The sequence below is a fragment of the Luteococcus peritonei genome, assembly GCF_039526385.1.
GTDB lineage: Bacteria > Actinomycetota > Actinomycetes > Propionibacteriales > Propionibacteriaceae > Luteococcus > Luteococcus peritonei.
Map to the genome: position 1 here is coordinate 173,810 of NZ_BAAAIX010000013.1, position 89,858 is coordinate 263,667.

At 70.2% G+C, this 89,858-nt stretch carries 83 protein-coding genes, 1 tRNA gene, 1 pseudogene and 1 riboswitch (1 of these 86 cut by a window edge); of the genes and pseudogenes, 46 read left to right on the plus strand and 39 right to left on the minus strand.

Annotated elements, in window-relative coordinates; translation table 11 throughout:
* The 6 genes from topA to ABD073_RS05935 all read left to right on the plus strand — a co-directional run.
* Positions 1 to 2,680 carry the 3' portion of a type I DNA topoisomerase gene (topA, locus tag ABD073_RS05910; protein WP_343873005.1) on the plus strand. Its footprint begins 164 nt before the window's first position, so only the last 2,680 of its 2,844 coding nucleotides appear in the window; the start codon falls outside the window, past its left edge; it ends in the stop codon at positions 2,678 to 2,680.
* 11 nt (positions 2,681 to 2,691) lie between these two features.
* Positions 2,692 to 4,071: a hypothetical protein gene (locus tag ABD073_RS05915; protein ID WP_343873006.1), complete on the plus strand. Its 1,380-nt coding sequence runs from the start codon at positions 2,692 to 2,694 to the stop codon at positions 4,069 to 4,071.
* Positions 4,068 to 4,745, plus strand: a complete 678-nt coding sequence (gene tmk, locus ABD073_RS05920) for a dTMP kinase (RefSeq protein WP_343873007.1) — start codon at positions 4,068 to 4,070, stop codon at positions 4,743 to 4,745. The genes ABD073_RS05915 and tmk overlap by 4 nt, the downstream gene beginning before the upstream one ends.
* A complete protein-coding gene (locus tag ABD073_RS05925; protein ID WP_343873008.1) occupies positions 4,742 to 5,968 on the plus strand; it encodes a DNA polymerase III subunit delta' in 1,227 nt (408 codons plus the stop codon). The genes tmk and ABD073_RS05925 overlap by 4 nt, the downstream gene beginning before the upstream one ends.
* Before the next feature lie 139 nt (positions 5,969 to 6,107).
* A complete protein-coding gene (locus tag ABD073_RS05930) occupies positions 6,108 to 6,857 on the plus strand; it encodes a VOC family protein (RefSeq protein ID WP_343873009.1) in 750 nt (249 codons plus the stop codon).
* Between the two features lie 134 nt (positions 6,858 to 6,991).
* The gene (locus tag ABD073_RS05935; RefSeq protein ID WP_343873010.1) at positions 6,992 to 7,648 is read left to right on the plus strand and encodes a DoxX family protein; all 657 of its coding nucleotides are present in this window, start codon (positions 6,992 to 6,994) and stop codon (positions 7,646 to 7,648) included.
* Between the two features lie 67 nt (positions 7,649 to 7,715).
* Here ABD073_RS05935 and ABD073_RS05940 read toward each other — a convergent pair whose 3' ends face one another.
* The gene (locus tag ABD073_RS05940; protein ID WP_343873011.1) at positions 7,716 to 8,579 is read right to left on the minus strand and encodes an SDR family oxidoreductase; all 864 of its coding nucleotides are present in this window, start codon (positions 8,577 to 8,579) and stop codon (positions 7,716 to 7,718) included.
* Between the two features lie 63 nt (positions 8,580 to 8,642).
* Between ABD073_RS05940 and ABD073_RS05945 the strand changes: the two genes are divergently transcribed.
* On the plus strand, positions 8,643 to 9,554 hold the full coding sequence (locus ABD073_RS05945) for a PSP1 domain-containing protein (RefSeq protein ID WP_343873012.1): 912 nt from the start codon (positions 8,643 to 8,645) through the stop codon (positions 9,552 to 9,554).
* Entirely contained in the window at positions 9,551 to 11,209 is a 1,659-nt protein-coding gene (locus ABD073_RS05950) for an alpha/beta hydrolase (RefSeq protein WP_343873013.1), read from the plus strand. The genes ABD073_RS05945 and ABD073_RS05950 overlap by 4 nt, the downstream gene beginning before the upstream one ends.
* Positions 11,210 to 11,216: 7 nt before the next feature.
* Here the strand turns inward: ABD073_RS05950 and ABD073_RS05955 are convergent, their stop codons facing one another.
* The gene (locus tag ABD073_RS05955; protein WP_343873014.1) at positions 11,217 to 12,143 is read right to left on the minus strand and encodes a PfkB family carbohydrate kinase; all 927 of its coding nucleotides are present in this window, start codon (positions 12,141 to 12,143) and stop codon (positions 11,217 to 11,219) included.
* Between the two features lie 170 nt (positions 12,144 to 12,313).
* Here ABD073_RS05955 and ABD073_RS05960 point away from each other — a divergent pair, with 170 nt between their 5' ends.
* From ABD073_RS05960 to ABD073_RS05975, 4 genes are all read left to right on the plus strand, one after another.
* Positions 12,314 to 13,519 (plus strand): amino acid aminotransferase, encoded by a 1,206-nt coding sequence (locus ABD073_RS05960; RefSeq protein ID WP_343873015.1) that lies wholly within the window; start codon positions 12,314 to 12,316, stop codon positions 13,517 to 13,519.
* An 87-nt stretch (positions 13,520 to 13,606) separates the two neighbouring features.
* Positions 13,607 to 13,682: transfer RNA gene (locus tag ABD073_RS05965), tRNA-Thr, on the plus strand.
* A 413-nt stretch (positions 13,683 to 14,095) separates the two neighbouring features.
* Complete coding sequence (locus ABD073_RS15525) at positions 14,096 to 14,368, plus strand: hypothetical protein (RefSeq protein ID WP_386751406.1); 273 nt, start codon at positions 14,096 to 14,098, stop codon at positions 14,366 to 14,368.
* A gap of 108 nt (positions 14,369 to 14,476) precedes the next feature.
* Positions 14,477 to 14,926, plus strand: a complete 450-nt coding sequence (locus ABD073_RS05975) for a helix-turn-helix domain-containing protein (protein WP_343873016.1) — start codon at positions 14,477 to 14,479, stop codon at positions 14,924 to 14,926.
* A gap of 435 nt (positions 14,927 to 15,361) precedes the next feature.
* Here ABD073_RS05975 and ABD073_RS05980 read toward each other — a convergent pair whose 3' ends face one another.
* Both ABD073_RS05980 and ABD073_RS05985 read right to left on the minus strand, forming a co-directional pair.
* Entirely contained in the window at positions 15,362 to 15,526 is a 165-nt protein-coding gene (locus ABD073_RS05980; protein ID WP_343873017.1) for a hypothetical protein, read from the minus strand.
* Positions 15,527 to 16,170: 644 nt separating this feature from the next.
* Entirely contained in the window at positions 16,171 to 17,037 is an 867-nt protein-coding gene (locus ABD073_RS05985) for a hypothetical protein (protein WP_343873018.1), read from the minus strand.
* A gap of 6 nt (positions 17,038 to 17,043) precedes the next feature.
* Here ABD073_RS05985 and ABD073_RS05990 point away from each other — a divergent pair.
* Positions 17,044 to 18,162: pseudogene (locus ABD073_RS05990) on the plus strand (ISL3 family transposase); the annotation flags it as partial.
* Positions 18,163 to 18,317: 155 nt separating this feature from the next.
* Here the strand turns inward: ABD073_RS05990 and ABD073_RS05995 are convergent.
* The 6 genes from ABD073_RS05995 to ABD073_RS06020 form a co-directional block, all read right to left on the minus strand.
* A complete protein-coding gene (locus ABD073_RS05995) occupies positions 18,318 to 19,595 on the minus strand; it encodes a hypothetical protein (RefSeq protein WP_343873019.1) in 1,278 nt (425 codons plus the stop codon).
* A gap of 405 nt (positions 19,596 to 20,000) precedes the next feature.
* Complete coding sequence (locus ABD073_RS06000) at positions 20,001 to 20,951, minus strand: transketolase family protein (protein ID WP_343873020.1); 951 nt, start codon at positions 20,949 to 20,951, stop codon at positions 20,001 to 20,003.
* Positions 20,948 to 21,805 carry a transketolase gene (locus ABD073_RS06005; RefSeq protein WP_343873021.1) on the minus strand — a complete coding sequence of 286 codons (858 nt, stop codon included), beginning with the start codon at positions 21,803 to 21,805 and terminating at the stop codon, positions 20,948 to 20,950. Before ABD073_RS06005 ends, ABD073_RS06000 begins: the two co-directional genes overlap by 4 nt.
* Positions 21,802 to 23,187, minus strand: a complete 1,386-nt coding sequence (gene ulaA, locus ABD073_RS06010) for a PTS ascorbate transporter subunit IIC (RefSeq protein ID WP_343873022.1) — start codon at positions 23,185 to 23,187, stop codon at positions 21,802 to 21,804. The genes ABD073_RS06005 and ulaA overlap by 4 nt, the downstream gene beginning before the upstream one ends.
* A gap of 5 nt (positions 23,188 to 23,192) precedes the next feature.
* A complete protein-coding gene (locus ABD073_RS06015; protein ID WP_343873023.1) occupies positions 23,193 to 23,483 on the minus strand; it encodes a PTS sugar transporter subunit IIB in 291 nt (96 codons plus the stop codon).
* Between the two features lie 27 nt (positions 23,484 to 23,510).
* The gene (locus ABD073_RS06020; protein ID WP_343873024.1) at positions 23,511 to 23,972 is read right to left on the minus strand and encodes a PTS sugar transporter subunit IIA; all 462 of its coding nucleotides are present in this window, start codon (positions 23,970 to 23,972) and stop codon (positions 23,511 to 23,513) included.
* A 135-nt stretch (positions 23,973 to 24,107) separates the two neighbouring features.
* Here ABD073_RS06020 and ABD073_RS06025 point away from each other — a divergent pair, with 135 nt between their 5' ends.
* Positions 24,108 to 24,839: a GntR family transcriptional regulator gene (locus ABD073_RS06025; protein ID WP_343873025.1), complete on the plus strand. Its 732-nt coding sequence runs from the start codon at positions 24,108 to 24,110 to the stop codon at positions 24,837 to 24,839.
* Between the two features lie 98 nt (positions 24,840 to 24,937).
* Complete coding sequence (locus ABD073_RS06030; RefSeq protein ID WP_343873027.1) at positions 24,938 to 25,483, plus strand: DUF2382 domain-containing protein; 546 nt, start codon at positions 24,938 to 24,940, stop codon at positions 25,481 to 25,483.
* Between the two features lie 59 nt (positions 25,484 to 25,542).
* Here ABD073_RS06030 and ABD073_RS06035 read toward each other — a convergent pair whose 3' ends face one another.
* Both ABD073_RS06035 and ABD073_RS06040 read right to left on the minus strand, forming a co-directional pair.
* The gene (locus ABD073_RS06035) at positions 25,543 to 26,319 is read right to left on the minus strand and encodes a hypothetical protein (protein WP_343873028.1); all 777 of its coding nucleotides are present in this window, start codon (positions 26,317 to 26,319) and stop codon (positions 25,543 to 25,545) included.
* Positions 26,316 to 27,227, minus strand: coding sequence for an ABC transporter ATP-binding protein (locus tag ABD073_RS06040; RefSeq protein WP_343873029.1), 912 nt, complete (start codon positions 27,225 to 27,227; stop codon positions 26,316 to 26,318). Before ABD073_RS06040 ends, ABD073_RS06035 begins: the two co-directional genes overlap by 4 nt.
* A gap of 128 nt (positions 27,228 to 27,355) precedes the next feature.
* On the opposite strand from ABD073_RS06040, the gene ABD073_RS06045 reads away from it, so the two are divergent.
* Entirely contained in the window at positions 27,356 to 28,579 is a 1,224-nt protein-coding gene (locus ABD073_RS06045; RefSeq protein ID WP_343873030.1) for a sensor histidine kinase, read from the plus strand.
* Positions 28,576 to 29,229, plus strand: a complete 654-nt coding sequence (locus tag ABD073_RS06050) for a response regulator (RefSeq protein ID WP_343873031.1) — start codon at positions 28,576 to 28,578, stop codon at positions 29,227 to 29,229. Before ABD073_RS06045 ends, ABD073_RS06050 begins: the two co-directional genes overlap by 4 nt.
* Positions 29,230 to 29,328: 99 nt before the next feature.
* Here the strand turns inward: ABD073_RS06050 and ABD073_RS06055 are convergent, their stop codons facing one another.
* The 3 genes from ABD073_RS06055 to ABD073_RS06065 all read right to left on the minus strand — a co-directional run bounded on the left by ABD073_RS06055 (position 29,329) and on the right by ABD073_RS06065 (position 32,145).
* On the minus strand, positions 29,329 to 30,282 hold the full coding sequence (locus tag ABD073_RS06055) for an ROK family glucokinase (RefSeq protein WP_343873032.1): 954 nt from the start codon (positions 30,280 to 30,282) through the stop codon (positions 29,329 to 29,331).
* A gap of 97 nt (positions 30,283 to 30,379) precedes the next feature.
* Positions 30,380 to 31,030: an HAD-IA family hydrolase gene (locus tag ABD073_RS06060; protein ID WP_343873033.1), complete on the minus strand. Its 651-nt coding sequence runs from the start codon at positions 31,028 to 31,030 to the stop codon at positions 30,380 to 30,382.
* A 122-nt stretch (positions 31,031 to 31,152) separates the two neighbouring features.
* Positions 31,153 to 32,145 (minus strand): Gfo/Idh/MocA family protein, encoded by a 993-nt coding sequence (locus ABD073_RS06065; RefSeq protein ID WP_343873034.1) that lies wholly within the window; start codon positions 32,143 to 32,145, stop codon positions 31,153 to 31,155.
* 246 nt (positions 32,146 to 32,391) lie between these two features.
* On the opposite strand from ABD073_RS06065, the gene ABD073_RS06070 reads away from it, so the two are divergent.
* Complete coding sequence (locus ABD073_RS06070; protein ID WP_343873036.1) at positions 32,392 to 33,339, plus strand: alpha/beta fold hydrolase; 948 nt, start codon at positions 32,392 to 32,394, stop codon at positions 33,337 to 33,339.
* A 296-nt stretch (positions 33,340 to 33,635) separates the two neighbouring features.
* Here ABD073_RS06070 and ABD073_RS06075 read toward each other — a convergent pair whose 3' ends face one another.
* A complete protein-coding gene (locus ABD073_RS06075; protein WP_343873152.1) occupies positions 33,636 to 35,264 on the minus strand; it encodes a DUF885 domain-containing protein in 1,629 nt (542 codons plus the stop codon).
* 239 nt (positions 35,265 to 35,503) lie between these two features.
* Here ABD073_RS06075 and ABD073_RS06080 point away from each other — a divergent pair, with 239 nt between their 5' ends.
* Both ABD073_RS06080 and ABD073_RS06085 read left to right on the plus strand, forming a co-directional pair.
* Complete coding sequence (locus ABD073_RS06080) at positions 35,504 to 38,230, plus strand: S8 family serine peptidase (RefSeq protein WP_343873038.1); 2,727 nt, start codon at positions 35,504 to 35,506, stop codon at positions 38,228 to 38,230.
* A 140-nt stretch (positions 38,231 to 38,370) separates the two neighbouring features.
* Positions 38,371 to 39,708, plus strand: coding sequence for a flavin monoamine oxidase family protein (locus ABD073_RS06085; protein WP_343873040.1), 1,338 nt, complete (start codon positions 38,371 to 38,373; stop codon positions 39,706 to 39,708).
* Between the two features lie 51 nt (positions 39,709 to 39,759).
* Here ABD073_RS06085 and ABD073_RS06090 read toward each other — a convergent pair whose 3' ends face one another.
* Positions 39,760 to 40,383: a TetR/AcrR family transcriptional regulator gene (locus ABD073_RS06090; RefSeq protein WP_343873041.1), complete on the minus strand. Its 624-nt coding sequence runs from the start codon at positions 40,381 to 40,383 to the stop codon at positions 39,760 to 39,762.
* A 142-nt stretch (positions 40,384 to 40,525) separates the two neighbouring features.
* On the opposite strand from ABD073_RS06090, the gene ABD073_RS06095 reads away from it, so the two are divergent.
* Complete coding sequence (locus ABD073_RS06095; protein ID WP_343873042.1) at positions 40,526 to 42,616, plus strand: MDR family MFS transporter; 2,091 nt, start codon at positions 40,526 to 40,528, stop codon at positions 42,614 to 42,616.
* A gap of 427 nt (positions 42,617 to 43,043) precedes the next feature.
* Here ABD073_RS06095 and ABD073_RS06100 read toward each other — a convergent pair whose 3' ends face one another.
* Together ABD073_RS06100 and ABD073_RS06105 are read right to left on the minus strand one after the other, a co-directional pair.
* Positions 43,044 to 43,382, minus strand: a complete 339-nt coding sequence (locus tag ABD073_RS06100) for a P-II family nitrogen regulator (RefSeq protein ID WP_343873044.1) — start codon at positions 43,380 to 43,382, stop codon at positions 43,044 to 43,046.
* Complete coding sequence (locus ABD073_RS06105) at positions 43,379 to 44,737, minus strand: ammonium transporter (RefSeq protein ID WP_343873045.1); 1,359 nt, start codon at positions 44,735 to 44,737, stop codon at positions 43,379 to 43,381. The genes ABD073_RS06100 and ABD073_RS06105 overlap by 4 nt, the downstream gene beginning before the upstream one ends.
* Positions 44,738 to 44,950: 213 nt before the next feature.
* On the opposite strand from ABD073_RS06105, the gene ABD073_RS06110 reads away from it, so the two are divergent.
* Positions 44,951 to 45,709, plus strand: a complete 759-nt coding sequence (locus ABD073_RS06110; protein ID WP_343873047.1) for a hypothetical protein — start codon at positions 44,951 to 44,953, stop codon at positions 45,707 to 45,709.
* 57 nt (positions 45,710 to 45,766) lie between these two features.
* On the opposite strand, the gene ABD073_RS06115 is transcribed toward ABD073_RS06110, so the two are convergent.
* Positions 45,767 to 46,258, minus strand: coding sequence for a SixA phosphatase family protein (locus ABD073_RS06115; RefSeq protein ID WP_343873049.1), 492 nt, complete (start codon positions 46,256 to 46,258; stop codon positions 45,767 to 45,769).
* On the minus strand, positions 46,255 to 47,283 hold the full coding sequence (locus ABD073_RS06120; protein WP_343873051.1) for a TRM11 family SAM-dependent methyltransferase: 1,029 nt from the start codon (positions 47,281 to 47,283) through the stop codon (positions 46,255 to 46,257). Before ABD073_RS06120 ends, ABD073_RS06115 begins: the two co-directional genes overlap by 4 nt.
* A 32-nt stretch (positions 47,284 to 47,315) precedes the next feature.
* On the opposite strand from ABD073_RS06120, the gene ABD073_RS06125 reads away from it, so the two are divergent.
* Together ABD073_RS06125 and crcB are read left to right on the plus strand one after the other, a co-directional pair.
* Positions 47,316 to 47,813 carry a fluoride efflux transporter FluC gene (locus ABD073_RS06125; protein ID WP_343873052.1) on the plus strand — a complete coding sequence of 166 codons (498 nt, stop codon included), beginning with the start codon at positions 47,316 to 47,318 and terminating at the stop codon, positions 47,811 to 47,813.
* On the plus strand, positions 47,810 to 48,172 hold the full coding sequence (crcB, locus tag ABD073_RS06130) for a fluoride efflux transporter CrcB (RefSeq protein ID WP_343873053.1): 363 nt from the start codon (positions 47,810 to 47,812) through the stop codon (positions 48,170 to 48,172). Before ABD073_RS06125 ends, crcB begins: the two co-directional genes overlap by 4 nt.
* Before the next feature lie 986 nt (positions 48,173 to 49,158).
* Here crcB and ABD073_RS06135 read toward each other — a convergent pair.
* A complete protein-coding gene (locus ABD073_RS06135) occupies positions 49,159 to 49,722 on the minus strand; it encodes an inorganic diphosphatase (RefSeq protein ID WP_343873054.1) in 564 nt (187 codons plus the stop codon).
* A gap of 66 nt (positions 49,723 to 49,788) precedes the next feature.
* Between ABD073_RS06135 and dacB the strand changes: the two genes are divergently transcribed.
* From dacB to ABD073_RS06185, 10 genes are all read left to right on the plus strand, one after another.
* On the plus strand, positions 49,789 to 51,216 hold the full coding sequence (gene dacB, locus ABD073_RS06140) for a D-alanyl-D-alanine carboxypeptidase/D-alanyl-D-alanine endopeptidase (RefSeq protein WP_343873056.1): 1,428 nt from the start codon (positions 49,789 to 49,791) through the stop codon (positions 51,214 to 51,216).
* A gap of 1 nt (position 51,217) precedes the next feature.
* Positions 51,218 to 52,150 (plus strand): tRNA lysidine(34) synthetase TilS, encoded by a 933-nt coding sequence (gene tilS / locus ABD073_RS06145; RefSeq protein WP_343873057.1) that lies wholly within the window; start codon positions 51,218 to 51,220, stop codon positions 52,148 to 52,150.
* A gap of 9 nt (positions 52,151 to 52,159) precedes the next feature.
* On the plus strand, positions 52,160 to 52,714 hold the full coding sequence (hpt, locus tag ABD073_RS06150; protein WP_343873058.1) for a hypoxanthine phosphoribosyltransferase: 555 nt from the start codon (positions 52,160 to 52,162) through the stop codon (positions 52,712 to 52,714).
* A gap of 131 nt (positions 52,715 to 52,845) precedes the next feature.
* A complete protein-coding gene (gene ftsH, locus ABD073_RS06155; RefSeq protein WP_343873059.1) occupies positions 52,846 to 55,185 on the plus strand; it encodes an ATP-dependent zinc metalloprotease FtsH in 2,340 nt (779 codons plus the stop codon).
* A 101-nt stretch (positions 55,186 to 55,286) separates the two neighbouring features.
* Positions 55,287 to 55,880: a GTP cyclohydrolase I FolE gene (gene folE / locus ABD073_RS06160; RefSeq protein ID WP_343873153.1), complete on the plus strand. Its 594-nt coding sequence runs from the start codon at positions 55,287 to 55,289 to the stop codon at positions 55,878 to 55,880.
* Positions 55,880 to 56,707, plus strand: coding sequence for a dihydropteroate synthase (folP, locus tag ABD073_RS06165; protein ID WP_343873060.1), 828 nt, complete (start codon positions 55,880 to 55,882; stop codon positions 56,705 to 56,707). Before folE ends, folP begins: the two co-directional genes overlap by 1 nt.
* 131 nt (positions 56,708 to 56,838) lie before the next feature.
* The gene (gene folB, locus ABD073_RS06170; protein ID WP_343873061.1) at positions 56,839 to 57,198 is read left to right on the plus strand and encodes a dihydroneopterin aldolase; all 360 of its coding nucleotides are present in this window, start codon (positions 56,839 to 56,841) and stop codon (positions 57,196 to 57,198) included.
* A gap of 1 nt (position 57,199) precedes the next feature.
* On the plus strand, positions 57,200 to 57,751 hold the full coding sequence (gene folK / locus ABD073_RS06175) for a 2-amino-4-hydroxy-6-hydroxymethyldihydropteridine diphosphokinase (RefSeq protein WP_343873063.1): 552 nt from the start codon (positions 57,200 to 57,202) through the stop codon (positions 57,749 to 57,751).
* Entirely contained in the window at positions 57,748 to 58,251 is a 504-nt protein-coding gene (locus tag ABD073_RS06180; RefSeq protein ID WP_343873064.1) for a DUF3180 domain-containing protein, read from the plus strand. Before folK ends, ABD073_RS06180 begins: the two co-directional genes overlap by 4 nt.
* An 8-nt stretch (positions 58,252 to 58,259) precedes the next feature.
* Positions 58,260 to 58,868 (plus strand): hypothetical protein, encoded by a 609-nt coding sequence (locus tag ABD073_RS06185; RefSeq protein ID WP_343873065.1) that lies wholly within the window; start codon positions 58,260 to 58,262, stop codon positions 58,866 to 58,868.
* Positions 58,869 to 58,961: 93 nt separating this feature from the next.
* Here ABD073_RS06185 and ABD073_RS06190 read toward each other — a convergent pair whose 3' ends face one another.
* A complete protein-coding gene (locus ABD073_RS06190; protein ID WP_343873067.1) occupies positions 58,962 to 60,110 on the minus strand; it encodes an NADH-quinone oxidoreductase subunit D-related protein in 1,149 nt (382 codons plus the stop codon).
* 138 nt (positions 60,111 to 60,248) lie between these two features.
* Here ABD073_RS06190 and ABD073_RS06195 point away from each other — a divergent pair, with 138 nt between their 5' ends.
* Together ABD073_RS06195 and ABD073_RS06200 are read left to right on the plus strand one after the other, a co-directional pair.
* On the plus strand, positions 60,249 to 60,566 hold the full coding sequence (locus tag ABD073_RS06195) for a histone-like nucleoid-structuring protein Lsr2 (RefSeq protein WP_343873069.1): 318 nt from the start codon (positions 60,249 to 60,251) through the stop codon (positions 60,564 to 60,566).
* Between the two features lie 208 nt (positions 60,567 to 60,774).
* Complete coding sequence (locus ABD073_RS06200; RefSeq protein ID WP_343873070.1) at positions 60,775 to 63,300, plus strand: ATP-dependent Clp protease ATP-binding subunit; 2,526 nt, start codon at positions 60,775 to 60,777, stop codon at positions 63,298 to 63,300.
* Positions 63,301 to 63,614: 314 nt separating this feature from the next.
* Here the strand turns inward: ABD073_RS06200 and ABD073_RS06205 are convergent, their stop codons facing one another.
* Positions 63,615 to 64,592, minus strand: a complete 978-nt coding sequence (locus ABD073_RS06205) for a hypothetical protein (RefSeq protein WP_343873071.1) — start codon at positions 64,590 to 64,592, stop codon at positions 63,615 to 63,617.
* Positions 64,593 to 64,785: 193 nt separating this feature from the next.
* Between ABD073_RS06205 and ABD073_RS06210 the strand changes: the two genes are divergently transcribed.
* Positions 64,786 to 66,570 carry a bifunctional metallophosphatase/5'-nucleotidase gene (locus ABD073_RS06210; RefSeq protein ID WP_343873073.1) on the plus strand — a complete coding sequence of 595 codons (1,785 nt, stop codon included), beginning with the start codon at positions 64,786 to 64,788 and terminating at the stop codon, positions 66,568 to 66,570.
* Between the two features lie 112 nt (positions 66,571 to 66,682).
* On the opposite strand, the gene ABD073_RS06215 is transcribed toward ABD073_RS06210, so the two are convergent.
* The gene (locus tag ABD073_RS06215) at positions 66,683 to 67,636 is read right to left on the minus strand and encodes a phosphotransferase family protein (protein WP_343873075.1); all 954 of its coding nucleotides are present in this window, start codon (positions 67,634 to 67,636) and stop codon (positions 66,683 to 66,685) included.
* 86 nt (positions 67,637 to 67,722) lie between these two features.
* Here ABD073_RS06215 and ABD073_RS06220 point away from each other — a divergent pair, with 86 nt between their 5' ends.
* Both ABD073_RS06220 and ABD073_RS06225 read left to right on the plus strand, forming a co-directional pair.
* Entirely contained in the window at positions 67,723 to 68,673 is a 951-nt protein-coding gene (locus ABD073_RS06220) for a rhomboid family intramembrane serine protease (protein WP_343873076.1), read from the plus strand.
* Positions 68,674 to 69,383: 710 nt separating this feature from the next.
* Complete coding sequence (locus ABD073_RS06225) at positions 69,384 to 69,950, plus strand: hypothetical protein (RefSeq protein WP_343873077.1); 567 nt, start codon at positions 69,384 to 69,386, stop codon at positions 69,948 to 69,950.
* A 43-nt stretch (positions 69,951 to 69,993) separates the two neighbouring features.
* Here ABD073_RS06225 and ABD073_RS06230 read toward each other — a convergent pair whose 3' ends face one another.
* The gene (locus ABD073_RS06230) at positions 69,994 to 70,617 is read right to left on the minus strand and encodes a nucleoside/nucleotide kinase family protein (RefSeq protein WP_343873079.1); all 624 of its coding nucleotides are present in this window, start codon (positions 70,615 to 70,617) and stop codon (positions 69,994 to 69,996) included.
* Entirely contained in the window at positions 70,614 to 71,915 is a 1,302-nt protein-coding gene (locus tag ABD073_RS06235) for a restriction endonuclease (RefSeq protein WP_343873080.1), read from the minus strand. Before ABD073_RS06235 ends, ABD073_RS06230 begins: the two co-directional genes overlap by 4 nt.
* 152 nt (positions 71,916 to 72,067) lie before the next feature.
* Here ABD073_RS06235 and ABD073_RS06240 point away from each other — a divergent pair, with 152 nt between their 5' ends.
* Positions 72,068 to 73,462: an MFS transporter gene (locus tag ABD073_RS06240; protein ID WP_343873082.1), complete on the plus strand. Its 1,395-nt coding sequence runs from the start codon at positions 72,068 to 72,070 to the stop codon at positions 73,460 to 73,462.
* Positions 73,463 to 73,486: 24 nt separating this feature from the next.
* Here the strand turns inward: ABD073_RS06240 and ABD073_RS06245 are convergent, their stop codons facing one another.
* From ABD073_RS06245 to ABD073_RS06280, 8 genes are all read right to left on the minus strand, one after another.
* A complete protein-coding gene (locus ABD073_RS06245; protein WP_343873083.1) occupies positions 73,487 to 73,729 on the minus strand; it encodes a hypothetical protein in 243 nt (80 codons plus the stop codon).
* A 67-nt stretch (positions 73,730 to 73,796) separates the two neighbouring features.
* A complete protein-coding gene (locus ABD073_RS06250; RefSeq protein ID WP_343873085.1) occupies positions 73,797 to 74,360 on the minus strand; it encodes a hypothetical protein in 564 nt (187 codons plus the stop codon).
* Between the two features lie 431 nt (positions 74,361 to 74,791).
* Positions 74,792 to 75,319: a nucleoside/nucleotide kinase family protein gene (locus ABD073_RS06255; RefSeq protein WP_343873086.1), complete on the minus strand. Its 528-nt coding sequence runs from the start codon at positions 75,317 to 75,319 to the stop codon at positions 74,792 to 74,794.
* Complete coding sequence (locus tag ABD073_RS06260) at positions 75,316 to 76,083, minus strand: energy-coupling factor transporter transmembrane component T family protein (RefSeq protein ID WP_343873087.1); 768 nt, start codon at positions 76,081 to 76,083, stop codon at positions 75,316 to 75,318. Before ABD073_RS06260 ends, ABD073_RS06255 begins: the two co-directional genes overlap by 4 nt.
* Positions 76,080 to 77,597, minus strand: coding sequence for an ABC transporter ATP-binding protein (locus tag ABD073_RS06265; RefSeq protein ID WP_343873088.1), 1,518 nt, complete (start codon positions 77,595 to 77,597; stop codon positions 76,080 to 76,082). Before ABD073_RS06265 ends, ABD073_RS06260 begins: the two co-directional genes overlap by 4 nt.
* A gap of 2 nt (positions 77,598 to 77,599) precedes the next feature.
* Positions 77,600 to 78,217 carry an ECF transporter S component gene (locus ABD073_RS06270; RefSeq protein ID WP_343873089.1) on the minus strand — a complete coding sequence of 206 codons (618 nt, stop codon included), beginning with the start codon at positions 78,215 to 78,217 and terminating at the stop codon, positions 77,600 to 77,602.
* A 43-nt stretch (positions 78,218 to 78,260) separates the two neighbouring features.
* A riboswitch (TPP riboswitch) is annotated at positions 78,261 to 78,371 on the minus strand.
* 3 nt (positions 78,372 to 78,374) lie between these two features.
* Positions 78,375 to 79,097: a DUF998 domain-containing protein gene (locus ABD073_RS06275; RefSeq protein WP_343873090.1), complete on the minus strand. Its 723-nt coding sequence runs from the start codon at positions 79,095 to 79,097 to the stop codon at positions 78,375 to 78,377.
* Between the two features lie 124 nt (positions 79,098 to 79,221).
* Positions 79,222 to 80,100 carry an HhH-GPD family protein gene (locus ABD073_RS06280; RefSeq protein WP_386751373.1) on the minus strand — a complete coding sequence of 293 codons (879 nt, stop codon included), beginning with the start codon at positions 80,098 to 80,100 and terminating at the stop codon, positions 79,222 to 79,224.
* Positions 80,101 to 80,179: 79 nt separating this feature from the next.
* Here ABD073_RS06280 and ABD073_RS06285 point away from each other — a divergent pair, with 79 nt between their 5' ends.
* Positions 80,180 to 80,968: a hypothetical protein gene (locus ABD073_RS06285; RefSeq protein WP_343873091.1), complete on the plus strand. Its 789-nt coding sequence runs from the start codon at positions 80,180 to 80,182 to the stop codon at positions 80,966 to 80,968.
* 137 nt (positions 80,969 to 81,105) lie between these two features.
* Here ABD073_RS06285 and disA read toward each other — a convergent pair whose 3' ends face one another.
* From disA to ABD073_RS06305, 4 genes are all read right to left on the minus strand, one after another.
* Complete coding sequence (disA, locus tag ABD073_RS06290; RefSeq protein ID WP_343873092.1) at positions 81,106 to 82,185, minus strand: DNA integrity scanning diadenylate cyclase DisA; 1,080 nt, start codon at positions 82,183 to 82,185, stop codon at positions 81,106 to 81,108.
* A gap of 9 nt (positions 82,186 to 82,194) precedes the next feature.
* The gene (gene radA / locus ABD073_RS06295) at positions 82,195 to 83,610 is read right to left on the minus strand and encodes a DNA repair protein RadA (protein WP_343873093.1); all 1,416 of its coding nucleotides are present in this window, start codon (positions 83,608 to 83,610) and stop codon (positions 82,195 to 82,197) included.
* Positions 83,611 to 83,727: 117 nt separating this feature from the next.
* A complete protein-coding gene (locus ABD073_RS06300; protein WP_343873094.1) occupies positions 83,728 to 84,366 on the minus strand; it encodes a VOC family protein in 639 nt (212 codons plus the stop codon).
* Positions 84,367 to 84,483: 117 nt separating this feature from the next.
* On the minus strand, positions 84,484 to 85,281 hold the full coding sequence (locus ABD073_RS06305; RefSeq protein ID WP_343873095.1) for a DUF3109 family protein: 798 nt from the start codon (positions 85,279 to 85,281) through the stop codon (positions 84,484 to 84,486).
* Positions 85,282 to 85,346: 65 nt separating this feature from the next.
* Between ABD073_RS06305 and ABD073_RS06310 the strand changes: the two genes are divergently transcribed.
* The 5 genes from ABD073_RS06310 (at position 85,347) to proC (ending at position 89,753) form a co-directional block, all read left to right on the plus strand.
* Complete coding sequence (locus ABD073_RS06310; RefSeq protein WP_343873096.1) at positions 85,347 to 86,213, plus strand: sugar phosphate isomerase/epimerase family protein; 867 nt, start codon at positions 85,347 to 85,349, stop codon at positions 86,211 to 86,213.
* 199 nt (positions 86,214 to 86,412) lie between these two features.
* A complete protein-coding gene (locus tag ABD073_RS06315) occupies positions 86,413 to 87,216 on the plus strand; it encodes a CPBP family intramembrane glutamic endopeptidase (RefSeq protein ID WP_343873098.1) in 804 nt (267 codons plus the stop codon).
* A 162-nt stretch (positions 87,217 to 87,378) separates the two neighbouring features.
* Entirely contained in the window at positions 87,379 to 87,813 is a 435-nt protein-coding gene (locus ABD073_RS06320) for a VOC family protein (RefSeq protein WP_343873100.1), read from the plus strand.
* A 78-nt stretch (positions 87,814 to 87,891) separates the two neighbouring features.
* Positions 87,892 to 88,941, plus strand: coding sequence for an aspartate-semialdehyde dehydrogenase (locus ABD073_RS06325; protein ID WP_343873156.1), 1,050 nt, complete (start codon positions 87,892 to 87,894; stop codon positions 88,939 to 88,941).
* Positions 88,942 to 88,943: 2 nt separating this feature from the next.
* The gene (gene proC / locus ABD073_RS06330; protein ID WP_343873102.1) at positions 88,944 to 89,753 is read left to right on the plus strand and encodes a pyrroline-5-carboxylate reductase; all 810 of its coding nucleotides are present in this window, start codon (positions 88,944 to 88,946) and stop codon (positions 89,751 to 89,753) included.
* The last annotated feature ends 105 nt before the right edge of the window (positions 89,754 to 89,858 follow it).

Consider the following 89,858-nt stretch of genomic DNA (forward strand, 5'->3'; position numbering starts at 1 on the left):
GTGGGCGCGCACCGGCATCAACGTGGAGAACGACTTCGAGCCGCTCTACGTGGTGCAGAGCGACAAGAAGTCGGTGATCAAGAAGCTCAAGGACGAGCTGAAGAGCGCTGACGAGCTGCTGCTGGCCACCGATGGTGACCGCGAGGGCGAGGCGATCGCCTGGCACCTGATGCAGGAGCTGAAGCCGAAGGTGCCGGTCAAGCGGATGGTCTTCATCGAGATCACCCAGCAGGCCCTCACCGAGGCGTTGGAGAACACCCGTGACCTGGACCTGGACCTGGTGGACGCCCAGGAGGCGCGACGCATCCTGGACCGTCTCTACGGCTACGAGGTCAGCCCGGTGCTGTGGAAGAAGGTGATGCCGCGGCTGTCGGCCGGCCGCGTGCAGTCCGTCGCCACCCGCCTGGTGGTGGACCGCGAGCGCGAGCGGATCGCCTTCCGCACCGCCTCCTACTGGGACCTCGAGGCCATCCTCGACGCCGGCGCCGAGGCCGACCCGCGCCAGTTCCCGGCCCGCCTGACCACCCTCGACGGGGCCCGCGTGGCCACCGGCCGGGACTTCGACGCCACCGGCCAGCTGGTCACCTCGGGTGCCGTGGCACTGGACGAGAGTGCCGCCACCGCCATTGCGAAGGGCCTGGCCGAGGCCGCCTTCACCGTCACCTCGGTGGAGGCCCGCCCCTACACCCGCAAGCCCTACGCCCCCTTCCGCACCACCACCATGCAGCAGGAGGCCGGCCGCAAGCTCGGGATGAGCGCCCAGCGCGCCATGAGCGTGGCCCAGCGGCTCTACGAGGGCGGCTTCATCACCTACATGCGTACCGACTCGGTGCAGCTGTCCAGCCAGGCCATCAGCGCCGCGCGCTCCCAGGCCGAGCAGCTCTTCGGCAAGCAGTACGTGCCCGACAAGCCGCGCATCTACACCTCCAAGGTCAAGAACGCGCAGGAGGCGCACGAGGCCATCCGTCCGGCGGGCGAGTCCTTCCGCACCCCGGCGCAGACCGGCCTGCGCGGCGACGAGTTCCGCCTCTACGAGCTGATCTGGATGCGCACCATCGCCTCCCAGATGAACGACGCCAAGGGCGAGAGCCTGACGGTCAAGATCGACGCGAAGCCCGCCCAGGCGCTCGCCGTCAGCGGTGGCAGCGGTCTGCAGCAGGTCTCCACCGCCGGCTTCGTGGCTTCGGGCCGCACCATCACCTTCCCCGGCTTCATGAAGGCCTACGTGGAGGGCAGCGACGACGAGCAGGGTGCCGATGACCAGCAGGCCAAGCTGCCGCGCCTGGCCCAGGGCGCCGCCCTGCAGGCCGCGAAGCTGAACCCGGCCGGCCACGAGACCCGCCCGCCGTCGCGCTACACCGAGCCCACCCTGGTGGCCAAGCTCGAGGAGCTGGAGATCGGGCGGCCCTCCACCTATGCCGCCATCCTGCGCACCATCACCGCGCGTGACTACGTCTTCAAGAAGGGCTCGGCGCTGGTCCCCACCTGGCTGGCCTTCGCCGTGACCCGGCTGCTGGAGGAGCACTTCCCCAAGCTGGTGGACTACCAGTTCACCGCCGCCATGGAGGGTGACCTCGACGAGGTGGCCAAGGGCAACATGAAGCGCCTCACGGTGCTCAACGACTTCTACTACGGCTCCGGCGAGGCCTCCCGCGAGGCGGCCGACGGCGAGGACCTGGAGCCGGACGCCCGCGAGGGGCTCTACCAGCTGGTGAACAACCTGGGCGAGATCGACGCCCGCGAGCTGTCCACCTTCCCGGTGGGTGACATCGACGACGGCATCAACGTGCGCGTCGGCCGCTACGGCACCTACGTCGAGGACACCGAGGGCAACCGCGCCAACGTCGACGACGAGCTGCCGCCCGACGAGCTGACCGCCGAGCACGCCCGCCAGCTGCTGGCCAACCCGATGGGCGAGGAGCGCGAGCTGGGCACCGACCTGGAGACGCACACCCTCATCGTCGCCAAGAACGGCCGCTTCGGGCCCTATGTCACCGAGGTGCTGGGCGAGGACGTGCCCACCAAGGGCAAGAATGCCGTCAAGCCGCGCACCGGCAGCCTGTTCAAGTCGATGAGCCTGGACACCGTCACCCTGGACGACGCGCTGCGCCTGATGGGCCTGCCGCGCGTGGTGGGCACCGACGAGGACGGCGTGGAGATCACCGCCCAGAACGGCCGCTACGGGCCCTACCTCAAGAAGGGCACCGACTCGCGCTCGCTGACCAGCGAGGAGCAGATCTTCGACATCACCCTGGACGAGGCCAAGGCCATCTACGCCCAGCCCAAGCAGCGCGGACGTGCCGCGGCCGCCGCGCCGCTCAAGGAGCTGGGCGAGGACCCGGCCACCGGCAAGCCCGTCGTGGTGAAGGACGGCCGCTTCGGCGCCTATGTCACCGACGGCGAGTACAACGCCACCCTGCGCCGCGACGACTCGGTGGAGGAGATCACCCTGGAGCGCGCGGCGGAGCTGCTGGCCGAGAAGCGCGCCAAGGGCCCGGCGAAGAAGACCACCCGCAAGAAGACGGCCGCCAAGAAGACCACGGCGAAGAAGGCCACCGCCAAGAAGGCCACCGCCACCAGGACAGCGGGCAGCACGACGGCGGCGAAGAAGACCACCGCGAAGAAGACCACCGCGAAGAAGGCCGCCAGTCCCTCCACCGGCACCGGCACAGCGGACTGAGGCACGCTGCCGTGGCCAAGAAGCAGCGCACGCTGCGCTTCGAGATGCCCTTCACGATGGGCGACCCCAGCCTGGTCACACCCGAGCTGGGGATCGCCCGGGCCCAGCTGAAGGGCCGCAAGAACTCCTTCGCCATGGACATCACCCTGCTGGACAGTCCGGACCACCGGCTGCTGCGTGCCGGGATCGTGCTCGCCCACCGAGTGATCGACGGCCTGGGCGAGTGGTATCTCGACGCCCCCGGCTGGGGACCGTGGCTGCCCACCCGTCGCACCGAGAAGCTGGGCGCGGCCGGCGACCTGCCACAGGAGTTCGCGGCGCTGGTCAGGCCCTTCCGGCGCCATGCCCCGCTCGGCCCGGTCGCCGCAGTGGGCTGCCAGCGTCGGGAATGGCAGCTGCTCGCCGAGCCGGACGAACAGCTGGCCACCGTGCGCGACGACAAGCTCACCATCCGGCGCGGCGGGGTCACCACCGCCCGCTACCGCGAGGTGACCATCAGGCCGGAGCAGGCCATGACCCGCGCCCAGCGGGACCACATCGTCGACGCCATGCTCGCCGCCGGCGGCACCCCCGTCGAGGACTTCCCGTCGCTCGCCGAGCGGATCGGCGCCCCCGCCACCGGCCTGACCGACTTCCGCGGGCCCCGTCCGCGCGACCGCGACGCCAGCCTGGAGGGTTTCGTCAGCTGGCTGTTCAGCAAGCGGCTGGACGGCATCATGCGCGCAGACCTGCAGCTGCGCAGCGGCGGCAGCGACGACATGGATCTGCTGCGGGCCGAGCTGGCCGACCTGCGTCGTGAGGTGCGCAGCCTGTCCTTCGCCCTGGAGCCGCACTGGCGCGAGCAGATGGAGGCCGGCATCGAGGCCGTGCTGGGCACTCTGGCCTCGCGCGGCATCGCGCAGCTGGGCGACGAGTACTTCACCGTGCTGGACATGCTGGTGGTGGCCATCCGCGCCCCCCGGCTGGGCGACCAGAGCCAGCAGCACGCCCAGGAGGCGCTGCTGCAGCAGGCCACCCGGGGCGCCACGATCCTGTTCGACCGGGCCCACGGGCTGAACCTGGCCGCCGCCGACGACCGGTGGGCCGCCACGCTGATGTCGGCCAGCCAGATGCACGCCCTGGCGCGCACCCTGCGCCTGCTCTTCGGCAAGGGCGCCAAGCGGCTGGAAGCGACCCTGGAGGAGGCGCTGGCCCTGCTGCGGGCCGCGCAGATGCCGCCCACCCTGCACGAACCGCACATCGACCTGGACTGGGACCCGGTGAGCGCCTTCCAGGAGGGCCGCCACTTCGAGCGTCGTCGCCAGGAGATCACCGCGGCCCGGCGCCACTTCCTGGAACAGTGGCCCGACCTGGAGAAGCGGATCCGCAAGGCACGAAAGGCCAAGTCATGACCGAATCGGCAGGGCTCTTCGTGGTCTTCGAGGGCGGCGACTCGGCCGGCAAGTCCACCCAGGTGCGCCAGCTGGCGCGTTGGCTGGCCGCCGAGCAGCTGCCGCACCGGCTCACCCACGAACCGGGCGACTCCTGGCTGGGCCAGCACATCCGCACGCTGGTGCTCGACCCCGAGTCCGGAGACATCTCGGCGCGCGCGGAGTGCCTGCTCTACATCGCCGACAAGGCCCAGCACGTCGTGGAGGTGGTGCGCCCGGCGCTGGCCCGCGGCGAGGTGGTGGTCAGCGACCGCTATGTCGACTCCACCATCGCCTACCAGGCAGCCGGGCGGAACCTGCCCCCGGACGACGTGGAGACCATCGCCCGTTGGGCCACCCAGAGCCTGCGCCCCCACCTGACCGTGCTGCTCGACGTGGACCCGCGCCAGGCGGTGAACCGGATCGCCGCCAAGGACCGCATCGAGGCCGCCGGGGAGGACTTCCACCGACGGGTCCGCGAGGGCTTCCTGGCGCTGGCCGCGGCCGATCCCGAGCACTACCTGGTGCTGCCGGCACGTGACTCCGTGGACTCCATCGCGCGACGGGTGCGCGAGCGGGTCTCCCAGCTGCTGGAACAGCGTGCGGGTGGAGACGCGACGGAAATGTCGGAGCCCTCTGGCACGCTGGAGCCATGAGCAGCCCCCAGGAGACCCGCCCCGCGCCAGCAGCCGGCGTCTGGGCGGAGCTGGTGGGCCAGGACCGTGCCGTCCAGACCCTGCGCCGCGCCGTCAGTGGTGAGGCGCACGCCATGAGCCATGCCTGGCTGGTCACCGGCCCGCCCGGCTCCGGACGCTCCAATGCGGCGCGCGCCTTTGCCGCCGCGCTGCAGTGCCCCCGGGGCGGCTGCGGCGAGTGCAACGAGTGCCGCACCACCGTGTCGGGGGCCCATCCCGATGTGACGCTGGTGCGCACCGAGATGCTCAGCATCGGCGTCGACGAGGTGCGTGACCTGGTGCGTCGCGCCGCCATGAGCCCCACCACGGGACGCCACCAGGTGATCGTCGTGGAGGACGCGGACCGGGTCACCGACCGCGGCGCGGACGCCCTGCTGAAGGCCATCGAGGAGCCAGCCCCCAAGACGGTGTGGATCCTGTGCGCACCCACCGCCGACGACGTGGTGGTCACCATCCGCTCGCGCTGCCGCAAGCTCTCGCTGGCCACGCCGAGCGACGAGGCAGTGGCCCAGCTGCTGGTCTGGCGCGACGGCATCGATCCGACGCTGGCGGCACACTCGGCGCGCGCCGCGCAGGGCCACATCGGCCGGGCGCGGGTGCTGGCCCGCAACGAGGAGGCCCGCAACCGTCGCCACGAGGTGCTCACCATCCCCGGGCGGCTGGCCAGCGTCGGAGCCTGCCTCACCGCGGCCGACAACCTGGTCAAGGCCGCCGCCGACGAGGCCGCCCGGTCCACCGCCGCCACCGACGCCGAGGAGCGCGCCAAGCTGGAGGAGGCGCTGGGCTTCGGTACCAAGGGCGCCCGGCCGCGCAATGCGCAGGCCGCGCTCAAGGAGCTGGAGGACCAGCAGAAGGCCCGCGCCAAGCGGCTGCAGCGCGACGCCCTCGACCGGGTGCTGACCGAGCTGACCACCTTCTACCGCGACGTGCTGGCCCTGCAGACCGGGGCCGTGGCGCCGCCGGTCTCGCCGCAGATGCTGCACACCGGGGTCGAGCCCAGCGGGCCTCACCTGATCAACGGCGAGATCCGCACCCAGTTGCAGCAGGTGGCGCGCAGCTCCACGCCGGAGCAGACGCTGCGCCGGATCGACGCGATCATCGCCTGCCGCGAGGCCCTGGAGACCAATGTGGCGCCGCTGCTGGCCATGGAGGCGCTGCTGCTCAACCTGGCCGACAAGCACTGAGACCTCCCGCACGTACCGACCGACCGCAGCACCACCCGATCCATCCGCCCCCGGGCACCGCAGTACCGACGCACCAGCAGGACCCCGTACCAGCAGGACCAGGCACCACCCCTTGTCACCGACGACCACAGGAGCAGTCATGGACCAGCGAGACCACGAGCAACAGCCCGGCACCCCCACCTGGGCCGACATCACCAGCGCCGATCCCGAGGCCGCCGCGAGCTTCCTCGAGCAGGTGCTGGGCTGGCAGGTGGACGACGGCAACGAGGAGCTGGGCGGCTACCGGGTGGCGATGAGCCAGCAGATGGCCGCCGGCGCGATCGCCCCCGCGATGCCCGCCGAAGGCCAGCAGCACGAGGGCGACGAGACGATCGTGTACCTGGCCACCGACGACGTCGAGGCCAGCTGCGCCCGGATCGACGAACTGGGTGGCCAGGTGGAGTTCGGACCCCACGACGTCGCCGAGCTGGGCCGGATGGCCGTGGCCACCGATCCGCTGGGCAACCGCTTCGGCCTGTGGCAGGCCGGCAGCCTGGGTGGCTTCAGCGCCGTCAACGACCACGGCCTGCCCACCTGGTTCGAGGTGCGCGGCAAGGATCTGGACCGGCTCGGCAGCTTCTACGGCGAGCTCTTCGGCCTGGAGCTGGAGGACCGTGAGGTGAGCGGGCAGCGCTACCTGCTCGGTGAGGAGGTCGGCATCACCGACGCCGAACCGGGCTGGATGGCCTACTACTGGGTGGACGACCTGGACGCCGCGGTGGAGACCGCCCGTGGCCTGGGTGCGGAGCTGGTGGCCGGTCCTGTCGACTTCCAGTACGGCCGGTTCGCGGACCTGCGGACCCCGGGTGGCGCCGCCCTGGGCCTGTTCCACCCCGGCGAGCGTGGCTGACGTTCGCCCCCAGCGGAGCGACGGCCCGGGTGAGGCCCGGGCGCGTCGCCACCGGTGATCCTGTGGCCCGATGGGAGAATGAAGGTGTATCCGTGCGTCCTTCGGCGCTCTTCCCCGGACCAGAAGGAACCGACATGACCGACAACTACTACCGCGAACCCAAGGGCTCCACCGAGGCCACCCAGGTGATGGCCAGCGACGACGTGCGCGCCGCCCAGCAGGCCGCCGCCCAGGCCGAGGCCGACGACGCCGCCGCGCGTCGCGCCCAGGAGCGCGCCGACCGTGACCGGGCCCTGGGCCGGGTGCAGCGCAGCGACGCCCCCGATCCGGTGGCTCCCAGCTACGTCAAGCCCACCACCGACAAGTTCCCCGGCTCGCTGGGCCTGTTCCTGCTGCGCCTGGTGACCGGCGCCATCATGGGCATCCACGGCTTCCAGAAGCTCACCGACATGGGTGCCACCACCTCCTTCTTCAGCTCGCTGGGCCTGCCCTATGCCAACTACCTGGCCTGGGCCACCGGCATCGGCGAGGTGCTGGCTGCCGTCGCGCTGGTCTTCGGTGTGCTGACCCGCCTGGCGGGCCTGGGCACCGCGATCATCGCCATCGGCGCCCTGGCGCTGGTGAAGTGGGGCAAGCAGAACCCCTTCCAGTCGGGCCAGCCCGGCTTCACCGGCGAGCTGGAGCTGCTGCTGGCCGCCGTCGGCCTCGCCCTGTTCTTCCTGGGTGCCGGCCGCTGGAGCATCGACGGCTCGGTGCGCACCAGCCGCAAGAAGGCCAAGCTGGAGCGCTGAACCCCTGAACACCGCGAAGGCCCCGCAACCACATGGTTGCGGGGCCTTCGTCGTGGTGAGGGAGGGATCAGAAGACCGGCTTGCCGCCGGTGACGCCCAGCACGGTGCCGGAGATGTAGCTGGCCTCCTCGCTGGCCAGGAAGACGTAGGCGGCGGCCACCTCGACGGGGTGCCCGGCGCGCCCCAGCGGGGTGTCGGAGCCGAAGCCGCTGATCTTCTCGGGCTGCATGGTGGCCGGGATCAGCGGGGTCCAGATCGGGCCGGGCGCCACGGCGTTGACGCGGATGCCCTTGGGGCCCAGCTCGGCGGCCAGGTTCACGGCCAGGTTGGTCAGCGCCGCCTTCGTGGAGGCATAGTCCAGCAGCGGCTCGCTGGGGGAGTAGGCCTGCACCGAGGTGGTGAAGATCACCGAGTCGCCGGGCGCCAGGTGCTTCTCGGCGGCCTTGACCAGCCAGAAGGGGCTGAAGACGTTGGTGGAATAGGTGCGCTCGATCTGTCCGTCGGGGAAGTCGGCCAGCTGGGTGTGGGTCATCTGGAAGGCGGCATTGGCCACCAGCACGTCGAGGCCGCCCATCTTCTCCACGGCGCGGTCCACCACGCGCTGGTTGGCCTTGGCGGTGCGCAGGTCAGCCTTGATGACATGGCAGGTGCCACCGGCCTGCTTGATGGCCTTCTTCGTGGCCTTGGCGTCCCCGGCCTCCTCGGGCAGGCAGGTGATGGTCACCACGGCACCCTCCAGGGCGCTGATGGTGGCCACCGCTCGGCCGATGCCGGAGTCGCCGCCGGTGATCAGTACCCGCTTGCCGTCGAGCCGGCCGCGGGGCGTCCAGGTGGACTCGCCGTGGTCGGGCTGCGGCTGGAGGTCGGCGGTGGTGCCGGGCCACTGCTGGGTCTGCGTGGGAATCCTGCTGAGCTTCGCGCGCTTGGTCATCAGGTCATCCTGCCGACTCCTGCGGGGACAGGACAACACCCTGGTGGCCGTAGTCTGGGGCGCATGGCGCAAGTGATGGCAGTGAGCTTCGAGCAGTACGGGCAGCTGCACTACCTGGATCCCGGTGCCGGCCAGTGGCGCGTCGGCGACCACGTCCTGTTCCCCACCGAGGCGGGTCCGGAGGTCTGCCAGGTGGTCTGGGCGCCCGAAGAGGTGGACGCCGAGAACCTGGTCGACCTGCCGGTCTGCCAGGGTCGCGCCAGTGCCGCAGACCTGCAGCGCGATGCCGAGAACCGTGCCCGCCGAGCCGAGGCCCAGGCCGTCGCCCGGGAGCTGGTGGCGCGCCATGAGCTGCCGATGAAGGTGGTGGGCGTCGACTGGATCGACCGCGGCACCGACTTCGACCTCATGGTGGCCATCTACTTCACCGCCCCCGGCCGGGTGGACTTCCGCGCCCTGATCGGCGACCTGGCCCGCGCCCTGCATGCCCGGGTGGACCTGCGGCAGGTGGCTGCCCGCGACGCGGCGCGGCTCACCGGCGGGATCGGCTCCTGCGGCCGCGACCTGTGCTGCGCCACCTTCCTGACCGACTTCGAGCCGGTCACCCAGCGCCTGGTCAAGGTGCAGAACCTGCCGCCCAACCCGATGGCCATCCAGGGTCAGTGCGGCAAGCTGATGTGCTGCCTGAAGTACGAGCACCCGCTGTATGCGGACTTCGCCCGCACCGCGCCGGCGGTGGGCGAGAAGGTGGACAGCCCGATCGGCGAGGCCGTCGTGGTGGGCCACCAGGTGCCCGGGCAGAGCGTGACGGTGCGCAACCCGCAGGGCGAGGTGGCGCGCTGCCCGCTGACCGAGGTCTGCGTCACTTCTCGGCGGCGCAAGGAGCGACACTCCAAGCTGCGCCGCTCGGCTGCCGGCCGCGAGCGTGGCGCCGATGGCACTCTGGACGACGACGAGGCGAGGGAGAACCGATGACGAGCACCACCTGGAGCGGCCGTGCGGCCGCCGTCCTGGCCGCGGGGGCGCTGGCCCTGTCCGGCTGCACCCCGACGCGGCCCAGCGGCCAGGAGAGCGCCTCCAGCCCGGCGGCCAGCGGCTCGTCGAGCCCCAGCGGCACCATCCCGCACGAGACGGGTGCCGAGGTGCGCACCACCGCCCAGGACGTCGCCGGCTTCGATCCCGCGGCCCACAAGACCATCCAGCGCTGGACCTCGCCGGACCGCACCACCGTCGCGTCCGAGGCGCAGCCCGAGGGCTTCGCCGCCCCGCCGCCCGGTCAGGGACGCCAGCGCTACCTGGACCAGAAGATCGACTGGAAGAACTGCGACGCCGCCCAGTGCGCCAAGGTGCTGGTGCCGCTCGACTGGGACCACCCGGACGGCCCCGCCATCACGCTGAGCCTGAAGCGCAAGCCCGCCACCAGCGGCAAGGCCGCCGCCACCCTGTTCATCAACCCCGGTGGCCCCGGCGGCTCGGGCACCGAGATGGTGGACACCTTCGCCAACAACAACTTCGAGGACCACGACGTGCTGGGCTGGGACCCCCGCGGCAGCGGCGAGTCGACGCCGGTGCAGTGCGGTACCCCCGCCGAGACCGACGCCTACCTGGCCACCGACAACTCGCCCGACGACAAGGCCGAGTGGGAGGCGCTGGTCAAGGCCAACAAGGACTTCGCCGCCCAGTGCCGCAAGGCCTCCGGCGCCCTGCTGGACCACATCTCCACCATCGACAACGTGCGTGACCTGGACTACCTGCGCGAGCTGGTGGGCGACAAGAAGTTGGACTACCTGGGCATCAGCTATGGCACCTTCATCGGCGCCATGTACGCCGAGATGTACCCGCAGCGCACCGGCCGCCTGGTGCTGGACAGCGCCGTGAACATCACCGAGGACGACTCGGTGATCCAGGCCATGGGCTTCGACCTGGCGCTGAAGAACTACGCCACCTGGTGCGCCCAGACCACGTGCGGCCTGGGTGATGACCAGGCCGCGGTGATCACGTCGGTCACCGGGCTGCTCGGCCAGCTCGACGCCAAGCCGCTCAAGCACGGCAAGCGCGAGCTCACCCAGTCGCTGGGCGTCACCGGCATGGTCACCTACCTCTACTGGGGCGCGCAGGGCTACGAGCCGCTCACCCAGGCGCTGCTGGCGGTGCAGAAGGGCATCCCCGCGGGGCTGGTCTACACCGCCGACGCCATGAACGGGCGCAACAGCGACGGCAGCTACGGCCCGATGGCCTACGCCTTCCCGGGCATCGCCTGCGCCGACTCGGCCGATCCGGGCGAGGCCGGTGCCCGCACCGAGCTGGCCGCCGACACCAAGAAGGCCCCGATCCTGGCGCCCTACTTCGGCCCGAACCTGGCCTGCACCTTCTGGACCGCGCGCCCGGCGCCGCAGATCGACATCACCGGCAAGGGGGCCGCGCCGATCCTGGTGCTGGGCGCCACCGGCGACCCGGCCACCCCGTACCGCAATGCGCAGCTGATGGCCGACAAGCTCGACTCCGCCGTCCTCCTCACCTGGAAGGGCGCCGGCCACTCGGTCTGGGACCTGGGCAATGACTGCGCCAAGAATGCGGTGACCGCCTACGTGAACAAGGGCACCGTGCCCAAGGACAAGACGGTCTGCTGAGCCGCGCTCAGCCCTTCCAGCCGGCCAGGAAGGCGTCCACCTCGTCGCGGGTGGGCGCCGTGGCGGGCCCGCGTCGGGTGATCTTGATCGAGGCGGCGGCATTGGCGCGTCGGGCGGCCTCCACCCAGTCGGGGTTCAGGGTGTACTCGGCCGCCAGCACGCCGGTGTGGCAGTCGCCAGCGCCATTGGTGTCCACCGGCTTCTGCGGGTAGCCGGGCACCCGGGTGGTGGCGCCGGCCAGGTGGACGGCGCAGCCCTCGGAGCCGTCGCGCACGATGGAGACGGCGTCGGTGGGCAGGAAGGCGGCGCAGGCCTCGGCGGCCTCGGCCATGTCGCGCTTCATGGTGAGCTGGTGCGCCTCGTCGGCATTGGAGGTCCACACGGTGGTGCGCTCCAGCATGCGGTGCCGGATCGGGGCGGGCAGCGCGCTAAAGGCGGCGCCCGGGTCCAGCACGACGTGCACGCCCTGCGGCAGGGTCTCCAGCCATTCCAGCAGCGGCTCGCGGGTGGCGGGCAGCGCCAGGCTGTAGCCGGTGACGTTGACCAGGTCGCCCGGCTCGGGGTGGCAGGTGGCCAGCGAGTCGACGCTGATCATCCGCTCGGCGCCCTGGGTGGTGACGAAGGTGCGCTCCGCGGAGGGCTCGATCATCACGAAGCATATGCCGGTGTCGGTCTGCTCGACGGGCGGGGCGGACAGCGTGATGCCCTCGGCGGCCATCACCTCGCGCACCAGGTCTCCGTTGGGGCCGGTGCCATGGGCGCCGGCGTGCACCGAGGTGGCGCCGGTGCGGGCGCTGGCCACCAGGATGTTGGTGGCGCCGCCGGCATAGCGGTTGTGGCTGGTGGCCATGGAGTTGTCGCCTCGCCAGGGCAGGGCGGGGATCTCGACCACCTCGTCCACCAGGGCCTGTCCGGTGTGGATGACGCGCGCCATCGGTGCTCCTTCGCTATGGGTGCGGTCAGCCTAGCGGGCGGCCGGTGGTCGGTTGTGGGGATGATTTGGGTCGACTACGAGCCCAAATCATCCCCACAAACCGTGGCCGCGACCTGAGCCGGCCTGCTCGCTCTGGTGGGGGTGCTGTCCGGCCACTAGTGTCAGGCCTCATGCCGAGCTATGACGACATCGAGTACTACCCGGGCGACCCAATCCTGGGCCTGGCCGACCTGTATGCCGCCGACACCCATCCCCAGAAGGTGAACCTGGGCGTGGGGATCTACCTGGACGAGCAGGGGCGGCTGCCGCTGCCGGAGTGCGTGGAGGTGGCCGAGCGACGCATCGCCGCGAACCCGGCCCCCCGCGGCTACATCCCGATCGGGGGCCTGCCCGACTACGTGGCGCGCACCCAGGAGGTGGTCTTCGGGGCTGATTCGCCGCTGCTGGAGCAGCAGCGGGTGGCGAGCGTGCAGACCCTGGGCGGCTCGGGGGCGCTGAAGGAGGGGGCGGACTTCCTGCGCGGCCTGCTGGGTGCGTCGAAGATGATCATGAGCAATCCCTCGTGGGCGAACCACCAGGCGATCTTCGAGGGCGCCGGCTACGAGGTGGGCCGCTACCGCTACCACGACGACGAGGCGCACGGTGTTGATGTCGACGGGATGCTCGCGGACCTGGCCGCAGCCGAGCCGGGCACCGTCGTGGTGCTGCATGCGTGCTGCCACAACCCGACCGGCTACGACATCGACGAGGCGCAGTGGCGCCAGGTGGCCGAGGGGGCCAAGCGACGTGAGCTGGTGCCCTTCCTGGACATGGCCTATCAGGGCTTCGCCGAGGGGCTGGAGGCCGACCGGGTGGCCATCAGGGTCTTCGCCGAGTCCGGCCAGCGCTTCTGCGTCGGCAACTCGTTCAGCAAGACCTTCGGGCTCTACGGCGAGCGGGTGGGCGCGCTGCACCTGGTCTGCCGCGACGATGAGGAGGCCGTGCGGGTGCGCTCCCAGCTGTGCCGGGTGATCCGCACCAACTACTCCAACCCGCCGACGCACGGTGCGCGGGTGGTCTCCGAGGTGCTGGGCGACGAGCAGCTGCGGGCCTCGTGGGAGACCGAGCTGGCGGGGATGCGGGAGCGGATCCGCCGGATGCGCGAGGCGCTGGTGACCGGGCTGCGCGAGGAGGGCGTCGAGGACATGGACTTCGTTGCCGAGCAGAATGGCATGTTCAGCAACTCTGGGCTGTCGGTGGCGCAGATGCACCAGCTGCGCAGCGACTTCGGCGTCTACGGCACCGACGACGGCCGGATGTGCGTGGCCGGCCTGAACGAGGACAACGTCCAGGTGGTGGCCCGGGCCATCGCCCAGGTGCGCCGCGCGGAGGGCTGAGGCGGCTGGCCGGTGCCCCTCGACGGCTCGTTTCGCGTCGAGGGGCCCGGCCTCGCTATAGTTCTCTCCAGTCCGTTCGCGGGCTGTGCCGCCTTAGCTCAGTTGGCAGAGCAACGCACTCGTAATGCGTAGGTCTGGGGTTCGACTCCCCAAGGCGGCTCCACCAAAGCCCCTCGTCAGAGGGGCTTTTTGCTCGTCTGGATGCGGGTTAGCGGCAGAAATGTGTGCATGGCTTTGGGCGTGTCATGGTCGCTGGCTGCCCCAGCCCTTTTGGATGCCGTTGCCGTCTTCCCAGGAGAAGCTGGTTCCGGGTTGCGGTTCGAGGGGCTCGGCGGTGACCGGGCGGGGTGTGGCTGGCGGTTCACACAGGATCACCAGCGGTTACACCACTTGCCGGGACTTGACCCAAGCCGGTACACGGCCATGCCGTGTCCATGCGCATGCTCAGCCGTTGCCCAGCCCGATTCCGGCTCTTCACAGATGGGGGTGTAGGCCGGTAGCCGGGCCGGGTCGTGACAGGGATCGAGGTCCTTGGATGATGGAAGTTCTCACACAGCCATCGCCAAAGACCTCGACATGGACAACGCTACCTTCACCACCCCTGATCTGACCACGTTCTGCCAGCTTGACGACCTCGGTCTGAGGGTCGTCGGCCAGTGCCTGACCGGCGAGCGCGCTGTCTTGTTGTGTCGCCCGATCGAGCCCGATCACGAAAATGACAAACAGAAGAGTGATTTCGACCCAGCGTTCTACGATTGGATGTTTTGGTGGTATCTGGCGACAATCGACCTGACAGACAAGCTTCTAGCCCGTGAGGGCATAGAATTCACTGATCTCACCGAGAAATAGAGCACAGACTCGGCGCTTAGTTAGCTAACGCACCCCTGTCCCTGGAGGGCCGCCGCCGGCTCGCGGAACGCTGCCAGCACCGCCCGATCGCCCACGTCGCGAAGGAGATTGGGCATCTCCCGCGCCTGCGCCTCCAAATGGGTCAACCGGCACCGCGACCTCGGCGACCCAGGGCTGCTGGACGGCTCCAGCGCCCCACACACCAGCCCCACCCGAACCCCCGACAACGTGATCGAGGAAGCGCTGAAGCTGCGCCGGGCCAAGAAGTGGTCCGCGGCCAAGATCAGCACCGAACTCGCCGAGAAACACGGCTTGCGGGTCTCGACCTCCACGATCCAACGCCACCTACGGCTCCACAACCTGCACCGGCGTCGCTTCCTCGACCTCGACGGCGAGCCCGTGCGGGAACCCCAGAAGATCACGGCCCGCCCGGGCCGAGTTCAACACCATCCGACCCCACGAGGCCTTGGCCTGGAACCGGCCCTCACAGGTCCACCGCGGCCTGCCGACCCGATTGTCCCCAACTTTCCCGAGCCCGAAATCCTGCCAACTACTTGACGCGGGACACCAGGCCGAAGCCAGCCGATGCCTCAACAACATCGAACAAGCCGGGGGAGCCGTCGCATGGCAAGGAGGCCAGGTGATCATCACAGACCGCAGAGGCCGCACCAATCACTTATGATTCGAAGGCGTCAGCTCCCGCCGGCTCAAGCCCGGTCTTGGTCAGACTCCCGACCGAAGGTAGACAAGGCCAATGGTTAGGGGAATCCCGAACACCGCAAACAGGAAGCTGGCGCAGGCCAGATACGGCCGATTGGACCTGATGGCCGTCCAAGTTGCCAGCAAACCTGCCACGGGAATCACCCCCAAAACAACCAAACTCTGGGAAGAGCTAGCCGTGCCCCTCAGGACGAGATAACCGACCGCAGCGCATCCGACGAGAAGGGCTGCTCCGGTTGTCACGGGCCTGTTGGGTGATTGCATGAGGCTCACTTAGGGCTTGCAGGGGGTTGCGGTGAATGCGACCTTGATCGCTGCGGCCATCGCCCGCTCGCGCAAGCCCATCTGACCCGAGAAGCGGTCGATCTCGGCCTTGAGCTGGGCATCGCAGTAGCAGTCAAAGTAGCCACGGGCCGCGTAGCACTTGTCGTGGCGCATGCAGATAGTGTCCAGGGTGTCCTTCGGTGCTGCAGGTCCACTGTGGCCAGGACCGCACCAATTTCCCCAGACAGGAATGGCGGCAGCAGCTGTCCGCGCCGTACCCGTCGAGGACTGGTTCGGCCCGTGGGCCTTCATGTCAGCAGCCAAAGCGTTGTAGCTGTCGCCTGCGGTGAGGACGTACGCACTCTCCCCAGCAGCTTTGGCTTTGGTGGAGTCGAAGTAGTACCCGCCCGGAACGGCAACCAGATGACGTTGGATCCCCCGCACGAGGGAGTCCAGATCAGTGCCCGGCGGCGTGCTCTTGGCCGGAGCGATCGTCGTTGGGCTGGTCGTGGCGATCTTGCTCGTGCGCGGCGAACGCAGCAGAACCCTGAAGGGGGATGGAAACGAGTACGGCAGCAGTCATCAGGACAGGCCGTAGGCGAGAAATCTTCATCAGAACCTATTCTCCTTTGAATAGAAATAGATCTCTCTGCGCGAGAAGTAAAACCTCGGGGGTGAGCCGAACCGCAGCGAGAAGGACCACTGTTCGTGGTTCCGGGAAGCATAGCCCTGGAAGCTAGATCGGGAAGAGCGGCCACCAAACAATCAACAGGCAGGCCGGCGGCGCCTTGGCCCCGCTCACTCACGTCCGTTAATAGTTAGCGCCCCTTGACTTGCCGCTGCACCTGACGCCCCTGGATGCCTTGGGGTGCCTTCTTGGCCTTCGGCGCCTGGCCTGGCGCCTTGGCTACGGCGTCTGCCGCTGGGCGCCCTTGGGCAACGTCGGACCGCAACCGGGCGTCGACCGCTGCCCTGTTCTCGATCCCGTCCAGGCTGTGCGCCAGGGCTTCGCGCCGCTCGGCGCTGTCGTAGGCCACGCCCGCCTCACCGCGCATGTTCTGGGCGGTGGTGTGCTCGTGCTCGTAGTCGGCCCGTGCGGCGTCCCCCACCACTTCGCGCATGGTGTTGTCGTCCACGCGCGGGTCCAACACGTCGATGCCGTGCCGCTCGCGCATGTCCTCGACGAACTCGCGACTGTCCTCGGTGAGACGGGCGAACAGCTGGGCCTCTGCGGCGCGGTCGATCGCGTCGGCCTGGCTGGTCACGCCCACGGCTTCCGCGCGGTCATCGCCTGCCGCGCTCCTCTGCTCGTTGGCCTCGGCGCGGGCACGCTCGGCCCGCTCGATGGCCTCGGACACGGCCACCTGGTCGGGGGCGTCTGACACGTCGATGCCGTAGCGCTCGCGCACCTCGCGCACGATGCGCTCCTCGGCCTGCTTGGCCTCGGGGTCCAGCTCACTCCACGCACGGGCAGTGGTGTACGCCTTGGTCACGTCCTCGCCGCTGGCGGTGTCCCACCACTCGTTGTTGTTGACCGGCGCGAGGGACGCGCGGGCGGCCTCCCGTTCGGCCCTGAGCCGCTCCCCTAGCTCGCGGGCGGCCTGCTCGCTGCGCGCCTGTGCCTCGCGGGACTGGCGTTCCAGCTCGCGGGCAAGTTGTTCCCCGAGCCGTCCGGCGGCCGTCATGGCCACCTGGCGCACGTGCCGTTCGGGTGGCGCCCCACCACCCTCCGGGTCCGGCTGCGCCGCTACCAGTGCACCGGCTGCGGATACATCTGGCGCCAGGACCTCACCTGCGCGGCGAACCCACGCTCGTGTCTGTCGAACGGGGCGTTGCGGTGGGCGTTGGAAGCGCTGGTGGTCAACCACTTGTCGGTGTCCCGCATCGCCGCCGCGCTCAGGGTCGCGTGGAACACCGCCAACGACGCAGTTCTGGCCGAAGGCCAGCGGCTGCTCATCGACAAGCCCGGCCGACTTGACGACGTGACGGTCCTCGGGGTCGACGAGCACGTGTGGCGCCACACCCGCCGGGGCGACAAGTACGTCACCGTCGTCATCGACCTCACACCCGTCAGCACAGGAACCGGTTCGTCGAGGCTGGTGGCGATGGTCGAGGGACGTTCGAAGCAGGCCTTCAAGACCTGGCTCGCGTCGCAGCCGCAGGCTTGGAGAGACCAAGTGAGGATCGTGGCGATGGACGGGTTCACCGGCTTCAAGACCGCCGCCGCCGAAGAACTGCCGAAAGCTGCCACGGTGATGGATCCCTTCCATGTGATCCGGCTCGCTGGGGACGCTCTGGACATCTGCCGCAGGCGGGTCCAGGTCTCGTTGCACGGGTCTCGGAGCCGTAAGCATCATCCGCTCTACCAAGCACGGCGAACTCTTCACACCGGCGCCGATCTGTTGACGGACAAGCAGCAACGCCGGTTGGACGCGCTGTTCGCCGATGACCGCCACGTTGAGGTCGAAGCCACCTGGGGCGTCTACCAGACCATGATCACCGCCTACCGCACCCGCAGCCGCCAGGAGGGGAAGAAGATCATGACTCGCCTGATCGAGGCGATCGGCACAGCGGTCCCCAGCAGCCTGGTCGAGGTCGCCAAGCTGGGCCGAACCCTGACCAAGCGACGCGATGAAATCCTGGCGTTCTTCGACCACCACGGTTCCAGCAACGGCCCCACAGAGGCCATCAACGGCCGCCTCGAACACCTCCGCGGCACAGCCCTCGGCTTCCGCAACCTCACCCACTACATCGCCAGATCCCTCCTGGAAGCCGGCGGATTCAGATCGGACCTACACCCCGAATTGTGAAGGGCCATGACTTCTCCTAGTGGGGTGCTTAGCGCACTACTAAAAGTAGCGGAGGAGGCAGGCCGCAGAGCGGTTGCTCGATTGACCTCTATGGGGTCAAGGCCTCGCTCCGCTCGGCGGCCTGGCTCCCCTCGCTCCGCTCGCACGCCAAGGCGTTAGATCCCAAAGTCCGGCGGTTTGGGGTAATCCCAGCTTCCGTGGGAAATGTAAAACGCAAGGAAGGGGTCAGCGATGTAGAGTCGATCATCTACATAGTCCAGTGCTGCGTCGCTCTTTCCGCGGTTATCTGCGGCGATTTCCTTCATCTTTCCAAGGGCTGATGAAATTTGCTGCAAGGTGGGCGGTTGTACATCGATGATTCCCGCCGAAATAATTCTCCCCAGAGCTTGGGTAGAGATCTCCCGGTCGCCATCCATCTGGGAAATTCCATACAAGATCGCCCCGTAAATATCTGTCGTGACGCCCGACCTGAAGTTTCTTGCAAGTCTGGGCTGCCCTTTGCTGCGTGGACCAGCCTTCAACGCGGAGAAAACTCCTGGCACGTTCCTATTTGCTACACGCCTATAAAACGTGTCGTACTGCGGGGGTGCCCCCACAGGAATTTTTGTTGTCTGTGTCTCTTCGATGCCAGCATCCTCACAGACTTCCAGGCAAAGGAGCTGCATCAATAGCGGTGCCCCGCGGCTCTCCTTGGCGAACTCGCTGATTAGCCCTGAATCATCGGAGATGTTCAACGCCCTGAAGCCGGCCTCTGCAATATACGCGAGTTCGTCCTGTGACCAAGAGGTGATGGGCAGACTCCAAGCGCGGCCGACCATCTCAGGCTCCACTTGCATTACGCGGAAAGCCTCTTGGGGAACGGCGATAAGGATCACTTTGCAGCCTGCGACCAGCCACTTGATCGCGTGAATTAGATCCTCGCGAACGCCTTCGGCAACATAATGGAAATCGTCGATCACGATTCGAGCGTTTCGCGAGTTTAACTCTTTTCTGAGTGCTTGACCGAGGGGGGTCTGGGCAGATTCCGTAATTTCGCCAGATTCCTCAGTTCCACCTCCGAAATCTCCGCCGATGTTGGCCACGCCGGCAGCTCCGAGGTTGCCGCTCACCCTATGAGTTTGAGAAACCCGAGATCCGCTCTTGCGGGAGATGTCTGGCCAGACATTGCAGTGGTCGGCACAAATCTTCCAGAAATCATCGATATTCTTGATGTCGGCACCAGAAATCCAAAGCACGTCCTCTTCAGGGAAGAAACGCTTGATTACTACTGTCTTTCCGGACTTGCTAGGTCCAGAAACGGTGAGAACTGATCCTCGATGGTTCTTGATGAATTTGCCAATTTCCTTCTCGAACTCTTGCGCAGTCCGAGGATTATAGGTCACGTCCGGGTTGCCTCCGGGCGTGAAAACATCTTCCAGTGCCACCGTTACCATGTAGGTAGTCTGTCATGGCCGGGTCTCACTGAACAGAGCTGGCGCGATCTGGGGGAGTGTTGTTCCATCGGTTGTGGTCGGCGCGGGGCTTGGGGCCTTCTGGCTAGCCGTGGCACTGACGCACGGTGCCCCCGCGGTGCCCCTGAATTACCGTCGCGTTCCATGTCTGGCTCTCATCGCCCGTCTGCTGCTCGTGAGGCGAGGTGGCCTGATCCATGGGCTTCGCTTCGCAGGGACAACCTCGTAATGCATAGGTCTGGGGTTCGACCCCCAAGGCGGCTCCAGAAAAGCCCCTCGTCAGAGGGGCTTTCTGCTTGCGTCTGGGCACGGGTTGCCCGCCGGGCCCGCGGGCTGACAGCCAGCGGGTGTCGGTGCCGAGGATGCGGATCCTCGGCACCGACAGCGCTACATGCCGAGCAACCGCCGAGCGGCTTGACTGATCGATTCGCGATCAAGGCCGTACTGCTGCATCAGGTACTGCGTGGTCCCCACTTGACCGAACTGCTCGCGCACTCCGATTCGCCACATCGGGGTGGGCATGCGCTCGCCGAGCAGCTCTGCCACGGCCGAACCAAGACCATTGGTGACACTGTGGTTCTCGCAGGAGATGACGGCCCCGGTGCGACGGGCCGACCGCAGGACCACCTCCTCATCCAGCGGCTTGATCTGGAAGACGTCGACCACCTCCGCGCTGATGCCCTGCTCCGCCAGGAGGTCGGCTGCCGCCAATGCCTCGGGAACCTCGATGCCACAGGCGAACAGACTGACGTCGCTTCCCTCTCGCAGCACCACGGCACCGTGATCGCCGGCCTCGAAGCCCTCCGGGTAGACCTCCAGGGCCGGGGCCTTGCGCTGGGTCCGGACGTAGGTGAGCCCCTTTCTCTCCCGCGCCCGGTGCAATACCGCGGCCAACTGCACCGGGGAGCAGACGTCGAAGACGTGGATCCCGGGGATGACCCGCATGATGCCCATGTCCTCGAAGGTCATGTGCGTGCCGCCATTGTGCTCAGCCGTCACGCCGGCATCCGAGCCCACCAGGCAGGCCGGCAGCTGCGCATAGGCCAACGAGACGAAGACCTGGTCCATCGCGCGGCGTGTGAGGAACTGGCCGAAGGAGTGCACGAAGGCGAAGCCATCGACGGCGGCCAGGCCGGCTGCCGTGCCGACCATGTGGGCCTCCATGATCCCCACGTTCACGTAGTGGCTCCCCATCGTCGCCCTGAGCGAGTCCGTGGACATCGAGGTCGACAGGTCGGCCTCGAGCGCGTAGATCTCCTCGGGGAAGCGCTGGAAGAGTTCGGCCACCGTCAGGGCATAGGCCTTGCGGAGTTCCAGTCCCGCCATCGGATCATTCATCGTTCCGCCCCCTCGTCCAGATCGGCGAGCACGGCTGACAGGATGCGTTTGCCCTCGTCATCCAGGCGTACATGGTGGTTGGCCGCCATCTCCTGGAGGTAGGGGACGCCGGCACCCTTGAGGGTGTCGAGCACCAGGCAGACAGGACGCTCTGTGGCGGCCCGTGCCCGCACCAGAGCCTCTTTGATCGCGGTGGCATCCTGGCCAGCGACCGAGTGCGCCTCGAAGCCGAAGGCAGTGAACTTCTCCACCAGGTCGAAGGGCTCGCAGATCTCCCGTGTCGGCCCGTCGAGCTGCTTCTTGTTGTCGTCCACCAGGACGACCAGGTTGGTCAGCCGGTGATGGGCGATGAACTGTGCCGCCTCCCAGCACTGACCTTCGTTGAGCTCGCCATCACCGGCGATCACGTACACGCGATTGTCGCGGCCGGCTGCGCGAAGACCGTAGGCCATGCCCGCCGCAGCCGATATCCCTTGTCCCATCGAGCCCGTCGTCATCTCCACGCCGGGGACCTTCACGCGGTCTGCATGCGACGGGAGCATCGTGCCGTTCGCATTCAGGGTGGTCAGCAAACCGGTGGGAATGGTGCCGATCGCAGCCAAGGCTGCGTAGAGGGCTGGCGCGGCGTGCCCCTTGGACAGCACGAGGCGATCGCGCCCCTCCCATTGCGGATCGTCGGGGCGGATCCGCATCTCCTGCCCGTAGAGAGCGGCCAGGGCCTCCACGATGGACAGACTGCCGCCAAAGTGGCCATAGCCGATGCCCACCAGCTCCTTCAGCAGCAGATGACGGATGCGTCGCGCCAGGACGCCGGGGTCAAGCCCCAGCGTCCCGGCGGTGGCCAGCGAGCTCATGCCGCGCCTACCGTCTTGCTGCGACGCGAGCGCGTCACGATGGTGCCGACGATCATGGCGCCATAGACCAGGGCCAGACCCAGCAGCACGGCCGGCTGACCGTACTTGCCGAGCAGACCGAAGTAGATGCCCATGGTGGTGAAGTCGAAGTCGGAGAAGGTGGATCCGGCGAAGCCGAGCGAACCCAGCACCGGCATCAGGGCGATCGGCAGGAAGCTGATCGCCACACCGTGGACGAAGGCGCCGGCCACCGCGCCCTTCCACCCGCCGCGCGCATTGCCGAAGACGGCTGCCGTGGCTCCGCAGAAGAAGTGCGGGACCACGCCGGGCAGGACGATCGACAGTCCGAGGGCGGCCATCACCGGCATCGAGACCAGGCCGCCGATGAAGCTGACGATGAAGCCGATGAGGACCGCATTCGGTGCGAAGGGGAAGACGATCGGGCAGTCCAGGGCAGGGATGGCATTGGGCACGAGCTTCTCGGAGATGCCCTTGAAGGCCGGCACGATCTCGGCAAGGATCAACCGCACGCCTGCGAGGATGATGAAGACGCCAGCGGCGAACTTGCCGCCCTGGGTGATGGCGTAGATCAGGTAGTTGCCCGCCTCGGGGTTGTACTCCTTCACGAAGGAGGGGCCGGCGAAGAGCACCACGATGACGTAGATGATCATCATGGTGAGACCGATGGCGACCGTGGAGTCACGCAGGAAGGCGAGGCCCTTGGGGAACTTGATCTCCTCGGTGGAACGCACCTTCACGTCCTTCTTCTCGGCCTGCCGACCGATCAGGCTGCCGATGGCGCCGGCCAGCCAGTAGCCACCGCCACCGAAGTGGCCGAGCCCGATGTCATCCTTGCCGGTCATGGCCTTCATGAAGGGCTGCAGGATCCAGGGCGACAGCGACATGATCGCGGCGAGGGCGAGCGCCCCCACCACGATGCCGCCGATGCCCCGGAAGCCGGCCACGGTGAAGATCACCGCGAACATGCACGCCATGTAGAGGGTGTGGTGACCGGTCAGGAAGATGTGCTTGAAGCTCGTGGTGGCGGCGATCACGATGTTGAAGACCATTCCGAGCAGCATGATCCAGGCCGTCGTGGTGCCGTACTCCTTCAGGGCGACCGCGACGATCGCCTCATTGTTCGGGACGACGCCGCGCACGTGGAAGGCCTGCTGGAAGAGATCGCCAAAGGGGGTCAGGGATCCCACCACCACGTCGGCGCCGGCGCCGAGCACCAGGAAACCGATGAAGGTCTTGATGGTGCCCTTGGTGGTGTCGCCGACGCTCTTGCGCTGCAGGACCAGCCCGAGGAAGGCGATCAATGCCACCAGAAAGGCTGGGGTGGAGGCGATCGACTGGAGGAAGTCGAGGATGGGCTTCATGGAGATCAGCCCTCGACGAGTCCGAGTTCGCGGCACACGTCGGTCACCTTGGTGCGCAGCTCGTCCATGTCGATGATGGAGTTGAGCACGACGGTACGGCTGTTGCTGAAGCTGACTCCTTCGGCGACGTCGCGCGCCAGGAAGAAGACATCGGCATCGCCGTCGCTGGCGCTGGAGACGTCGGAGTGCTCCACCTCGACGCCGCTGACACCCAGCTCGCCGAGGATCTTCTCGATGTTCATCTGGACCATGAAGCTGGAGCCGAGGCCGGATCCGCAGATTGCGAGGAACTTCATTGTTCTGCCTTTCATGTGGTGGCTGAGTCAGCCGTTGGAGGGGATGCCGTTGACGATGTCGACGACGGTCTGGGCGTCGGTGGAGGCCTTGAGGGCCTCCACCTGGGCCGGGTCGGTCAGGACAGTCGCGAGGGTCCTGAGCAGGTTGAGGTGGGAGGTGTTGTCGGGGGCCGCGAGCACTAGGAACACATCGATTGGGTGCTTCGGGTCGTCCAGCAGGAGGACAGGGCGTCGCGTGCGCAGGACGGTCAGCGCCGGAGCATGGACCAGGCCCTCACCACGTGCATGCGGCATGGCGACGCCTCGACCGAAGTCGAAATAGGGGCCCATCTTCTCCGCCGTGGCGATGATCGCGTCCACATAGCCGGGCTCGATGCTGGCGTCGTCGACCAGTGGCTGGGCCGCGAGTGCGATGGCGGCTCGCCAGTCGAGCTCCTCGTCGCTGAACTGGACGTGACGTGCAGAGATCTCTCCTGCGGTGCCGGACATGACCATCCCCCTTGACTTGTCATGTTGTTATGACCTTTATCTAGCATAGGCAGGTACGGGATGGATAGGGAAGAGCGTCATGCGGTGTACTTTCGAGGTCCACGCATCCGTCGTGGGTCAGCAGAAGGGGAGTCCATGGCCGGCGTCGTGAAACATGCCGCGCTGCATGACCTTCTGGCCAAGCGGATCGTGGACATGGAGCCCGGTGACAAGCTGCCGACCGAAGCCGATCTCTGCGAGGCCTACAAGGTGAGTCGGATCACCGTGCGGCGGGCCCTGGGCGACCTGGAGCGAGAAGGGCTGCTGGTCCGAGAACAGGGACGAGGTACCTTCGTCGCCCGGCCCACGATCCCCCAGGTCTTCCGTGAGAACCTGAGCGCGCGGGTGATCGGTTTCCACCAGCAGCAGGCCCTGCTCGGGAACCGCGTTGCCACCACGGTGGTCAGCAATGAAGTGGTCTTCAACATCGAGATGGCAGGTCGGCTCGGTCTGGCTCCGAGCAGCCCGCTGGCACGCATCGAGCGCCTGCGCTATGTGAACAACCAGCTGCACCAGCACTGCGTCACCTGGTTGGACGGGGTCCGTTACCCGAACATCGTCGACCATGACTTCACCGATGCCAGCTTGTTCGACTACCTCGGCCGTGCGCACGGGGTGATCCTCGAGAGAAACGAGCTGACCGTGAGCATTGTGGGGGCCCGTGGCGGGGTGGCCGAACTGCTGGAGGTGCCCGAGGGAACGCCGCTGCTGGGTATGCAGTCGGTGGTCTTCGACGAGACCGGCGGACTGGTCGCGCTGAGCATGACGACGCATGCGCCGGGTCATGGCGAGATCTCGATCTGCGTGGGCAAGGAGCCGTCCCAGTAGGCGTTCTGCCATGGGTGAAGCGACGGTGACCCACGCGAGGCCCTGTGACACGATCGATGGACGAGCCGCTGCGGCGGACCGACGAGCGAGGAGTCACGATGACCGAGGACCGCAACCTGGACCAGCCGATCGGCGAGCGTCTCGAGACGGTGACCGAGCGGGAGGCGTACCGCCAGACCGACGAACGCACCGGCCTCCGGGCAGACGACTACCCCGATCGTGGGGACCACGAGCTCACACTCCACGCCGAGCAGCTCACCGCCGAGGTGGAGAGTCACGAGTGGAGCCGGGTCCGTGTCACCCGTTGCATCGTCCACGGCGAGAAGACCATCACCGTGCCGGTGCGGCGCGAGGAGCTGGTGGTGGAGTACCTCGGCGACGAGCAGGCGCCCAAGGGCCACCCCGGCACCGTCCGCGGCTCCACCGACACCGTCGACAGCCGCGTGGTGGTCGACTACGTGCTCCACGAGGAGGTGCCGCACGTCGAGGTGGTCGCAGTCCCGCGCGAGCGTGTCCAGGTGATCGTCGACACCCAGCAGTCCATGGTGCGGATCAGCGACCAGATCCGACGCGAGGAGGTTGTGGTGGAGGGCGCCGACTCCGGCGTGCTGGATCGCGAGCGGGTCCTCGACGAGCGCAATTGAGCCAGCACGCACGAGGCCCTCGCACCCACCAGGGGTGCGAGGGCCTCGTCGTGTCCGGACTACTTCACCTCGCGGGTCATCACCCGCCACAGGCCCACGGCCAGCGGCAGCGCCAGCCAGAGCAGCGAACTGGTGCCCAGCTGGCTCCACTGCCGCAGCGTCAGGTTGATGCCCTCCTGCAGCGGCGAGGAGGCCTGGCCCATGTCCAGCCAGGGCCCCAGCTCGGCCATCTTCGACCACAGCACCGAGACCGTGGTGAACAGGGTCGGCAGGATGAAGTAGGCGGTGATCGCCAGCGGCACCGACAGCAGCGCCAGCCCGAAGGCCACGCCCATCACCACGGCGATGCTCTGCGAGAGCCAGATGCCGGCCAGCGTGCCGGCGCTCAGGCCGAGGTGCACCGGCGCCCCGGCGATCGTGGCCGAGACCACGTGCGCCAGCATCGCCAACAGCACCGCACCGGCCACGGCCACCGTGCCCAGCACCACGGCGGCCAGCAGCTTGGCCAGCACCACGCGCAGCCGTCGCGGCTCCTGGGTGAAGGTGACCAGCGCGGTGCGCTGGCTCCACTCGTTGCAGGCGGTGATGATGCCCAGCACCGGCAGCAGCAGGCCCTGCGGCGTCACGGTGGCGGCCAGCAGCGAGTCCAGGCTGGCACCCTCGGTCCGGTTGAGGTACATCACCAGGCCCAGTGCCAGCACGGTGATCAGGCCGATGGCCAGCAGCAGGCCTCGCCCGCCGCGGGTGTCCACCTGCTTGCGCAGCTCGACGCGCATCAGGGTCAGCGGCGACAGGCCACGCCCCTCGAGGGCGGGCATGACCGTAGCGGTGCTCATGCGGAGATCTCCTTCGGAAGGTCACGGGCGGTGCCGGCGGTCAGCTCCAGGAACATGTCCTCGAGCCGGGTGCCGTCGGCGGGACGCAGCAGGGTCAGCGGGACGCCGGCGCGCAGGGCGACCTGCCCCACCTGCGCCGCGTCGGCCTCGACGTCGGCAGCGCCGTCGCGTCGACCTCCAAAGCGCAGCCCTGCCTCCCGCAGTGCGGCGGCCAGTCCATTGCGGTCGGCGGCATCGGCGACGCAGCCGCTGCGGCTGGCCAGCAGCTGCTTCATCGGGCCCTGGGCCACGATCCGCCCGTGGCCGATCATCACCAGGTCGTCGGCGATCAGCTCCACCTCGTTGAGCAGGTGGGAGCTGAGCAGCACGGTGCCGCCGCCGTCGGCGAAGTCGCGCAGCAGGCCGCGCATCCAGTGGATGCCGGCCGGGTCCAGGCCGTTGGCGGGCTCGTCGAGCACCAGCACCTTCGGCTCGCCCACCAGCGCACCGGCCAGGCCGAGGCGCTGGCGCATGCCCAGCGAGTAGTTCTTCACCCGACGCTTCGCCTCCGAGCGCTCCAGCCCCACCAGCTCCAGCATCTCGTCGACGCGACCGCGAGGCGCGCCGGTGATGGTCGCGGCCAGCTGCAGCACCTCGCGGCCGGTGCGTCCCGGGTGCTGCGCGGCGGCGTCCAGCATCACGCCCACGTGGCGGCTGGGATTGGGAAGCTCGGCATAGCGCCGGCCCAGCACCAGGGCGTGGCCGGAGGTGGCGGGCGTCAACGCGGTCAGCATCCGCAGCGTGGTGGACTTGCCGGCGCCGTTCGGGCCCAGGAAGCCGGTGACGCGACCGGGCTCGGCGACGAAGGAGACATCGTCGACGGCGGTGAAGCTGCCGTAGCGCTTGGTGAGGTGCTCGATCTGGATCATGGCTCCAGCCTGTCGGCCAGCAGGCTCACCCACAGCCTGCTGGCGACGCCCGCGACCCCTGCTGCAGTAGGGGAGGCGACGGTCCGCGGCAGGGGTCGGACATGCGTCCAGGTCCCTAGACTCGAACCATGAGCACCGCCCTGCCCCCGGCCACGACGCGACGCCGTCGGCTGTGGACCCACGCCTGGCAGCTCGCCACCTGCCACCTGATCGGCTTCTTCTGCTGGGGCTTCGGCTGGGAGGAGTCGATGAACGCCTCCAGCGGCCCCGTCGACACCCTGATGATGTTCGACGCCGGCATCGGCCTGGTGCTGACCCAGCTCATCCTGCTGCGCCGCCGTCGGCCGCTGCTGGTGGCGGTCGTCCTGGTGGCCGCAGCCTCGCTCTCCGCTTGGGCGCTGGCGGCCTCCGCGGTGGCCGTGGTGCACCTGGGCAGCCGTCGTCGCCTGACCGAGATCCTCCCGGTGGGGGTGCTGTGGGTGGTCTCCAGCCTGACCACCGACGAGTTCGTGACCAAGCAGGTCACGCCCGAGGAGTCCCTGATGGCCGCCGGCGCCAGCGGCCGCGCCATGATCGTGACCCTCGTGGTGCTGATGTACCTGGTGCTGGCCGCCATCGGCTGGAACCGGGGCGCGAAGGCCGAGTTGGTGGAGTCCTGGCGCGCTGGCGCCGAGCTGGCCCGCCGCGAGCAGGTGGCGCGCGTGGCCCAGGCGCAGACCGCGGAGCGCGCGCGGATCGCCCGCGAGATGCACGACGTGCTGGCGCACAAGATCAGCCTGGTCAGCCTGCACGCCGGCGTGCTGGCCTACAAGGACGACCTCACCCGCGAGGAGACCGCCGAGACCGCGGCGCTGATCCGCGAGACCGCCCACCAGGCGCTGCAGGAGCTGCGCGAGGTGCTCGGCGTGCTGCGCGACGACGGCACGGAGGCCAATACGCCGCCGCAGCCCTCCCTGCTGGACCTGCCCGCCCTGGTGGCCGCCGAGGAGGCCGCCGGCAGCCAGGTGAGCCTGGACGTGGAACCGGACTCCTGGCAGCGCTCCAGCGGACTGAGCCCCACCCCCGCGCGCCATGCCCACCGCATCATCCAGGAGGCGCTCACCAATGCCCGCAAGCACGCCCAAGGACAACCGGTGAGCGTACGGGTGCAGGGCGACCAGGAGCAGGGCCTGCTGGTGCAGGTGGGCAACCCGCTGGGCCACCAGCGCAGTCGGGTGCCCGGTGCGGGCATGGGCCTGACCGGCCTGTGCGAGCGCGCCACCCTGGCCGGCGGCAGCCTGGAGACCGAGCAGAGCGACGGATGGTTCCGGGTCACCGCCCGGCTGCCATGGAATGTGAGGATGGGTTCATGAGCGATGTCCGAGTGGTGATCGTCGACGACGACGCGCTGGTGCGTGGCGGCCTGCGGCTGATGCTGCGCGGCACCGGCATCGAGGTGGTGGCCGAGCACGACGACGGTGAGGGCGCCGCGGAGCTGGTGGCCCGGGAGCAGGCCGACGTGGTGCTGATGGACATCCGGATGCCGCGCGTCGACGGCATCACCGCCACCGGCCAGGTGCTCGCCGCCCGCCCGCAGGCCAAGGTGCTGGTGCTCACCACCTTCGACGCCGACGAACTGGTGGTGCAGGCCATCCGGGCCGGAGCCGCCGGCTTCCTGCTCAAGGACACCCCGCCCGAGCGGATCGTCGCCGCGGTGAAGGCGGTCGCCACCGGGGAGCCCGCGATGAGGCCCACCGTGCTGGCCCAGCTGATGGCCAAGGCGGCGGGAGAGGGCGCCGGCTCCACGACGGCCGACGCCCGGCGCCGGCTGCAGGCGCTCACCCCGCGTGAGCTGGACGTGGCCCGCGCCCTGGCCGACGGGCTGGCCAATGCCGAGATCGCCGAGGAGCTGGTGCTCTCGGTGCCCACCGTGAAGGCGCACGTCTCCAGCATCATGGCCAAGCTGGGCGCCGAGAACCGGGTGCAGGCGGCGCTCGTGGTGCACGAGGCGCTGCGCCCCTGATCCCCCTGCCCTGATCCCCCTGCCCTGAGCCCTGCTGCCCTGAGCCCTGCTGGCCTGATCCCTGCTTGCCTGTCGGGATCGCCCCGGGTCAGGACACCCTCAGGCCTGCACGCCCACCCGGGACAGGTCCGCGGCGCCGATCATCCCGGCCTGGTTGCCCATCACGGCCATCCGCAGCTCCGGCTCGCGGCGGTACTTGCGGGCGGTGAGCAGCTTGCGGAAACTCTTGTTCACCGGGGCGGAGAGCAGATCCCCGGCCTCGCTGACGCCGCCGGCCAGCACGAAGACCTCGGGGTCCAGCACCGCCGCGATCACCGCCATGCCACGCCCGATCCACTCGCCCAGCGTGCTGAAGCAGTCCAGCGCGGCCGGGTCGCCCTCCTGCGCCGCCATGGTGACGTGCAGGCCGGTGATCTGCTGCACGTCGTCGTGCGCCAGCTCCAGCATCCGCTGTCCCAGGTTGGGGTCGATCCCGGCCAGCTCGCGGGCCTCGTGCACCAGCGCACTGCCCGAGCCGTAGCGCTCCCAGCAGCCGCGCAGGCCGCAGCCGCAGCGTCGCCCGTCGGGACGGATGATGAAGTGGCCCAGCTCGCCAGCGAAGCCGTTGGAGCCGCGCACCAGCTTGTCGTCCTGGATGATCGCGCCGCCGATGCCGGTGCCGATGGTCAGCACCACCGCGGAGTGGGCGTCCTTGGCGGCGCCGAAACGCGCCTCGGCCCAGCCCGCCGCATTGGCGTCGTTCTCCACGACGGTGGGCAGCCCGGTGGCGGCCTCGACGATCTGCTGCAGCGGCTCGTTGCGCCAGGCCAGGTTGGGGGCGAAGATCACGTTGGCCCGCTCCTGGTCGACGAAGCCGGCGGCGCCGATGCCGATCGTGGTGGCGCCGTGCTCGGCGGCCAGGTCCTTGGCCATCTTCGCGATCAGCTCCGCGGTGCGGGCGGTGTCGCTGGCCGGGGTGGGGCGGCGCAGCTGGGCGACGATCTGGCCCTGCTCGTCCACCACTCCCGCGGCGATCTTGGTCCCGCCGACATCCACTCCGATGGCCAACGACATGACTGCTCCTAGGGTCCGGGCTCGCCGGCTGCGGCGACCGGTCCAAGCCTAGGGCCAGCCCCAGCTTTCCGACAGGGTGGTCAGGGGCTGCTGCAGGTCACGGCTCCACGTCGAAGGCGAGCACGATGCCGTCCTCGGAGGGGAGCCGACGCACCTGGCGCAGGTCGGGCACCAGCACGTCCACCGTCGCCGGGTCGATCTGGTGACCCACGCCCACCACCAGTCCGACGCCCGCCGCGCGGGCCGCCTCGACGCCCACCGGGGCATCCTCGAAGACCGCGACGCGCGACGGGTCCAGCCCGAGCAGCTCGGCGCCGGTGAGGTAGGGCTCGGGGTGCGGCTTGCCCTGCGTCACGTCGTCGACGCTCACCATCTGCGACGGCTCGTGGCCCGCCGCCCGCACCCGGCCCATGGCCAGCTGGCGCCCCGCCGAGGTCACCACCACCCAGCGGTCCGCCGGCAGGCTCGCCGTCAGCTCAGCGGCTCCCGGGATCGGGTCCACCTCCGTCGCGTGCTCGATCTCGGCCTGGTCGAGCTCCTGGTAGGCCCGCTCCACGTCCTGCGGCGCCACCAGGCCGGCGATGATGTCCCTGGCCGGGGTCCCGTGCGGGAAGTCCACCGTCGGGTCGGCCTGCGGCGACCACACCTGCGCCCACTCCCGCCAGATCCGCATCGCGGTGGGCAGCGAGTCCACCAGCACGCCGTCGTTGTCGAACAGGATCCCGTCCACGGTCACGGTCCGGGTCATCAGGGCAGTCCTCTCGTCGGGTGCCGCCCACGCTACCGGCCCGGTCCCGGCGCCAGGACGGGCCCACCGCCTCGGCAAGGAACCCGGACGATGGTGGCCAGCCGGGATCGCGGCCGGGGGTCTCAGGCCAAGGTGCGGGAGTCGGCGGGGAAGTCCAGGCCCACCTGGCGCCTGGCCTCGTCCATCACGGTGAGGGCATCGGTGGTGGCCTGCTGGTGCACCGCCGCCAGCGTGGGGTCCTGCACCATCCGCGCGAAGGCCTGCAGCACATAGGCCTGCTGCGGCAGCGGCTTGTCCACCTGCAGGTCCTCCACCTCGCCGGTGTGGGCGTCGGCCATCCGCAGCCGCTGCGGGTCCGCGATCGCGTCCACCAGCAGCGTCGCGTCCTCGCCGGACAGCATGCTGGGCCGGGGATCCACGGTGGTCTTGGAGCAGGAGACGCTGGCGGTGAAGCCGGGGTAGTCCAGCAGCAGGCTGGTGGCGCCGTCGATGCCGTTGCGCAGCAGCACGCTGGAGGCCTGGATCCGGCCCGGCAGGCCGAACAGGGTGACCAGCGGGTGCAGGCAGTAGACGCCCAGGTCCATCAGGGCACCGGCCGACATCTCCGGGCGGAAGATGTTCTCCACCCGGCCGGCCAGGAAGTTGTCATAGCGACGCGAGCGCTGCGCCATGTGCAGTTCCACCTGGCGTACCGGGCCGAGGCTGGGCAGGTAGGAGGTGATCATCCGCCAGCTCGGGTCGTGCACGGTGCGCACCGACTCCAGCAGCACCACCTGGTTGGCGTGGGCGATGTCCAGCAGGTGCTGCCACTCGGCCAGCGTGGAGCAGGCGGACTTCTCCACGAGCACGTGCTTGCCGGCGCGTAGCAGCAGCTCGGCCTGGTCGTGGTGCAGGGCATTGGGGGAGGCGATGTAGACCGCGTCGACGTCGGTGGCTCCGGCCAGCTGCTCCAGGTGGTCCACCGCGCGCTGGGCGCCATGGCCCGCCGCCCACAGCTGTGCCCGCTCCAGGTCCCGGGAATGGGCGACGGTGTAGACGGCCTCATCGGTGACCGCCACGGCGTCCACGAACCTGTCCACGATCGAGCTGGTGCCGATCGTCGCGAACCTGACCACTGCTACCTCCCCCGTTGACGAGCCACAGGCTATGGCACCCGGGGTCAGCCACGGCACATGTCCGTTCCGGAGGTGCCTGAACAACTCACGCTACGGGGTGAACCTGCTTGTCCCCGGGTGATTGCGGGGGTGATGTGGGCCGCGGGTCGATCGGTTCTGCGATGGCTCGCAGGGTGCTGCCGTAGCCTTGACGGGCCGGACGGCCCGCCAGCCTCCGGTTCAGACTCGGGGAAAGGCACCACAGGCATGCCGAAGAAGAAGGACTCCGCCACCACGGTGGCCCAGGCACCGTTGCCGGTCAGGGCGCGGATGCGCACGCTGGAGAAGCTCTCGCCGCGGCACGCGGCCAGGGTCGCGGAGCACTACTGGTTCACGGTGCCGCCGGCGCCCAGCGCCAAGCGGCTCAACCGCTTCACCCCCGACGGTGGCGCCCCCTTCTTCCTGATGTCGGGCGAGAGCGAGATCCGCGGCGAGAGCTTCGGCCCGGAGGACGGCCCGCTGGCCGTGCTGGTGCACGGCTGGGGCGGCTACTGGCAGCAGCTCGGTGCCCACGTGCCCGCACTGGTGCAGGCCGGCTATCACGTGGTGGCCTACGACGCCCCCAGCCACGGCGGCTCCACCCACGGCGCGGAGGGCTTCGGGTCGGGATCGGTGCTGGAGATGGCACAGGCCTTCGGCGCCGTGCTCGACGAGCTGGGACGACGCCCCGCGCTGGTGATGGCCCACTCCATCGGTGCCATGGCCGTGATGCGCGCCCAGCGTGAGCGCCAGGCCGCCGATGCCTATGTGCTGATCGCGCCCGAGGTGCGCCTCGAGCCCGCCATCGACTGGTTCAGCCAGGTGATCGGCATGGGTCCCCGCACCCGATCGCTCTTCCTGGAGCGGGTGCAGCAGCGGGTGGGCATCGACCTGTCCGACTTCGACATGACCGCGGACGTGCGCCGCACGGTCGCCGGCGCCCAGGTGCCGGCACTGCTGGCCATCCACGACACCGACGATCCCGACACCCCGGCTGCCGAGACCCGCAAGCTGGTGGAGCACTGGCCGGGCGCCGAGCTGATGCTCACCAACTCGCTGGGGCACCGTCAGGTGATCTGGCACGACGAGGTCAAGAAGCGGGTGGCCGACTTCGTGGCCCGGCTGGACACCACGCCCGGCATCCACGCCCTGCCCACCGACCGCTCGGTCGGCTGAGAAAAATCGGTTGAAGCCCCTTCTGTGCCGGCCTAGCGTGTGGGGTACACAAGGAAGGAGGTGGTCCTGACCGATGAACGACTACAGGACATGTGAGGTGGCTCGCGCCTGAGCGAGCCCGTTCCAGCACGGGACGTGTGGCAATCCCAACGAGCCACCGGGACCCGCGGGCGCCGGCCCTCGTCCAGCCGGCAGCAGCAGCCGCTGCAGCCCGCGGGTTTTCTCCATGCCCGGCCCCGGTCCCACCGCTTCCGGGGGGGGCGGCAGGCCTGGCCTGCCGCCGGGGCGGACAGCCCTCAGACCCCGGAGATGTCCAGCACGGCGGCACGCAGCACGTCCAGCCCCAGACCGCCCAGGTCCAGCGCGGTGCGGTGGAAGTCCTTCAGGTCGAAGTCCTCACCGCGGGCCTCGCGGGCGGCGCGCACCTCGTCGCGCAGCTGCATCCACAGCCGCTCGCCCAGCTTGTAGGAGGGCGCCTGGCCGGGCCAGCCGGCATAGCGGTTCACCTCGAAGCTGGCGAAGGCCTCGTCCATGAAGACGTACCGGTTGAAGTAGGCCCAGGCCTTGTCGAAGTCCCAGCTGCCGCCGCCCACCTCCTCGGGGGCCTCCAGGCCGCAGTGCAGGCCGATGTCGATCACCACGCGCACCGCGCGCAGCATCTGCGCGTCGAGCATGCCCATCAGGTGGCCCGGGTCGTCCAGATGGCCCAGGTCTGCCATCAGCCACTCGGAGTAGAGCGCCCAGCCCTCGCCGTGGCCGCTCACCCAGCAGCCCAACCGACGCCAGCGGTTCAACAGCTCGGCCCGGTAGGTGGTCTGGCCGATCTGCAGGTGGTGGCCCGGGACGCCCTCGTGGTAGACGGTGGTCAGTTCGCGCCAGGTGGTGAAGCGTTCCACCCCCTCGGGCACCGACCACCACATCCGGCCAGGCCGCGAGAAGTCCTCGCTGGGGCCGGTGTAGTAGATGCCGCCGTCCTGGGTGGCCGCGATGCAGCACTCGATGCGACGGATCGGCTCGGGGATGTCGAAGTGGACGTCGGCCAGTTCCGCCACCGCCCGGTCTGCGGTCTGCTGCATCCAGGCCTGCAACGCCTCGGTGCCGTGCAGGGCGTAGCGCTCGTCGGCGTCCAGCAGCTCGACGGCCTGCTCGATGCTGGCGCCGGGACGGATCCGCTCCGCCGTCTCCTGCTCCAGGCGACGGATCCGCTCCACCTCCGCCAGCCCCCAGTGGTAGGTCTCGGCCAGGTCGATCCGGGCACCGAGCGCAGCCCGGGAGAAGTAGCGGTAGCGCTCGGCCCCCACGCCGTCGGCCTCCACGGCCTCGGCCATGATGTCGGTGCGCAACCGTGCCGCGGCCTGCCGGTAGCTGCGCCGGGCGGTCTCCACGGCGCGCGCCAGGTCTGCCGCCACGTCGGCGGGCAGCGGGCCCTCGTCGGTGCGCGCACCATCGCGCAGTCCGTCGAAGAAGCCGCCCTCGGCCACCCAGGCCTCCACCTGGCCGGCCAGCTGCTCCACCTGGCGACGGGCCGGGCGGATGTCCTGCTCGATGCTGGCCTGCTGCGAGATGAACCAGGTGATCACCGCCGTCGGGACGGCCCGCAGGCGCCGGATGATGGTGCGCCAGTCTTCCACGGTGGCGGTGGGCATCTGGTCGTAGACCGCGCGGATGGCGTGCAGGCCGGAGGTGATGTTGTTGATGCCGAGCAGGTCCAGGCCCTGCTCGTGCATCTCGACCTCCAGGCCCAGCCGCTCCCGCATGGCCGCGATGGTCACCTTGTCCACCACGTCCACCGGGGTGGCGGCGGCCAGCCTGGCGAGGGTCTCGCGGTTCAGCTCGTCCATCACCCCCTGACCGGCGGGGGAGAAGTCGTCGTACTCGTCCTGGCGCAGCGGGCTGCCCACCTCGGTCAGCGCGATCGGACTCATCTGCAGCGCCCTCTCGAAGTGCTCGTCGGCGATGACGTCGACCTCGGTCCTGGGGCGTCGGGGTGCGGTGCTCACGCAGGGGAGGATACGCGGCCGAGGTTGCAGCACTCGGCCTTGGGACGCCGTCCGCGTGGCGCAGTGGTTGGACCAAGGGGGGGTGCCGCGGAAGCCCTTGGTGGGCTAGTTTTCGGATCACGTGGTCGGCGAGGGCGCCGGCCAGACCCCACGGAGGACCCCCCATGCAGCACCGCACCTGGTTGTCGACCCTCGCCGTGTCGACCCTTGCCCTGTCCTGTCTGTCGACCGTGCCGGCCCAGGCCCGGCCCACCGACGGGCTGGGACGGCTCTCGGACTACATCAAGCTCGCCGAGAACGACACCACCGGCAGCATCGTCACGAACCGCTGGCTGGTCCGCTTCGCCGGAGCCCCGGTCGTCGAGGGTGGCAGCCAGGCCGCCATCGCCCGGCAGCAGAAGACGCTGATCGCCGCCGCCGGCCGCCACGGCGTGCGGATCAAGGGCCACCGCAGCTACTCGCGCACCTTCAACGGCATCGCGGTCACCCTGGACACCAAGCAGGTGACCGCCCTGGCCCAGCTGCCCGGCGTCACCGGCGTCTACCCGGTGGTGGAGGTGGCCCGCCCGGCGGAGAAGGGCAGCCGTCCTGAGGTGAACCACGCCGCGGGGATGACCGGTGCCGCGATCGTGCGCGACGACCTGGGCTACGACGGCACCGGCATCAAGGTGGGCGTCATCGACTCCGGCATCGACATCGACCACCCGGACCTGGGCGGCCAGGGCACCGACGGTGCCACCGCCTTCCCCACCCAGCGGGTGAAGTGGGGCTACGACTTCGTCGGTGACGACTACGACTCCGAGGACCCGAAGGCGGTCGCGGTGCCGGACCCGGTGCCCGACGACTGCGGCGGCCACGGCAGCCACGTGGCCGGCATCATCGGCGCCGACGGTGATCCCGCCAAGGGCGGCGTCGAAGGCGTCGCGCCCGGCGTCTCCTTCGGGGCCTACCGGGTCTTCGGCTGCGAGGGATCCACCAGCTCCGAGGTCATCGTGGCCGCCATGGAGCGCGCCCAGGCCGACGGCATGGACGTGGTGAACATGTCGCTGGGCGCCACCATGATGACCTGGCCGGACTACCCGACGGCCACGGCCGCTGATGCGCTCAGCCGGGCCGGCACCGTCGTGGTCACCTCGGCCGGCAATGCCGGTGAGGACGGCGCCTTCAGCGGCGGTGCGCCCGGCATCGGCCGGGGTGCCATCTCCGTGGCCAGCGTCGACAACGTGAAGAACACGCTGCGCGCCTTCGAGGTGCAGGGCACCGGGCAGAAGGTCGGCTACCTGCCCGCCACCGGCTCCCCGCTGCCCACCGCGCAGACCTCCTACCCTCTGGTGGCGCTGGGTGCTCCCGGCACGCCCGAGGCGCAGGGGTGCGAGCCCTACACCGAGGCCCAGAAGGCGCTCTTCGCCCAGGGCGCCGCGGCGCTGGTGCAGCGTGGCAGCTGCACCTTCTACCAGAAGGCGCTCAACGCCCAGCAGGCCGGGGCCAAAGCCGTCGTGCTCTACAACAACTCCCCGGTCTCGGTGAACCCCACCGTCGAGGGCGACCCGGCCATCACCATCCCGGTGGTGATGATCAGCCAGGCCGATGGCGTGCAGATCCACAAGGACCTGGCCACCGGCTCCACGATCCGTTTCGTCGACGAGACCGTCAGCCAGGACAGCCCCACCGCCGGGCAGATCTCCGCCTTCTCCAGCTGGGGTCTGGCCGCCGACCTCAGCCTGAAGCCGGACGTGGCCGCCCCCGGCGGCAACATCTGGTCCACCTACCCGCTGGAGTCGGGTCGCTACGCCTCGATGTCGGGCACCTCGATGGCCGCCCCGCACGTGGCCGGGACCGTCGCCCAGCTGCTGCAGGCCCGCCCGGCCCTCAAGGGCCGCCCCGAAGCGGTGCGTCGTCTGCTGCAGAACACCGCCACCACCGAGCTGCCCTGGGCCTTCGACCCGGACAGCGGCCTGGACGAGATGGTGATCCGGCAGGGAGCCGGCCTGGTGCAGATCGACCGCGCCATCGCCACCCAGCAGCAGGTCTCGCCCAGCAGGATCAGCCTCGGCGACGACCAGTCGCGCAGCCACACCACCACCCTCACCTTCCGCAACGAGGGGAAGCGCCCGGTGGTCTACACGCTGGCGAACAAGACCTCGATCGGCACCCTGGGCACCAGCGACCCGGAGTTCGACCTGCTCGACGCGCAGGTCTCGATGCCCCAGCGCGTCGTGGTGCCGCCGCGCGGCAGCAAGGACGTGAAGGTCACCATCACCGCCCCGGCCGACGCCCCGGCGAACTACATCTACGGCGGCTGGATCGTGGCCTCCACGGCCACCGGCACCGACCTGTCCGTGCCCTACGTCGGCATGGCCGGCGACTACCAGCGCGTCAGCGTGCTGACCGCACCCGGTTCCGAGGCACCCTGCCTGGGCGAGAAGGTGGGCACCAAGCTGGTCTGCCTGGCCGAGCAGGAGCACCAGAGCTACTCGATGGCCGAGGGTGAGCAGCCGGTGGTGATCTTCCGGGTGGAGTACCCGGTGGAGCAGCTCAAGGTCAACGTCTACAGCGCCCAGGCCGATGGCACCAAGGGCCGGCTGCTGGGCACCGCCTTCCAGATGGAGCACAACGGCCGTGAGGTCGGCGACGTCGGCCTCGCCTGGGACGGCACCTACATGACCACCGGCAAGAGCCCCTACCTGGCCCGCGCCAGCGCCGGCAGCTACGTCCTGGAGGTCACCGCACTGCGTCCGCTGGGCAAGGCCTCGGTGGCCGCGGACTGGGAGACCTGGACCAGCCCGGCCTTCCAGGCCACCTTCACGGCCCCCACCAAGGGCGCCGAGCCGGCCCCGGTGGATCCCAATGTGGTCACCGATCCCGGCAGCATCGAGGCCGCCAACCGCTGAGCGACAAGGCTGTCCTCCGCCCGACGGGCCCCGCCGCACGGCGGGGCCCGTCGCCGTCGCCGGCAGCGCCACCCCGCCGGGACCGGCCCCCGTCATGTTCGTTAGAGTCAGGGCGAAGGCTTCTGACAGGGAGGGACGGCATGCTGGACTGCGTGGTGGTCGGTGCGGGACTTGCGGGTCTCGGCGCGGCCACGAGACTGGCCGGAGCAGGACGCGAGGTGCTGGTCCTGGAGGCCCGGGACCGCGTCGGCGGACGGCTCGAGAACGTCGAGGTGGAGGGCACCGTCCTGGAGATGGGCGGGCAGTGGATCGCCCCCTCACACCAGCGGATGCACCAGCTGGTGACCGACCATGGCCTGGGCCTGGTGGAGCCCACCGAGGGCGCCATCACCGTCAAGGTGGGCGGCCAGGCGCGTCGCGTCCCCACCCAGAACGAGCTGGACGAGAACCTCAGCCCCTTCGAGATGAGCGACCTGGGCCAGGGCCTGCTGCGCTTCCGACGGCTGGCCGAGCGCGTCGCCAAGGACGCCGCCTGGGCCGATGCCAACACCAAGTGGCTCCAGCAGCAGGTGGCCACCTGGGCGGCGACCAACCTGCGCACCCCCGGCGGCCGTGAGTGGTTCGGCCGGATCTTCGACGGTGCCATGGGCCGTGAGGCCGAGCAGACCACGCTGCTGGAGGGCCTGCAGCGGGTCAACGACGGCGTGGACATGGAGGGCCTGATCGCGGTCAACGGCGGCGTGCACCAGCAGCGTGTCGCCGGCGGTGTCGTGGCCCTGTGCGACCGGATGGCCGCAGAGCTCGGCGAGCGGGTCCGCCTGGGCGCCGAGGTGCGCCGCATCACCCAGCACCCGGACCACGTCACCATCACCCTGGCCGACGGGGAGGAACTGGAGGCGGCGCACGCGATCGTGACCCTGCCGCCCCGGCTCGTGGCCGGACTCGACTTCGTCCCCGCCCTGCCCAGCTGGCGCGGCCAGCTGGCCGAGAAGGTGCCGGCCGGCAATGTCATCAAGGCCGCCCTGGTCTTCGAGAACCCCTGGTGGCGTCGCGCCGGCCTGTCCGGGCAGCTGGGCTCCGACGAGGGCGCCATGCGCGTGGTCTTCGACAACTCCGGTCCCGACGGCCGGCACGGCGTGCTGATGGGCTTCTTCGAGGGTGGCGAGGCCTCTGGCATCGGCAAGCGCTCGGAATTCCTGCGTCGTCGCGCCATGGAGCAGACCATCGACGCCGCCTTCGGCACCGACCACCCCGAGGCCATCGCCTACGTGGACCGGGACTGGAGCGCAGAGAAGTTCACCGGCGGCTGCCACGGTGCCCACTTCGCCCCCGGCGTGTGGACCACCTCCGGCCCCGCGCTGGCCGCCCCGGAGGGGCGCGTGCACTTCGCGGGGGCCGAGTACTCCAGCCGCTTCAACGGCTACATGGAGGGCGCCATCCTGTCCGGCGAGCAGGTGGCCGACCAGCTGATCGGCTGAGCCCGCCCGGAGCCGCGCGCTCCGGTTGTCTGGCCTCCCGCCCCGGCGACCTCAGGTCGTCGGGGCGGAGTCCTGTCCGGCCAGGCCGGGCGCCAGGCTGTCCAGCACCTGTTCCAGCAGCGGCACCACGTCGTCGGGGCCGGTCGCCTGCTGGGAGGCCACCCGGACGGCGTCCAGCGCCACCAGGGCCATCATCCCCGGCCGCCAGGCGGGGGAGTCCTCACCGATGCTGGTGGCCCGGTCCGCGACGGCGGCAGTCACGGCGGCCTCGAAGGAGCGCTGCCCGCCCAACAGGATGGGCACCACCTGGGGCTGTTGGTCCATCAGTCGGCGCCGGGCCTGCCAGAGGTCGCGGTCGTCCAGCGAGAGCTGGGCCAGTCGCACCGCCAGCCAGCGCACCGTGGTCCACAGCGGCTCGTCCTGCGGTCGCGCGGACAGGGCGGCGTCGACGCGGTCCCCGACCCGTTCGGCCAGCCCGGTCAGCGCGGCCTCCTTGGTCTGGAAGTAGTTGAAGAAGGTGCGCGGCGAGACGCCGGCCCGACGGGCGATGTCCTCGGCGGTGACCCCACCCAGCCCGTGCTCCAGCACCAGCTCGATCGCGGCGCGGTTCAGGGCGCGGCGTGTCTCGCGCTTCTTGCGCTCCCGCAGCCCCTCCGCGTCGTCTGTGAACTCCATGAGCACATTTTGCAGTATCTGCAACAAATCTGCACACTGGTCAGGTCGCCAGCACAGCGTGCAGGCCCCCGCCCCCTCCGCCCACCCACCCGTCCTTCGGGTCGGTGCGGCTCCATGTCTCGACCCCCTCGCAGGAGAGCACTTGAGCACCACCACGTCCGCGGCCGAGCCGCAGGCCTTCGAAGGCCTCAGCCGGGAGAACCGCAACATCTTCATCGGCCTGATGCTGGGCATGTTCGTCGCCTCGATCAGCCAGACCATCGTCGGCCCGGCGATGCCGCGCATCGTCGCCCAGCTGGGCGGCATGGACCACTACTCCTGGGTGGCCACCGCCACGATGCTGGTCAGCGCCATCACCGTCCCGATCGTCGGCAAGCTGTCCGACCTGTACGGCCGCCGCTCCTTCTACCTGGGCGGCCTGGTGGTCTTCATGATCGGCACCTGCCTGGCCGGGATGAGCCAGAGCTTCGGCTTCCTGATCTTCGCCCGCGCCATCCAGGGCCTGGGCACCGGCACCCTGATGCCGCTGAGCCAGACCATCATCGGCGACATCATCCCGCCCCGCCAGCGCGGCAAGTACCAGGGCCTGATGGGTGCCGTCTTCGGCATGAGCTCGGTGGCCGGTCCGCTGGCCGGTGGCTGGATCACCGACCACTTCGGCTGGCGCTGGCTCTTCTTCGCCTCGCTGCCGGTGGGCATCCTGGCCTTCGGCGCCATCTTCCGCTTCCTGCGCATCCCCTTCGAGCGCACCGAGGTGACCATCGACGTGGCCGGCATGGTCACCCTCACCCTGGCCCTGGTCTGCCTGCTGCTGCCCACCTCCATGGGCGGCACCACCTGGGCCTGGAGCAGCCCGCAGGTGATCGGGCTCTACGTGCTCGGCGCCCTGCTCACCGTGGCCTTCGTGCTGATCGAGCGCCGTGCCGCCGAGCCGGTGCTGCCGCTGCGCCTGTTCCGCAGCTCCATCTTCACGCTGAGCAACATCGCCGGCTTCTTCATCTCGATGATGATGTTCGGCGCCATCATCTACATCCCGGTCTTCGCGCAGGGCGTGCTGGGCGTCTCGGCCACCAACTCCGGCCTGATCCTGATGCCGATGAACCTGGCGCTGATCGGTCTGGGCATCGTGGGTGGCCTGCTGGTCACCCGTACCGGCCGCTACAAGGAGCTGATGCTGGCGGGCGTGGCCCTGATGGGGGTCGGGTTCTGGCTGCTCACCCGTCTGGGTGTCGGCTCCAGCCAGGGCTCGCTGACGCTGGCCATGACCGTCTTCGGCATCGGCCTGGGCCTGTGCATGCAGCAGTACACCCTGGTGGTGCAGAACAATGCCTCGCGCCGTGACCTGGGCGTGGCCACCGCGTCGACCCAGTTCTTCCGTAATGTGGGCAACACCATCGGCGTGGCCGTCTTCGGCACCATCATGACCACCGAGCTGAAGAACGCCATCCCGCGCCACATGCCGCCCGAGGTGCTGGCCAAGATGCCGGCCGGTCAGACCTTCTCCACCGGCAGCGTGCTCGATCCGTCCGCGCTGGCCAAGCTGCCCCCGGTGGTGGCCGAGGCCATCCGCGCCGGTCTGTCCGACTCGCTGCACCGGGTCTTCCTGATCGGCCTGCCGCTGAGCGCGCTGGTCTTCCTGGTGACGCTGTTCATCAAGGCCGTGCCGCTGCGCGACACCGTGCACAATGCCGAGGAGGCCGGCACCGAGTACCTGGACTCGATGGGGCAGTCCAGCTCCAGCCAGGCGATGGCGCTGGGCCGGCTGGCCGGGCGCACCCGCACCGGCGAGCGGCTGCTGGGCATGCAGTACGAGCTGCTGGCCCAGCAGGGCAGCCGCGATGACCGCCCGCTGCTGCGCGAGGCCATCACCGACCTGGGCAACGGCAACTACCACGACGGTCTGTGGCTGCTCTCCCAGACCGGCCGGATGCTGACCAGCGAGGACGGTGCCGAGGTGGCCAAGCTGGAGACCTACGGTGCCGAGGTGGCCCACCGGGCCAGTCGCAAGGGCGGCGTGCTGGGTGAGGACCTGCGCCGCCAGCTGGTGGTGCGCTCCACCCAGCTCGACTCCGACCAGGTGCTCGGCACCGTCGAGCCCACCATCGCCGAGCGCTTCGAGGCCGTCGACATCGACAAGCTGCGCCAGGCCAGCCATGACCTGGTCAACGCGATGCTGCTCGACCTGAACGACTCGCCCACCCAGGGCGCGCCGCGCCGCGCCAAGCTCGACTGAGGCAGCCAGCACCGGACCCCGGTCGTCGACGTGATGTCGGCGGCCGGGGTTCTTTGTCGGTCCGGGCGTCGCCGCCGGCCCCGGGCTGGCAGCTGTGCTTCTCGGTGTGGCTTCTCGTACCTCGAAGCCATCCCTCGAACACTTCGACGCTGCCTCGCCCGAGCCGGACGGCTACGCCCTGCTCTGCGGTGGGCGCAAAGGGTGGCCACGGCCAGTCGCGCTGGTCAGCTCGCGCCTCTTCCTCCCACCTCGCGCCTGTTCCTCCCACCTCGCGCCTCTTCATCCCACGTTGCGCCCCACGAGCAACGTTGCGCTCCGCATTACGCGCGCAACGTCGCTCACGAGGCGCGACGTGGACCCCCGGGGCGCGACGTGGACCCCCGGGGCGCGACGTGGACCCCCGGGGCGCGACGTGAACGGCCAGCGGCTAGACGGCTGCCTCGCCGCGCTCCCCGGTCCGGATCCGGACCGTCTCCTCGACCGGCGAGACCCACACCTTCCCGTCGCCGACGCTGCCGGTGCGGGCCGCGTCGCAGATCACCGTGACGACGGCCCAGGCCTCGTCGCCGGGGGTCAGGATCTCGAGCTTCACCTTGTCGGTGAAGTCGATGGTGACGGCGTCGCCGCGGTAGACCTCGGTGTGGCCGCGCTGGCGGGCGTAGCCGGAGACCTCGGTGAGGGTCATGCCGTTGATGCCGTGCTGGTGCAGGGCGATCTGCACCTGATCGACGGCGTCCGGTTGCAGGATGGCGGTCACGAGCTTCATGCCCTGGCCTCGCTCTTCTCGTCGGAGGGGAGGTCCTCGGCCGCGGCGGCCGGAACCACGATGGACCTGGAATAGGTGGAGTACTGCACCCGGCTGAAGTCGTAGCCGTTCTCGGCGTGCTCGCCCAGGTCGATGCCGTTGCGCTCGGTGGCGTCGTCGATCCGTAGGCCGAGGGTGGCGTCCACCGCCCGGGCGATCAGCCAGGTGACGGCGAAGCCGTAGACCAGCACCACCGCGGCGCCCAGTGCCTGGCGAGCCAGCTGGTCCGGCCCGCCGCCGTAGAACAGACCCGCGGCGCCACCGGCGAGCGAGCCCTTGGCGAACAGCCCGGCCGCGAGGGTGCCGATCAGGCCGCCCACCAGGTGCACGCCCACCACGTCGAGCGCGTCGTCGAAGCCGAAGCGGTACTTCAGCCCGATGGCCAGGGCGCAGCCCACGCCCGCCAGGACGCCGATGGCGATCGAGCCCAACGGGGTCACCACGGCGCAGGCCGGGGTGATGCCCACCAGGCCGGCCACGATCCCCGAGGCAGCGCCCAGGCTGGTGGCATGCCCGTCGCGCAGCCGTTCCGTGGCCAGCCAGGCCAGCATGGCCGCAGAGGCGGCGGCCAGCGTGTTCACCCAGACCATGCCGGCCAGCTCGCCGGCCGACAGCGCGGAGCCGGCATTGAAACCGAACCAGCCGAACCAGAGCAGCCCGGCGCCCAGCATGACCAGGGTGAGATTGTGCGGGCGCATCGGGATGGCGCGGAAGCCCACCCGTGGGCCCAGCGCCAAGGCCAGCGCGAGTGCCGCGATGCCGGCATTGATGTGGATCGCCGTGCCACCGGCGAAGTCGAAGGCCTTGATGTCATTGGCGATGAAGCCGCCTCGCTCGGCCGCGAAGCCGTCGAAGGCGAAGACCCAGTGAGCCGCCGGGAAGTAGCAGAGGGTGGCCCAGGCCACGCTGAAGGCCACCCAGGCGGAGAACTTCATCCGGTCGGCCACCGCGCCGCTGATCAGCGCGACGGCGATCACGGCGAAGGCGGCCTGGAAGCCGACGAAGGCGAACATCGGCACCTGGTGCCCCTCGGGGCCCACCGACGCGGCGAAGACCCCGCGCATGCCGGCGAACTGCCAGGGATTGCCGATGATGCCGTGCCAGGAATTGCCGAAGGCCACCGAGTAGCCGAAGCAGACCCACAGCACGCCGACGATCCCCATGCTCACCACGGACATCATCATCATGTTGAGCACGCCCTTGGAGCGCACCATCCCGCCGTAGAAGAAGGCCAGCGCCGGTGTCATCAGCAGCACCAGGGCGGCGCTGACGAGCAACCAGGCGGTGTCGCCCGCATTGATCTCGAGAACTGTCATGCGCCCAGATTCCTCGGCGCAGGTTTCGGCGACGGTTCGTCCGTGTTACAGCCGCATCACCGATCCAGGGCCAGTGTTTCGGTCGTGTTTCGTCCGTCGGCGGGGCCCGGTCGCCGCCCCGCTTCCTCGGCGATGCATGGCGAGAGCCCCGCGGGACGCAATACTTGTGCCCCTGACGGGCCCTGCGGGGGCAGGGCCGGAACGGGGAGGCCCATGTACTGCGCTGCCTGCGGTGGCCGGATCGAGACCGACGACGACCGCTGCGCCGGCTGCGGGGCGGACCTGCGCGCCCCAGGCGCGGTCCGTTTCACCTCCTCGGTGGACGATGACACCCGGCTGCACGACGTCTTCCCCGAGCACCAGCCCCCGGCAGAGTGGTTCGACGACCCGGTGGAGACCCGCACCACGCCCCGCAATGCGCCGCCGCGCGACCGGATGCGCCTGGTGGCCCTGCCCGATCCCGATGCGCTGGGCTCGCGGCGGGTGCTCACCGGCATCGTGCTGGCCGTCTGCCTGCTGCTCGCCGGCGGTGTGGTGCTGGCGATCCGATGGGCCCAGCACGTGATCGACGCGCCCTTCGCCGAGGCCCGCGTGGCTGCCTCGAGTGCCGCGGCCTCCGCCTCGGCCTCCCGTGCCGCCGCCTCCCGCACCGCGACGGCGCCAGCCACGCCCAAGGACCTGCCGCTGCCGCAGGCCTCCAGTGCCGAACCCAGCCAGGAGGAGACCGGCTACCGGGCCAGCTCGCTGCCCTCGGCCGCCAAGCAGTGCAGCCCCGTGGTGGGAGCCAATTCGAAGACCTCCTGCGGCTTCGCCAAGGCCGTCGCCGATGCCCTGCCCGACAAGCCCAAGGACAACTTCACGGTGAAGGCCACCAGCCCGGTCACCGGGCAGGCCTACACCCTCACCTGCGCCGCCGGTCAGATGGTGGTCTGCTCCGGCGGCCAGTCGGTGCAGGTCTACGTGCTCTACTGAGCGGCCCACGCCAGGCCGGTGGCCCGTCGTCTACGGGGCACCGCGGAGTGCGCCAGGTCAGTGACCGATGCGCCGCACCCCGGCCAGCCGGATCGACTCGTCGTCGGCCAGGTCGGCCCAGCTGCCGTCCAGCTCGAAGCGGGTGAAGGCGGCGGTGGGGAAGGAGCACTGCAGGTCGTCGGCCTGCTGCGGGGCGCTGGCCCAGGCCAGTTCCGCGGACAGCGAGGGGACGGCCGGCGCGTGCGCCACCACGAGCAGCACCTGCACCTCGTCGTCCACCTCGGTGATCCGCTGGGCCATGGTCTCGGTGCCGCAGTTGTAGAGGGCGTCCATGTACTCCACCGGGGCCTCCAGGCCCAGACAGTCGACGGTCTCCCGGGTGCGGGTGGCCGAGGAGCAGAGCACGTGCTGCACCCCCAGCTCGCGCAGCTCCGCCCCGACGGCGGTGGCCTCCTGGCGGCCCTCCGAGGTGAGGCGTCGGCCCTTGTCGCCGGACTCGGACCAGCCCTCGGCGCTGGCATGGCGCATCAGCAGCAGGGTGCGGCTCATGCGGTGGTCTCCTCGCTCGGGCGGGGCCGGACGGCCACCATCAGGTCTCGGTGGATCGAGGAGTCGACGCGGTGCGCGAAGCCCAGCCAGTCGGGGCCCTGCTGCGGCAACAGGCCGTTGGCCTGCATCAGCTCGGCCAGCTCCTCGCGGGGCAGGCCATGGGTGTTCCAGCTCAGGCCCAACGCGCCGCCGTCCTTGAGCTGGGAGGCCCAGACCGGCAGCGCCTCACCGATCAGTCCGGCGGGGGAGCGGTCGCGCTTGCCGGCATGGCCGCGCACGTCGCTGACCTGGTGGGCGCCGTGCACCACGCCGTAGGGGGCGTCGGTGACGATCGCGTCGAACTTCTTCTTGCCGTACAGGTAGCCGCTCTGCCGGGTGTCGCCGGTGAAGACGGTCATCTCCAGGTGCTCGGCGGTCAGCTTGGCGTCGAAGCGCTTGCCGATCGCCTTGCCCTCGCGACGCACCGGGGTGGTGTCGGCGGTGTGCTTGACGCGCTTGCGGCGCAGCCAGGTCTTCAGGTAGGCCGACATCTGCTCCACCGCCTTGGTGTCGCCCTCCACGCCGTAGCCGTTGTGGCCCAGCATCCAGGCCACCATCAGCGTCGTGCCGCGGCCCGCCAGCGGGTCCAGGACCGCCAGCGCACCAGTGGTGCGGGTGGTGACCTGCGAGAGGGTCACGTTGAGCAGCAGCTGGGTGAACTGCTCGTTGGTCTTGCCCGGGTACTTGGGGATGGTCACCAGGTCGTCGTCCAGGCGCAGGGTGCGGGGCAGTTCGACGGGGCGCAGCAGCTCGCCCTCGACGCCGAAGAGCGCCAGCGCGGCGGACTGGCGCGAGAGCGCGGCCAGCTGGTCGGGGCCCAGCTCGTCGGCCTCGAAGGCGAGGTAGTCCACCCCGGCGACGGTGGCAGGCTCCACGGCGGAGACGAAGGGCGCGGACAGCCGCAGCTCACCGGCGGCCAGCGTGGCGGCCTCGCCCGCATAGACTCGGTTGGCGGACGGGGCGAGCAGCATCAGATGTCGTGGCACCCGCCGATTCTCCCATGCCGAGCAGGAGCAGGATGAAACCAGTCGAGCCGGGCGACGAGCCGGTGGGTGGCGCCACCGCGCTGGCCGATCCCGAGGTGGACTCGCTGGCCGCCGCGCGCCCGCTGCACCTGCGGGCTCGCTACCTCTACGTGGTCTTCGTCGGTGGCGTGCTGGGAACCACCGCCCGCTGGTGCCTGGCGGAGTGGATGCCGGCCGTGGACGGCTGGCCGCTGGGCACCCTGGTGGCCAACCTGGTCGGTGCCTTCTGCCTGGGCCTGTTGCTGGAGGTGCTGTTGCGCACCGCCCCGGACCAGGGCTGGCCCCGGCTCGCCCGGCTGCACCTGGGCACCGGCTTCCTGGGCTCCTTCACGACGATGAGCGCGCTGGTCACCGAGACCACCCTGTTGGCCCAGGGCCACCATCCGGGCCAGGCCGCCGGCTACCTCGTGGGCAGCCTGCTCGGAGGCGTGGTGCTGGCCTGGCTGGGCGTGGTGCTCGGCGCCCGCCTGGCGGGAGAGGCGGCACGATGAACCTGGTGCTGATGGCCGTGCTCGGTGGCCTGGGGGCGGTCTGCCGCTTCATGCTCGACGCCGCGGTGCGTCGTCGCCTGCCCGGCGCCTTCCCGGCGGGAACCCTGCTGGTGAACCTGCTGGGCTCCTTCCTGCTGGGCCTGCTCACGGGTGCCGTGCTGCGCTCCGGCCTGGACCCCGACGTGCGCCTGGTGCTCGGCACCGGCTTCTGCGGCGGCTTCACCACCTTCTCCACCGCCAGCCTGGAGGTGGTGCGCCTGGTGCGTGCCGGTCGGGCCTGGCTGGCGCTGGGCTACCTGCTGGGGGGCGCGGCTCTCTGTCTTTCCTGCGCAGCGCTCGGGCTGGCCCTGGCCGGCTGACCTCCGGGCTGGGGTAGCCGTCGAGCCTGGCACTGGTCGCGCCTGTGTCCGTGCGCTGTATGTCCGTGCATGATGTCCGGCCGTGGGGCCAGGGTTGGCTCCCCATCTCGGCTGGGGGCCGATCACCGCGGCTCGCTGCTGATCGCCCCGTCCGGTGCGACATGCGCGGGCCGAGGCTCGTGCGCGTCGCATGTCAGTCGCGCGCTGAACCCGGCGAGGTCGCACTTCCAGCCCACGGGTGCACTGCGACCCCGCTCCATGCGCTCCGGCCCCGCTGCCTGCGCTCCGGCCCCGCTGCCTGCGCTCCGGCCCCGCTGCCTGCGCTCCGGCCCCGCTCCGTGCGCGCCGACCCCGCTCCATGCGCTCCGACCCCGCTCCCTGCGCGCCGACCCCGCTCCATGCGCTCCGACCCGGCTGTTGAGGGGTCGAGGCGTCGGGGACGGGGTCGACGCGCTGCCCACGGCTGCTGCCGCAGGGGTGATCGGGTGCGTGCTGCCGTGATGTGCGCTCTGCGGCTCATCGATCGGTTCGACGGGGCTGGGGGACAGCGATCAGCGCGAGCAGCACTGGCGGATGAGGCGGGCCAGGGCCGTGGGTTCGCCGGACCTGGTGATCGCGTCGCAGCAGATGACGTCGCGGCTGGTGGGTGCTGATCGCGGCCGTCGCGCGCAGCTCACGGCTGCTGCAGCAGGGGTGATCCGACGTGTGCGGCCGTGATGTGCGGGCTGGGGGCACGCGGAGCACGGGATGCGCCGGGTGGCGTCACCCGGTGACGCGCCCCCGAGCGCCCACTCCCAGGACGAACTTCCCGGCATCCAGTCATGCGGGCGGCGAGGGTGCCGGCCAGCAGGCCGCCGCCCCTGCGGCGCGGCCCAGAGAACGCGAAAGGGCCCGTCCCCAGCGGGGACGGACCCTTGTCACGGTTCAGCAGCACCGCTCACCGGTGCCGACCCGCGTCCTTGCGGGCGTGCGCTCTGTGATCTGCGTCAGTGGGAGACGAAGACGGTGTGGTGCTCGTACGCGGTGCCCTTGGCGCGCTCGATGGAGTCCTTGACCTCCTGCTCGGCATTCGCACGGCCGGTCCAGGTGGCGCCCTCCACGCTCTTGCCGGGCTCCAGGTCCTTGTAGACCGTGAAGAAGTGCTCGATCTCGAGCAGCATGTACTCCGGCACGTCGGTGATGTCCTGCTGGTGGTCACGACGACGGTCGGCGGTGGGGATGCACAGCACCTTGTCGTCGCCGCCCATCTCGTCGGTCATGCGGAACATGGCGATCGCACGGCACTCGATCAGGCAGCCGGGGAAGGTGGCCTCGTTGCCGATCACCATGGCGTCCAGGGGGTCGCCGTCCTGGCCCAGGGTGCCCTCGATGAAGCCGTAGTCGTAGGGGTACTGGGTGGAGGTGAACAGGGTCCGGTCCAGGCGGATGCGGCCGGTGTTGTGGTCCATCTCGTACTTGTTCTTGGTGCCCTTGGGGATCTCGATCGTCACGTCGAAGGTGACGCCGGACGGCAGGGCGGTGAGGTTGGGCTTCACGAAATCTTCTGTCACGGTGAGCTCTCTCTATGCTTGGGGCACCTGAACACGGCTGACACTACCGTCAAACAGGGGAGGACCGTGAGCCGAGCTAGCAGACAGCGGGACCGACGTGGTGCCGCGAGCGGCATCGCGGGGGCCCTGCTCCTCGTCGTGGTGGTGGCCGCGCTGGTCATCGGGGCGGCCGTCTGGCACCGTCCGCTGCTGCTGGCCAGCGGCTTGTGGACCGACGGCGGTCAGCCAACCGTCAGCCCCACCTTCTTCGACGCCCCCTCTGCAAGCCCCGAACCGGCCGGCAGCGGCGTGATCGGCCAGGCGCCGGCCGCCGCGCAGGGCAAGGCCCCCACCCCGGCCGGGCTCACCAAGGCCATCGCCGCCGTCCCCGCCAAGGGCCTGGGCACCACCTCCGGAGTCGTGGTCGACGTCGCCAGCGGCAGGGTGCTCTGGCAACGCAACCAGAACACCCCGCTGGTGCCCGCCAGCACCATGAAGCTGCTCACCAGCGTCGCCGCGCTCAACCTGCTGGGCCCCGACACCACCTTCACCACCCGGGTGGTGGCCACCGCCCCCGGCAAGCTGGTGCTGGTGGGTGGGGGAGACCCCTACCTGGCCTCGGTCCGCTCCAAGGACTACCCGAACGCCCCTTCCAGCGCGGAGCTGGCCCAGCGCACCGCCGCCGCCCTCAAGCAGCAGGGCACCAGGACGGTCAGCCTCGGCTACGACGAGAGCCTGTTCACCGGACCGGCCTGGCACCCCAGCTGGCCCGACGGCTACCACGACCAGGTCACCACCGTCAGCGCGCTGTGGATCGACCAGGGCCGGCCCGCCAAGGGCCAGCCGGCCAGCCGGACCCCGGCCCTGAGCGCTGCCCAGCTCTTCGCCAAGCAGCTCAAGGCCAACGGGATCACCGTCGCCGGGAGCCAGACCGCCGTGCGTCCGGGGGCCGAGGCCACGGAGGTGGCGGCCATCGACTCGCTACCGGTGCGCACCCTGGTGCAGGAGACGCTGGTGCACTCGGACAACTCCGCCGCGGAGGTCCTGCTGCGCCAGGCCGGGCTCAAGGCCGGCGCGGGCGGCAGCTTCGCCGGCGGCACCAAGGCGGTGCAGCAGCAGCTGGCCACGCTCAAGGCCTGGACCCCGCAGACCCGGCTGGTCGACGGCTCCGGACTGAGCCGCGCCAACCACGTGCCCGCCGTCGCGCTCGCCGTCGCACTGCGCGCCGCCGCGACGCAGGACCGGCTCGCTGCGGCCGTCGAGGGCCTGCCCTCGGCCGGCGTCACCGGCACCCTGCACAGCCGCTTCTACACCGACCAGGCGCGCCCGGGCCGCGGCTGGGTCAATGCGAAGACCGGGACGCTCACCAAGGTGGCCACCCTGGCCGGGCAGACGCGCACCCGGAGCGGAGAGGACGTAGTCTTCGCTCTCATGGCCAACAACCAGACCGAGGAATGGGGTGCGCGGACCTGGCTCGACCAGGTGGCGGCCACCATTGCCTCCTGCGGGTGCTGAGATGGCACGCCGCATGCTCACCCCTGCCCAGCTCCAGCTGGTGCAGGTGGTCCGTCCCCACGTGAACGCGCCGCTGGTGCGGATCGGCTGCTCCGGGGGTGCCGACTCGTTGGCCCTGGTGGCAGCCGCAGCCGCCTGCCGCGGCGAGGCCACCACCCTGGAGGCCGTCGTCGTGGACCACGGCCTGCAGGAGAACTCCGCCGAGGCCGCCCGCTCCACCGCCGCCGTCGTCGAGAACCTCGGCGTGCACGCCCGGCTGGTGCGCGTCGACGTGGTCGACGACGGTCACGGGCTGGAGGCGGCCGCCCGGGAGGCGCGGCTGGCCGCGCTGGCCGGTGACCGCAAGGCGCCGGTGCTGCTGGGCCACACCCTCGACGACCAGGCCGAGACCGTGCTGCTCGGCCTGGGTCGCGGCAGTGGACCGGCCTCGCTGCAGGCGATGGCCGAGCGACGCGATGTCTTCGTCCGCCCGCTGCTCGGGGTCCGTCGCGCGGTCACCCGCCAGGCCTGCAAGGACTGGGGCCTGCCGGTCTGGGAGGACCCGATGAACTCCGACCTGCGCTTCCGCCGGGTGCGGGTGCGCAACCAGCTGGTGCCGATCATGGAGGACGTGCTGGGTGGCGGCGTGGTGGAGGCCCTGGGCCGCACCGCCTCGATGCTGCGCGCCGACAACCACCTGATCGACGAGCTCGCCCGTCAGCAGGCCACCGAGGACTGCTCGGAGCTGGCCCGGCTGCACCCGGCGCTGCGCTCCCGGGTGCTGCGCAGCTGGCTGCTGCGCCAGGGCGTGCCGGAGCCCAGCCATGGCCACGTGCAGGCCGTCGAGCAGCTGGTCACCGACTGGCACGGCCAGAGCGGGCTCGACCTGCCCGGTGGCGTGCGGGTGCAGCGTGAGGACGGCCGGCTGGTCGCAGCGCAGACCCCGGCTGGGTAGGGTGATGGCGTGGATGCTGCCGATGTGACCCAGGACCTGACCCATGTGCTCTTCACCGCCGACGAGGTGGCCGGACGCATCGCCGAGATGGCCGGCCAGATCGACGCCGACTACGAGGGTCGCGAGGTGCTGCTGATCGGCGTGCTGAACGGTGCCGTGATGGTGATGAGCGACCTGTCGCGCGCCATGAAGAGCCACCTCACCATGGACTGGATGGCCATCTCCTCCTACGGTTCGGGCACCAAGAGCTCCGGTGTGGTGCGCATCCTCAAGGACCTCACCACCGACATCTCGGGCAAGCACGTGCTGATCGTCGAGGACATCGTCGACACCGGCCTGACGCTGAGCTACCTGGTGCAGAACCTGCGCAGCCGCGGACCGGAGACCATCGAGGTGGCCGCCATGTTCCGCAAGCCGGAGGCGATGACCGCACCGGTGGACGTGAAGTACGTCGGCTTCGACATCCCCAACGAGTTCGTCGTCGGCTACGGCCTGGACTACGCGGGTCGCTACCGCAACCTGCGCGACGTGGGCACCCTGGCGCCGCACGTCTACGGCGGCTGACCGGCTGGGGTCGTCCCCGGTCCGGGGCGACGGGCGGCCGGGGCGGGCTTGGAGCGCGCTGGTAGGGTCGGGATGCTCCATCGTCCGTGGCCGTGCGCTCGCGCGCAGCCCCCGTCATTGTCAGGTCGTCGATGAACAGATTCTCCAAGGCCACGCGCAATCCACTGCTCTGGGTGGTGCTCGCGATCCTGTTCGTGCTCGGGATCACCCAGCTGGTCAGCAACATGCAGGCGGCCGAGAAGGTGCCCACCAGCCAGGCGGTGAGCGTGCTGCAGGGCACCGATCCGCTCTCCGAGGTCGTCATCAACGACGTGGAGCAGACGGTCACCATCACCACCAAGGACCCGGAGAAGCGTCTGGTCTCCACCTATGTGGGCAACCAGGACGAGCAGCTGCGCGAGCTCCTGCAGAACCGGATGCAGGCCAAGACCCTGGACACGTGGGAGTCCAAGCACCCCACCAGCGGCTTCTGGAGCTCCATGCTCTACACGATGCTGCCGCTGCTGCTCCTGCTGGGCCTGATGTTCTTCATGATCAACATGGCCCAGGGCGGTGGCGGTGCCCGCGGCGTGATGGGCTTCGGCAAGTCCAAGGCCAAGGTGGCCAGCAAGGACACCCCGAAGACCACCTTCGCCGACGTGGCCGGCTGCGCCGAGGCCATCGAGGAGCTGCAGGAGATCAAGGAATTCCTGGCCGAGCCCAGCAAGTTCCTGCGGGTGGGCGCCAAGATCCCCAAGGGCGTGCTGCTCTACGGTCCTCCCGGCACCGGCAAGACCCTGCTGGCCCGCGCCGTCGCGGGTGAGGCGGGCGTGCCCTTCTTCTCCATCTCCGGCTCCGACTTCGTCGAGATGTTCGTGGGCGTGGGCGCCAGCCGCGTGCGCGACCTGTTCGAGCAGGCCAAGGAGGCCAGCCCGGCCATCATCTTCATCGACGAGATCGACGCCGTCGGCCGCCACCGAGGCGCCGGCATGGGCGGCGGGCACGACGAGCGTGAGCAGACCCTGAACCAGCTGCTGGTGGAGATGGACGGCTTCGACGCCACCTCCAACGTGATCCTGATCGCCGCCACCAACCGTCCCGACGTGCTGGACCCGGCGCTGCTGCGCCCCGGCCGTTTCGACCGCCAGATCGCCGTCGAGGCCCCCGACCTGAAGGGCCGCGCCCAGATCCTGCGGGTGCACGCCCAGGGCAAGCCGATGGCCGCCGACGTGGACCTGGACTCCATCGCCCGTCGCACCCCCGGCTTCACCGGTGCGGACCTGGCCAATGTCCTCAACGAGGCCGCCCTGCTCACCGCCCGGCTCAACCTGCCCGTGATCGGCAATGCCGAGCTGGGCGAGGCGATCGACCGCGTCATCGCCGGCCCGCAGAAGTCGAGCCGCCTGATGGACGACCACGAGCTGCTGGTCACCGCCTACCACGAGGGCGGCCACGCCCTGGTGGCGGCCGCCATGCCCAACAACGACCCGGTGCAGAAGATCACGATCCTGCCCCGCGGCCGGGCTCTCGGCTACACCATGGTGATGCCCGACGAGGACAAGTACTCCTCCACCCGCGGCGAGCTGCTGGACCAGATGGCCTACATGATGGGCGGCCGCGCGGCCGAGGAGATGGTCTTCCACGACCCCACCACCGGCGCCAGCAATGACATCGAGAAGGCCACCAAGGTGGCTCGCGCCATGGTCACCCAGTACGGCATGAGCGAGCGTCTGGGCGCCATCCAGCTGGGCGGCGGGGACTCCGAGCCCTTCGTCGGGATGGGTGGCGCGCAGCCCAGCCGCGGCTACTCCGACATCACCGCCGCCGTCGTGGACGAGGAGGTCAGCCGCCTGCTGGCCGCCGCCCACCAGGAGGCCTTCGACGTGCTCAAGGAGAACCGCGACGTGCTCGACGAGCTGGTCCGCCAGCTGCTGGAGCACGAGACCCTGGACAAGGCGCAGGTGGCCAGGATCTTCGAGCCGCTGCGACGCTTCCCCGAGCGGGGCGCCTGGACCGGCTCGGAAACCCGCGTGCCCTCCGACATCCCGCCGATCCCGATGCCGCCCCGCCCGAAGAAGGAGGTCGAGGCCCCGGCCGCCGACCCCTCCTCCGAGGTGCCCGGCACCGGAGCCCCGCTGCCGCCCGGCAACACCGGCCCGGTGGAGCCGCCGAATGGTTCGGGCTGGACCGCCCCGGGCGACTGGGCCCCGCCCACCCCGCACAACCCGGCCCCGCCGGCCGCGGATCCGTGGAGCGGTGGTGCCCACCCGGCGCCGCAGCCGCCCGGCCGTGACCCCTGGAGCGCCCAGCCGGAGCAGTGGCCGAGCACGCCGCCCACCCCGGGCCCGGGCACCACGCCCGGCCTGCCCGGTCAGCAGCCCACCCCGCCGCAGGGCTGGGGAGCCCCCGGCACCGGTCCGCTGGACGGCCCCACCAACCCGGAGCCGCCGGCCACCCCGGAGAACCCCTGGGGACGTCCGCCGCAGCAGTGAGCCACCCTCGACGGCCCGACCACACGGTCGGGTCGTCGTCGTGTCCCCGGCCGTCTCGGCCCGCGGCGCCACCTAGCATGGAGCGGGTGAACACTGACCCGATGGCCGAGCAGCAGCGGCTGGAGAAGATCGGCTTCGACCACGCGCGCATCGTGGCGGCCGTCCGCGAGATCCTGATCGGTATCGGCGAGGACCCGGACCGCGAGGGTCTGCGCGAGACCCCGGAGCGGGTGGCGCGCAGCTATGCCGAGATCTTCAGCGGCATGGGTTCCGACGTGGAGGAGCTGCTGGGCACCACCTTCGACATCTCCCACGACGAGCTGGTGCTGGTGCGCGACATCGAGCTGTGGAGCATGTGCGAGCACCACCTGGTGCCCTTCACCGGCGTCGCCCACGTGGGCTACATCCCCGCCAAGAGCGGCCGGGTCACCGGGCTGAGCAAGATCGCCCGGCTGGTGGACGCGGTGGCCAAGCGCCCGCAGGTGCAGGAGCGGATCACCACGCAGGTGGCCGACGCGCTGGTGGAGCACCTGGGGGCCCGCGGCGTGATCGTGGTGATCGAGGCCGAGCACCTGTGCATGACCATGCGCGGCGTGAAGAAGCCCGGTGCCAAGACCGTCACCTCCGCGGTGCGCGGCGTGCTGCGCGATCCCGCCACCCGCGCCGAAGCGATGAGCCTGATCACGGCGGGCTGATGAGCCCCGTGCCCTCGCAGCCCGGCCGCACCCTGGTGATGGGCGTGGTCAATGTCACCCCCGACTCCTTCTCTGACGGAGGCCTGTGGGAGACCCCCGAGGCGGCCGTCGCGCACGGGCTGGAGCTGCGGGAACAGGGGGCCGACCTGCTCGACGTGGGGGGAGAGTCCACCCGGCCCGGTGCGGTGCGCCCCAGCCCTGCCGAGGAGCTGGCCCGCGTCGTCCCGGTGGTGGAGGCGCTCGCCGCCCATGGCGCCGTGGTCAGCGTGGACACCATGCGCGCCGAGGTCGCCCGGGCCAGCGCCCGGGCCGGGGCCGCCATCATCAATGACGTCTCCGGCGGGCTGGCCGACGAGGACATGATCGCCACCGTCGCCGGGCTCGACGTGGACTACGTCTGCATGCACTGGCGCGGCTACCTGGGTACCGGTGACACCAATGCCGCCTACACCGACGTGGTGGGCGAGGTGCTGGCCGAGCTGGGCCAGCGGCTCGAGGCCTGTCTGGCCGGCGGCATCGCCCCGGAACGCCTGGTGAGCGACTGCGGGATCGGCTTCAGCAAGACCGCCGAGCAGAACTGGGAGCTGCTGCGCCACCTGGACCGCTTCCAGGCCCTGGGCCACCGCCAGCTCGTGGGGGTGAGCCGCAAGCGCTTCCTGGGTGAACTGCTCGACGGGCGCGAGCCGGCCGGGCGCGACGCCGCCACCGCCGCGATCACCGCCTGGTGCGCCCAGCAGGGGATCTGGGCCGTGCGCACCCACGAGGTGCGCGACAACGTCGACGCGACGCTGGCCATGGCACGACTCGTCGGTCCTGCCGCCGGCTGAGGTCCGGACCCGGCCTGCGCGGCACGGGCAGGTGGCTGGCACCCGGGGGAGGTTGAGGCCCGTGGCCAGGGCTCCGGTACTGTCGGGAAGGCCGGGTACCGCCCGGACCACTGCCGAGGAACGGAGACCGGGTGAACGAGCTGGACTGGATCAGCGTGAGCGGGCTGTCCGCCACCGGCTTCCACGGGGTCTACCCCGAGGAGCGGCGCGAGGGACAGCAGTTCGTCGTCGACCTCCAGCTGGGCCTGCCCATCGAGACCGACACCGATGCGTTGGCCGACACCGTGGACTACTCGGTGATCGCCCGCGACGTGGTGGCCATCATCACCGGGGAACCGGTGGACCTGATTGAGACGCTCGCCGGGCGGATCGCCCGACGCTGTCTGGACGAGCCGCTGGTGCAGCGCGCCAGGGTGACCGTCCACAAGCCCCAGGCCCCCCTGGGACTTCCCTTCACCGACCTGTCGGTGAGCATCACGAGGAGCAAGTGACATGACCAACCCCCTTGTCCCGGACGTGGACACCCTGGGCGACCTGAAGCCCATCGCCAAGGTCGTCTTCAGCCTGGGATCCAACCAGGGCAACAGCGTCGACCTGCTGCAGAGCGCCGTGAACGCGCTCGCGGACACCCCCGACCTGATCCCCGTGGACCTCTCGTCGGTCTACGTGACCCAGCCGGTGGGAGAGGTGCCCGACCAGCCCGACTTCCTGAACCTGGTGATGGTGGCCGAGACCACCATCGAGCCGCGGATCCTGCTCGAGCGCGTCCACGCCATCGAGGCCGGCCTGGGGCGCACCCGCGACATCCCCGGCGGACCGCGCACCATGGACATCGACCTGGTGGTGGTGGGGCGTCGGCAGCTGCAGACCGAGACCCTCACCCTGCCGCATCCCCGCGCCCACGAGCGCGCCTTCGTGCTGGTCCCGTGGCAGGAGATCGACCCGGGCGCCGAGCTCCCGGGCATCGGCTCGATCGATGACCTGGTCGCCTCGGTGGACGCCTCCGGCGTGCGTCGCAGCGACGAGACGGTCGAGCTGCCGTGAGCCAGCCGGCCACCCCGGGCGGTGGGCGGCTCGGGCTGACCACCCGCCGACAGGTGGTCGTCGCCGCGCTGCTGGGCGCCGTCGTGGGCTACTTCGTGATCGGCACCCTGCGCGCCCGCGACATCTCGGTACCCCCCTCGCCGTGGAGCCTGATGGTCACCCTGGTGCTGCTGGCTGCCGCCGCGCTGATGATCGCGCCGGTGCTGCGGCGTCGGATCCTCACCGAACGCTCCCTGGTGAGCCCGGAGACCGGCCTGCTGGCCCTGGTGAGCGGCAAGTCGCTGCTGATGATGGGCGCTGCGCTGGCCGGCGGTCACGTGGTCTACGTCCTGGCGACGCTCGACAGCCTGCACGTGCCGATCTCCCGGGAGAGGGCCATCCGCGGCGCTGTCGTGCTGGCGCTGAGCCTTGGGGTAGGGTGGGCGGGCAGCCGCCTGGAGAAGGCCTGCGTGGTCCCCGGAGACGATCACGAGAATGACGACGAACCCAAGCAGGATTGAGAATGCGCATGGCTGACGAGAAGCCCACCACCGATCGCACCGTCGCCGACGAGAACCCCTCCCGGTTCCGCTCGCCCGCCTTCATGGTGCTGGTGGCCGGCACGGTCGTCGCCCTCGCGTGCGCCTTCGGCCCGACGTGGATGGTGCGCGCAGGCCTGGCCGTCGCCCTGCTCACCGCCTTCGCCTCGCTGGCGCTGACCTGGCGCGAGATGGACCGCATGGTGGCCCGCCACATGGAGGAGCTGGCCGCCGCCCGCGCCCTGACCAAGCAGGCCCGCGACGAGGCGCGCTCCGCCGCCCGCTCGCACCACGCCGAGTCGATGGCCATGATCGCCCGCTTCAACAAGCGCCAGGCCGCCTACCGCGAGCAGATCGCCGCCGCCCAGGCCGAGATGGAGCAGCTGCGCACCAACCTGGCCGGGGTCAGCCTGGACGCCGAGGCCAAGCAGACCCGCATCTCCGCGCTGAACAACACCATCCGCCAGCTGGAGAACGAACTGGCCGGCCTGGAGCGCGGCGACGACGTGCTGAACCTGCCGCGTCGCGGCACCACGCGCCGCGTCGATCTCACCGGCCTGCCGCTGGTCTACCCGACCGATCAGGTGCGCCAGGCCTGAGGCCTTCCCGGACCCACCAGACCGCCGCTTCCCCGAGGGGGGAGCGGCGGTGCTGCGTCCGGCTACTGGGGGGAGCGGCGGTGCTGCGTCCGGCTACTTGTCCAGGTCCCCGTTGGTCCAGCCCAGGGAGGCGAGCACCACGTCGACCTGCTGCAACGGGGTGCCCACCAGCACCTGCTCCAGCGCCTGGACATTCGCGAAGGAGGGCGTGCGCAGCTTCAGCCGCCAGGGTGTGGTTCCTGCCCGCGAGACCAGATGGAATCCGGCCATTCCCCATGGCGCCTCGATGGCCAGATAGGCCTCCGATTCAGGGATCTTGATGATCTTCGACAACTTCGTGTCCACCGGGCCGTCCAGGGCGGCCAGCTCCTCGGTGCAGCGACGCACCAGCCGGCTCGAAATATCCACCTGACGGCACAGTTCACGGAATCTGGCGGCGGCGTCACCGGGGGAATGGGGGTCGAATCCGGCTGACAATTGTTCCGCCATCCGGTCGTAGCACAGGTAGGGATTGCGCAGCCGGAGATCTCGCTGCAGACCGCTGGCGGCCGCCACCGGGCCGGAGAGACCGAAATCGTCCACCAGGGCGGCGTCCACGATGCCCAGCCCGCGGCCCAGGCCGCTGGAGGCCAGGACTTCCACCAGGCGTCCGGCCAGGTCGGCCGCTTGGTCCATCCACTCGGCGACCTGCTCCAGCCGCCCGGCCGGGACGTCCAGCGCCAGCCCTCCCAGCCGGTTCAGCATCGGGTGCACCCGGTTGCCGCTGATGGCCAGCACCAGCTCGCGGCCGGTGGAGCGCAGGGCGCGCAGGTCGGCGGCCAGCTCCTCCTCGCCGGTGAGGAAACAGACGGCGGACAGGTGCGCCAGGTGGCTGGTGGTGCGGGCCTGCTCGGCCAGCACGGTGCGCAGCCAGGTGGCGCGCTGCGGCGGCACCAGGCCCATCAGGTGCTCACAGACCAGGGCCGCGCCCAGCTCGCCGCTGAACGGGGAGTGCCAGTCGTGTCGGTCGGCCAGCATCAGCACCTGGCGGTAGTCGCGCAGCTCGAACAGCTTCTCCGCGCTGCGGTGGTTGAAGCCGGGCTGGATCCGGGCGGCGCGCACCACGTCGTCGCCGTCGGTGGTGACCTCGACGAGCAGCAGGCCGGTGCGCGAGGGGTGCTCGGGCCCGAGGTCTGCGTGCAGGGCGTCGGGATCGGCCAGACCGACGGCGGGACTTCCCAGGGTGATCAGATTGGTGGGCACCGTTCGATCCTAGCGAAGCAACAACAATGCGCCATTGTCCAGGGCTGCCACGGCAATTGTGGGCATTCTCGTATTTGTGAATGGAGCGCGAGGCGCTAGCATCATTTCCAGAACTGAACCGATTGAAAGGAATTCCTGATGGCCCAGCGTGTGCACATCGTTCTCGAGGACGACATCGATGGTTCGGAGGCCGCGGAAACGGTTTCCTTTTCGCTCGACGGCATCTCCTACGAGATCGACCTGAGCCAGGACAATGCGGCGAAGCTGCGTGACGACCTGGCCCAGTGGGTGGGGCACGCGCGTCGCGTCGGTGGCCGCAAGAGCGCCGGCAAGAAGCCCAAGGGCAGCGCCGCCAATGACATCCGCGCCTGGGCCCTGGCCCAGGGCATGCAGGTCAGCGCCCGCGGCCGCGTCTCCGCCGAGGTCCGCGAGGCCTACGAGAAGGCCAACGGCTGATCGTCGATCAGTGCGCACGAGGGGTCGGGCTGCTGCCCGGCCCCTCGTCGTCTGTCGGCTTTCGTCCGGCAGCGAACAGATGGCCCCGGCCGGGAACATCTGGCCGTCATGGCGAGTTACTAGACTTGACGCATTCGCACCGTCGACCGGAGGGACCGGAGACGACGAGGCGCAACCCGGGTCCTGAGGGCCCGTAGTGAGGAGTCCCATGTTTGAGCGGTTTACCGACCGGGCGCGGCGCGTCATCGTGCTCGCCCAGGACGAAGCCAAGATGCTGAACCACAACTACATCGGCACCGAGCACATCCTGCTCGGCCTGATCCACGAGGGCGAGGGCGTCGCCGCCAAGGCCCTGGAGCAGATGGGCATTTCTCTGGAGGCCGTGCGTTCCGAGGTCGAGGAGATCATCGGTCACGGCCAGACGGTGCCCACCGGCCACATCCCCTTCACCCCGCGCGCCAAGAAGGTGCTGGAGCTCAGCCTGCGCGAGGCGCTGCAGATGAACCACTCCTACATCGGCACCGAGCACATCCTGCTCGGCCTGGTCCGTGAGGGCGAGGGCGTCGCCGCCCAGGTGCTGATCAAGCTCGGCGCCGACCTGAACCGGGTGCGCAACACTGTCCTGCAGCTGCTCAGCGGCTACCAGGGCAAGGAGGCCGCCACCTCGGGTGCGCCCGACGTGGGCCCGGCGCCCAGCTCGGCCACCGTGCTGGACCAGTTCGGCCGCAACCTGACCCAGGCTGCCCGTGAGGGCAAGCTGGACCCGGTGATCGGCCGCGAGAAGGAGATCGAGCGGGTGATGGTGGTGCTGAGCCGCCGCACCAAGAACAACCCGGTCCTGATCGGCGAGCCCGGCGTCGGCAAGAGCGCCTGCGTCGAGGGACTGGCCCAGGCGATCGTGCGCGGCGACGTGCCCGAGACCCTGCGCGACAAGCAGATCTACACCCTGGACCTGGGCGCCCTGGTGGCCGGCTCGCGCTACCGCGGTGACTTCGAGGAGCGCCTGAAGAAGGTGCTCAAGGAGATCAAGACCCGCGGCGACATCATGCTCTTCATCGACGAGATCCACACCCTGGTGGGTGCGGGTGCCGCCGAGGGTGCGATCGACGCCGCCAGCATCCTGAAGCCGATGCTGGCCCGCGGCGAGCTGCAGACCATCGGTGCCACCACGCTCGACGAGTACCGCAAGCACATCGAGAAGGATGCCGCCCTGGAGCGTCGCTTCCAGCCCATCCAGGTTGCCGAGCCCAGCCCCGCGCTGACCATCGACATCCTCAAGGGCCTGCGCGACCGCTACGAGGCGCACCACCGGATCACCATCACCGACGCCGCCCTGGCCGCGGCGGCCAACCTGGCCGACCGCTACATCCAGGACCGCTTCCTGCCCGACAAGGCGATCGACCTGATCGACGAGGCCGGTGCCCGGATGCGGATCCAGCGGATGACCGCGCCGCCGGACCTGCGCGAGTTCGACGAGAAGATCGCCGCCGTTCGCCTGGAGAAGGAGGCCGCCATCGACGGCCAGGACTTCGAGCGGGCCGCCTCGCTGCGCGACGACGAGAAGAAGCTGCTCGCCTCCCGTGCGGAGCGCGAGGAGGCCTGGAAGGCCGGCGACAGCGACAGCCCCGCCGAGGTGGGCGAGGAGGAGATCGCGGAGGTGCTCTCGGGCGCCACCGGCATCCCCGTCTTCAAGCTCACCGAGGAGGAGTCGGCCCGCCTGCTCCACATGGAGGAGGAGCTGGGCAAGCGCTACATCGGCCAGCACGACGCGGTCAAGGCGCTCTCGCGCTCCATCCGTCGTACCCGCGCCGGCCTGAAGGACCCGAAGCGCCCCAGCGGCTCGTTCATCTTCGCCGGCCCCTCGGGCGTCGGCAAGACCGAGCTGACCAAGGCGCTGACCGAGTTCCTGTTCGGTGACGAGGACGCCCTGATCACCCTCGACATGAGCGAGTACTCGGAGAAGCACACCGCCTCGCGGATGTTCGGCTCCCCGCCCGGCTACGTTGGGTACGAGGAGGGCGGCCAGCTCACCGAGAAGGTGCGCCGCAAGCCGTTCAGCGTGATCCTCTTCGACGAGATCGAGAAGGCCCACCCGGACATCTTCAACTCGCTGCTGCAGATCCTGGACGAGGGTCGTCTGACCGACGCCCAGGGCCGCGTGGTCGACTTCAAGAACACCGTCATCGTGATGACCACGAACCTCGGTTCGCGCGACATCTCCAAGTCGGTGAGCCTGGGCTTCAACCGCCAGGGTGACGAGGCGTCCAGCTACGAGAAGATGAAGGCGAAGGTCTCCGACGAGCTGAAGCAGCACTTCCGTCCGGAGTTCCTGAACCGCGTCGACGAGGTCGTCGTCTTCCACCAGCTCAACCAGGCCGACATCGAGAAGATCGTCGACCTGATGGTGGCCCAGGTGGAGGGACGCCTGAAGGACCGCGACATGGGCATCGAGCTGACCCCAGCCGCCAAGAGCCTGATCGCCAAGCGTGGCTTCGATCCGCTGCTGGGTGCGCGACCGCTGCGTCGTGCCCTGCAGCGTGACATCGAGGACGTGCTGGCTGAGAAGATGCTCTTCGGTGAGCTGAAGGCCGGCGAGATCGTCCTGGTGGACGTCGACCCGGAGGGTTCGGAGAACCCGTTCACCTTCCAGGGAGTGACCAAGTCCGAGCTGCCCGACACGCCCCCGGCCGAGTTCACGGCCGAGAGCCATGAGGGTGGCCAGGAGCAGGCCTGATCCAGACACCACGGGGCGGGCATCCGAGAGGATGCCCGCCCCGTTGTCATGTCCGGGCGGTCCGGGAGCCACCTGGCCTTTGGGCGCTTGCCCCGTGTGTCCACGTTGGCATTCGGTGGTCCGCCCCGGCATAAATTAGGTCAATTGTCCAACCCTGAAGTCCGTCCCCTCGATCGCGGATTCGGGCCGAAATCGACGATTTCCTGGATCGGCGTCGTGGTTTTCAGGGTTGGCCGTCCGCAGCGCGAGGATCGCCCTCTGGTCAGCCGCGGATCGCCCGGGTAGGTCGGTGGACCGCCAGCGGCAGTGTCGGGTCAATTGTCCAACCCTGAAATCCGTCCCCTCGATCGTGGATTCGGGCCGAAATCGTCGAATTCCGCGATCGACGGCGCGACTTTCAGGGTTCGGGCGCCGCCACCAGCCGCCGTGAGGCGGGAGGCCTGACGATGGGCGGCCCGCAGCAGCCGCAGCAGCGCCTCCTCGTCGTCGAGCATCTGCCAGGTGATCGGCAGGTAGACCCAGCCCGCCGCCACCAGGTCGGCGATCCGCCGATTGTCGCCCAGGAAGCTCTGCCGGTTGCCGTGGAAGGTCCACGACATCGCCTCCAGCACCAGGGGCACGTCGTCGAAGGCCACGTCGGGGAAGACCAGTCGCCCGTCCAGGCTGATGGCGCGGTTGGCGCTCCAGCGTGTGAAGCCGTGGCCTCGCAGGAAGGAGTGCAGCCGTCGCTCCAGCTGCGACCACGGGTTGCTGCGGCTCGCCTCCACCACCGCCCGACGCCGGGCGTGCCCGCGTCCGGCCGGCATGTCGGCCAGCGCTGCCTGCAACTGTTCGAGCGAGACCGCACCCCGACGCAGCGCCTCGTCGATCGCCTGGCCCTCGTCCTGTGCTGCCAGCCAGACAGCGGTCCAGGCCGGATGGGTGAGCGGCACGCCGTGCTCGAGCACCCAGTGCTCCGGTGGCCGGGTGCGGTGCGCCAGCAGCCAGCCTGCCGCTCGTGGCGTGCCGGCGGTGTGCGCCTCCAGCATGGTGACGGGGGCCTGCGGCCAGTAGCTCAACCGTGCCGCGGCCAGGCCGGCGAGCACGGCATCGGGTCGCCAGGCGTGCAACGCCTTCACCCGCGTCTCAAAGTCCTGCCCGGCACCGGCCGGCACCAGGATCCCGGGCAGGGGACTGCTGAGCTCGCCCCGGCGGTGCAGCCAGTCAAGCGAACCAGCCAGATCGGGATGCTCGGCGCGGCGCACCACGCCGTGCTCGGCCACCAGTGTGCGAACGGCGGTGGAATTCCTCATGCTCTTGACTCTTGATGCGGGGCGCCTGGATTTCTCACCTGGTTCGCAAAGCTGTGGACAGCCACGACCTGTGGACAACAGGTGGTTCCCGCCAACGAGCGGGGAACTCTGGACGGCTCCCGCGCCGGGCTCATAGGTTGTCTGCCAAGGCCACGTCCACGGCGGACGGGCCACCCCACTGCAAGGAGCACCAATGCGCAAGGTCTGGGCCTCGGCCCTGAGCCTCGCCCTGGGAGCCAGCGTCCTGTCCGCCTCGGCGGCCGGCGCAGCGCCCCGGAGCGACCGCGATCTCGACATCACCCTGTTGGCCACCACCGACGTGCACGGCAACGTCCAGAACTGGGACTACTTCAAGAACCAGCCCTACCAGGACAAGTACGGCAACCAGATCGGCCTGGCCCAGGCGGCCACCGCCATCCAGAGCGTGCGCGACCAGCAGGGCGCCGACAGCGTCGTCGTGGTGGACAACGGCGATGCGCTGCAGGGCACGCCGCTGACCTACTTCTACGCCAAGCAGGAGCCGGTCACCGAGTCCGGCAAGGACCACCCGATGGCGGTGGCCTACAACAGCATCGGCTACGACGCGAACAACATCGGCAACCACGAGTTCAACTACGGCCTGCCGCTGCTGGACGCCTACCGCAGCGACCTGGACTCCCCGCTGCTGGCCGCCAATGTCGTCGACGCGAAGACCGGCACGCCGCGCTACACCCCCTACACCGTCGTCACCCGCAAGGTGAAGGGCAACAAGCCCGTCAAGGTGGGCATCCTCGGGCTCACCACGCCCGGTTCGATGGTCTGGGACAAGGCCAACCTGGAGGGCCAGGTGCGCATCGAGGACATGGTCAGATCGGCGAAGAAGTGGGTGCCGAAGGTGCGCGCCGCCGGCGCCGACGTGGTCGTCGTGCTGAGCCATTCCGGCCAGGGCGGGCTGTCCTCCTACGACCCGGCCGCCACCGGTCTGGGCGTGGAGAACGTCTCCGACCAGATCGCCCGCGAGGTGCCCGGCATCGACGCCCTGGTGATGGGCCACTCGCACCAGGAGGTGGCGCAGCAATACATCACCAACGAGGTCACCGGCCAGCAGGTGCTGATGACCCAGCCCAAGAACTGGGCCCAGTCGGTCTCCGACGTCACCTTCACCCTGTCCAAGGTGAAGGGCAAGTGGCAGGTCAAGCAGGCCTCGGCCAAGCTGCTGCAGAGCAAGGACTACGCGCCCGACGCCAAGGTGCTGGCCGCCCTCAAGCCCTACCACGACGCCGCGGTGGGCTATGTCAACCAGGTGATCGCCACCAGCACCCAGGAGCTGTCGGCCGCGGAGTCACGCTACAAGGACACCGCGATCCTGGACTACATCCAGATGGTGCAGACCCAGGCGGTCAAGCAGGCCCTGGCCGGCGGCCAGTATGCCGACCTGCCGGTGCTGAGCATCGCGGCGCCGTTCAGCCGTACCGCGGTCTTCCCGCAGGGCGACGTCACGGTGCGCGACATGGCCGGGCTCTACATCTACGACAACACCCTGGAGGCCGTCGTGATGAGCGGCGCCCAGGTGAAGGACTACCTGGAGTTCTCGGCCAAGTACTTCGCGCAGGTGCCGGCCGGCACCAGCTTCGACCCGGAGACCATGACCCAGGTGCAGTACAACGGCCAGACCGTCTGGGACTACAACTACGACGTGATGTCCGGCGTGGACTACACCATCGACCTCTCGCAGCCGGTGGGGCAGCGGATCACGGACCTGACCCTCAACGGGGCCCCGGTGGATCCCGCGCAGCAGTTCGTGGTGGCGGTCAACAACTACCGACGCAGCGGTGGCGGCAACTACCCGCACATCTCCACCGCCCCGGTGGTGCACCAGCAGCAGCAGGAGATCCGACAGCTGCTGATCGACTGGGCGCAGACCAACAAGGTGATCGACCCCAAGGACTTCTACGTCCCGAAGTGGCACCTGGAGGTGGCCGGGCAGCCGATCGGCTGAGCTCGACCACACCGACGGCGAGGGCGGCATCCTGCGGGGTGCCGCCCTCGCGCCGTTCCATCACGGTGACCGGGGACCGCGGTGGGCTCCGAGTCGGTGCCTCCGGTGTGCCTCAGCGACGGGCCAGGCGGGCGGTGATGCGCCGCAGCTGCGCCTGCAGCCAGTCGACGTCGAGCTGGTCGCCGCGGGCGGCGTGGCGGGTGCCGGCCAGCACCAGGCGCAGCAGGTCGTAGAGGTCGACGCGGGCCTGCTCCTGCTCGGTGAGCGGACCGCGGTTCCAGCCGGCCAGCAGGGCGGTGCGGTCGTCGGGGTGCAGCAGTCCGGAGAAGCCGGCCTCCATCAGCTCGTCGCCCCAGAAGCCGTGCGAGTGGCCCACCAGGCCGGCCAGCCGGCCGTCGTGCACCAGCGCCTCGTCCGGCCACAGCGTCCAGCCGCAGTAGTGCGGCTCGGTGACCTCGTCGAGGGCATCGGAGCTGGTCAGCAGCAGGTGGTGCACTGTGTCGGGGTCCAGGCCGAGCGGCGCGGCATGGCGTTGGGCGTCCGCCAGGGCGTCCTCGGTGATGCCGCTGAAGGCATCGCGCCAGGAGTCCAGCCCGGGCTGCAGGAAGCGGCCGAAACCCTCGCCGGTGATCTGGGCCAGCTCCCGGTTGGCGCGCCCCACCTGGCGCAGCAGCTGGTCGCGCTGGGCCTCGGGGGCCTCGTCGAGCTCGACGCCCTCGATCCAGGACATGCAGAACCACTCCGCCCCCACCAGCTCGTGGCTGTCGTCGTGGAAGTGCATCACCGGAACCGGGACGTCGGTGTGCTCGGCGATCATGGGCAGCGCCTCCACCTCGGCGGTGATCAGGTCTGCCTCGTCGGTGAGCAGCGGCACCTCGGGCGGGGGAGGGATCTTGATGACCACCTGCTGGCCGTTGGAGAGCGTCGCCAGGTGCACGTCGTGCAGCTCGGAGGGCAGCTCGACGCTGAACTCGTCGGCGGTGGGGGCCCAGACCGAACCGTAGGCACGACGCAGCATCCGGCGCAGTGTGGCGCGGTCCGGGGAGGTGTTCTCGGGCTGCTGCATGGGGCCCCTGTCGACGGGTGGAAGGTGCCCAGCCTAGCCCTGCACCTCACAGCGGGCTCTTGGGCTGAAGACCTACTGTGGGCCGGGTGAGTGAATGGACCCGCAGTGCCCCCCAGCAGCCCGAGCCGCACCTGCCGTCCGCGCCCTCGACCCAGCCTGATTTCACCGCGCCCCAGCAGACCTGGCCTGGTCACGCGTCGAGCCCCGCGGGCTTCGCGTCGACCACCCCGGGTGGCCAGCAGGTGCCCCAGGACCCTGCGCAGTACCCCGGTGCCGGGTATCCCAGCCCGCAGTTCTCCGCCCCCCAGCAGGAGCCCTACCAGGTGCAGGCCCAGCCGCTGGCTTCGGATCCGGTCTCCCGCACCCGGCCGCGTCCCCAGCTGGCCGTGGTCACCTGGACCATCATCGCGCTGTGCGTGGCCACCTGGCTGGGGGAGCTGATGCTGCCCGGCTTCTACGAGCAGGTGGCCCTGAGCCCCGCGCTGGGCGAGCACGAGCCGTGGCGCTTCATCACCTCCGCCTTCGCGCACTCCCGCTTCGGCATCACCCACATCGCCTTCAACATGCTGGCGCTCTACTCGGTGGGTCGCAGCCTGGAACTCTCGTTGGGACGGGCGCGTTTCGCGGCGCTCTACCTGGTCAGCGCCCTGGCCGGGGGAGTGGGCTTCGTGCTGCTGGCCTTCCCGGGCTCGGCCACCAACCCGCTGGGCGTGAACTGGAGCACGGGCGTGGTGGGTGCTTCGGGCGCGGTCTTCGGGCTGTTCGGCGCCATGGTGGTGCTCTACCGCCATGCCGGCGTCTCGATGCAGTCGCTGGGGATCGTGCTGGCGCTGAACGCCCTGATCTCCTTCACGGTGCCCGGCATCGCCTGGCAGAGCCACCTGGGTGGCTTCCTGGCGGGTCTGGTCACCGGCTGGCTGATGCTGAGCAGCACCAAGGCCACCTGGCGAGGCAAGCCCGACCGGACCTGGCTGTGGGTGGCTGCGGTGACCGCTGCACTCGTGCTGATGCTGGTGGTCAAGTACGTCGTCAGCTGATCCCTGACCCTGACTCCTGGAGCCCCGGCCTGGTGCCGGGGCTCCGTGCTGTCCGCGGGTGCGCACGGAGCGTGAAGCTGAAGACGCCCTGAACATAAAACGGTTTAGCATGGAGTACGTCTATGACTTCTTGCATAGTCGAAGGGTCGGCGGAGGAATCCGCGGGCGGCACTGGTCGCAGGCGTCATCCCCCGAGGCGTGGCCGACCAGCGCCGCGGGTGCATGCCGCGTTCGCCCTAAGCGGCATGGGTCCGGCTGACTGCAGCGCCATCCCCCGAGGCGCGAAGGGTCGGCACCACAGCCCAGGGCCGGAGCCGTGCTCCGGCCCTGGGGTCGTTGTGGGCTGGGTGCGCGTGGTCCGTCCACGAACCTGTTTGAAAGCTGAATAGTCTGACGGACGGCTGAACAGAGCGCCCGGTGAATTCCCCGTGAACGCATTCCCGTGGCAGGGGGAGTCGAGCCATCGCACCAATTCCTGCGACTGCCACAACTGGATTTCGGCTCCGCACAGGCTCCCCCCGAGGTCGCCGCGGCACCGAGCTGGACGCCACACTCCCCCCGAGGTGGGGCGTCCACCCCTCCCGCGAGGCGGGGCCACATCCCCCCGAGGCGGCCCCCTTGGCGGGGAGAAAGAAGGGCCGAAGATTCGTCTTCGGCCCTTCTTGCGTGTCCGCGCGGCCACCGCGCCACGGGGAAATAAGGTGCGCATCATGGGGCTGAGGCTTGTCGGCTGGGGGCTGGTGGCGGTGCTGGTGGACCTGCGCCTCAATGGCTTTGACGTCCTCCCCGACGTGGTGGGCTGGGGCCTGGTCCTGGCTGGGCTGTGGGCCCTGGCGTCGTTGGCGGTCGATTTCGCCCGCGCTCGGCTGGCCGCTCTGCTGGGGCTGGTGGCCGCGGGGATCGAACTCGGCCTGTTCTTCAGCGAAGGACGCTACCCGGTGGCGGAGTCGCTGGCCGGGGTCGTCGTCACCACCTGCACCCTGGCCTGCGGCTGGTTCCTGCTGCACGGGGTGGCGCGACGGGCCCGGGCGGTGGCCCCGGGTGCGGTGGAGCGGTCGTTGGTGCTGGCGCACCGGTTGCTGGCAGTCTTCGGTCTTCTGCTGGCCGGCGAGATGGTGGGACTGGTGATCGCGATGACCGGGCGCGAGCTGAACCTCACACTGAGCGGGCCGGGTGCCCTGGTGGTGGTCTTCGTGGGGATCGTGCTGCTGGTGGTGGCCGTCCAGCTGGTGCTCTTCTGCTTCGCGCATGCCGACGAGCCGTGGCTGGCAGCCTGAGCCGGGGGGCGTCCTGCTGCTGGCACCCGTGCCCCAGCGCGGCTCAGGCCCTGACGACGGCGTCGGCGCGCTCGCGGGTGCTGGAGGCCAGGCGGGCGTTGTGGCCGTCGGTGCCCTGGGTGGCGCGCAGCAGCGCCTGCTCGCGATCGCGGCCGTAGCGGATGTGGCGTGCCACCAGGCGCTCGAGGCGGACCTCCTCACCCGGGTCGGCGAACCAGACCTCGTCGCACAGCTCGCGCACCCGGTGCCAGGGCGGTGAGTCGACCAGGAGGTAGTTGCCCTCCGTGATGACCAGGCGCGTGGCGGGGCTGACCTCGACAGCGCCGGCGATGGCGTCCTCCACCTCACGCCGGAACTCCGGCGCCCAGACGGTCTCGTCGCCCTGCTCGCGGATCCGTTGCAGCAGGGCGATGTAGCCGTGCGCGTCGAAGGTGTCGATGGCGCCCTTGCGCCCCACCTGGCCGCGCGCCATGAGCGTCGAGTGGGCCAGGTGGAAGCCATCCATGCCCACCACCACGCTCCCGGGGATCGCGCTGACCAGCGCCGACGAGAGGTGCGACTTGCCCGCTCCCGGCGCCCCGGCGATCCCGAGGATGACACGGCCGGGGCGATGGTTCAGCAGCTGCCGGGCTCGCTCGATGGCCTGGTCGGCGGTGAGGGTGGTCATGGACGACGAGTCTGCCGCAGCAGCGGGCTCTCCAGCTCCGGGGCCACCACCTCGGGATCGGGGAAGTTCACGTCGACATGGGTCTGGCCCTGTTCTGGTCCGGACATCGGGTACTTCTGCTGCAGGTGCGCGAGCAGCGCGGCGGGCGTGCGAATCCCTTCGTCGCGCAGGACGTCGATGATGTCGCGGCCGGTGATGAAGACCACGGGGTGGCCGTCCTCGCGGACCTCTCGGTAGGCCTGGTCGTTGATGAAGGAGGTCGTGACGAAGACCCCGAAGTCGCGGTGCTTGATGCGTGAGATGAGGCGAGCGACCTCGCGCACGCCCACCGAATTGCTGAACGGGGCGTAGCACTTCGCCTCCAGGGCGAAGGAGATGGCGACGGGATCGCTCTTGGGTCCCACCATGTAGGCCCCCACGGCATCACGACCGCCGTCGCGGCTCGGCCGGGTGATGTCCACCTGGCCCACGTGGTCGTCCGATGCGAGCCAGGTGTCCACCGCGAAGTTCTCGAACTGGTGCGGGTCGGGTGAGAAGTGCGCATGGATCATGCCCAGCAGTTCGCGATCTGCCTCCCGGGCCGGCAGTTGCTCGGCCCTGCTCCGTACATTGAGTGTCCGAGGTGCTTCCAGGGGCTCGTAGATGCGCCCCTTGACCCAGCGATTCCAGGGTGCCGGGCATCCTGCTCCCAACGGCCTACCGGCCAGCACCTCGTTGATCCAGGCGCGCGGCAGTTGGTCCACCTTGAGCACTGTGAAATGGCTGCGGTAGTTCTGGAATCGGTGCTCCTGGGTGGTCCGCCAGACCGCGACCAGTTCCTCTTCAGGGGACAGGCGGGGCGAGCCGGGAGCCAGCAGGCCACGAAATCGGACATCGCGTCCGTTGCCGGTCTTTTCGAAGAGCAGGATCGGGGGGACCCGCAGACGGCTCTCGGGGCCCTCTTGTGACCACGCGAAGATGTCGCGCAGCAGCGCATTTCCGGCTCTTCGCGTGTCGTGGAGCGCGCGGCCGGGGCTGCGGTTGTCCCCGTAATAGGTGAAGTCACCGGTCACCGGATCCAGGAAGTCCGGCCAGTCCGTCTCCCTGCCGGAGGTGTAGAGCACCACGAGCCGCACCGACTGCTGCAGCGGGCTGCCGGCATAACGAAATCCGCCCTGGTTTCCGACCGGGAGCAGTTTCGCGAGAGGATCATCCCCGGCATTGCCTCGGCTGCCGCCGGAATAGGTCGCCTCCAGGACGAGGTCGGCGTCGCCCAGTGCGTCGAAGGGCACGGCTCGGATCTCGGGGCGCGGGGTCATGGTTCCCAGGGTGGCACGAGGCAGGCACATTCCCAGGGAGGCGAGGAAGTCGGGTGAACAAGTTAACGTCTCGGCTGATAAGACCAATTATCACCATGTGAGACTCGGGGCGTAGCGTCGAAGGGTTCTCTTCCACGACCCGGAGACCTTCCATGACACAGACCCTTGAGCGCGACGAGCGGGCCCCGCTGGCCCCGTCGCAGGAACCCACCAATTCGAAGGCGCGGATCATCATCTCCTCGCTGGTGGGCACCTCGATCGAGTTCTACGACTTCTACGTCTACGCCACCGCCGCCATCTCGGTCTTCCCGCTGCTCTTCTTCACCGCCAAGACCGACACCGGCGCCCTGCTCGCCTCGCTCGCCACCTTCGGCGTGGCCTTCGTCGCCCGCCCGATCGGCTCCATCCTGTTCGGCCACTTCGGTGACCGCACCGGTCGCAAGGCCACCCTGCTGGCCTCGCTGCTCACCATGGGTATCGCCACCGTCCTGATCGGACTGCTGCCCACCCACGCCCAGATCGGCATGTGGGCGCCCGCCATGCTCGCCGTGCTGCGCTTCTGCCAGGGCCTCGGCCTGGGTGGTGAGTGGTCCGGCGCCTCGCTGCTGGCCGGCGAGAACTCCCGCCCCGGCCACCGCGGCTTCGACTCGATGTGGCCCCAGCTGGGCGCCCCGATCGGCTTCCTGCTGGCCAACGGCTTCATGATGCTGATCTCGATCGCGCTCGGCTACGACTCCACCAAGCCCGACACCTCCCACGACTTCCTGGTCTGGGGCTGGCGCATCCCCTTCATCGCCAGCCTGGTGATCGTGCTGGTGGGCATGTACGTGCGCTTCAAGCTCGAGGAGACCCCCTCGTTCAAGAAGACCGTCGAGGCCGGCGAGGTGGTCAAGTCCCCGCTCGCCGAGACCTTCCGCACCTCCTGGGTCGAGGTGATCCGCGGCACCTTCGTGATGCTGTGCACCTACACGCTGTTCTACCTGATGACCACCTGGATCCTGTCCTATGCCATCGGCAAGACCAGCTCCGGCTACCTGGGCATCAACTACCGCACCTTCCTGGGCCTGCAGCTGATCGCCATCCTGGCCTTCGCCGCCATGACCCCGGTCTCCGGCTGGCTCGGCGACAAGTACGGCCGCAAGCCCTTCCTGGCCACCGTGACCGCCGCCATCGCCCTGTTCGGCCTGAGCTTCCAGCTCTTCCTCTCGCCCGCGCGGATGGGCACCGGCAAGGACGCCAACCTGGGCCTGATGCTCGCCTTCCTGCTGGTGGGCATGGCGCTGATGGGCCTCACCTTCGGCATCCAGTCGGCCCTGCTGCCCGAGCTCTTCCCGACCAATGTGCGCTACACCGGTTCGGCCATCGCCTACAACGTGGCCTCGATCCTGGGTGCGGCCGTCGCGCCCTTCATCGCCGCCTGGCTGGCCGCCAACCACGGCGTCGGCAGCGTGGGCTACTACCTGGTCTCCATGGCTGCGCTCACCCTGGTGGCCGTGCTCACCATGCATGAGACCCGCGACGTCGACCTGGACCTCGTCGGTCGCTGAGCCGAACCCTCGCCGGACTGGCGGTCACCCCTCGGGGTGGCCGCCAGTTCTGCGTCGGGAAGACCAACGTCCCGCGATCAACCCGAGCGGGGAGAGCAGGGCGCAGACCAGGGCCGTGACGGCTGCTCTGCCCACCGTCTGGACCCAGCCCAGGTGGAGGGTGAAGTACAGGAAGGGCACCATCGCGACGAAGGTCAGCACGCCGACGCCCAGCACCTGGTACAGGGCCTCGCGCCGCGAGATGATGGGTCCGTCGTCCGTAGTCATGAAGAGCACGACAGGTCAAGCCAGCGCCACGCCTGCGCTGCGCTGATCGTGGGCGAGGGTGACCGGCTCAGCGGGCGACTGAGAGGGCGGCCTTGTACTGGTTCAGGAAGGCGGTGCAGCGGTAGCGGGGCACCAGGCTCATGCCGGTGTGGTTCGGGCGCCCGTAGCGGCAGTTGACGACGCTCTCGGCCAGGCGCTCGCGCGGCGAGGCCTTCCAGCGCGAGAGCGAGCCGGTGTAGTACCAGGCGTCGTTGAAGGCGTAGTAGTTGCCGCTGGTGCGGATCCCCAGGTAGCGGTACAGCGCGGCGCGCTGGGCCGGGGTGGTGCGGTACTCCACCTGGTGGGTCATCTCGTGCAGGGTGGCCTTCGAGGCGCTGGTGGTGCTGGTGCTGCGGGCGTAGTGCACGGTGATGGTGCGGGTGGCCTGCGAGGAGGTGCCCGAGACGCCGTGGCGCAGGTCCTGCTTGCACACCCGACGGGTGGGCAGACGGGAGAAGTTGTAGCCCGCCACCGTGGTGGCGCGGATGGCGGCGCACTGGGAGCCGGCGGCCTGGGCGTCGCTGGGGGCTGCGATGAAGCTGCCGCAGGCGAGAGCGGCGGCCAGGGTGGCGCGGACGAGCGTGGAGGTCATCGGGGGAGGTCCTTCGTCGATCTGGGGGATGGGTGCAGCTGTGTCCCCGACCGACCGGACCTTGGCCCGGCGCGCTCCGAACCCGCGAAGCTGCTCAAACGTACGACATGGAACGATGTGCTCCCGGCGCCTCCTTTCCCAACGGTGGCAGGGGTGTGGGGCGATCGTGCATGGTCTGACAAGGCGTGACGCGCGAGTCTCAAGTGGCTTGAGCCCGCCGCACGTGGGCAGGCACTGCTAAAACGCTTCAGCGAGCTTTCAGGGAGGCGGCCCGCGGTGGCTCACGGCGCTGGCGCCGAACCCTGAAAATCGCGCCCTCGATGGCCAGAATCGCCGGAATCGGGCCACGAACCGGATCGGCGTCGCGGACTTCAGGGTTGGACAGATGACCTCGAAGGATGGCGCTCCGCGACTGTGGCGGATCAGGCCCGTCAGGGGAGCGGAAGCGCGGCCGGTTCGCCGAGCCGGCGCCCGTCGACCACGACGGTGGCCAGCTCACACGGGCGGTTGGCGCTCCAGTGCGCGGCCTCCTGCTCGGCCCAGGTCTCCCACCAGGGCGCAAATCCCTCGCCGTCGCGCGCCAGCGCGCGACGCTTGCGCTCCTCCACGTCCAGCTCCACCCAGATGCTCAGCTGCGCCAGCAAGGCCGACGAGCGCGTCAGGGCGCCACAGCCCTCCACGACCAGTGGCAGCCGCGGGTCCAGCGGCACCCAGGCGCCCGGCCGGTCGTGCTCCCAGTCCCAGCGGCGGTAGCCGGGGGAGCGAGGCCGCAGCACGTCGCGCAGCACCATCAGGCTGCCGGCGCTCAGCCCGTTCCAGCCCGGATAGCAGTCGTCCAGGCTGACCAGCTGCACCGGTTGGCCGCACAGCTCGCTCCAGACCGGCTGCAGCCGACGGGCCAACGTCGTCTTGCCGGAGCCGGAGCCGCCGTCCACCAGGACGGTGCGCAGTCGGTTCACGACCACACCATCCACAACGTGCCCCAGTGCCAGGCCGCCCCGAAGGCCAGGGCGCCGATCGCCAAGCAGACCAGCAGGCCCAGCGCATCGGCCCGTCCTACCCGGGACTCGCGCGCCCAGGTGCGCGCTACCGGAGAGCCGAAGCCCTTGGCCTCCATCGCCGTGGCCAGTTTGGCGCCACGACGCAGCGCCAGCACCAGCAGGCTGAAGGCCATCAGCGCCCAGCGCCGCATCCGGCCCTCGTCGCCCAGCCCGCGGGCGCGGCGTGCCTGGCCCAGGGTGCGCCAGTCGGCGGTGAACAGGCCCAACGTGCGGAAGCCGGCCAGGCTTCCCAGGACGAAACGCGAGGGCAGGTGCAGCACCTGGGCCAGCCCATCGGCCATCCGGGTGCCGTCCACGTCGGCCAGCATCGCCATCGCCGGGATGGCCAGGGCGAAGACGCGGATGAACAGCGCCAGTGCCAGCCACAGCGAGTGGTCGCTGATGGTCGCCGGTCCCCAGTGCCACCAGGTGCGTCCGCCCACCTCGCCGTAGAGAGCCATGCTCACCGAGCCCAACGGGGCCACCAGCAGCAGTGGGGCCAGGCGCTTGGCGAAGCGCACCATGTCCACCCGGCACAGGGCCAGCACCACGAGTTCGGCCACCAGCGCCACCAGGGCGCTCAACCAGTCCAGGGTGATGATCAGCGGGATGCTCAGCACCACCGCCAGCAGCACGCGCGCGGCCGGGTTCAGGGCATCCAGGGCGGTGCGTCGGCGGCTCATGCGCCCACCACCTGCTCCGACTCGGCCGGCGAGAGCCGGATGTGGTGCTGCGCCAGGGCATCGATGAAGTCCGTGTCGTGGGTGACGCTCACCACGGCGCAGCCGGAGCTGACCATGCTGCGCACCAGTTCCACCATGTCCAGCCAGGTGTTGCGGTCCTGCCCGAAGGTGGGCTCGTCCAGCACGATCACGCGGGGGGCCGTGGCCAGGACGGTGCCGACGCTCAGCCGTCGCTTCTCGCCACCGGACAGCGTGAAGGGATTGGCGCCGGCCACCTGCCGCAGGTGCAGCAGCGCCAGCAGTTCGTCGACGCGCATGGTGATCCGCTCCGGGGTCCAGCTCGCGTCGTCGCGGGCCAGCGCCTGCAGCCCGACGGCCAGCTCCTCGCGGACGGTGGCGGCCACGAACTGGTGCTCGGGCTCCTGGAAGACGGTGCCGATCCGGGTGAGCAGGTCCCGCGAGGGCCAGTCGTGCGGATCGTCGCGCCGGACCTGACGACGGCGACGCAGCCAACCCGTCCGAACCTCGCCGGCCGGCCACAGGCTCTCGTCGGCCACCACCCGGCCCGCCAGCGGCTCCAGCAGGCCGGCCATCGTCAGCGCCAGCGTCGACTTCCCGGCCCCGTTGGGGCCGGTGACCATGGTGGAGCAGGCCGCTGGTACCTGCACCTCGAGCCCCGACTGCACCGGCCGTCCCGCCTCGTGGCCCACCACCAGCTCGTGGGTGGACAGCAGCGCCGGACCTGCCGGTGCGACGGCTGGCAGCTCCCGATCGGGCAGCGGCACGCCCGGCACCCAGACCCCGGCCGCCAGCAGGGCCTCGCGGTGCTCGGCGAAGACCAGCTGGGGAGGCCCGTCGGCCAGCAGGCCACCGCCCGGGGCCAGCACCACCACCCGGTCCACCAGGTCCGCCCACAGCTCGACGCGGTGCTCCACCACCACCAGCGTGGTGCCCTGCTCGCGCACCACCCGGTCGACGACGGCGCGCACCTCGCGCGAACCCTCGGGGTCGAGGTTGGCGGTGGGCTCGTCCAGCAGCAGCACCTCGGCCTGCATCGCCAGCGCGCCGGCGATGGCCAGTCGCTGCTTCTGTCCGCCGGACAGCGCGGTGGTGGGACGGTCGAGCGAGACCTCGAGGCCCACGGCCTGCAGCGCGGCCGTCACGCGGGGCCAGATCTGTTCGCGCGGCACCCCGAGGTTCTCGCAGCCGAAGGCGACGTCATCGCCCACGCGCTCCAGCACCACCTGGCTCTCCGGGTCCTGCATCACCAGCCCGACATGCCCGTGGCGACGGCTGGGATGCGCACCGCCCACCAGCAGGCGGCCTTCCTCGTCGCCGTCGTCCACACCGCCGAGCACCCCGGCCAGGGCATGCATCAGCGTCGACTTGCCGGCCCCGGAGGCACCCAGCAACAGCACGCGCTCCCCGGAGGCGATCCGGAAGCTGGCATCCCGAACTGCCCAGCGGCTGCGGCCGGCATGGCGCCAGCCCCAGCCCTCGGCGACGATGTCCAAGATCAGACCTCGGTGCGGGCCTCGCGGCCCGAGGCGAAGCGCGAGAGCGCACCGGTGGCGGCCAGCGCCCGGGTCACGAACCAGGCCAGCGCTCCGGCCAGTACGGCGCCCGAGACCGCCAGGCAGGCCAGATAGGTGATGTTGAAGGTGGCGCTCATGGCGTGGTTGCCCAGGATGTACTCGTTGATGAAGGCGCCCAGCGCGGCACCGATGCCGGACAGCACGGCGACGCCCAGGTTCCAGCGACGGTAGGCGAACAGGGCGAAGACGATCTCTGCACCGAGGCCCTGTGCCAGGCCGGAGTAGAGGGTGGTCATGCCCCACTTGTTGCCGAGCACCATCGAGACCAGCGCCGCCAGCAGCTCCACCAGCAGGGCGGCGCCGGGCTTGCGGATCACCAGGCCGCCCAGCGGGCCGCCCAGCAGCCAGATGCCGGCGATCAGGCCGGCCAGGCCGGGCAGCACCGCGTCGAGCGGCCCCCAGAGGTTGGCCAGGCTGTTGTTGTAGGCGAAGAAGACCAGGCCGACGGCGACGCCCAGCACCGCCGCCACCACGATGTCCACCACGCGCCAGCCGCGCCCGGTGACGGGACGGGTCTGGTCGAACTGCTCGTTGCTCATGTCTGTGCCCTTTCGATCGTTGGGCACGGGTGGCAGCCACGACGACTGCCGGAAGAGGCCTCCCTGCGCTGGCATGACCCAGATCAGGTTCGACGGTCGAAGGTGCGGAACCTTCCTCTCAGCCCGGCGCATCCGGGCTCCCGTGTTCGTCGACAGGCTAGCAGGCGGCCCGCGCGGGCACCCCGGCGCCGGCCTTGCGCCACCAGCCCACGCCCAGGGTCACCAGCCACGCCGAACAGGCCAGCAGGGAGGTGCGCTGCAGCAGGCCCATCAGCCCGGCGTCCACGCCAGGGAGGGTGACCACCACGGTGCCCAGCGTCATGACTCCCCACAGCGCGGCCAGCAGGTGCAGCAGCCAGGCCTGTGCGCAGCGACGGTGGCGCCAGAGCAGCACCAGCGCCGCGGCCAGGAAGCACAGGCCCGCGGCGACGCTGCTGCCCTGGTGCACCAGGTGGGTCCACGGCACGTGCCCCGCGGCATCGCGCGCGGCGCAGGCGGCGTCATGGGTGGGGGTGCAGCTCATCGGGAAGATCGAGTCGACGAAGGTGGACAGCCCGAACAGGCCCAGGCAGGCGAGCAGCAGGCGGTGGGTGCGCTCCGGCACGGTGAGGCGGCGACGCCACGAGACCTGGCCGGCCGACGGGGTGCTCGGCTCGCGCAGCAGGATGCTGCCCACCAGGGCGGCTGTCATCAACAGGCCCCCGGAGACCGTGTCACCGCTGCGGAAGAGCCAGGCGTGCGGCTGGCCCTCGGCGCCCAGCTCGCTGACATAGGAGCTGAGCGGGTCGAGCCCGGTGGGCAGCAGCAGCTCGACCAGCCAGGTCGAGTAGACCAGGCCGGCGGTCACCAGCAGGGCCCCGGTGGGGCGACGCGCGTCCATGCCTCGACGCTAGGTGTCCGACGGGTCAGCCACATCGGCCCCAGGGACCGGATCGACGCGGGAGCCTCCTACCCCGGGAGGGGTTGGTGCTGCTGCGGCCTGCCGCAGCCCTGCCGAACCCGCCTCACAGCACCAGGAGTCCCTCGCGCTCGCGCACCAGCTCGTCGGTCAGCAGGCCGGCGAGGCTGCGCTCGGCCTGCTCGCGGTCGGCCCAGGCGTCCAGGGCCAGCTCGACGCGGACGCCGTCGGGGTTCTGGCGCACCAGGTCCAGGATCACGCCGCGGCACTGGCGGTCGGTGCCGTGCCAGGCCTGGCCCTTGCGGGGCGGTCCGTCATGGCGCGGGTAGCCGGCCGCCCGCCAGGCGCAGAGCTCGGCCACCGGGCAGTCCCCGCAGCGCGGCGAGCGGGCGGTGCAGACCAGCGCTCCCAACTCCATCGAGGCCGCCGCCCAGGCTGCCGCCTCGGCGGGTGCCTCGGGCAGCCAGGCCTCCGCCTCGCGCCACTCCTGGGCCGTGGCCGAGACCGGTGGGAACTCCCGTCCGTGCTCCACCCGCACCAGCAGCCGCCGGATGTTGGTGTCCAGCACGACGGCGCGGCCCCCGAAGGCGAAGGAGTGGATCGCGGCGGCCGTGTACTGGCCCACGCCCGGCAGGGCCCGCAGCTGGTCCAGCTCGCGCGGCACCTGCCCGTCGTGCAGCTCGGAGATGGTGCGGGCTGCGCGGTGCAGCCGTTGCGCGCGACGCGGGTAGCCCAGCCGGCCCCAGGCCGCCACCGCGGCTCCGGGTTCCTCGGCGGCCAGGTCGTCGGGCTCGGGCCAGCGATCCATCCACTCCTGCCACGGCCCCAGCACCCGGCTGACGGGGGTCTGCTGCAGCATGAACTCGCTCACCACGACGCCCCAGGGCGTGCTGCGGCGCCAGGGCAGGTCACGGCGATGGCGTGAGAACCACTCCACCACCCGTTGTCTGACCAGCTCGCGGTCCAGCGCGTCGTCCTTCGGCACCGCGCCAGCCTAGTCCGAGCGGTGGACACGCCGGGCGTGGGCGGGCGTCCAGCGCCGCCCCCGGTCCTAGGCTCAGACCATGAACTCGGTGATCCACCCCGCAGGCCCCGAGCCGGAGACCACGTACTGGGTCCGACGAGCGCTCGCCATCCTCGCCGCCCTGGTGGCACTGAGCCTGATCTGGTGGGTGCTCTCCAGCCTGTTCGGGGGCGGCGACGACGACCAGATCACCGCGGTTCCGCAGAACCCCTCCTCGCTGGCCACCCCGGGGGCGCCTGCCACACCGAGCGCCTCCGTCCAGCCGTCCGGCTCCCCTGCCGCCTCCGGCTCCGCGGCTCCCTCCGGCTCCCCAGCTCCCTCCGGCTCCGCGGCGACCTCAGCCAGCGGTTCGGCCAGCCCGACGGCGAGCGTCTCGGCCACGGCGAGCGGTTCGGCCAGCGCCAAGCCCTCCAGCACGCCGAAGCCCACCCCCAGCGCCCCGGTGAACTGCGCTGCGGCCGATCTGAAGGTGGAGCTCTCCGGTGCCGCGGCCGTCACCATCGGCAAGCCCACCACGATCACGGTGAAGACCACCAACAGCTCGGCGAACGCCTGCACCATCGCCCTGGCCGAGACGCCGCTCTCGCTGGCCATCACCTCGGGCGTGGACCCGATCTGGTCCAGCGACCACTGCGCCAAGTGGGCGCCCAGCGGCAACAAGCTGCTGAAGCCGGGCCAGGCCTGGAACTGGCAGTACAGCTGGGCCACCAAGCGCTCCCGCGCCGAGTGCGTGCTGCGGCCCGACGTCCTCAAGGCCGGCACCTACCGCGCCACCGCCTCCTACAAGGGCGGCCAGGCCGACACCCTGGTGATGAACCTGCGCAACTGAACGGGTGGGCCGGCCTCCCTCCGGAGGTCGGTCACCGACGCGTCACCAGCAGCGGGCCAGCGGCGCACCGGGGCACGGCCACCTGTCTCGTCGACGAGTCAGCCCGGCCCGGTCGGACCGTCGAGTCGATGACCGGCTCAGTCCACCCGGTCGGAGTAGGCGGACTCGGCCACCCGGGCCAGGCCCTCCCGCACCAGGCGGGCCCGCCCCTCGCCGATCCCGTCGACCTCCATCAGGTCCGAGGTCTTCGCGCCGAAGAGTGCCTGCAGCGAGCCGAAGTGCTCCACGACGCGGCGGCCCAGCATGGACGGGATCCGGTCCAGGTGGGCGATCTGGCGATGGCCGCGCGGGCTGATCCGGGTCTCCAGGTGGTGGTCGTCGGGGAAGCCCATGGTGCGGGCCACCACCAGGTTCTCCAGCAGCTCGGTGGAGGTGAGCTGCTCCAGCGCGCCCACCCGGAAGGTGGCCTCGTCGGTCTGCTCGGGGCGGTAGTCGAGCTCCAGCAGGGTGGCCAGGTCGTCGACGCCCTGGGTCAGCTCGTAGAGCTGCATCTGCAGCAGGCGGCCGTCGACGCCGAGCGCGGCCACATAGGCGCGCAGCTCGCTCTCCAGCCGCCGGATCATCTCGATGCGCTGCGCGACCTTGGTGACGTCCTTGACGCTGACCTGGTCGTGCACCTCCAGGGTGGACAGTGACCGGGTGTGCTCGCCCAGCCGCTCCCGGTAGCGGGTCATGGTGGCCAGGGCCTGGTTGGCCCGGGAGAGGATCTGCTCGGACTGCTCGATCTGGTGGCGCTGCCCGTCCAGGAAGAGCGCGATGGTGCTCATCGAGGCGGAGACCGTGACCACCGGGATGCCGGTCTGCTGAGCGATCCGGTCCGCCGTGCGGTGCCGGGTGCCGGTCTCGACGGTGGGGATGGTGCCGTCGGGCACGAAGTGGACGCCGGCCGCGAGGATCCGCTCGAAGTCGCTGGACAGCACGATGCCGCCGTCCATCTTGGCCAGCTCGCGCAGGGCAGTGGGGGTGAACTGCACGTCCAACCCGAAGCCACCCGTGGACACCCGCTCCACCTTCCTGGTGTTGCCCAGCACCACCAGCGCGCCCGTGCGGCCGTGCAGGATCCGCTCCAACCCCTCGCGCAGCGGCGTGCCGGGCGCGAGCAGGGCCTGGTAGCGACGCAGGCGGGCCTGGCGCTCGGCAGGGGTGATGTCGGGCATGGGGCGATCCTAGCCCGCGGCCGTTCCAGGCCCGTCCTGGCCGCGGGGCTGCCGACGCAGCCCCAGCACTCCCAGGGCCTCGGCCACGCCGGAGACCTCCACCACCTTCAGCCCGCCCAGCCGGGGCACGCGCTGCGTGGTGTCACGCGAATTGGCCGGCACGATGGCCAGCTCGAAGCCCAGCCGTGCGGCCTCCTGCAGGCGCCGCTCCAGGCCGGGGGTGCGTCGCAGGTCTCCTGCCAGGCCCACCTCGCCGACGGCGAGCACCCGCTTGGGGAAGTTCACCCCGAGCTGGGCCGAGGCCACCGCCACGGCGATCGCCAGGTCGGCGCACGGGTCGGTCACCTTGGCGCCGCCCACCGTCGAGACGTAGACGTCCTTGGCGCTCAGCGAGATCCTGGCCTTGGTCTCCAGCACCGCGAGGATCATCGCCACCCGGGCGCCCTCCACACCATTGGTGGTGCGACGCGGGTTCTTCTCGTTGGGGGAGGGGGCGGCCAGCGCCTGGATCTCGGCCAGCAGGGGACGTCGGCCCTCCATGGTCACCGTCACGCAGGTGCCCGGCACCGGCTCGACGTAGTGGTTGGTGAACAGCCCCGACGGGTCCGGCACCTCCACGATGCCCTTCTCGCCCATCTCGAAGCAGCCCACCTCGTCGGCGGGACCGAAGCGGTTCTTGGCGGCCCGCACCATCCGGAAGCCGGAGTGCCGGTCTCCCTCGAAGTTCAGCACCACGTCCACCAGGTGCTCCATGGTGCGGGGGCCGGCGATGTTGCCGTCCTTGGTGACGTGGCCCACGATCACCACCGCCATCCCGCGTCGCTTGGCCACCCGCACCAACGCACCGGTGACCTCGCGCACCTGGGTGACGCCGCCGGGGGAGCCGTCGGCCTCCGCGGTGCCGACGGTCTGCACCGAGTCCAGCACCAGCAGGCTGGGCTCCACCTCCTCGATGTGGCCCAGCACGGTGCCCAGGTCCGTCTCCGCGGCCAGGTAGAGCTCGTCCACCAGCGCCTGGGTGCGGTCGGCGCGCAGCCGCACCTGGGCCGCGGACTCCTCGCCGGTGACGTAGAGGGTGCGCTGCCCGGAGCCGGCCCACTTGGCGGCCACCTCCAGCAGCAGCGTGGACTTGCCCACGCCCGGTTCTCCCGCGAGCAGCACCACGACGCCCGGCACCAGGCCACCGCCCAGCACCCGGTCGAGCTCGCCGATCCCGGTGAGCACCCGGGTGGTGGTGTTGGTGGGCACCTGGTTGATCGGGACCGCCTTGGCCACCGGCACGCTGGAGGCGACGGTGGCCAGCTTGGGGGCGCCGCGTTCGGCCACGCTGCCCCAGGTCTGGCACTCGCCGCACCGGCCGACCCAGCGCACGCTGCTCCAGCCGCACTCGGTGCACACCCACGGGTCCTGCTTCGTCTTCGCCACGTCCTGCACCCTAGAGGGCGGCTGTGACAGTTTTCGCGCGCGACGGCCTGCGCCGGGCGGGAACGGCGACAGGCCACGTCCTCACCGGACGTGGCCTGTCGAGAAGTCCTGGGTGGATCAGATCCGCACGATCCCCTTGGTGGGGGTGTTGAAGACCACCGCGTCGAGCCCCGGCATGCCGTTCGGCGCGTTGAAGGAGAGCTTCACGCCGTCCAGCTCCTCACCGATCGGGATGCCCAGCCAGTCCTCCACGCGCGGCTGCGAGCCGGCGATGTCGATCTCGTCGACGACGATGTCGCCGGTCAGGGCGCTGGGCCGGACCGACTCGTCGGACTCCCACTTCAGGAAGTAGGGCAGCTGCGGGTCGGCCATCAGGCCCTTGATGCCCAGCTGGCGCCACTCCAGCAGGCGACCGTCGGGGAAGTGGCGCGAGCCCTCCACTGCGGTGCGCTCCAGGCGCTGCTCGTAGGGGGCCAGGTCGTCGACCGAGACCACCCAGCCCAGCCAGCCGCCGCCCATCTCGGTGCGGGCGCGCACGGCCTGGCCGAAGACGGCCTTCTCGGAGGCGGGGTGCTCCAGCACCTCCACCACCTCGAGGTAGCGGGCATTGGCCAGCGGCAGGATGTGGTTGCGGGTGCCGAAGCGGGGGTGGAAGCCACCATCCTTGAACTCCGCGCCCAGGAGGTCGCCGAGGCGCTCGACCTCGGCCTTCAGGCCGTCGGGTCCTGCGGCAAAAACGAGATGGTCGACATGCATGCAGACATTCTTGCCTCACGGTGCCCCGATCACGAAACCGGGTCCCCCCTTAGGCTCTTGACAGGCAGGGCGGCAGGCGCCCGACGCCCGGGTGCGGAGCCGGTGCCCGCCCCGCCACTAGGACTTTTCGGGTCGGGGCCCGGACAGTCTCGTCGCCTCATGGACGATCGCCCCGCCCGGCTGGTGGGCCTCGATGAGACGGCACAGCTCCTGGTAGGCGGCCGGGCCCATCAGCTCCACCAGCTCGTCGCGTGCCGACCGGTAGAGCGGCTCGACGCCCACGTGGGCGGTGGGATTGGAGGTGCAGTACCAGTCCAGGTCGGCACCACCCTCGCCCCAGCCCTCCCGGGCGTACTCGCCGATCGTGATCTCCAGCCAGGGCGTGCCGTCGGCATGCTCCATGTGACGGTAGGTACGCCGGATCGGCAGCTGCCAGCAGACGTCGGGCTTGGTCTCGACGTGGCTGATGCCCTCGCGCAGCGCCAGCCCGTGCAGCGCGCAGCCGGCGCCGCCCGCGAAGCCGGGGCGGTTCTGGAAGATGCAGGCACCCTGGTGCACCCGGGTCTTGCGGCCCGGCTCGTCACCCTCGTCGTCGGGGTCGTCCACGGCCCAGCCCAGTTGCCCGGCCTCGAAGTTCTGCCAGGTCTGGGGCGTGAGCCGCGCCACGTGGCCGGCCACCCGTTGCTCGTCGGCCGGTTCGCTGAAGTGGGCGCCCAGCACGCAGCAGCCGTCGTCGGGGCGCTCCGCGTCGATGCCGGGACAGCCGCGGCCCCAGATGCAACTCCAGGCGCTGGTCAGCCAGGTCAGGTCGCAGCGGAAGGTCTGGTCCGGCTCGTCGGGGTCGACGAACTCCACCCAGGTGCGGGGGATGGGACGACGGATCTCCACGTCGACCGGCTGGTGGGCAGGACTCACCGGGGCACCCTATCCGAGCGCCCCGCCTGGCTGACGGAGACCGGGGCCCCGGCTAGGTTTGGTCCGTGGACGCCAACCAGGTCAATGCCGCCCCTGCCGAGAGCACCCGTCCCGTCTGCCCGGCGAAGGTGGGACTGTCGACCAGTTCGGTCTATCCGGAGTCCACCGCCTCGGGCTTCGAGCTGGCCGCCCAGCTCGGCTGGGACGGCGTCGAGGTGATGGTGGGCATCGACCCGCTGGCCGCCGACATCGACCGCGTCGAGGCGCTGCGCGACTACCACCAGGTGCCGGTGATGGCCATCCACGCCCCCTGCCTGCTGGTCACCCAGGGCACCTGGGGCAGCGACCCCTGGGAGAAGCTGGAGCGCTCCGCGGAGGCGGCCACCCGGCTCGGTGCCGATGTCGTGGTGGTGCACCCGCCCTTCCGCTGGCAGGCCAACTACGCCCGCACCTTCGTCGACGGGATCCGGCGGCTCAACGCGGAGACCGGGATCATCTTCGCGGTGGAGAACATGTACCCCTGGCGCACGCCGGGCACCCCCTTCCAGGCCTATGTGCCCAGCTGGGACCCCACCGAGCTGAGCTACGAGCACCTCACCCTGGACCTCTCGCACGCCTCCACCTCGCGGGTGCAGTCGCTGGACTACCTGGAGCAGTGGGGGCCGCGGCTCAAGCACGTGCACATCACCGACGGCAAGGGTTCGCTCAAGGACGAGCACCTGTTCCCCGGCGAGGGCGACCAGCAGGCCTTCGAGCTGATGCGACGCCTGGCCGAGCGCCAGTTCGACGGGCACGTGGTGCTGGAGGTGAACACCCGCAAGGCCGGTTCACGGGCCCGACGCGAGGAACTGCTGGCGCAGTGCCTGGCCGACATCCGCGAGCACCTGGGCCAGGCGCAGCCGGTGGCCGAGCCCGCAGGTGAGCCGCGGTGAGCGCGCTCCGGCACGAGCCTCTGGGGCGCCGGTGAGGACGGGACAGTCCCCGGACGAGCCGCACGTGGGCCCGGACCAGGCCTCGCCCTCGGAGCCACAGGTGCTCGCGGCTGCTGCCCTTCCCGAGCCGGTCGTGACAGCGGACTCGCCCGCGCCAGGCGAGTCGGCTGCGGAGGCCGCGACGGATGCGGCCGCCACGATGGCCGAACCGCTGGCCGTGCCCCGTCCTCGCAGGCCCGTCCCACCGGGGCTGCGACGCCTGCTGCTGGCCGAGTGCGCCGTCGTGCTGGGCGTCAGCCTGGGGCAGTCGGCGATCTACTCGGTGCTGCGGATCATCGAGCGGATGACCCGCCCGGTGGCGCTGAACCAGCAGACCTCCACCATCAACCAGGCGGCGACGCCCGATCGCCCCTGGCTCTCGGCGATCTACCAGCTGGCCGACACCCTGTTCCTCTTCGTGCCCGCCACGCTGGCCCTCTACCTGCTGGCGGCCGTGGCACGCCCCGCCGCGGGGGTGGCAGCGGTGACCGGGCTGGCGCGCAACCGGTGGCGCCCCGACCTGGCCTGGGGCTGCGCCATCTTCGCCGCGATCGGCATCCCCGGCCTGGGCCTCTACCTCGCCGCCCGGGCGCTGGGGCTGAACACCACGGTGCAGGCCGCAGGGCTGGGCGAGCACTGGTGGAGCGTCCCGCTGCTGGTCCTCGCGGCGCTGGGCAATTCGGTGCTGGAGGAGGTGGTGATGATCGGCTACCTGTTCACGCGTTTCCGCCAGATGCGCTTCGCGCCCTGGGTGGTGCTGGTGACCTCTGCGCTGATCCGCGGCAGCTACCACCTCTACCAGGGCTTCGGTGGCTTCCTCGGCAATGCCGTGATGGGCCTGGCCTTCGGCGCCTGGTTCCTGCGCACCCGCCGGCTCTGGCCGCTGGTGGTGGCCCACTTCCTGCTGGACGTGGCCTCCTTCGTCGGCTACGCCCTGCTGGCCGGCCGCCTGTCCTGGCTCTGAACAGGTACGACTCCGCAGCTGATCCGGGTCCCGCAGGAGCCCCGGTGGATCACTGTCACAGTTTGGTGGGGGACTACGCCCACCAAACTGTGACAGTGAGGGTCGTTGGCCTCGCCGGGCTCGACGCAGACCGTCGAGGGGCGGCTGTGCCACGCTGGTGCCATGGCCACCACCGTCCAGATCACCTTCGACTGCGCCGATCCCGAGGCACTGTGCACCTTCTGGTGCCAGGCGCTCGGCTACCGCATCGAGGAGCCGCCCCAGCCCTTCACCAGCTGGCCAGAGGCGCTGGCCGCCTGGGGCGTGCCGGAGCAGGAGTGGGACAGCCGCTCGGCCTGCAGCGATCCGGAGGGAACCGGACCCCGGTTCTTCTTCCAGCGCACCGACACCGCCAAGCCGGCCAAGAACCGGATCCACCTGGACCTGCGGACCGCCGTCGGGATGTCGGGACCGGACCGGATGGCCGCCCTGCAGGCCCGTGCCGAGGAGCTGGTGGCGGTCGGTGCCACGATCCTGCAGCGCGTCGAGCCCGACGGCTTCGACCTGGGCAACATCGTGCTGGCCGATCCGGAGGGCAACGAGTTCTGCCTGGACTGAACCAGCGCTCCCGGGAGCGACCCGGCGAGCACCGGGCCACGTGGACGCCTGCGGGTGCGCCGCACCTCGCCCGATAGGCTGGCAGGCATGCGCGTAGGAGTCTTTGGAGCAACCGGCCAGGTGGGCGGCGTCATGCTGACGCTGCTCGAGGAGCGAAACTTTCCCGTCGACGAGCTGAGGCTGTTCGCCTCCGCCCGCTCCGCCGGGCAGAAGATCGCCTTCAAGGGCCAGCAGATCACCGTCGAGGACACCGAGACCGCCGACTTCTCCGGCCTCGACATCGCCCTGTTCAGCAATGGCGGTTCCACCTCGAAGGTCGTCGCCCCGAAGGTGGCCGCCGCGGGCGCCGTCGTCGTGGACAACTCCTCGGCCTGGCGGCTCGACCCCGAGGTCCCGCTGGTGGTCAGCGAGGTCAACCCCGAGGACGCCAAGAACCCGCCCAAGGGCATCATCGCCAATCCCAACTGCACCACCATGGCCGCCATGCCCGTGCTCAAGCCGCTGCACGATGCCGCGACGCTGAAGCGCCTGGTGGTGGCCACCTACCAGGCCATCTCCGGCTCCGGTGGCGCCGCCGTGGTCAACGCCGAGCGCCAGTTCCGCACCGGCGTGGAGTCCGGCCGGCTCGACGAGCTGCGCCTGGACGGCTCGGTCATCGACTTCGGTGACCCCGCCCCGTACGTCAAGCCGATCGCCTACAACGTGCTGCCGATCGCCGGTAACCTCGTCGACGACGGCACCGGCGAGACCGACGAGGAGCAGAAGCTGCGCAACGAGTCGCGCAAGATCCTGCACATCCCGGACCTGCTGGTGGCCGGCACCTGCGTGCGCGTGCCCGTGCTCAGCGGCCACTCGCTGGTGGTGCACGCCGAGTTCGCCGAGGACATCACCCCGGAGCAGGCTGCCGAGATCCTCACCGACGCCCCCGGCGTCGAGCTGATGGATGTCCCCACCCCGCAGGACGCGGCGGGCAAGGACCCGAGCTATGTCGGACGCATCCGCCGCGACCAGTCGGCTCCCGAGGGCAAGGGCCTGGTGCTCTTCCTGAGCAATGACAACCTGCGCAAGGGGGCCGCCCTGAACGCCGTGCAGGTGGCCGAGGTCGTCGCGCAGAACCTGAAGGGCTGATCGTGCGGATCGTCCTGGTGGGCGTCGGCAAGATGGGCGAGGCGGTGCTCGCCGGCATCGTCTCCGCCCGTGGACCGCAGGACGTGCTGGTGGTGAACCGTCGCAGGGAGCGCGACGAGGAGTTGCGCGAGCGGTATGGCGTCACCCCGGCCGCCCTCGACGAGGCCGCCGCCCGGGCCGACGTGGTGGTGCTGGCCGTCAAGCCCAAGGACATCACCGGTCAGCTCGACGCGATGCGCGAGTCACTGCGCCCCGAGGCCGTGGTGGTGAGCCTGGCCGCCGGGCTGCCGCTCGAGGTGATGCAGCGCCACCTGGCCGAGGGCCAGCCCGTGGTGCGCGTGATGCCCAACACCCCCTCCTTGGTGGGGCAGGGGATGAGCGCGGTCAGCGCCGGGCAGGGCGTGAGCAAGGAGCAGCTGGAGCTGGTCACCGATCTGATGATCACCTGCGGCGAGGTCGTGGTGGTGCCGGAGTCCCAGCAGGACGCCGTCACCGCCGTCTCCGGCTCCGGTCCGGCCTACCTCTTCGCGGTGGCCGAGGCGATGGCGGAGGCCGGCGTGCAGCTCGGCCTGCCGCGTGAGGTCGCCACCCGCCTGGCCAACCAGACCATCAAGGGCGCCGGGGTGATGCTGGTGGAGTCCGGCACCCATCCCAGCATCCTGCGCGAGAACGTCACCTCGCCCGGCGGCACCACGGCGCAGGCGCTCAAGGTGCTCGACGAGCGAGCGGTGCGGGCTGCCTTCTCGGCGGCCATGACCGCCTGCCACGACACCTCCGCGGCCATGGCCCGGGCCCAGCTCGAGCAGGACTGAGCCGCGCCGGCAGGAGACCCCGGGACACAGAACAGGCCCGCCGGTCAGCCGGCGGGCCTGTTGCTGTGGTGCAAGGGTCAGCGGCGAGCCGCGGCCGCCTCGGTG

Bases quoted from the DNA above. Each gene is read 5' to 3' on its own strand.
- crcB (WP_343873053.1), top strand. From the start codon at position 47,810: ATGAACCTGGTGCTGATGGCCGTGCTCGGTGGCCTGGGGGCGGTCTGC.
- ABD073_RS06185 (WP_343873065.1), top strand. From the start codon at position 58,260: ATGGCTGACGAGAAGCCCACCACCGATCGCACCGTCGCCGACGAGAAC.
- ftsH (WP_343873059.1), top strand. From the start codon at position 52,846: ATGAACAGATTCTCCAAGGCCACGCGCAATCCACTGCTCTGGGTGGTG.
- tilS (WP_343873057.1), top strand. From the start codon at position 51,218: ATGGCACGCCGCATGCTCACCCCTGCCCAGCTCCAGCTGGTGCAGGTG.
- tmk (WP_343873007.1), top strand. From the start codon at position 4,068: ATGACCGAATCGGCAGGGCTCTTCGTGGTCTTCGAGGGCGGCGACTCG.
- ABD073_RS15525 (WP_386751406.1), top strand. From the start codon at position 14,096: ATGGACAACGCTACCTTCACCACCCCTGATCTGACCACGTTCTGCCAG.
- ABD073_RS05985 (WP_343873018.1), bottom strand. From the start codon at position 17,037: ATGACGGCCGCCGGACGGCTCGGGGAACAACTTGCCCGCGAGCTGGAA.
- ABD073_RS06015 (WP_343873023.1), bottom strand. From the start codon at position 23,483: ATGAAGTTCCTCGCAATCTGCGGATCCGGCCTCGGCTCCAGCTTCATG.
- ABD073_RS06320 (WP_343873100.1), top strand. From the start codon at position 87,379: ATGGCCACCACCGTCCAGATCACCTTCGACTGCGCCGATCCCGAGGCA.
- ABD073_RS06210 (WP_343873073.1), top strand. From the start codon at position 64,786: ATGCGCAAGGTCTGGGCCTCGGCCCTGAGCCTCGCCCTGGGAGCCAGC.
- ABD073_RS06100 (WP_343873044.1), bottom strand. From the start codon at position 43,382: ATGAAGCTCGTGACCGCCATCCTGCAACCGGACGCCGTCGATCAGGTG.
- ABD073_RS06080 (WP_343873038.1), top strand. From the start codon at position 35,504: ATGCAGCACCGCACCTGGTTGTCGACCCTCGCCGTGTCGACCCTTGCC.
- ABD073_RS06045 (WP_343873030.1), top strand. From the start codon at position 27,356: ATGAGCACCGCCCTGCCCCCGGCCACGACGCGACGCCGTCGGCTGTGG.
- ABD073_RS06105 (WP_343873045.1), bottom strand. From the start codon at position 44,737: ATGACAGTTCTCGAGATCAATGCGGGCGACACCGCCTGGTTGCTCGTC.
- folE (WP_343873153.1), top strand. From the start codon at position 55,287: ATGGCCGAGCAGCAGCGGCTGGAGAAGATCGGCTTCGACCACGCGCGC.
- ABD073_RS06260 (WP_343873087.1), bottom strand. From the start codon at position 76,083: ATGAGCCGCCGACGCACCGCCCTGGATGCCCTGAACCCGGCCGCGCGC.
- ABD073_RS05925 (WP_343873008.1), top strand. From the start codon at position 4,742: ATGAGCAGCCCCCAGGAGACCCGCCCCGCGCCAGCAGCCGGCGTCTGG.
- ABD073_RS06070 (WP_343873036.1), top strand. From the start codon at position 32,392: ATGCCGAAGAAGAAGGACTCCGCCACCACGGTGGCCCAGGCACCGTTG.
- folK (WP_343873063.1), top strand. From the start codon at position 57,200: ATGACCAACCCCCTTGTCCCGGACGTGGACACCCTGGGCGACCTGAAG.
- ABD073_RS06250 (WP_343873085.1), bottom strand. From the start codon at position 74,360: ATGACCTCCACGCTCGTCCGCGCCACCCTGGCCGCCGCTCTCGCCTGC.
- ABD073_RS06050 (WP_343873031.1), top strand. From the start codon at position 28,576: ATGAGCGATGTCCGAGTGGTGATCGTCGACGACGACGCGCTGGTGCGT.
- ABD073_RS06060 (WP_343873033.1), bottom strand. From the start codon at position 31,030: ATGACCCGGACCGTGACCGTGGACGGGATCCTGTTCGACAACGACGGC.
- ABD073_RS06230 (WP_343873079.1), bottom strand. From the start codon at position 70,617: ATGACCACCCTCACCGCCGACCAGGCCATCGAGCGAGCCCGGCAGCTG.
- ABD073_RS05945 (WP_343873012.1), top strand. From the start codon at position 8,643: ATGGCGCAAGTGATGGCAGTGAGCTTCGAGCAGTACGGGCAGCTGCAC.
- ulaA (WP_343873022.1), bottom strand. From the start codon at position 23,187: ATGAAGCCCATCCTCGACTTCCTCCAGTCGATCGCCTCCACCCCAGCC.
- ABD073_RS06055 (WP_343873032.1), bottom strand. From the start codon at position 30,282: ATGTCGTTGGCCATCGGAGTGGATGTCGGCGGGACCAAGATCGCCGCG.
- ABD073_RS05995 (WP_343873019.1), bottom strand. From the start codon at position 19,595: ATGGTAACGGTGGCACTGGAAGATGTTTTCACGCCCGGAGGCAACCCG.
- ABD073_RS06215 (WP_343873075.1), bottom strand. From the start codon at position 67,636: ATGCAGCAGCCCGAGAACACCTCCCCGGACCGCGCCACACTGCGCCGG.
- disA (WP_343873092.1), bottom strand. From the start codon at position 82,185: ATGCCCGACATCACCCCTGCCGAGCGCCAGGCCCGCCTGCGTCGCTAC.
- ABD073_RS06020 (WP_343873024.1), bottom strand. From the start codon at position 23,972: ATGTCCGGCACCGCAGGAGAGATCTCTGCACGTCACGTCCAGTTCAGC.
- ABD073_RS06245 (WP_343873083.1), bottom strand. From the start codon at position 73,729: ATGACTACGGACGACGGACCCATCATCTCGCGGCGCGAGGCCCTGTAC.
- ABD073_RS06270 (WP_343873089.1), bottom strand. From the start codon at position 78,217: ATGAGCAACGAGCAGTTCGACCAGACCCGTCCCGTCACCGGGCGCGGC.
- ABD073_RS05960 (WP_343873015.1), top strand. From the start codon at position 12,314: ATGCCGAGCTATGACGACATCGAGTACTACCCGGGCGACCCAATCCTG.
- ABD073_RS06205 (WP_343873071.1), bottom strand. From the start codon at position 64,592: ATGAGGAATTCCACCGCCGTTCGCACACTGGTGGCCGAGCACGGCGTG.
- ABD073_RS06040 (WP_343873029.1), bottom strand. From the start codon at position 27,227: ATGATCCAGATCGAGCACCTCACCAAGCGCTACGGCAGCTTCACCGCC.
- ABD073_RS06225 (WP_343873077.1), top strand. From the start codon at position 69,384: ATGGGGCTGAGGCTTGTCGGCTGGGGGCTGGTGGCGGTGCTGGTGGAC.
- ABD073_RS06025 (WP_343873025.1), top strand. From the start codon at position 24,108: ATGGCCGGCGTCGTGAAACATGCCGCGCTGCATGACCTTCTGGCCAAG.
- ABD073_RS06285 (WP_343873091.1), top strand. From the start codon at position 80,180: ATGAACTCGGTGATCCACCCCGCAGGCCCCGAGCCGGAGACCACGTAC.
- ABD073_RS06030 (WP_343873027.1), top strand. From the start codon at position 24,938: ATGACCGAGGACCGCAACCTGGACCAGCCGATCGGCGAGCGTCTCGAG.
- ABD073_RS06200 (WP_343873070.1), top strand. From the start codon at position 60,775: ATGTTTGAGCGGTTTACCGACCGGGCGCGGCGCGTCATCGTGCTCGCC.
- ABD073_RS05940 (WP_343873011.1), bottom strand. From the start codon at position 8,579: ATGACCAAGCGCGCGAAGCTCAGCAGGATTCCCACGCAGACCCAGCAG.
- ABD073_RS06075 (WP_343873152.1), bottom strand. From the start codon at position 35,264: ATGAGTCCGATCGCGCTGACCGAGGTGGGCAGCCCGCTGCGCCAGGAC.
- ABD073_RS05950 (WP_343873013.1), top strand. From the start codon at position 9,551: ATGACGAGCACCACCTGGAGCGGCCGTGCGGCCGCCGTCCTGGCCGCG.
- ABD073_RS05955 (WP_343873014.1), bottom strand. From the start codon at position 12,143: ATGGCGCGCGTCATCCACACCGGACAGGCCCTGGTGGACGAGGTGGTC.
- ABD073_RS05935 (WP_343873010.1), top strand. From the start codon at position 6,992: ATGACCGACAACTACTACCGCGAACCCAAGGGCTCCACCGAGGCCACC.
- ABD073_RS05930 (WP_343873009.1), top strand. From the start codon at position 6,108: ATGGACCAGCGAGACCACGAGCAACAGCCCGGCACCCCCACCTGGGCC.
- ABD073_RS06300 (WP_343873094.1), bottom strand. From the start codon at position 84,366: ATGCATGTCGACCATCTCGTTTTTGCCGCAGGACCCGACGGCCTGAAG.
- ABD073_RS06000 (WP_343873020.1), bottom strand. From the start codon at position 20,951: ATGAATGATCCGATGGCGGGACTGGAACTCCGCAAGGCCTATGCCCTG.
- ABD073_RS06235 (WP_343873080.1), bottom strand. From the start codon at position 71,915: ATGACCCCGCGCCCCGAGATCCGAGCCGTGCCCTTCGACGCACTGGGC.
- folP (WP_343873060.1), top strand. From the start codon at position 55,880: ATGAGCCCCGTGCCCTCGCAGCCCGGCCGCACCCTGGTGATGGGCGTG.
- ABD073_RS06125 (WP_343873052.1), top strand. From the start codon at position 47,316: ATGAAACCAGTCGAGCCGGGCGACGAGCCGGTGGGTGGCGCCACCGCG.
- ABD073_RS06275 (WP_343873090.1), bottom strand. From the start codon at position 79,097: ATGGACGCGCGTCGCCCCACCGGGGCCCTGCTGGTGACCGCCGGCCTG.
- ABD073_RS06195 (WP_343873069.1), top strand. From the start codon at position 60,249: ATGGCCCAGCGTGTGCACATCGTTCTCGAGGACGACATCGATGGTTCG.
- ABD073_RS06005 (WP_343873021.1), bottom strand. From the start codon at position 21,805: ATGAGCTCGCTGGCCACCGCCGGGACGCTGGGGCTTGACCCCGGCGTC.
- ABD073_RS06085 (WP_343873040.1), top strand. From the start codon at position 38,371: ATGCTGGACTGCGTGGTGGTCGGTGCGGGACTTGCGGGTCTCGGCGCG.
- ABD073_RS06240 (WP_343873082.1), top strand. From the start codon at position 72,068: ATGACACAGACCCTTGAGCGCGACGAGCGGGCCCCGCTGGCCCCGTCG.
- ABD073_RS06110 (WP_343873047.1), top strand. From the start codon at position 44,951: ATGTACTGCGCTGCCTGCGGTGGCCGGATCGAGACCGACGACGACCGC.
- ABD073_RS06090 (WP_343873041.1), bottom strand. From the start codon at position 40,383: ATGGAGTTCACAGACGACGCGGAGGGGCTGCGGGAGCGCAAGAAGCGC.
- ABD073_RS06315 (WP_343873098.1), top strand. From the start codon at position 86,413: ATGGCCGAACCGCTGGCCGTGCCCCGTCCTCGCAGGCCCGTCCCACCG.
- ABD073_RS05980 (WP_343873017.1), bottom strand. From the start codon at position 15,526: ATGCGCCACGACAAGTGCTACGCGGCCCGTGGCTACTTTGACTGCTAC.
- ABD073_RS06115 (WP_343873049.1), bottom strand. From the start codon at position 46,258: ATGAGCCGCACCCTGCTGCTGATGCGCCATGCCAGCGCCGAGGGCTGG.
- ABD073_RS06035 (WP_343873028.1), bottom strand. From the start codon at position 26,319: ATGAGCACCGCTACGGTCATGCCCGCCCTCGAGGGGCGTGGCCTGTCG.